Genomic DNA, 112593 nt, shown 5'->3' on the forward strand with positions numbered 1-112593 from the left:
GCGCAAAGGCAGCGATCCATTCGCCGGACCGGGCTTTGGGCAGCACGGTGTCGCGGAGTTCCTGCGAGCCGGAAAGGCCGATCGCGCCGGTGCCGAGTCCCTGCATGGCAAAGGCGAAGTCGGCAAGTCCGTCATGCCAGGCCAGCGTCTCACGCGTCAGGCAGACGGCGCGGCTGTCGATCGGTTGGCTGCCGCCTGCGCCGGTCGCCGCGTCCAGCAGACCGGCCCCGCCGAGTGAGCGAACGAGAGCACGGCAGGCACGGTCGGTATCGGCATGGTCGATGCCGTAAAGGGCGCTGGATGCGGCATAGGCATCGAGCTTTATAGTGAGTGCCCGGTGGCTCTCGTCGAAGAATGGCCAGTCGATGTGCTCGCGGGCGGGGCCGGCAAGCATGGTGGGATCAGCCATCTCAATCCCCCTCGAAGACCGGCTTGCGCTTCTCCGCAAAGGCTTCGAAGGCGCGGCGGAAATCCTTCGTCGCCATGCAGACGGCCTGTGCCTGGGCTTCCGACTCAATCATCTCGTCGATGCCCATTGCCCATTCCTGGTTCAGCATGGTCTTTGTCATTGTGTGGGCGAACCAAGGGCCATCGGCCAGCGAATGCGCCAACTTCAGCGCCTCTCCCTCGACCGTGTCTGCGGTATGCAGGGCGTTGAAGAAGCCCCAGGCATGGCCCTCGGCGGCGCTCATGGAGCGGCCGGTGAAGAGCAGTTCGGCGGCGCGGCCCTGGCCTATGATGCGCGGCAGGATTCCGCAGGCCCCCATGTCCGCACCGGAAAGGCCGACCCGGGTGAAGAGGAAGGCGGTCTTGGCTTCCGGGGTTGCGAGCCGAATGTCGGAGGCCATGGCGAGGATTGCGCCGGCACCGACGCAGATGCCATCAACGGCAGCAACGATAGGCTGCGGGCATTTTTTCATCGCCTTGACGAGGTCGCCAGTCATGCGCGTAAAAGCCAGGAGATCCGGCATGGCCATCTTGGTCAATGGCTCGATAATTTCGAACACGTCGCCGCCAGAGGAAAAATTGCCGCCGGCACCGGCCAGAACGACGGCACGGATATCCGACGCATACGCGAGGTCACGGAAAAGGTCGCGCAGCTCCGCATAGCTTTCGAAAGTAAGCGGATTTTTACGTTCCGGGCGATCGAGGCAGATAGTGGCGACCCGGCCGTCGTCGCTCACCTTCCAGAGAAAATGCCGAGCCTGATAGTCCTTGAACGGGCGCAGGTGTCCTGCCATCGAAACCGTGCTCATCCCGTCAATACCTCCCCGCCGGCGATCGCGATCGCCTGGCCATTGATTGAACCCGCTGCCGACGATGCGAGCCACAGCACTGTGTCGGCTACCTCCTCCGGGGTAATGAGCCGCCCCTGCGGATTGCTCTTCGTGAATTCTCTGGATGCTTCTTCGCGGCTTCGACCGGTCTTTGCCATGATCGTCTCGATCGCTGTGGCGATCAGCGGCGTGTCGGTGAAGCCGGGGCAGACCGCATTCACGGTAATGCCGGTTCTGGCCAGCTCGACGGCCAGCGAGCGCGTCAACCCGACAACCCCATGTTTTGCCGCCGTATAGGCGGAAACGTAAGCGTAGCCAGTGAGGCCGGCAGTGGAGGCGATATTGATGATGCGGGCGCCTGCGCCGTGAGCCCTTAGGTCAGGCAACACGGCCTGTGTGACGAGGAAAACGCCGGTGAGGTCGACGGTGAGGACGCGGTTCCACGTTGTGAGCGACGTTTTTTCGAACGGTGCGCTCGGTGCCTCACCGGCATTGTTGACAAGGATGTTGATCGGGCCGAAGGCCGAATGTGCGGTCTTTACACCGTTATCGATTGCGATCTCGTCGGTCACGTCGAAGCCATCGGCAACGCAGGTGAGGGGTCCGAGCTTCGTGGCGAGTGCCTCCAGTGGCGCTGCCCGCCTGCCGGCAAGGGTCACACGCGCACCCGCCTCAACCAGCGCCGTTGCAATTGCAGTGCCGATGCCGCTGCCGGCTCCGGTGACGAGTGCGTGGCGCCCTTCAAACTTTCGCGAACTGTTCATCTGCCGGTTCTCACTTGGCTGCCGACTGGCGGGACAGGTTGGTCTCGTACTGCAGCTTGCTGGAATAGTATTGCTTCGGCCAGGCAATCTCCTTCAGGCCTATGCGGGCAGCCTCGTGCAGCACCCAGGCGGGATCCGCCAGATGGGGGCGTGCAACGGCGCAGAGATCGGCGCGGCCGGCCGCGATCACAGAATTGGCGTGGTCCGCCTCGGAGATTGCGCCGACGGCGATCGTGGGAATGCCCACCTCGTTGCGGATCTTGTCGGAGAACGGCGTCTGGAAGAGGCGACCGTAGACCGGCTTTTCTTCCTTCCACACCTGTCCGGACGAGCAGTCGATCATGTCGGCGCCGGCGTCCTTGAACATCCGGGCGAAAATCGCGGCATCGTCCGGCGTGTTGCCGCCCTCGAACCAGTCGTGGCAGGACAGGCGAACCGAGATCGGCCTGTCCGCCGGCCAGACCGCGCGGATGGCGTGGAAGATCTCGAGCGGATAGCGGGCCCGGTTCGCGTGGCCGCCGCCATATTCATCGGTGCGGCGGTTGGTGAGCGGCGACAGGAAACTGGACAACAGGTACCCGTGTGCGCCGTGCAGCTCCAGCCAGTCAGCACCGGTGGTGACGGCGAACTCGGTCGCGCGGACAAAATCCGCCTTGACGCGATCCATGTCGGCCCGGTCCATGGCTTTCGGGATCTGACCGTCTTTCAGATAGGGTAGGGCGGAGGCGGACAGGAGCGGCCAGCCGCCTGCGTCTAAGGGTTGGTCGATGCCTTCCCAGGCGAGCTTGGTCGCCCCCTTGCGGCCTGCATGACCGAGCTGGATACCTACCTTTGCGCCGCTGTTGCCATGGACGAAATCGACAAATCGTTTCCAGCCGGCCGCCTGCTCCTCGTTCCACAGTCCGAGACAGCCGGGAGTGATGCGGGCATCGGCAGATACGCAGGTCATTTCGCCGAAGACGAGGCCTGCGCCGCCGAGCGCGCGGGCACCGAGATGCACGAGGTGAAAATCGTCGAGCAGCCCGTCTTTCGCCGAGTACATGGCCATTGGTGACATGACGATACGGTTCTTCAGCGTTACTCCGCGTATGCTGTAGGGCGTGAACATCGGCGGCACGGTGTTTCCGTTGGCGCCTTCCCCGATGCTGGCATGTTCCGCAAACCAGCGTTCGTAACCCTCCAGCCATGTCTTGTCGCGCAGACGCAGGTTCTCGTGGCTGATGCGCTGCGAGCGTGTCAGCATCGAATACATGAACTGCTCCGGCGGCAACGTATCGGCATAGCGCCTGCCCACCACCTCGAACCATTCCATGGCGTTGCGGGCGGCATTCTGGATGCGAGCGACATCGACGCGGCGGATCTCCTCATAGTTTTCGAGCACCGCCGGAATCTGGTCTTTCCTATGCCCGCGCTTGTTGAACTGGTTGGTCAGTTCGATCGCATCGTCGATGGCGAGCTTCGTCCCCGAGCCGATGGCGAAATGGGCGGTATGGGCGGCATCGCCCATCAGCACGACATGCGACTGGCCGTTGAAATGGCTCCACTTGCCGCAAATAAGCCGGTTGAAGTTCAGCCAGGCGGAGCCGCGCAGGTGCCGGGCATTGGTCATCAGTTCGGCGCCTTCGAGCACTTCCGAGAACAGGTCCTGGCAGAAGTCGATGGAGCCCTGCTGGTCCAACTGGCCGAGGCCGTGCTTCTCGTATGCCTCCTCCGTCGTTTCGACGATGAAGGTGGAAGTGTTCTCGTCGAACTTGTAGATATGGGCCTGGAACCAGCCGTGCTCCGTCTTGCGAAAGTCGAAGGTAAAGGCGTCGTAGAGTTTTTTGGTGCCAAGCCAGATGTAGCGGTTCGGCCGTGTCACAAGGTCGGGCTGGAATATCTCGGGATAGCGGTTGCGGATCCTTGAATTGAACCCGTCCGAGCCGATGACGAGGTCCGCGTCCGGGAATTCGAGATCGCTCGCTGCGTCCGTCTCGAAGACGAGTTCTACGCCCAGCGCCTCGCAGCGGCGCTGCAAGATGTTGAGAAGCTTCTTGCGTCCGATGCCGACGAAACCGTGACCGGAAGTCCTTCTCCGGGTGCCCTTGAACAAGACCTCGATATCGTCCCAGTGGTTGAAGGCATCCTCGATCTCGGCGGCGCTCTCCGGATCCCAGACGCGCATGGCCTCCATGGTTGCGTCTGAGAACACCACGCCCCAGCCGAAGGTGTCGTAGGGGCGGTTTCGTTCGACGACGGAAATGCTGTGTTCCGGATCCTGCTTCTTCATCAGGAGCGCAAAATACAGTCCGGCCGGGCCGCCGCCGATGCAGACGATGCGCATGAAGCAATTCCTCCTGAAGTTCCCGACTTATTATTTTAAGTTTAAACTATATGCGCGGTCGCCTTCGCGTCAAGTTCTTTCAGGAAGTGTCATCTCCGAGCAAGGGAACCTTTGACAATTGAAATAACGCTTCGTAACTGTTCGGCAGAGCGCATGGAGATGGCAGAGATGGAAGCGGCAAGCGCCGACCTGGAAATGATCGTGCATGGTCCGAGCGGTCGCAACAAGCCGGAAACGCGGCTGTGGCTGCGGATGCTCTCAACGACCAAGCTCATCACCACGGAAATCCGCCGCCGCCTGCGCGCGGAGTTCGGCGCGACGCTGCCGCAGTTCGACCTGATGGCGCAGCTCTACCGGGAAAAGGACGGCCTCCGTCTCGGCGAGCTCTCCAAGCGCACCATGGTCACCAATGGCAATGTCACGGGTCTGGTGGAACGGCTGGAGACGGATGGGCTTGTGAAGCGTGTCACTCCTGACAGGGACCGGCGAGTGACGGTCGCGCAGCTAACGCCTCTGGGGGTTGAACTTTTCATCGCCATGGCTGCCGCTCACGAAGGCTGGTTGCGTGACATCATGTCGGACGTTGATCCGACGACCGTCGATTCGCTCTGGGCAGAAATCGGCGAGGTGAAGACATCTGCGAGTAACCACCTCTCCGGTGCGGCTTTCGAATAGTGCGGCAGGGCGAGGGCGTGGAAGATTTGCAGGCGATTGTCGATGAGATCCATCATGAGCTGACACCGAGGCTCGGGGAAGGAAAGGTAGCGGATTACATCCCGCAGCTCGCCCATGTCGATCCAAGGAAATTCGGCATCGCCGTGGTCGACGTCGATGGCGGCGTCTACAAAGCGGGCGATTGCGACGAGCCCTTCTCGATCCAGAGCGTATCGAAGGTCTTCACGCTGACGCTTGCACTGGGCAAGCACGGCGAGAATGTCTGGAAGCGGGTCGGGCGTGAACCCTCCGGCTCCTCCTTCAACTCCATCGTTCAGCTAGAGAACGAGGAGGGAAAGCCCCGCAATCCGTTCATCAATGCCGGCGCCATAGCCGTCAGCGACCTGGTTCTGGCGGGACATACGCCGCGGGAGGCGATTGGTGAGATCGTCCGCTTCGCGCAGTATCTGGCGGACGACGACGCGATCGCCATCGATCCCGCTGTTGCGAAGTCGGAACTCGCCACGGGCTATCGCAACATTGCGCTTGCCAACTTCATGCGGTCCTTCGGCAAGCTGGATCATCCGGTCGAGCACGTACTTGGCGTCTATTTCCACCACTGTGCCCTGGCAATGACCTGTGCGCAGCTAGCTCATGCCGGCCTTTTCCTTGCAGCGGCCGGTCGCAATCCTCTGACGGGTCACACGGTGGTCTCACGCCAGCGGGCACGGCGCATCAACGCGCTGATGCTCACGTGCGGCCACTACGATGGTTCAGGAGACTTTGCTTACCGTGTGGGTCTTCCGGGCAAGAGCGGGGTAGGCGGCGGTATCATGGCTGTTGCGCCGGGCAAGGCTTCCGTAGCGGTGTGGTCGCCCGGTCTTAATCACAACGGCAATTCGCTGCTGGGGTCCCTGGCCCTCGAAATGCTGGCGCACCGGACCGGGTGGTCCGTCTTCGGACCATAATAGGTTGAACATAAAAAAGGGGGCGCGGCCGAAGCCGCACCCCCTTCCGTCCTGGGAGGACTAACTCAGTCTTCGCTTGCGGCCAGTTGCGTTAGCACCTGACCCCGGCCCCTGATCCGCATAATCAGCGGGACGATGAATGCGAGGGCCGCCACAACAAAAAGCCCTGCCGCGATTGGAGACGTGACGAGGAAGGTCACGTCGCCCTGGCTGATCGCCAGCGCGCGTCGCAACTGCTGCTCGGCGAGCGGACCTAGAATGAGGCCGACGATGACGGGCGCGATCGGATAGCCGAAGACGCGCATGGCATAACCCAGCAAGCCGAAGGTAAGGAGCATCCCGAGCTCGAAGACCGACGGATTGGCGCCGATGGTGCCAAGCGTCGCAAACACGAGGATGCCGGCATAGAGCCAGGGTTTCGGGATTGTCAGAAGCTTTACCCAAAGGCCGATCAGCGGCAGGTTCAAAACGAGCAGCATGAGATTCGCAATCAGCAGCGAGGCGATGAGGCCCCAGACCAACTGGGGGTTGGTCGCAAACAGCAGCGGACCCGGCTGCAATCCGTATTGCTGGAAGCCCGCCAGCATGATCGCTGCGGTGGCCGTGGTTGGCAGACCAAGCGTCAGCAGCGGAACCAGCGTACCGGCTGCCGATGCATTGTTGGCCGCTTCCGGTCCCGCGACGCCTTCGATCGCGCCGTTGCCGAATTCTTCCGGATGCTTGGTCAGCCGCTTCTCCGTCGCATAGGAGAGGAAGGTGCCGATCTCGGCGCCGCCGGCCGGCATCGCGCCGATCGGGAAGCCGATCATCGTACCGCGCAGCCACGCCTTCCAGGAGCGGCCCCAGTCGGCGGCACTCATCCACACAGACCCTTTGACTGCCTCCACTATATCCGCGCCGCGGCTACCCTGGGCCGCGATGTACAGGGTCTCGCCGATCGCGAACATGGCGACCGCCATCGTTGTGACCTCGATGCCGTCCAGGAGGTCCGGCACGCCGAAGGCGAGCCGGGTCTGACCGGTCAACTGATCGATGCCGATCACGGAGAAGGCAAGACCTATGAACAAGGATGTCAGACCCCGGAGAGCCGAATCGCCGAACGCGGACGACACCGTCACGAAGGCGAGCACCATCAGCGCGAAATATTCACGCGGGCCGAATTTGATTGCCAGCTGGACGACGTAGGGCGCGAGGAAAGCAAGCAAAAGCGTCGCGATGAGGCCTGCAACGAAGGACCCGATCGCCGCGGTGGCAAGTGCCGGTCCGCCGCGTCCCGCTCGCGCCATCTTGTTGCCCTCCAGCGCTGTGACGATAGATGCACTTTCGCCCGGCGTGTTGAGGAGGATGGACGTCGTAGAGCCACCATACATCCCGCCGTAGTAAATGCCGGCGAACATGATGAGAGACCCGGTAGGGTCGAGACGATAGGTAACGGGCAGCAACAGCGCCACGGTCAGCGCAGGCCCGATGCCGGGGAGAACGCCGACCGCCGTGCCGAGTGTTACGCCGACCAGCGCATAAAGGAGGTTGATCGGCTCCATCGCCGACAACAACCCCTGCAAAAGAAATTCAAACGTAGTCATGAGCAGGCCTTCCGGGCGTCGTCATCAGAGGAACAGCTGTTCCAGCGGTCCCGCCGGAAGAGAAAGCTGGAGAAGTCCGGCAAATATTACCCAGATGCCCAGACAGAGGACGATGCCCACCGGGAGTGTGATCCATAGCTTGCGTTTTCCGAAGCCCGCAGCGACGAGGGCGAAGAGGACGCCGGTCGCGATCGAGAAGCCGGCCGTCTTCAGAAGCAGCATTTGTGCGGCAAGACCGGCCACGACCCACACTACCGGGCCAAATTGCTGATGATCGCGCGCAGGGAAATCTCCGCGAAATGCTTCTATCGCCGTCCAGATGCCCAGGCCGACCAGGGCAAACGCGATCCAGTCGGGAACCGTTGCCGGTCCAACCTGCGAATAACCAGCCGTTCCCTTGAGCCGAGAAACATCGAAGAAGATGACGGCGGCGATCACTACGAGGATGACGGCAATGGCAAGCGCCGCCCAATCGGGGCGGCGCTGTTGAGATGTCGATTTCGAGTGGTCCAGGCTCATTTAACCAGTCCGATGTCCTTCAGGATGGTTTCGGTGGCGCTGATGTCCTTGGCCAGCTGCGCATCGAAAGCGTCGCCTGCAAGGTAGGTATCGGCCCAGTTCTTCGTCTTCAGCGTCTCCTGCCAGGTCGGCGACTTGGCCAGCTTCTCGATGTCGGCGAGAACGGCTGCCTTCTGCTCGTCCGAAAGACCCGGAGCCGCCGCGACCATGCGCCAGTTCTGCAGCACGACGTCGTAGCCGGCTTCCTTCAAGGTAGGAGCGTCGACGCCTTCCATGCGCTCTTCGCTCGATACCGCCAGAAGGCGCAACGTGCCCGCCTTAACCTGGGCCTCGAATTCGCCGTAGCTGGAGACGCCAGCTGTGACCTGGCTGCCGAGGATAGCTGCGAGGGCTTCTCCGCCACCGGAATAGGCAATGTAGTTGATCTTCGTCGGGTCGACGCCCGCAGCCTTGGCCAGCAGGCCCACCGCGATGTGGTCTGTTCCGCCGGCAGAACCGCCGGCCCAGGATACCGCACCGGGATCCTTCTTGAGGGCCTCAACGAGCTGGTCAATCGACTGGATTTCGGACGATGCCGGAACGACGATGGCCTCGTACTCGCCGGTCAGGCGGGCGATTGGCGTGACATCCTTAAGGGTGACTGGCGACTGGTTGGTCAGGATGGCGCCGACCATGACGTAGCCGCCGACGATGAGCGCGTTCGGGTTGCCCTTCTGCTGGCTGGCGAACTGGGCGATGCCGATCGTGCCGCCGGCGCCGGGTACGTTGACGACCTGAACGTTGCCGGAGATGCCTTCCTCCTGGAGTGCGGTCTGCAGCGAGCGGGCAGTCTGGTCCCAACCACCACCTGGAGCGGCAGGTGCCATGATCGTGTAGTCCGCAGCATGCGCCGGCAGAGCGAGGGCGCCAGCAACAAGCGAGGCAAGAATGAAGTGTTTCAAGGGTATGTCCTCCAAAACGCGGCCATTGGACGCGATGATTTGATTTTGGGAAAGGAGCATGACCCGGTGCGCGGCAATGCCGGCCAAGGTTTCCTCCCATCCGCATCGAAAGCCCCCCTCCAGGGGCGTCGAACGTCCTAAGCGATCACATCAAGCTGACATCTACCTGACATTCCTCCCATTGCTCCAAATTCGCAAGGCGGAATCACTGCAGGCGCAGGACCTCGTTCCAGCGGGCAACCAGCCGGGCGCGCTTCACTTGATCCAGATAAACCATCAGTCCCGGGCTGACCGGGACCGGTTTCAGCTGGCCGCCCAGCATCTCTCGCATGGTCGTTGCGGTATTGTTGCCGGAGACTTCGGGGCTCACGGCCGGAATCTGCAGCTCGCGGGCCATGATGGTCTGGCCTTGCTTGGACATGAAGAATTCGAGATAGCGGCGACCGAGCTCGGGGGATGCGGCCGCTTGCGGTACGAGGCCGATCCTTGACATGACGACCGTATAGTCCTTGGGCAGTACGATGCCGACTTCCGGATGCCGCGACGCCCAATCGGCGGCGTAGGAGCCAAGGATATTGTAGCCCAAAAGGAAGCGGCCGTCGGCGACCCGCTCCAGAATTGCCTGGCTGGTGGAATAGAGCTTGACCCCCGCCGCGCCCATGGCCTGGATTACCGACCAGATGTCGCCGAACTGCTCCTGGTCTCGTGACATGAAAAGAAAACCGACGCCTGACCGCTCGATGTCATAGGTGCCGATCCGGCCATATGTGGCGTTTCCCTGCTCTCGCAGGAAATCAACAAACTCGGCGCGTGTCGAAGGCGGGGTTTTGTCCTCGAAACTGGGCTTGTGATAGACGAAGACCGCGGGCTCGAATGTCAGGGCGTAAGCGGTATTGCGCCAGTTGGCCCACCCCGGCCACTGGTCGCTCATGGGCAGATCACTGCGCTGTGCGTAGCCGTCGTTGGCGAGCTTGACCTGAAGATCCATGGCGGAAGAGAAGGCGAAATCCGCAGTCTTCTGTCCCGCCTCGGTTTCCCGTACGATCCGGTCGTAGATCTCCCCTGTCAGCATGTCCTCATAGCGCACGGCCACATCCGGATTTACAGCTTGAAAGCCGGCAATCATTGGCTGTGCTAGCGGTTCGTCTAGGGACGAATAAACGACCAGAACAGGCGCGTCGGTACGACCGGACACAGCCGGAAACACGGTCGTGGAGGCTTCGACAAGCCGCGCTGGCAACAGCACGATGAGGAGAAATGGAATGAAGAGCAACTTCATGACCGGACAATGCACCAGCAAGCGCGTCTGAACAAGTTGGACAATGAATTGCCGCTCCGTGACATCGAGCCGGAACGCCGATAAGTTGCCGAAGCTTAGGGGGTGGCCGTGCGTATTCTTCTCGTAGAGGACAATCAGACGCTGGCGGAGGGTCTTGCAACGATCCTGCGCGGTAGCGGCTATGCGGTGGATGCGGTAGCCGATGGAGCGTCGGCGGAAGCCGTCGCAGCGGCGGAAGCCTATGACCTCGTCATCCTCGATCTCAACCTTCCCGAAATGGACGGGCTTGACGTTTTGCGGGCAATGCGCGCACGACAAAACAAGGCGGCGGTGATGATCCTCACGGCCCGGGGAGCGCCGGAGGAACGGGTGAAGGGTCTCGACCTGGGCGCCGACGACTACATGATCAAGCCGTTCGACATCTCGGAATTCGAGGCGCGCATCCGCGTGTTGCTCCGGCGGCAGGCGGGGCTGCGGAGCTCTGTCGTCCAGTTCGGCGGCGTCACGCTTGATCTGACGTCGCGAACCTTCAGCAGTTCCGGAGTGCCTCTGGATATTCCCGCCCGGGAAGTCGCGCTTCTGGAGCTGCTTTTCCTGCGTGCCGGCAAGGTCGTGTCCAAGGATGCCATCGTCCGGTCCCTGACGGGCTTCGACGAGGATCTGTCGGCAAATGCCATCGAGCAATATGTCAGCCGCCTCCGTCGCCGGCTCTCTCCTTACGGATTGACCGTCAGGACGGCACGCGGGATCGGCTACTATCTCGAAATCGCAAGCCTTGCCCCATGACCCATGCCTATTCGCTGCGGCGCCGGTTGCTCGCATGGCTGCTTCTGGCGACTGCCGTCATGGGCACCATTGCGCTCGTCGATACCTGGCGCGAGGCCGAGAAGACAGCCGACGAAGTATCCGATCGGGTGCTGATGGGTTCGGCGCTGGCGATTGCCGAGCGCGTTATCGTATCGGAGGATGGCTCGCTGGAGGTGGACATTCCGTATGTCGCTCTGGAGATGCTGACGTCGGCTGCCCAGGATCGCGTCTTCTATCGCGTCGACGGGCCGCCCGGCACCTTCATCACCGGTTATCAGAACCTGCCGTCAATTCCGCGCTCCGAAGGTCAGGCGGCCGCCTTTGAGGACGCTGTGTTCAGGGGCGAGCCGATCCGTGTAGCCGCGCTCGCGCGGTCTGCCTCAACCGGCATCAATTCCGTGCCTTTCGTCGTGACCGTGGCCGAGACCACGATGGCGCGGCAGCAATTGATGCGAACCATCCTGCTCCGTTCGGCCGCCCGGCTCCTGTTCATGATTGTCGGGGCGGCGGTCATCGTGTGGATCGCCGTCACGGTGTCGCTTAGGCCGCTCTATCGGTTCAGCGAGGCGATCGCACAGCGCAGCCCGGACGATCTCCATCCCATCGGCGAGCGTGTGCCCAGCGAAGTGCAGGGCCTGGTCGACACCGTCAATTCGTTCATGGTGCGGCTTGAATCGGCTCTCGATGCCTTGCGGCATTTCACGGGCAATGCCAGCCACCAATTGCGCACTCCGCTGGCGATCGTTCGCACGCAATTGGCTATCGCCGCGCGTGCATCCGATCCGGAAGCTGTCAGGCAGGCCGTTGGCAAGGCAGATGCGGCGGTTGCGGATGGTGAGCACATCCTCGGGCAACTGCTGTTGATGGCGAAGATTGACGCGGCCACCCGATCCGCTTCGCTGCAAGAAACGGATCTATCGGCACTGGCCCAGTTGCAGACGGCTGATCATGTGCCCGCGGCTGCGGAGGCGGGCATCGACCTCGGATTCGAAGGTGAGGCCGCCGTCTGCGTCTTGGCGGAACCGCTGTTGCTAGGGGAGTTACTCAAGAATCTGATCGCCAACGGGCTGATTTACGCGGGCCGTGGTTCGGAAATCACGGTTCGCGTGTTCCTCGACGAGGGCGTAGCTATCCTGGAAGTGGAAGACAACGGTCCCGGTATCCCAGAGGGCAAGCGCGACGCCGTACTGCGGCGGTTCGACCGCGGCGCCCGCGCCGATGACTTGGGAACCGGCCTCGGCCTGCCGATCGTCGAGGAGATTGCGCGCCTGCACGGCGCGAAACTGGACTTGCAGGATGGGTCGAACGGTCACGGCCTGCGCGTGCGGATCAGCTTTGCGCAGGCGGCTGATCAGGCCTGATAGACGCAGGTGCCGCCGATCCAGGTGCTCTTCATCTGAAGATCATCCGTGAGCAGCACGAAATCCGCGTCGAGCCCTGCCTCAAGTGCGCCCTTGCGGTCCGCAACCTGCGACGCTTCGGCGGGATAGACCGAGACCATCCGTAGCGACTCCTCAAGCGGCAATCCCAGCGTCAGGTGCAGGAACCTGACCGAGGAGATCATGTCGATATCGGCCCCGGCGAGCGTGCCGTCGGCAAGCGTCAGGCGACCGTTGCGTCGAAGGATTTCGCGTCCGTTGAGCGTGAAGCTCGTGAGGTCGGTGCCGATCGGAGACATGGCGTCGGTGACGACGAAGATCCGTCCTGGCCCCTGCTTGGCTCGCAGCGCCACCAGCATGGCGGCCGGATGAACATGGATACCATCTGCAATCAGGCCGGCATGGAGACCTCCGGTATCGAGTGCTGCCCCCACCATGCCTGGTTCGCGATGACCCAGCGGGCTCATCGCATTGTAGAGATGCGTGACGGTGCGCGCACCTGCATTGGCATAGCGCCTTGCCGTCCCGAAACTAGCCTCCGTGTGGCCAAGGCTGACGATAAATCCGCAATCGGCGAGCCTGGAGACCTGACTCTCCGTAACGTTCTCGGGTGCGACAGTGATCATCATCGCGGGAAAGGCGTCGCGACATGAAAGGAGAAGGTCGAGATCGGTGTCATCCATCGGGCGAATCAGGGACGGATCGTGGGCGCCCTTGCGAGCGAGCGACAGGTGCGGCCCTTCGAGATGGAGACCGAGAAAGCCCGGCACCTTTTCCTTAATCGCTTGCTGGCCAGCGCTGATCACTGCGGCCGTCGTTTCCGTCGTATCCGTGATCAGCGTCGGCAAAAGCGCCGTCGTGCCGAATCGGGCGTGCGCAGTGCAGATTGTCCGCAGTCCCGCGACAGTCGGATGATCGTTCAGCATAACGCCTCCGCCGCCATTGACCTGCAGGTCGATGAACCCCGGCACGAGAATGCCCCCGCCGGCGTCTACGACCTCCGCTCCGGCCGGAATGTCAGCGTCGGCAACAATGGCCTCGATGCGGCCTTCGGACAGGACGAGGGAGGAAGCCTCGTGCCAGGTCTCGCCGTCGAAAATGCGTGAGCCGCGAATTGCCTTGCTGGTCATTTGGTTTCGGTCACCTTCTTGAGGGCCGCCGGTGCATCGGGATTGTAGCCACGGGTCCGCGACCAGGCTTCCACAAAACCGTAGAAAGGCAGGATGAGGCAGAGCGCGTCGGTCAACGGGTGGCCCGTCGCGACGAACGGAAGCGGCGTCGCCTTACGGGTGTGGGTCGAGGTCGCAAAAGCCAGTGCGCCTTTGTCGACCAGGCCGTCGGCGATCTCGATCACCGAGTTTTCTGCCGCGTCGCGAGCTGCGAAGGCGATGATCGGGAACCGGTAGTCGACCAGTGCCACGGGACCATGCAGGACCTCGGCTGAGGAATAGGCCTCGGCGTGCATGTTCGACGTCTCCTTGAACTTCAGCGCCGCTTCGCTGGCGATAGCAAGGGCGGGACCACGGCCCAGCATGAAAAGCGAATCTGCGTCGCCCAGCTGGCCGGCCAGATCGCTCCACTCCAGAGCGACGGCCTTTTTGCAGACGGATGGCAGATCGCGAAGTGCAGTCCGCAGATCATTGTCGTCGGTCCACTCCGCCAGCAGCGCCAAGCCGGCGACGATGGAATTGAAGTAGGACTTTGTTGCGGCGACGGCCAGTTCCGGCCCGGCTTGGATATCGATGGCGTGGGTGCAGGCGTTGGCCATCGGAGACTGCAGCGTGTTCGTCAATGCCAGACTGAGTGCGCCGGCGTCGGTTGCCGCCTGAGCCAGGGCAACGATGTCCGGGCTCTTGCCGGATTGCGAAATTGCGATCGCCGCAGCGCCGGCGAGCGTCATCGGCGCATGGTAGATGGACGCGAGCGAAGGGCCGAGTGACGCCACAGGCCGCCCTGTCTTGAGCTCGATGGCGTACTTGATGAAGGTCGCCGCGTGATCGGACGAACCGCGGGCGATTGTCACGAGAAAGGCCGGATCGCGTTCCCGCAGTGCTCTGCCGGCATCAGCGAACGCGTTTGCGGATTGATCGAGAAGGCGCGCTACGGCGTCCGGTATCTCGTTGATCTCTCTTCGCATATGGGTCTGCATGAATTTATTCTCCTAGCGTGAGTTCGGCCACGAAGTCGTAGGTGTCGCCGCGATAGAGGGACCGTGTGAATTCAACGACGCGGCCCGAGGCGAGGTACGAGATGCGCTCGATCGAAAGCCCGGCAGCGCCGACTGGAACGGCAAGCAGGCCAGCCTCCGGTTCCTTTACGTTGCACGCGGATATGCGCTGGATGGCGCGTACCGGACGGGCGCTCGTCTTTTCGAGCGCGGCGTAGAGCGACGTCGTTACGGCAGCCGGATCGGGAAGGAATTCCGCTGAAAGGCTCGCCCGTTCAATGGCAAGCGGCATCTCGTTGGCGACCCGCAATCGGTCGAGCCGTGCCACCATCGTGCCGGCTGCAAGCCCGAGCATCATCATTTCTTCCGGCGAGGGGTGAAACAGGCCGCGCTCCAGCCACTCGGAGCGGGTGGCCAGCCCGCGGCGGGCCATGTCTTCGGTGAACGAGGTAAGCCGGGACAGCGGCTGCTGCACGCGCGAGACCGGCTTGGCAACGAACGTGCCCGAACCCTGTCGCCGGACAAGGAGACCGTCTCGGACAAGATCGTCGACCGCCTTGCGCACCGTCACGCGGCTGACATTGGCATACTCCGCCAGATCCCGTTCGGCGGGCAGCGCATCGCCGTGGCCGAGGCGGCCGGATGTGATGGCGCTCTCGAGCGTCTGGCGCAGCCTGAGATAGAGCGGGCCGCCGCCCGTCGCCTGCAGGCTTTCCAGAGGCAGGATGGAGGCCAGCGCGTCGCTCATCAGTCGGTCGCCTCCGGTTGGAACGTCTTGATGGCAAGAGCAACGGAGCCGGCCAATGCATCGGCCAGCGGCTCGGCGAGGCGCGCTTTGTGTCGCTCGGCCAGATAGGACGGATAGATCTGCGCCAGCCCGCCCAGGAGACACAGTTGCCCGCTACCCTCGGTGATCCGGCTAACGGCGTCGAGTGCGTCATCGACATATGTCGCGGCCTGACGCATCAGGCGCAGTGCGGTGACATCACCTTCTGCGGCAAGCTGCACGACCTGTGGCGCGTAGCGTCCGAAGTCTCCGGGATGGGCGGCTCGCGCAAAGTCTACGACCTTGCGAGGATCATTGTCGAACTCGTCGAGGATGAGCGACGTCAGCGCGCTCTTTGGGTGAATGCCATCATGCGCGAGCAGGCTTTCCTGGAGTGCCGCATGGCCGATCCGTGCGCCGCCGCCAAGATCGCCAATCTGGAAGCCCCAGCCGCCGAGATAGTGGAGTTGACCCTTGTGGCGGACGATGAAGATCGTGCCGGTACCGACGATCGCAATCGCGCCGTCGGCGTCGCCCAAGGCGCCCTGAAGCGCGATCAGTCCGTCGGAAACGATGTGGGCGCGTTCAAACGGCAGACGCGCCGTGACATAGGAGACCGCATCGCCGACATTGTTGCCGGCGACCCCCAGGAGTGCCGAGCATTGTGAAAGAGCGTGATCGGCGAGGCCTGCGTCGTGCAGGGCGAGCAGGGCGGCTTCCTCGATATGCTTGAGTGCAATGTCGGGAGCCGTCAGAATATTGGAGGCGCCGCTGCGCCCACGTCCGAGGATGCGGCCATCTGCACCCGCCACGGCGGCCCGGCAGCTTGTGCCTCCGCCATCGATCCCAATGAAATAATTCGTCATGCACGACCTCCACGGCGATGATACCAAAAAAATACCATTTACCAATACCGAAAGCTGTTTCCAGCAAGGTGAACTGAGCAAAACATTGAATTAACGAAATAAATTTATATCCTGGGAAAAGTTGTTAATCTGATCTTCATAAAATCTGCTTTTCCCGCTGGACAATTGGTATTTTTTTGGCATCATTTTAGTAAGAGGGAGAAGCGGATGAGCAGAACTGCCACCGAAGCCAGACACAGGAACGCGAAAGGGCTCGATGCCCTGTCTCCGCTTGAGGTGCTGGCGCTTCTTGCTGCAGGCCAGCAGGCCGCGGCCGCGGCCGTGGACGCGGCAATACCAGCGATCGATCAAGCCTCCGAACTTTTCGCCAACACCGTTCGTGTGGGCAACAAGCTCGTTTATGCCGGCGCCGGCAGTTCCGGCCTGATGGCAATGGCTGATGCACTCGAGCTTCCCGGAACCTACGGAATTCGCCAGGAGCAGATCGTCGTGCTGCTTGCCGGTGGGGTGGAGAGCCTTTCAGACCTCGCCGGCGCGCCGGAGGATGACGTCGAGCAGGCCCGCAAGGATGCGGCCGTCATCGGCTCCGGAGACTGTGTGATTTGTGTTTCCGCCAGCGGATCGACGCCCTATGCGCTGGCCGTGGCAGAGGAAGCGCGATCCCGCGGCGCTAAGGTCGTCGCGCTTGCCAACAATGCCGGCGCCAGGCTTTTTACACACGCAGACGTCGCGATCCTCCTGGAAACGCCTGCGGAAGTGATTGCGGGATCCACCCGCATGGGTGCGGGTACCGCACAGAAGATCGCCTTCAACATGCTGTCGACGCTCGCCGCCATCAGGCTCGGCCATGTTCACGACGGCCACATGGTCAACCTTAATCCCGATAATGAGAAGCTTCGTCTTCGCGCCGCGCGTATCGTGTCCGACATCGCCGGTGTCGGAACAGACGAAGCCGCGCGGCTGATCGACGAAGCCGATGGCTCCGTGAAGGTTGCCGTTCTGTTGGCATCCGGTGCGCCGGATGTCGATGCTGCGCGACGAGTCCTTGCCGCTTCCGATGAAAGGCTGCGACCGGCGCTTGCAGAAATCAATGCTACGACTGGGTTCCACAAAAGCGCCTGAAGGCGCGAACGAAGAGGGAGAGCATCATGACCCGCATACTGAAAGGCATGCTTTTTGCCACCACCGTGCTTGCTCCGGCAGGCATTGCGATGGCGCAGGAAACGCAGCTAACGATCGAAAGCTGGCGCAATGACGACCTGCCGATCTGGCAGGAGAAGATCATTCCGGCCTTCGAAGCCAAGCACCCGAACATCAAGGTGACGTTCGCACCGATGGCGCCGACCGAATATAACTCGGCCGTCAACGCCAAGCTGGAAGCCGGTACCGCCGGTGACCTTATCACCTGCCGTCCGTTCGACCTGTCGCTCGCCATGTTCGAGAAGGGCCAGCTTGCAGCGCTGAACGATCTTCAGGGCATGGAGAACTTCTCCGACGTGGCAAAGTCGGCCTGGACGACGGACGACGGCGCGACGTCGTTCTGCGTGCCGATGGCCTCGGTTATTCACGGCTTCATCTATAACAAGGCCGCCTTCGAAGAGGTCGGCGTCCAGGTACCGAAGACCGAGGAAGAGTTCTTCGCGGTTCTCGAGAAGTTCAAGGAAGACGGCAACTACATTCCGCTGGCCATGGGTACCAAGGATCAGTGGGAAGCCGCGACCATGGGCTACTACAACATCGGTCCGAACTACTGGAAGGGCGAAGAGGGCCGCAAGGCGCTGATCGCCGGCACGCAGAAGCTCACCGATCCGCAGTGGGTCGAGCCCTATGCGACGCTCGCCAAGTGGAAGGACTACCTCGGCGACGGCTTCGAAGCCCAGACCTATCCGGACAGCCAGAACCTCTTCACCCTCGGTCGTGCAGCGATCTATCCGACAGGTTCATGGGAAATCGCGCCGTTCAAGAGCCAGGCCGATTTCGAGATGGGTGCCTTCGCACCGCCGGTAAAGGCGGCCGGCGACAAGTGCTACATCTCCGACCACAACGACATCGGCATTGGCCTCAACGCCAACAGCAAGAACGCCGATGCCGCGAAGACCTTCCTGTCCTGGGTGGCATCTCCGGAATTCGCGGATCTCTACGCGAACGCCGCTCCCGGGTTCTTCAGTCTGAACAATTCGCCGGTGACCATGCAGGACGAGCTGGCCCAGGAATTCGTTTCCTGGCGTGAGAACTGCGAGACGACGATCCGCCCGAGTGCGGCAATCGTCGGCCGTGGCGATCCGAACCTCGATCTGGAGATGTGGCGTGCCTCGGCCAATGTCATCAACGGTACGATGACGCCGGAGCAGGCGGGCGAAGAAACCCAGAAGGGCCTCGACAGCTGGTACAAGCCGGCGAAGTGAGTATGTTGCCCTCCCCTTGAGGGGGAGGGTCGAACTGCAGGTTCGCGATGGGGTGATCTTGGCCAAGCGCCACGAAAGATCACCCCATCGGCAGCTTCGCTGCGATCTCCCCTCAAGGGGAGGTGAAACCCAACACGACCGGAACCGAGCCATGAGCGACATCGACACAGCCGATCCTGCGATCGCTCCGGCCAAGCGTTCGGTACGCTGGCATATCTGGATCTTCCTGGCGCCAGCCTTCCTCGTCTACACGGCGGTGATGATCCTGCCGCTGATCGAGACGCTTCGGCTTTCGCTTTTCAACGTCGTAGACGGCCAGATGGCATTTGTCGGTCTCGCCAATTTCCAGCGCCTGTTTGGAGATCCGCGCCTGGCGGCAGACTTCTGGAACGCGCTCTGGAACAACGTCGTCTTCTTCATCATCCACATGCTGGTCCAGAACCCGATCGGCATTGCACTGGCGGCCATGCTGTCGCTTCCGAACCTTCGGTTCGCGGCCTTCTACCGTAGCGCGATCTTCGTGCCGACGCTGCTCTCCTTCGTTATTGTAGGGTTCATCTGGAAGCTCATCCTCTCCCCGATCTGGGGCATCGCCCCAGGCCTGATGGACCTCGTCGGCATGAAGTCCTTCTTCTCGCCATGGCTGGGCAAGTCGGAAAGCGCCTTGATCACGGTGTCTCTGATCTCCGTCTGGCAATATGTCGGGATCCCGATGATGCTGATCTATGCGGCACTCCTCAATATCCCGGATGAGGTGCTTGAGGCCGCCGAATGTGATGGCATCACCGGCTGGAGCCAGTTCTGGAAGATCAAGTTGCCGCTGATCCTGCCGTCGATCGGGATCATCTCCGTGCTCACGTTCGTCGGCAACTTTAACGCCTTTGACCTGATCTATACCGTGCAGGGCGCACTCGCAGGGCCGGATGGGTCCACCGACATTCTGGGCACGCTGCTCTATCGCACCTTCTTCGGCTTCCAGAACCAGATCGGCAACCGCCCGATGGGCGCGACGATCGCGACCGTCATGTTCCTGATCATTCTCGCCGGCGTCTCGCTCTATCTCTTCGTCATCCAGCGGCGCATGCGCCGCTATCAATTCTGAGAGGCGAGGATATGTCGAAAGCCCGTTCTTCGATTCTCCGCAACAGCCTGATTCATCTGGCGCTGATCAGCTATACGGTCATCGCTCTGTTTCCGGTATTCCTGACCCTGGTAAACTCGCTGAAGACCCGCAATGCGATCTTCCGTGATCCGATGGCATTCCCGACGCCTTCGACTTTCAGCCTCGTCGGATACGAAACGGTCCTGAAGCAGGGCGATTTCTTCGGCTATTTCCAGAACAGCATGATCGTGACCGTCGTATCGATCGCACTCGTGCTGCTGTTCGGCGCCATGGCGGCCTTCGCGCTGTCGGAATACCGGTTCCGCGGCAACACGTTGATGGGTCTCTATCTCGCGCTCGGTATCATGATCCCGATCCGCCTCGGTACGGTAGCGATCCTGCAGGGCATGGTTGCAACGGGGATGGTCAATACGCTGACGGCGCTCGTCCTCGTCTACACCGCGCAAGGATTGCCGCTGGCCATCTTCATTCTGTCGGAGTTCATGCGAACGGTCTCCGACGACCTGAAGAATGCCGGCCGGATAGACGGCCTGTCGGAATACGCGATCTTCTTCCGTCTTGTCGTGCCGCTGGTGCGTCCCGCCATGGCGACAGTTGCGGTCTTCACCATGATTCCGATCTGGAACGATCTGTGGTTCCCGCTAATCCTCGCGCCAGGTGAGGCAACGAAGACGATCACGCTCGGTGCACAGATGTTTATCGGTCAGTATGTCACGAATTGGAATGCGGTTCTGTCGGCGCTATCTCTCGCCATCCTGCCGGTCCTGGTTCTCTACGTCATCTTCTCGCGGCAGCTTATCCGCGGCATTACTTCCGGAGCTGTGAAGTGAGTTCAGAAAACAAGCCTGTTCGCGTTCTCGTCGCCGGCCTTGGCAACATGGGACGCAGCCATGCGCTCGCCTATCACAGCAATCCCGGCTTCGAGATCGTTGGCCTCGTCAACCGTTCGCAAGTGGCGCTGCCGGAGGAGCTGAGGGGCTACGCGATCCATCCGTCGTTTCCGAAGGCGCTCGCCGAGCTGAAACCGGACCTTTGCGCCATCTGCACCTATTCGGACAGCCATGCGGACTACGCCGTGATGGCGTTCGAGGCCGGCTGCGACGTCTTTGTGGAAAAGCCTTTGGCGACGACCGTTGCCGATGCCGAGCGCGTCGTGGCGGCTGCCAAGGCCGCAGGACGCAAGCTGGTGATAGGCTACATCCTGCGTCACCATCCGTCATGGATGCGGCTGATCGAGGAGGCCCGGAAGCTCGGTCCGCCTTACGTTTTCCGCATGAACCTCAACCAGCAGTCCAGCGGCCCCACCTGGGAAACGCACAAGGCGTTGATGCAGACCACCTCGCCAATCGTCGATTGCGGCGTGCATTATGTCGATGTCATGTGCCAGATCACCGATGCAAAGCCGGTACAGGTCCGCGGCATGGGCCTGCGCCTGTCGGACGAGGTCGCGCCGGACATGTACAACTACGGCCACCTGCAGGTGATGTTCGAGGATGGCTCGGTCGGCTGGTACGAGGCCGGCTGGGGGCCGATGATTTCGGAGACCGCCTTCTTCGTGAAGGACGTCATGTCGCCGAAGGGTTCGGTCTCCATCGTCATGGATCCAAACGCCAAGTCGGACGACATCGACACCCACACAAAGACCTCGGTGATCCGCGTCCACAATGCCGAAACCGGGCCGAGCGGGAGGTTCCTGTCGCCCGACGAGGATCTCGCCATGGCAGGTGAGCCGGGTCACCAGGATCTCTGCGATCTAGAGCAGGCCTACGTGCTCAAGGCTATCCGCGAAGACATCGATCTCGACCGCCATATGAACGACGCCGTTCAGTCGCTGCGTATCTGCCTTGCGGCCGATCAGAGTGTGCGCACCGGCGCACCCGTGATCCTGTAAGCCATTTTTTTAAGGAAGACGCCCTTGGGTTCGCTGCAACTGAAATCCATCCGCAAGGCCTTCGGGGATCACGAGGTGCTGAAGGGCATCGATCTGGAGGTAACGGATGGCGAGTTCGTCATCTTCGTCGGCCCCTCGGGCTGCGGCAAGTCCACGCTTCTGCGCGTCATTGCCGGACTGGAGGATGCGACGTCCGGCAGCGTGCGGATTGATGGAGCGGAGGTCATCAACACCCCACCTGCCAAGCGCGGCATCGCCATGGTGTTCCAGTCCTATGCGCTCTATCCGCACCTGACGGTGAAGGACAATATGGGCCTCGGCCTGAAGCAGGCCGGAACCGAGAAGACGGAGATCAACTCCCGCGTCGCCAAGGCATCCGGCATGCTGTCTCTCGATCCCTATCTCGCTCGTCGTCCCGCGGAGCTTTCCGGTGGTCAGCGCCAGCGCGTCGCGATCGGCCGTGCCATCGTACGCGAACCGAAACTCTTCCTGTTCGATGAGCCGCTGTCGAACCTCGATGCGGCTCTGCGTGTCCAGACGCGGCTTGAAATCGCCGCACTTCACCGGCGCCTCAAGGCGACGATGATCTACGTGACGCACGACCAGGTGGAGGCGATGACGCTCGCCGACAAGATCGTCGTGTTAAACGCCGGGGCTATCGAACAGGTGGGCTCGCCGATGGAGCTCTACAACAAGCCGGCCAACCTTTTCGTCGCCGGCTTCATAGGCTCGCCGCAGATGAACTTGATCGAGGCATCGCGACTGAACGAGCCGGGTGCCAGCACGATCGGCATCCGCCCCGAGCACATCACCCTCTCTTCGGAGAGCGGCGATTGGAAGGGCAGGGTCGAACATGTCGAACATCTCGGTGCCGACACGATTGTCTACATGGATACCGAAAGCGCGGGTCTCGTCACGGTGCGGCTCTTTGGCGAGCACCCTTACGCGCCCGACGACATCGTCTTTGCGACGCCGGACAAGGCGAACATGCATCGCTTTGACGAGAACGGCCGGACGATCTTCGGCTAGCGGTGCCTATTCCGGCACTGTCGAGACAATGGTGTTTTCGAACGAACGCCCGACTCGCCGCAGGTGCTCGTTGTAATTGCGGCGCGTCTGCGGGTCGAAGACGGCGATTGGCGCGTTGACCGTGGCCGTTGCCACCCCACCCACCGTCTGCGCCGTGCCGAGCGCTACGGCGCCTATACGGTCGCCCAGACCCACATTGGAGTCGGTGATCGTCTGGCCGGCGAGAAGACGGGTCCCGATCAGCTGGACGACCTCGGGGCTTTCCGCGAACTTGCCGTGGTTCAGCCGGTCGCCACCCTTCAGCGCCGTCAGGTCGATAACGGAAATGCCTGCATTCTCAAACTTCGTCCGATAGGGCTCAACCGTCGGATCGACCTGGCCCAGCCGGTCGACATTGCCCGAAATTCGCCGTGACAGTTGCAGGGCCCGGTCATCGCGGGAAACGAACAGGGTGAAGTCGGGCCGGTTGGCGCCGAGCGTCCTGTACTGCTGCCCGAAGACATCGACGTCGAGGTCCGGCGAGGCGAGGATGACGTTCTGGATCTTCGGGGCAACGCGGCCGTCGCGAATCGCCATCTGCCGGAGCGCTTCGACCGTCACCCATGAGCCCATAGAGTGCGCCATGACCGTGATCTCGCCGACCTCTGGATCGTCCGCGATGGCACCGAGCATCTCTTCGAGCGCATCGCGGGAATAGTTCGTGCTTTCCTTGTCGTAATTGTAGTCGAAGATCGAGGCGCGTGACGGCCAGGTGAAGAGGATCGGCGCAACGTCGGCACCAGAATCATGGGCGATCTGTGCAAACCGGTAGACGGCGTCTTCGTAGCGGTTGTTGAAGCCATGCACGAAGACGAGCACGCGCTTGCTGGGCGGCAGGTGCCGGTCGAGCCAGCCGCGGGCCTCGACTTCATCTTTTACGGGCGTCACGCGCAGGGTGGCGAATTCCTTGGAGGGATCGGCAGGCAGCCGCTTCGGCCACTGAACCTCGCCGACCTTGCGATTGGCCTCCGGCGGAATAGAGATGGCAATGTCGGTGATTTCCAGCCGATCACCGCGCTCGCCGGAGAACAGGATACCCGGCGTCTGTGACGGTAGCCGGGTCGTTGCCACCAGCATATCGACCTTCTGGCCAGCAGGTGTCGCTGCTGCAGCGGTCGGAATCAGAACGCCCTCGGGTCTTCCGGCACAGCCTGCGAGGCTCGCCACAAGCAGGAGCGGAAGAATGGCCGCTCGAACGCGGGCGGCTGGGCGAGATACAATTGCCATCCGCCCATTCAGAAGGATGGCGCGGAAAAGTCAATTGCCCTGCAGACATGACTTCAATGACGAAGTCGCCAAAGTTCGCGGCTGTTGCAGAATATGAACGATAAGAACGTCATGTGGGGATTTGGTGGAGCTAAGCGGGGAGTAACCTGCCATCAAATTTATCCGTTGAAAATCAGTGTTTATGCGGTATATCAACGCCTGTGGGGTACGTCAACGGGGTACGAAATGGGGTACGCAGCGAGTGGCTAGACCAGCAGGAAACGACCGTCAGTATTTGGAGCAGCATAGAGGTAAGTGGCGGGTAACCGTCGCTGTTCCGAAGTCTCTCCATGTGAAGCTTGGCACTTCTCGCTTGAAACATTCACTGAACACGGACAGCCTGACTATCGCTAATCAGCTCAAATGGCCGATTGTGAATGAGATGCGCGCCCGTATAGCGGAAGCGTTAGATGGTGATGGTGGCTCCGATTTGCGCTCCATTGCAAACGAGTTTCGCCGCCAGCTCAGAAGAGCCGAGAGTGACCGAGAGGTGGACGCAATCGATGCCGGTGTTGCGGTGACGATTGATGCCGTCCTGGGGAAACCTGTGGGGGTTGATGTTGACCCGATCACAGGCGAAGAGGAGCCCCTATTTCAGCCAAGCAAGGTGAGGCAGGCGCAGCAGTTCGCTAAGATGGTTGCTGGGAAAGCTACCCCGCTTGATGAATTTCACGGACAGTACATGGCTCAGCTCAACGTCAAGCCGCGTACAAAGGGTGATGATGAGCGCGCCATTAAGCTTCTGAAACGATGGTGCGATGAGAACAATGTGGAGCCCTTCCTGCAATCGTTCCCGGTTAAGAAGGCCGCAATCCGCTTCGTGGACGACCTTCAGGCATTGGAGCCAAGGCTCTCCCCGGTCACCCTGAATAAATACATCAACCGCCTCTCCCGCTTCTGGCAATGGCTGGAGAAGCGGGAGGAGGTGCCTGTGGATGTATGGCGAGGATTGGCCCTCGCTCCTCCCCCTGTGGCGCATGACGAGAAAGAACGCCCCTTTACCGATGAGGAGATGGTGAGGTTGCTTAAGGGTGACGCCACGCAAGCCATGCATGACCTTATGCGTATCGCTGCCCTCACGGGATGCCGCCTAGACCCCATCGTGTGTTTGCGGGTGAAGGATTGCCGGGACGATGGTGTGTTTGTCTTCAAGCCGCAGAAGAAGGAAAAAACAGAGCGGCTATGTCCTATCCATTCCGACCTAACGGAAATAGTCGAGCGACGGACTAAAGATAGAAACCCGGATGACCCGTTCTTTCCTGAGTGGCCGGGACCGCAGAAGGCAGAAACTAAGCGGGAGCGATCATTCAAAACCTCAAACCAGTTTACGGCCTATGCTCGTTCGATTGGTGTTCGCGAGGAACTGGATGGACGGCGACGGTCGTTGATTAACTTCCACTCGTTCCGCCGCTGGTTCATCACCAAAGCGGAGCGCGCGGGCCAGCTGGAAAGCATCATCGCGGCGGTGGTAGGCCACAAGCGGCAAGGGATGACGCTCGGTGTGTATTCTGCTGGTCCGGCGATTGAGCAGGCTAGGGAGTGTGTCGAGGCCGTGAAGCTCCCCTCGGAGCCCCCAGCGGCATGACGGTCTTTCCGCCTGATCTCGTTGCTCGTCATATACGCAAGAAACACCCAGGTTGCCCGGAGTTCGCCGTGGAGTTTTTGGCCAAGGAAGTCTCAGGCAAGAAATGGACGCCCGGAGTGAAGCTAGGCCGCGCAGTAGGCATCACCATGGACGGCCTCTTGCGTCACCAGATGACGGAATATGAGACCCTATTACTGCATGGGGTGGACAGAGAGGAAGCCCGGAAGCGTGTCCAGCCGCGTGTTGAGGCGATGCTGGGGATATGGAAAACTTGCGTTAGCTCATAATCTAGCCTGTGACCAAGCGCCTCAATGCCATAGTTAATGTGCCCCAAAGACTCGTCACAGGGTTGGCTCTTTTATAGCGGCCACCAAAACTCACGTTCATACCATAAAGCCCATGCGCATTCACTTCCGTCACGTCTAGTACCTCTCCTTGAAAAGAGAGCACTAGCTTGTGCCCCGGTTGGCTGGGCTCCTCGTGTTCGAGGACACTCCCATCTAGATTGGCGAAAAACTCCAAGTCGCCCATATTGGGGCCGTAAGGTCGATCTTCACCCCACAATGCTAGGCCTTGGACATGAAAGCGATCAGGGTGAAATCGAGACCTGCTAACGTGCAATTCAGCACTGTGGCCGTCCAGCCGAATGTAGTGCCCGGTGATTTTCATCGTAAGCGCCTCGCGGTCCTATCCAATAGCCATAACCAAGCTCGTCCAATGACACCGCCCCCAAGCCCAAAGTAAACGTCGATGTCGGCGTACAACTCGTCTCGATACGCCCTCACCTCTGCCACCATGTAGTTCTTACTCTGCCGCGTGGTTCCATCGTACTGATCGTGATGATCGAGACACAGATAGGCCAAGTTCTCTTCATTTGGATTTTCTGAGTTCCTATCCAGATGAGCGATCTGCCCCCTTTTCATCGTCATGTCTCGATGAAGACCAAAGCATATGCAGCAGCGGCGGCGTGATTTCATTATCACACTCACTTGAACGGCTTGAGAGATTGGCTTGCGCACTTAAGGTCCTAGCCTGCTTGGAGCCAAGCAAGAGCCAGAAGCGCGGTCGCATGTAGCGTTGGCTTTAGCAGTAGTAGGAAGCCGACTAGGTAGACTAATGCGACAGCTAGACGCATCCGGAACCGAGTGTAATCAAGGAACCGATATTTGACGAAAGCGATGTCACGGGCGAAATTCGGGGCTGCCGAGTAAAACGGCTGGGTCCAGACCCACTGTGCACGGACGTTGTTCCAGATCGACCGCGCAAGCTTAGTAAAGTCTAGATATCCGCTGCCCAGCATCACTTCTGGGGCACCATCAACATCATCATCGACGGCTTTATAAAGTTCCTCCATAAGCCCATGAAATTCAGAGCCTAGCTCATCAGGGAAATCAGGGGTGTTTCCTGCATCGTCGTCGGATGATCGCAGTCCGGAAAATCTAAGGTCAAGGAGTGTCCGAAAGTCGTCTTTTGCAATGACAGGCGCGTTGATCGATGGCGCGTTGATTACGTATCGATCGATATTGGGTTCGCTTCCGATTTCGCGGGGGCAGAAAATCGCAAAGAGAAAAGACCCCACGCCGAGGAAGCACAGCCCGAAATAGGTGTAATAAAGGTTTCGCGGTGACAGTGACGGACCTGACTGTAATCCTAGGTCCTCCCTAAGAAAGTTAGGCAGTGTCAGCAGGCTCTCCGTGTACTGGTTGAAAAGAAGGAAGAAACCAACCAAGGGAATGAGGACAGTCAACTTCATAGCCGAAGTCGTCCCGACCTTGGCCAGGAGTGACCATCGTATAACGTGAGATACCTTGATGGCCCATAGGCGACCGACCCCCCTTGCCCCCATTGCGCGTCCGCCCGTGTTCTTCAATAAACCACTACTGGCTGCCCCTCTATTTCTTGGGCAACCCACCACACTTTGCACACATCTTTTCTGAGTGCCACTGTCGAAAACAAGTAGACACCCCGACAAAGGCGTATCGCCAGATTAAACGTCGGCTCGAGTTGGCTCGGCCACCATCCTGTAAACAGTAGAGCGCGCTACGTTGAACCGCTTGGCCACCGCCATTGGCTTGTCGCCAGAGGCCAAAGCCGCCCTAATGGCCTCGCCATCCACCGTCACAGGGCGTCCCTTGTAGCGTCCTTCCTCCTTGGCCTTGGCGATACCTTCGAGTTGGCGCTCCTTCCTGAGGTCGGTCTCAAACTCAGCAATCGCGCCCAGCATGTTGAACATGAGGCGTCCGGTGGGCGTCGTGGTGTCGATGTTTTGCTCAGTGGCAATGAGGTCCACGCCCTTTGCCTGTAGCTCTTGGGCGATGGCATGGAGATCGGGCACAGAGCGGGCTAGACGATCGAGGCGCGTAATAACCAGGGCGTCACCCTTACGAGCAAAACGGATGGCCTCAGCTAGCTTTGCACGGCCGTCTCTGCTGGTCCCGCTGGCCTTCTCGATAAACACCTCTTCCGCTCCATGGCGGTTTAGGATGTCCACCTGGGCTGCTTCATTCTGGCCAGTAGAGGAGACGCGAGCGTAACCGATTTTCATGAGACACCTTCTGTCCGATAAGGTCTAAGATGAAGTCGGAATAGTGTCTCATAACTCAGATGTCAACTCATATCGGACGGATTAAACTCCAGCGTCGACGTCCGCAGTGGCTATACCTTATCGGACAGCGGTGGCATCACCAGCCATCAAACGTGCGGCGAACGCCTTGCCCGCTTTCGTGAGGTGAAGCACGGGCGACTTTGCACCCAATGGTCCCACTCTCTGGATGACGAGGCCGAGCCCAGGTTTCCCATGGCGGTTGTTGGCCGATAGCGCGTGAACGTTACGGGAGATGGACGACTGGCTAAGGCCCAGTATGTCGGGGAGGTCGCGCTGCAAGAGCCCCTGCCGCATGGCAATGGCCAGGAAGACCGAGGCTGTCTGCATCGGCATCTCGGAACGAAGCTCACGGAAAACCTCAAGCCGCTCGAACAGTTCACGTAGCCCACGGATGCGCTTCGGCATCACTCGGTGTTCCGTCATCGTTTCCATTGGTGCCCCTTATGCGTGACTGGAAAGATGCAGGGCGGCGGCGCAAGGTCAAGACTTGAACATTGGTGATGGGGGCGGTAGCCGCGCCTATGCGCCCGCCTGAGCTATTCCGTGCGCCCCTAGGGGCACGGGGGTACGCGCCCGAGCATTACTATCGATTGCCGCCTCGGATTTTTTCGGGAATTAAAGACTTAGGTCGTTTTGCCCAGAACCTTCGGGTTTGCAGTCACGAAGTCCAGTCCACAATCCGCAAAATCAGCATCGTCTGACACAAGGACGTAATCGTTTGCCAGGCAATGCTCTCTTATTATGATATCCGAGAAGTCAATCGTGCCGCTTCCAGCCTCCGTGATGAACTCTGCCATCAAGCAATCAGTTCGGACAGCGGGCTCATACTCGCAGTGATCAAGAATACCAAGACAAGTGTCCCGGACGGTCTCCATAAACTCTTTGAAGTCCTCGCCCTGCCTTCGTCGCTTAAAATGTCTTTTCGGAGGGTCGTCCTCATACTTGAGGTCGTACTGGATACGGCAAGCCCGATTGAAGTATTCCCCCAGAACATAATCGTTCACAACAATTGTGTTGTCGCTCTTCAAGAGGGACAGATAGAAATCACTGTAGCAGCTCGTGTAGGCTTTTTGGCGCGGGTCATAGCCGTCAATGAATATCCACACGTTGGTGTCGAACATTACTTTGCGACCAGAAAACGAGCAGCTCTTCTTAGCGTCAAATATCGTCGGCATGGTGTCCCGCATTGCTAGCGAATGCTTTCTCCACTCGCGTCGTGTCCCGAAAATATTCCTTTGCTCGATCCACAACGAGCCTCAAGCGGCTAATGTGCCAAGGCTCAAAATCGACTGGATCAGCTAAGTGCTGTCTTATAATCGTTTCTGAGAATTCACCGTAAAGCTGACCTACTGCTGCATTAAGAAATGCCGTAGTCATTCGAGTGATGCCCGAAAATGAAAGCACGACTCGATCTCCATCAAGAACGCCCTTCCGAACATGCTCATAGACCTTGTGCCCATCCGTAGCTGATACACATATTCCTCCTCCCACTATGGAAGAGATTGGTACTGTTACGTTTCGCATCGTCTTCACCATATGTTGCGGTGGTCGGTGGACGCTTTGAGGTCGTACACGTTCCTGTCGGATGTCAGTATCTCCATTATAACGACCGTTCCCGGAAAAGGTTTGGGCATTCTAGCCTTAGTTAAGCGCGTTCCCGTCTGCGTCCAAAGACCGGCACTTGAAGCTACCATTAGCTTGCCGTTATTCTTCGCGATGAACTCCCGCAGGAGCTTTAGTCCAAGCCCTCCTGGCACATAGCCCTGGCGGGTCGTATTGTTATTTTGCATTGCCCAATCTATCGCATCTTCCGGCGAAGAATATGTGATGCCCGAAGCTCGGAGTGAGCCATCAACGCCCCGCCCTCCATCGGAGATCGCGAACGCAAGCCGCTCAGCCCGTGGAAAGAATTGACCAGCAGCCACTACGTTGATCTCTGACTTCGAATGTAGCGCGCAATTCGCAAATAGCTCGTCCAAACCCTCAAAGAATTTGCCGACGAGGGCCTGAGACATCCTTGGCATTTCTCGCCGCGCCAGATGCTTCCTGGAGTAGTCCGCAAATTCGATCTCTTCATCCAATCCGAATGACGTCACCGGAATGGTCGTATGGTAAGAGTCTTCGGCTTTGCGCGCGAGCATCCCATTTTTCCGCAGGATGAGACTAACATTATCCGCGAGCCCGGTAAGAGATATACTGTTTGATTGGGTACGACTATGGTTCATGACCGTCATGAAAGGAGCGGCAAGGTGTGCATCGAACCATCCGAGCTTGGTGCAATCAATTTTGATTTCGGCGGCTGAATAGGGTGATAGCGCAGCATGCAGAGCGGCAAGGGCTTCAATACTGCTAGCCTCGGTTCGTAGCTGGTACGCCCCAAATGGTATCACGACCTTTTCCAAGCAAGCCCCGCATCATGTCTCGACCGCAACACCATTATGACGATTTGGGACGCGGGGGCAAACCCACTATTCGGGGCGGTTCGGTTCGGTGGTAGCTCATACACTACTTTCTGAACTTGCACCTCGGGTCGGCATCGCTAGCACAATTCATCAGCGCGGGGTCCGCTTTTGATAGCTGGAGTAGCTATCGAGCCCGATACCCCCGATCTTCAAAGCGGCCGCAAAGGGGCTAGGGCCGGTTGCCCAAGGCATGGAGTTGATGCGGTCCTTAGCTTTCGCCTTGAGGCCGTCCATCTCTCGGCTGAGGTTCTGCGTGATGAAGCCGCTGTTCTGCGAGATGCGGTCCTTGGCCATGGCCTCCTTACCGTAAACGTCCGCTAGCAGAGCATCGACCGAGAGACCGGCGACACCAGCTTCACCAGCAGCGGCCATGGTAGTGGCTCGGGCGGCTCGGGCTTCACGGGAGAGGTCTTGCTTCTGGACTGCGGTGGCATCCTCTTCCTGGATTTGCCGGGTTTGAACGTCGGCATATTCCCTGACGAGGTTGGCATTAGCGGCCTTCTGGTTCTCGCGGACCATATCGTTTTGCGCCTTGGCCTGCTGCTGGGCACCTACAAACCCCATGCCAGTCTGTAGAACACCCAACGCGCCGCCTAGAAGTGCTAGTGGATTACACATCGGTCATTCCTAAATTTAATGGCCTCTTGGAAGGGATGCTCGCCGGGACCAGGGCCGATGATCGCACCGACGAACTCAAAGCCACAGCTCCGCAACCAACGCCTCCGTACCGGAGCCCGGCAGTCGATGAAGCTGGAGAGGATGGCGTACTTACGAAGAAACACAGAAACAAACTGGCGGGCCTCTCTGAGTAGCGAGGTCTTGCAGGTGTCGAGGTTGTCGCTGCCGATGAACCAGAGGTGACCCACGGTGTCGTCCCTCGGATTAGGGACAGTACCGAACATTAGAACCGGATTGCCGGATTGATCCTCGGCGGTCAGGCAGAGGTCGGAATGGGTAAGTACGCTGTTAAGCGCAGCTTCGGCGGATGGTGAGCCGGAAGCCATGACGCTCCCGAGGTCTTCGTTTCGAAGCCTTGGGGCGAGATAGGCAACATCCTCCGGGACCGATGGTCGGACTGAGAGGTCAGCTAGTCGATATGGGATGGCTGGTGCGGGGTTCATGAAAATCCTTGCAGTTGTCGCATACAGAATGCCTCGCTCAATGGATGAGCGTTGCGCTGTGGGATGAGGATGATGGGGGGATTGTTGGGGGGGGGGGGGGCTGGCCTGGAGCCATACATAAGTAATGTTTGGGGGGCGGGGGAGAGGCTCCCTCCTATGGTGAGGGGTAATTGCTGACTGATGGCACAGCGGTCCGCGCGCATCTCATTGAAGCGGTTGATGTAGGCTTCCTTGAAGCGAGCAGCGAGGGAGCCGGTGTAGCCCATGACGAGGAACGTGAAGCCGTCCTTGGTCATGTTGTAGGAGGGTTTGAGCCGCCCCCTTTCGTCGTAATATTCAATGGGCTGAAAATTCAGCCGATTAAAATTCTCACTGCATTCCAGGTTCTGAATACCCTGCAACACGTTCTTATGAAGCCGCCCGAACAGCGCGGCCACATCGCGGCTGTTGGTCATGGGCTTGCCGGACTGGAGAGCCTTTGGGCCAGTGAAGCCCATCGCTAATAGCGTGAAGCCGTCCTTGGTCATGTCGAAGGAGCGGACCATCTTACGAGCTTGTGGATGGTGGTCCGAGCGTTCGAAAAATAGGCCACTCAGATTTGAGGAACCCGAAATCAAGGCCAGCAGGTTATCGATATCACGAAGCACGTTATCGTGCCGCTTCTCAAAGACATCAGCCAAAGCGCGGCTGTTACAGACGGCCTGCCCCTTCTTCATGGAGACGGTTGAGGCTACGAGGGTGATGCTGTTGGTCATGGGGCTGGAACGCAAGCGAAGCACGGACCATGCATAAGTAATGTTTGGGGGGCGGGGGAGAGCTTCCCCTCCTATGGTGGGTGGTAATCAACCTCCCCCGCTCATCTCCTCGAAAAACAAGCCATGATGCATTTCACGAACACTTCGGCCGTCCCCTCGGTACCGGCCAGCTGCCGCGTTGGTGGCAAGCACATTGGCAATCTCATTCTGAGGATGACCGGCGTGTCCGCGAACCCATTGCCAGTGGACGACCCTAGTGCCCATGGCTATGTCTATGGCTTCCCATAGGTCGCCATTTTTAAGGGGCTTGGAGCCGTTCAACCAGCCAGCAGCTTTCCATCTTGGGAAGCTGGCGGAGGTCATGGCCTTGAATATCATCTCATTGTCAGTCACGACCAAGGCCGGTGTCGCTAATTCCTTGGAGATCGCAGAAAGTCCTTTGAGGACTGCGGTCATTTCCATGCGAATATTGGTCGTCTCCGGTCGCTGGTAGCCCGCGAGTGCAGCCTGCCGGATAACTCGGTCACCCTCACGGAGCTGGAGAAGGACACCCCATCCGCCGCGTCCCGGATTGCCTGGGCACGACCCATCGGTGAAAATGGCGTAGTGACGGCCTGCTGTGACAGCGGAGAGATCGGGGGAAGCTGTGGTTGTCATGGTTTTCCTATCGGTTGTTGATTGCGCATTGGCGCTGGAAAAGAAAAACCCCCGGCCCGATTGGACCGAGGGTGTGGTGTCTGTTGACGTGAGGTGATTACCGCCGTGGGTCTCGCGGACTGATGGATGCCGAGAGAAGCTGAGCAACCTCATTGAGGTTCTGGAATGGCAGCAACCGAGCCACCGTGCGAACTTCCTGTTGGAAGAACTGCTTGCACTGGGCCAGCCCCCAGCAACACCTAGGACCTTCGAGACGCCTTCGAGGGGCGCGCAGTATGCAGGGCATACGGTGTTTACTCGCTGCCGCTGAGGATGCCACGTTTCAACGGAGGTAGGACGCCGTCAATCCACGGCGTACGGTTAGGAAGATCATCAGGGTCTACGGTCTCGGGGCCCTTGTTGATCTCATCGAACCGAGTGCCACTGAACACCCCACCCTTCACAGGCGGCAGAATTTCATCCATCGCGGTCTTATTGATGGAGCCATCCTTCTGCGCTTGGGTCTGCTTTTCGATAATCTCCTGCTTCATCCTCTCCTGGCGCTCTTGGTCTAGTTGCCAAAGCGAGCGGAGGTTAACGTTAGCCCGCGCCGCGTTCTCGACCGGATATTGTCCCATCTGGTGGACAATGATCCACCCGTTCCCGTTGGTCGCTGGACGTATTGTTAGGTCGTCCTGGTCAAGACCTTCGACTTCCCCAAAGTCTTCCGCATATTTCGCAAGCGCGTAAGTAGCGAGCTTCCCGAAGTCGGGCGGCACGTCCTTACCAGCGGTGTAAACGAAATTCCCGCCTACAGCCGTATGGGTTTGGATGAACCGCTCCTTAGCTTCGTTCAGAGCATCCCCGGCCTCCATCCCGGTCTGTACGTAGAACTTGCCTAGGCGGCTCACCTCAGAGGCGATGTAACCCCGGTTGGACGGCGATTTAGTGTCCCTGTATAGAGTGTGCCATGCCGCGCCGTAGCGGATATCGTTAATGTGGGCATCGATCTCACCAAGCCGTGACTGGAGGCCCGAAGAATTGGCCCGCTCGGGGTCGGAGGTCTGCATCATCGCCATCTGCATGGCCTGCTTAGGCGCAAGCTTGAGATATTGCGTGGCTACCCTGTACGCCTCGTAGAAGTCGCGTGTAGCTCCTTCCTTGATGTGCGTATCGAGAAGCTTCGGGTTAGCCGAATGAAGCCTCATGTACACATCTACCCCATCTTCTAGCTGAGGCGGAACCTCCCCGCCCGAGAGCGTGAACTGGGTCGCGGCCACAGGCCCACCTCTGAGAGCCTCTTCCCACTTCGGGTTCGTCAAGTTGCCAACCGAGAAGGTTTCCACCTGCATCCCGAAGGCTTGCTCAGGGGTGGCTTTCTTATTCTCGACAAGCCATTCCGTCTGTTCGACAAGGCGCTTGGCCACTGCCTTCTTCTGGTCCTCGACGGAGAGCGTCTTAGTCTCGCCGGTCTTGGTAGGAATGACAGCTTCTTCGATGTAAGCGCCCATGCCCTTGGTAACCGCCTCGACGTTACGGGTGGTTACGTCCTCCTCGGCTTGAACAGCGGCCCTTTCCAGGACCATCTTTTGTTCGGCCTTGGCCAGCTCCTTCGCCTGGATTTCGTTGTAGGTGTCGTTCTGGTTGATCAGAGATAGAGCCTGGGCCTCCGTGAATGCGCCTGGGTTTCCCCTATGCCAAGCCATCAGCTCCTCACGGTCGAGTTGGCCCTGCCTAGCTTTGTCCCAAAAGTCCATGCGAACATCCCGAGTGGTTTCCTCGGTCTGCTCTTGGTTCTGCCTTTTGGCTGCGTTCTGGATACGAACGGCATCCGCCTGGAACTCCCGGTTGGAACCTAGGGTGCCCAGTGCGGTGCCATCAGCTCCCCGCCGCTCAGAGTTGAGGATGGCATCCACCATCTCCTGGTCACCCTTATCGGCGAACGCTTCGGCCAGCCGGACCATCTCCTTGTCCTGCTCCTTGTAGTCCACATGAAGCAGCGATCGGTTGCCCTCGTATTTCCCCCGGAGCGCCCCGACGATCTCCTGGGGGCTCTTGCCATCAGCACGGAGCGTAGTGGCCTCACCGTGGAAGGTGTCATAGACCCCACTGACGGTATCCTGCTTCACCTGCTCGGTCTTGTATTGGGCGTGAGCTGTTCCCGCACGGGCACCGAAACCATCCATGACCTTGTTATAGGCTCCGGTGAAGTGCGGGTCTTTCCCGTACTGCTCCAAGTCGCCAGCGGTGCGCTCACGGATGAGCCCATCGAGATCACCGTTGTCCTTGTCGAAGTTCGTCTCATACTCGCCGGACAGCTCATTCACCCGCTCATAGGCGAGGCGTTCGCCGTACTGCTTCATGAATGCAGCCTTGAACCAGGGATTGTCCATCTCGGTCATCTTGCCACTGTTCACGGCATCGCGGGCATCCTGGAAGCTCATCCCACCGATGCGGCGATTGGCTCGGTCCTCGGCATCCTTCTGCGCTTTGGCAGCGGACGTATCGAGAAAGTTGGTGAGCGATGGACTCACTTGGGCCAGAGCTTCGGCTAGCTGCTGGAGACCATTCGGCCCCGAGTTGGGGGCCTGAGGTCGGCTATAGGTATCCACCGGGCGAGCCTGGGGTTGCAAGGCTACATCCCTGATGGGGTTCCGAACCTGGACGCGGCCTCGGTTCGCTCCACCCACGGATGGGCGGTCATCTTGTCGGGTCAATCCCGGTAGTTTTGTCATGGTTGTTCCTGTGCACAGTAGCTAGAAATGGAAAGGGCCACCGCCAGCGTCCGGGAAGGACCGCCGAGGGTGACCCAAGGGAGGAGCTGCTCAGGACCGAAGCCGCTATGAGAAACTCTATGGTGAGGGGTAATTCGACGACCCGCCGATTTGCGAGAGGTCTAAGGTGGGTGGTAATCGATCAAGCTGTGGCGCTTAGGTGTTTAATGGCCTGCCACCTCGGTCTTCTTCTCGATCGATAGGACGCCTCGGATGGTCCCGAGGAAAAACTCTAGCTCCGTCTCGCTTTCCCGATTGGTGCCGTAACCAGCATGGGGAGTGCCCCACTCTACCCAGGCGCTAGCCGAGGTGAACGGCACCTTCACGAAAAGCCCAGGCATGTCACCGCCGATGTTCAGTGAAACGTGACGGGAGCAGGCATCGCGGAAATCCATGGCTATGGCCTGGGCTGCTTCGGTGATGCGGATGATGATGTTGCGCATGGTGTGTCCCTTGTTCGCGCTGCGCCTTCCCCTCAGGGAAGACGAGGAAGCGGAGCCTCCAACAGGGACCACGAGCGAGAATATGAGGAGGACCGTAGGAAACCATCGGTCACGCCTAGCCGCCCGTGATGCCTGCTGGGGGCTCCTTAGGCGGGCACTGCATCAGCTACACTGAGACGTTTATGGCGCGGGGTACGTAAATGGGGTACGCGCTGGGGTACGCACCGAAAAATGCAAACATCGTATGCGACTGATTTTAAAAGGGAATTCTCGTTAAGAGAAGAGTTGGTGGAGCTAAGCGGGATCGAACCGCTGACCTCTTGCATGCCATGCAAGCGCTCTCCCAGCTGAGCTATAGCCCCATCAGGGTGGTCCGGAATTCTGTCCGGTCTGGGAACCCCGAGGGTTTCGCCCGGAGTGGCGGCTTATTACTTCCGGTTTTTGGAGAGTGCAAGCCAAATTCGTATGCCCGGCGAATTTTATCGATCCGCCGGGCATTTGTGAGATGATTAGACTTCGTCGTCGTCGCCGGCTACGCCGATAATGCCGGACATATCGTCGTCATCATCGTCTTCGTCAGCTTCCAGGAAGGTATCGTCGTCGTCGCCGTCCAGCTCTACGTCGTCATCACCGATATCATCGGGAATGTCGTCGCCGCTGGCTGCGTCGTCGCCGTCATCGCTGGCCGTCAGTTCGACGTCAGGATTCTCGGCATCGACTTCCTGCACTTCCTCTTCTTCGGCCTGCTCCATCTTCATCTGGGCCGTATTCTCCTCGAAGAAGGAGAGAGGCCAGGATTTGCCGGAATAGGGGGAGACCACCGGGTCGCGGTTGAGGTCGTAGAATTTCTTGCCGGTATCCGGGTCGGTACGTTTGGTTCCGAGTTCCGCTTTTGCCACTGTGAAAGCCTCGTGAGAATGGCCGATCAGGGTCGGCTTGCCGCCGGAGCGGCTGTCAACGGGTGAAAAAACTAGCCGGTCCCCATAAGGCCTGCATTGTTTCCTGTCAAAGGTAAACTTGCAGGGCTGCCTCGTGCGGTAGCGAAATCGCTGGATGACCGGCTTTCCGCTTTATGCTAACGACGCCCGCACGTTCAATATCGAGGAATAGAAGGACTAGCCATGTCGCATGGTGTCGCGTTGAAGCCGGCCCGCTCGCAGCAATCCGAGAACCTTAGAGGCACCGTTCGCATTCCAGGCGACAAGTCGATTTCGCACCGGTCCTTCATGTTCGGTGGCCTGGCCTCGGGCGAGACCCGCATCACCGGGTTGCTCGAGGGCGAAGATGTCATCAATACCGGCAAGGCGATGCGCGCCATGGGCGCAAAGATCGACAAGGTCGGCAACGAGTGGATCATCCAGGGCACCGGCAATGGTGCGCTGCTTGCGCCGGAGGCACCGCTCGATTTCGGCAATGCCGGCACCGGATGCCGCCTGACCATGGGTCTGGTCGGCGTCTATGATTTCGACAGCACCTTCATCGGCGACGGGTCTCTGACGAAGCGTCCCATGGGCCGTGTCCTCAATCCGCTAAGGGAGATGGGCGTGCAGGTGAAATCCGCCGACGGCGACCGCCTGCCGGTCACGCTGCGCGGGCCTGCCATCCCCAATCCGATCACCTATCGCGTGCCGATGGCGTCTGCCCAGGTGAAATCGGCCGTGCTGCTCGCCGGTCTCAACACCCCCGGCATCACCACGGTGATCGAGCCGGTGATGACACGCGACCATACGGAAAAGATGTTGCAGGGCTTCGGGGCCAACCTGACCGTGGAAACGGACGCCGAGGGCGTCCGCACCATCCGGCTGGAAGGCCGTGGCAAGCTCACTGGTCAGGTGATCGATGTGCCGGGCGATCCGTCTTCGACCGCATTTCCGCTGGTCGCGGCGCTGCTGGTGCCCGGCTCGGACGTGACCATCGAAAACGTGCTGATGAACCCGACGCGCACCGGCCTCATCCTGACGCTGCAGGAAATGGGCGCCGACATCGAGATCCTCGACCCGCGGCTTGCTGGCGGCGAGGACGTTGCCGACCTGCGCGTGAAGTATTCGCAATTGAAGGGTGTGACCGTTCCGGCGGATCGGGCGCCGTCGATGATCGACGAGTATCCGGTACTGGCTGTTGCCGCCGCCGTTGCGGACGGCACGACGACCATGCTTGGCCTCGAGGAACTGCGGGTCAAGGAGTCCGATCGACTGTCCGCCGTTGCAGACGGACTGAAGCTCAATGGCGTCGACTGCGACGAAGGCGAAGACACTTTGGTGGTTCGCGGCCGTCCGGACGGCAAGGGCTATGGCGATGCGTCGGGCAAGGCTGTCGTCACGCATCTCGACCACCGCATCGCGATGAGCTTCCTCGTCATGGGCCTCGTTTCGGAGCATCCGGTAACGGTCGACGATGCGGGCATCATCGCCACCAGCTTCCCGGAATTCATGGACCTGATGACGGGGCTGGGCGCCCGGATCGAAGCAGTCGAGAGCAGGGCGGCCTGATGGGCCTCGTCATCGCCATCGATGGGCCTGCGGCGGCGGGAAAGGGCACGCTTTCGCGACAGATTGCTGAAACCTATGGCTTCCAGCATCTCGACACGGGCCTCACCTACCGGGCGACGGCCAAGGCATTGCTGGACGCGGGGCTATCGCTGGACGACGAGGCGGTGGCTGAGAGGATGGCGCTTGCTGTCGATCTCGGCGGGCTTGATCGCGCGGTTCTCGCCCGCCATGAGATCGGCGAGGCAGCATCGAAGATTGCCGTCATGCCAGCCGTTCGTCGGGCGCTGGTGGAGGCCCAGCGCATGTTTTCGCAGCGCGAGCCCGGCACGGTCCTCGATGGCCGGGACATTGGTACGGTTGTCTGCCCTCAGGCGCCCGTGAAGCTCTATGTGACGGCTTCGCCTCAGGTGCGGGCGAGGCGCCGCTATGACGAGATCATCGCTAAGGGTGGCGAGGCGGATTTCGACGCCATCTTTGCAGACGTCCGTAAGCGCGACGAGCGCGACATGGGCCGCGCCGACAGCCCGCTGAAGCCGGCGGACGATGCGCACTTGCTTGATACCTCGGAAATGAGTATAGAGGCCGCGTTTAGGGCGGCGAAGAACCTCATCGATGCTGCCTTGAAAAAGAACTGACGATCTGCCGGTTTCCGGCGCGTCAGTTCGGCTCGAAGGTCTTAAGTCCTTGCGCCGGATTGCCTCTTAGATGAGGCGGGCTTGGGCTTCGAGCGTGTTTAACACGAACCCACCGGCGCATGCGTGTCCGAAACGGACACCTCAGGAGATTTCATGGCAGTATCTAATCCCACGCGGGAGGACTTCGCAGCCCTCCTCGAAGAATCGTTCGCACAGACCGATCTGGCCGAAGGCTATGTAGCCAAGGGCATCGTCACCGCGATCGAGAAGGACGTCGCAGTCATCGACGTCGGCCTTAAGGTCGAAGGTCGCATTGCGCTGAAGGAATTCGGCGTCAAGGGCAAAGACGGCACCCTCAAGGTCGGCGACGAAGTCGAAGTCTATGTTGAGCGCATCGAGAATGCACTCGGCGAAGCAGTTCTGTCGCGCGAGAAGGCTCGCCGCGAAGAGAGCTGGGTCAAGCTCGAAGTCAAGTTCGAAGCCGGCGAGCGCGTCGAAGGCGTTATCTTCAACCAGGTCAAGGGTGGCTTCACCGTCGATCTGGATGGCGCTGTTGCCTTCCTTCCGCGTTCGCAGGTCGACATCCGTCCGATCCGCGACGTCACTCCGCTGATGCACAACCCGCAGCCCTTCGAAATCCTCAAGATGGACAAGCGTCGCGGCAACATCGTTGTTTCGCGCCGTACGGTTCTCGAAGAGTCCCGTGCCGAGCAGCGTTCTGAGATCGTTCAGAACCTCGAAGAAGGCCAGGTTGTTGACGGCGTCGTCAAGAACATCACCGATTACGGTGCGTTCGTTGACCTCGGCGGCATCGACGGCCTGCTGCACGTCACCGACATGGCTTGGCGTCGCGTCAACCATCCGTCGGAAATCCTGTCCATTGGCCAGTCGGTCAAGGTTCAGATCATCCGAATCAACCAGGAAACCCACCGCATCTCGCTCGGCATGAAGCAGCTCGAGTCGGATCCGTGGGATGGCATCTCGGCCAAGTACCCGATCGGCAAGAAGATCTCCGGTACGGTTACGAACATCACCGACTACGGTGCGTTCGTCGAGCTGGAGCCGGGCATTGAAGGCCTGATCCACATCTCCGAAATGTCCTGGACCAAGAAGAACGTACATCCCGGCAAGATCCTGTCCACGACGCAGGATGTTGACGTGGTCGTTCTCGAAGTCGATCCGTCCAAGCGCCGTATCTCGCTCGGTCTCAAGCAGACCCTCGAGAACCCATGGCAGGGATTTGCCTTCTCGCACCCGGCCGGCACTGAAGTCGAAGGCGAAGTCAAGAACAAGACCGAATTCGGCCTGTTCATCGGCCTCGAAGGCGACGTCGACGGCATGGTTCACCTCTCCGACCTCGACTGGAACCGTCCGGGCGAACAGGTCATCGAGGAGTACAACAAGGGCGACATCGTCAAGGCTGTCGTTCTCGATGTAGACGTCGAGAAGGAGCGTATTTCGCTCGGCATCAAGCAGCTCGGCAAGGATGCAGTCGGCGACGCTGCTGCTTCCGGCGAACTGCGCAAGAACGCTGTCGTTTCGTGCGAAGTCATCGCCGTCAACGACGGTGGCCTCGAAGTGAAGCTGGTTGCCCACGAGGACATCACTTCCTTCATCCGCCGCAACGACCTGGCACGCGATCGCGACGATCAGCGTCCGGAGCGTTTCTCGGTTGGCCAGGTGTTTGACGCTCGCGTCACCAACTTCTCCAAGAAGGACCGCAAGGTCATGCTGTCGATCAAGGCTCTCGAGATCGCAGAAGAGAAGGAAGCAGTCGCTCAGTTCGGTTCGTCCGATTCTGGCGCATCGCTCGGCGACATCCTCGGCGCAGCTCTGAAGAACCGCAGCAACGGCGAGTAATCGACGTCACTGCAGATAATGGAAGGCCGCCGGATTGCTCCGGCGGCCTTTTTCGTTTGGTGAGTGGGGTTAGTTGAGGTCTGCCATTCGCCAGTAGAGGTCCTGCGCGTGATCGGCAGGGTCCTCGCCGGCTGTCGCCTCCGGCGGTTGCTCGTTTGCCTCACCGTCTTCGCCTGCATCTTCTTCGCTGCCGTCCCTGGCATCCTGCCCGGAGGAATGGCCTTCGCCGTCCTCGTCGACAGGCGATAGACGCTCGACATCGCGCTCCTCTTCTTCAGGAGGAACCGGAACAGAAGGATAGGTGACAAAAGGCTGCATCAGGCCTTCGCGCGCGACCATGGATACCATCGGCAGGAACAATGCCTGCTCGATCAGCGCACTCGCACCTGTTGCCCTGGACGAACCGTCGTTCAGAGATGCCGGTCCGGGTGCGGGTATTTCCACGGGCGGCCTGGATAGCAGATCAGACTGGATGATCCGGGGATCCTGGTTATGTGAAGACAGTGTCTCGACGCCGGGAATGGTATCGACCGCGAGAAAAGCCTTGCCCTGTTGTGATATGGAAGCTGCTGTTGATGAACTGCGAACACCGAGGGGTGAGGAGGCTCCGGGCATGACCGCCGGCTCTGACCCCTTTGCAAGCCTTTCCGCAAGATAACGGACTGCCTGAGCAGGCAGGTTCTTCACGTCTTCCTGAAGGCGCTGTGCGACGCGCGCAAGGGCTGGTGCATCATAGGCCACTAAACTGCCTCTTGGACCCTCTGGTGCGCGTGCGGCCGCTTCCGCACCATGACTGCGGCCGGCAAGGATATCGCGAGCCGTGGCGGCCCGTTGAGTGTCGGCTGCTCGCAAGGAAGGAAGATCCGGAGCGTTGCCGGTGTGCGAAGCACTGGCGCCCGGCGCAGACAGTCCGCCCATCTGTTCGGCTCGAGTTCGTCCGTTACTGGAGACTTCCGGCCTCAAGGATGAAGTCTTTGCACCATCCGGCGCCTGTTCCTGTTCCTGCTGCTGCTGCGGTTCTTCGGTCATCTCGGCACCGAAATGCGCCATGCCGGCCTGTTTTACCTGGCCGGAGTTGAGAGGAGAGCCCGTTCCCCCGGCCTGAACGGCTGCACCGGTGCCCGATACAAGTGGCTGGCGCCCGTTTGCATTGGTTTGTGCCTGCGCGTCAATCGCTCCGGGCGCAGGGACCGAAGCAGGCAGCCGACCCGGAGCAATCGCGTTTACGGACAAGTCGGCCGCGGCGTTCTGCCGATAAGAGCTCACGACGGCGCGCGCCGCAGGATCCCGATCGAGGAACCGACCACTCTCCATGTAGGCGTTGAGGCGTGCCGCCTCGGGGCCCAGCGGGTTGTTGAGGATCTCCGCAAGCATGCGGAGCGTGATACCGCGTACCAGCTGCGCAATACTCTGCTCAAGGACCGCACGCTGTGCTGCGCTCAGCGATTTGAGCGCTTCGGCAAGCCGATGCGCGTAGTCTACCAAGCCCTCGCCTTCGCGCCGGCTGATCTTGAGGTAGCTGCCGACTGCTTCAGCAAAGACGGAGAGGCCCTGGGCCAGGTGCATCTGGCCCGAAAGGGAGAGGAGGTCGATCCGGCCTCCGCTGAGAAGATTTGCCGGCAACGGTACCGAGGCCCTGCTATTCGCGGCGGCAGATACGAGCGTCGCCTGGAGAGGCTGTCGGGGGACGCTCTGGTAATCGACTGAGGCGCTCAAGGCAGCGCCAAGGGGCGGCAGCATGATCTGCTCCATGTGTCGGGATGTCAGGACAGTTCGGCTACAGCGGTGCAGTCTTTTCGCAGCGGTCCGGCGCTGCGGCCGCGGCGCGCTCATGGCGCCAACAATGCCGATCGATTGTATAGAATTGACGCAGAATCGTTAATGATCCGCTAACGATGGCGTCCGCAACGGGCCGACGCTGCGAGGCGCGGCACCTCGATTAGACGCTGATTGCGAAGTGTGGGCTCTCGTTAGGCGGCGAGCTTTTTCTTCAAAAGCTCGTAGAGGCCGATCTCGTCGATCGAGATAGGCAGGATACCCTGCTGCGTTTTCGTCAGCTCCTCGGCCGCCGCGTCCTCGATCGCCTCGGCGTTTACATCGTTGATCTCGGTGTCGTCGGTCGCTGCAACCGTGTCATCCTTGGCAGCGTCATTCGTCCCGGGCATCAGCACGACGTCATCGCTTTCCGATCCTGCGTCGCGCGTCTGTTCGACAGCCGCACCAAGGACAAGGATCATGTCCGCCTCGGTAGCGCCAGAAGCCGGCGCAGTTTCACCGGGAGTAACCGGCTGGGTGGCCTTGCCGTTTTGCTCTTCCACGGCGTCCTGCATTTCCTGGACGTCTTCCAGCTTTTCGGAGGCCTCCAGCGCCTTGATATCTTCCTTGCGCTCAGCGCGCGTCTCGGGGTCCTCGACGCGCGTCGGGTTATGCCCCTGCGGACCAAGCTTCAGTTCTTCGAGCGTTTTGGGGTCAGCCACGTCCTCGAGACGTTGCAAGGCGCGAGCAACGTCCTCTGCCGACCTGCCGCCGTTGTCCGCCTTCGACAGACCGTCCAGCAGGCGGGCATTGTCATCGCCATAGGGGTTCTTGATCGCCGCGATCACGGTGTCGAGCGAGACGCCGGCCGCCTTCAGGCCAAGCTCATCTTCCAGTTCTGAAATCTGCGTCGAGTCTAGCTGCTTGACGGCCTCTTCGATCGCTCGCCCGAGTGCGAAGTTTGAGCGCTCTTCCGACAGATCGATGCCGAGCTTCGCGGCCAGCCGTTCGGTCAGCTGTATCTTGAGTTCGTTTGGATTGACGCTGTGGATGCCGAACAGGGCCTCGGCAATCTTTTCCTTGGCGCGCTTGGCGTCGACGCTGGCACTGATGTGCGCCTCGACAACCGGATCCCTCTTCTCTCCGGTCGCCTTTTCCTCGGACTGCCGGCGCTGCTCTTCGATGCGGTCGAGCATCGACTGCATGACGTTGGTTGCAGCCAGCCCAAATGTCGCTTGCGTGGGAAGAATCATCTGCCAGTCCCGCCAGTTATTCTGCGGGAAGGCTAGGCTGCAGCGGTTAAGGATCGATAAACCTAGAGTAGCAGCAAATAACCTGACAGAATCTCAGCTATGGGCGAAGATGTCTGTCTCTTCCCATCCGAGCAGGTCGAGCTTGGCTCGCGTCGGCAGGAACTCGAAGCATGCGGTTGCCAGCTCCATGCGCCCGTCCCTGTTGAGGCGACCGGTCAGCTTGCCGGCGAGCGCATGAAGGTGCAGCACGTCGGACGCGGCATATTCCAGCTGCGCCGGGGAGAGCATCTCCGCTGCCCAGTCCGTCTGCTGCTGCGCCTTCGACACATCGATGTCGAGCATTTCCTTGAGATTGTCCTTGAGCCCGTGACGGTCGGTGTAGGTGCGGGTCAGGCGCGAAGCGATCTTCGTGCAGAAAACCGGACGGGTGGTCACGCCGAAGGCATGGAACAGAACTGCAATGTCGAAGCGACCGTAGTGGAAGATCTTCTGCCGTGCCGGATCGGCAAGAAGTGCGACGAGGTTGGGCGCCTCCTTCTGGCCGGCGGCGATGCGGATCACATCCGCTGTCCCGTCGCCGGGCGAGAGCTGCACGACGCAAAGGCGGTCGCGCCGGGGTATGAGGCCGAGCGTCTCGGTGTCGATTGCGATGGCGCCGGTGTAGCGCGCGGCGTCTGCCGCGGAAATGTCACCCTCGTGATACCGAATGCTGCTCATCGTCTGTCCTCTGGTTTGTCGCGGAGGGAATGCCACAGAGCCTGCTCCGCAGCAAGCGCCGGAAGGTGCACCCTCGAAAGCGCATTATTTGGGCGAGCGTTGCGTCGTGCGCATTGCTGCAATGCGGCAAAGCTCTTGGCAATGCATGCGACGCAGACTATATCTCTTGCATCGAAACGACGCACTCCTCCTCCCAGCGTTGTTCGATGAGATCGGCAATCTCCTCCTCCTCCCATTGCCGATCAAGTTTAAAGCCCGACGCACCTCCTCCCGCGTCGGGCTTTTTCATTTTCAGTACTCTCTCACAAGACGCCAGTGATGAACGCAGGGCCGCAATGAGCGCGATGCCGAATGCAGTCCGTTGCGCGGAGGTTCGAGATAATAGCTGAGAGCGATTTGCCAAAGAAAAAGCACCCGCCGGAAAACTGCGGGTGCTTTGCTCGTTTGATGGGCCGCGTGCTCAGGGCTGCCTGCGGAACAGAGTGGACAACTGGTCAGCGGGTGCAGGTAATTGGCTGCGTTAATTGCCTTGTTGCACCTGCCGGCGGCGCCGGAATAGGAGACGAGCGCTGCACCGCGGAAATGAGGTAGTCGTCAGTCTGCGAACTTCCGGAAGAGCGGGATAGCGAGACACCGGTTATGTTGCCGCTGTTGTCGAAGGTGAAGCGTATGGCTGCAGTGCCTTCGCCACCGGGGCAGCGACGCGCGTTGCGCACGATCCGTGATCGTACCTTTGACATCCAGCCCGCCGGCGAAACGGACGGTGCGGCTGATCCTTCAGAAGTCCGGCTAGCAGCGGTGCGGTTAGCCTGCTTGGTCTGTAGCTTTGCCTCCCGAGCTTCCCTAGATGCCTGTGGCTGCTGCTTGGCTCGCTTCGGCGGCTCCTTCTTTGGGGGAGGCGGCGGTGACGGGCGCGTCACGGGCAGCGGAACTTCGACGTTCTCGAGTGCAGCCAGCATCTCCTGTTCAAGCGGATCGACCTCCTCCACAGGCTCTGGCGGCGGTTCCGGCAGGGGTTCCGCAATCTCGGGCTCGGGTGGCTGGAAAGGTTCAGGCTCGGGCTCCACCGGTTCGACCACCTCTTCCGGTGGCGGCTCTTCCACCGGCTCTGGCGGAGGCTCAGGTGTGGGCTCAGGCGGCGTCTCCACCGGCTCAAGCTGCTTGCTGGCCACTTCTTCCGCGTCGAGCTGGTCCTCTGCGACCTGATCCTCCTCGGTATTGGCCGCTTCCGGCTCGGCGGCCAGTTCGATCATGATGGCGGCTGGCGGCCCCATGTCAGCAGCCGGCTCCGGGTCCTGGCGCAGAAGTGCAGCCGCGGCACCCAGATGTGCAGTCAGCATGATCACGCCGGCCGTCGACCAGAGCGCCAGTTCGCCGATCCGGCCCTTCCGGCTCGAATGGGACGTCGGGTCGCTCATGGAGCGGTGCTCCCCAGAGGAGAGGCAGGAGCAGGGGCGGCGCCTGCGACCGGCTGTGCTGCGGCGGGTGCCGGTCCCGGCAGGCTTTCGAGGCCGACGAGCGCGATCTTCAGGTAGCCGGCATCGCGCAGCATGTTCATAACTTCCATGAACTGCCCGTATTCGATCGCCTTGTCGGCGCGCAGGAAGATGCGGGCGTCCTTGTTGCCTTCGGTCACCCGCTCGAGCGCCGCCGTCAGATGCTCCGTCTGAATAGTCTCGTTGCCGAGGCTCAGGCCGAGATCCTCCTTGACGGTCAGGTAGAGGGGCTCCTCGGGCCGTTCGGAAGGCTGCGCCGTAGAGGCTGGAAGATCGACATTCACGTCTACCGTTGCAAGCGGAGCTGCCACCATGAAGATGATGAGCAGCACCAGCATGACGTCGATGAACGGGGTGACGTTGATCTCGTGGTTTTCCGAAAGCTCGTCGCCGTGGTCACGGATGCCGCCTGCCATGGGTCACGCTCCTGCAACGAGAGAGACGGACGCTTTGCGGCTGCCGGGCGGAACCTTGCGGAAGTCCAGATCGCGGCTGACCAGCCGTTCGACGCCGGCCGCTGCATCGGCCAGCAAATGGCGGTAACCTGTGATCGAGCGTGCAAAGACGTTGTAGATCACCACTGCCGGAATAGCCGCGACGAGGCCGATAGCGGTGGCGAGCAGCGCTTCCGCGATACCCGGTGCGACGACGGCCAGGCTGGTCGTCTGCGATTCCGAGATGCTGATGAAGGAGTTCATGATCCCCCAGACGGTGCCAAACAGGCCGACAAACGGCGCTGTCGATCCGATCGTGGCAAGGACGCCGGTTCCGCGGGACATCCGTCGTCCTGCAAAGGACTCGATGCGCGACAGGGAAGACGAGACGCGCTCCTTGACGCCGTCGTTTGCCGCGTGATCCAGCGCGACCTCGGAGAGCCGGACTTCGTCGGCCGCTGCGCGCAGCATCAGTGCAGCGGGACCGCCACGCGTGCCGATTTCGCCGATAGCGTCGGATAGTGTCGAAGAACTGCGAATGATCTTGAGCGTGCGGCCGGCACGGGCGCGGGCGCCCGCGAGCTCCAGTGTCTTGGCCAGCCAGACGGTCCAGGTTGCCAGCGATGCGAAGGCCAGACCGATCATGACGGCCTTGACCACCCAGTCGGCGGCCATGAACATGCCCCACGGCGACAGGTCGTGCGGGATATCGGAGCGTTCGCCAGCGGGCAGAAGGTCCTCGATGAAGGTGCTCGGTGCTTCGGCTGCCGGCTGCTCGGGAGCAGCAGGCTCTGCAGTTGCGGCCGGTGAAGCTGGCTGTTGTGCTGCTGGAGGAGTGGTCGTTTCCGTCGCGGGCTGGGTTGCCTCGGGAACTGCCGGCGTTGCTGGCGCCGAAGGGGTAGCCGGAGCTGCGTTTTCAGAAGTGCTGCCCTGCGGGGACGCACTTTCCGGTGCTGCAGGTTGTGGTGCCGTCGCTGGCGGAGTGGTTGCCTGCGGAGCGGCCGGTCGTGAAGTTGTCGCTTGCGCAGGTGCGGCGTCGTTGGATTGAGGCGCCGTGGTTTGCGCGGGCTCCTGCGCCAGCAAGGCGGTCGGGGTGAACGTCAACAGGCCGAGAAGTGCCGCAGCCGATGCATATTTGGTTCTGGAACGGAGGTGGAAAGTAAAGGTAGCAGCGGTCGGCATAAAGAGGCTCTCCGAATGTTCGGGCTTGGCCTCATGAACGGTCAAGTCCCGACGGAATGTCGCATCGGCTTTTGCCGGCTGCGTTTTATGGCTTCTCGATAATAAACATGACAATGGTTGGCAACAATTAAATCTAGGCGCCCGCATGATATTGAAAGGGCGCGCCGCCGGGTTCAGTCACCTAATTACGGTGAGAGCTGCGCCACGAGTTCATGACGTTCGCCGGGATAGGTCAGGCGCACATGGGTGATATGCCCGTCGTTGCTCCAGGTGCGCCGCTCGATGACGAGGCATGCCGTGCCGGGGGCGAGATCGAGTGCGTCGGCAGCGCGCTTGGTTGTGGTCACCGCGCGGATGCGGTGTTCGGCCGCACTCCAGGGAACCTGGCCGAGCAGCCAGCTGCCCGGTGGCTGGATTAAAAAGTCCACATCGGCGGCATCCGGAACCGCGGCGAGGTTGATAAGCCGTTCCTCGAAACAGAAAGGCAGACCGCCCGCCATATGGCAGGAGGTGATGTCCAGAATGGGATCACCGGGCACGAGGTCAAGCCGTGGTCGGTCGCTTTGTCGATAGGGGCGCCGCTCGATCGAGAGCAGCCGGTACTCGTAGTCCAGACCAAGCGCCTGTACCTCGCGCGGGATATCGTGGATCTTCATGACCAGCGATTGCACCTGCGGACGAGTGACGAAACTGCCGGAGCGACGCCTGCGTTCGATAAGGCCCCTCGTCACAAGTTCGCTCAGGGCCTTGTTCACGGTCATCCGCGAGCAGCCGTACTGTTCGGTCAGTTCATGTTCGAAGGGAATGCGATGGCCCGGTGGCCACTCTCCGGACAGGATGCGGCCTTCGACATCGCCAAGAATGCGCACGTGGAGGGACTTGTCCTTGGCGATGCCCTGCATGTCCGGCTTACCCGTGTCCCGCCGCGACAATCGCCTCGCTGCGGATTTCTTCCGTCAGCTTGAGACGAAGTGCGGAAAACTCGGGGCTGGCCTTGATCGTGTAGTGGCGCGGATGCGGGAGATCGACCGGCGTGATCGACTTGATCCGGCCGGGACGGGCGGTCATCGTGACGACCCGCGACGCCATGAATACGGCTTCCTCGATGTCGTGGGTTACGAAGATGACCGTCTTGTGCTCGCGTTCCCAGATTCCGAGCAGCAGCTCCTGCATCAGTCCGCGGGTCTGGTTGTCGAGCGCGCCGAACGGCTCGTCCAGCAGCATGATCTTCGGGTCGTTTGCGAGGGCGCGGGCAATTGCCGTGCGCTGCTGCATGCCGCCGGAAAGCTGCTTCGGCCAGTGGTTCTGGAAACCGCGCAATCCGACCTTGTCGATATAGCTATCGACGATCTCCCACATTTCCTTCGCCGGAACGCCACGCTCACGAAGACCGAAGGCAACGTTCTCGCGAATGGTAAGCCAGGGAAACAGGGTATAAGACTGAAACACCATGCCGCGGTCGGCGCCGGGGCCTTTGATTTCCTTGCCTTCCAGCGTGACTGTGCCAGTTGTCGGCCGGTCGAGCCCGGCGATGATCCGCAGAAGCGTCGATTTTCCGCAGCCCGAGGGGCCGAGGATGGTGACGAAGTCGTTCTTCTCGATGGTCAGGTCGGTGGGCTGCAGCGCTTGCACGGGCTGTCCGCCGTGCACGCCGGGAAAGGTCCGGCTTACACCCTTGATGATCAGTTCACTCATGCGAGCCTCCAGGCGAAGAGCTTCCTGTTCAGGCTCTTGAATGCGAAGTCGGAGATCAGGCCGATGAGGCCGATGACGATGATGCCGAAGATGATCTGGCCGGTCGCCATCAGCGCCTGGCTGTTGATGATCATGTAGCCGATACCGGAGGAGGCGCCGATCAGCTCTGCGACGATAACGTAGGTCCAGGCCCAGCCGAGCACCAGCCGCAGGATTTCCGCGATGTCGGGTGCATTGGCGGGCATGAGGACGCGCCGCACCACGCCACGGTCTGTCGCACCGAGGGTATAGGCTGCTTCAACGAGGTCACGACGCGTGCTGGACACGGCAACGGCCACCATCAGGATGATCTGGAAGACGGCGCCGATGAAGATCACCAGCAGCTTCTGCATTTCGCCGATGCCGGCCCAGAGGATGAGGAGTGGTATGAAGGCGGAGGCCGGCAGGTAGCGAGCGAAGGAAACGAAGGGCTCGAGCAGTGCTTCGATCGGCTTGTAGGCGCCCATCGCGATGCCGAGCGGCACGGCGACGATCATGGCAAGCACGAACCCGCCGAGCACGCGCCACACGGTCATGCCGATGTCGGTCATGAAGCCCTGCTCTGTCAGCAGGTATATTCCGTCCTTCACCATGGTGATCGGATCGGCGAGGAAGGTCGGCGAAACGAAGCCGCCAAGCGTTGCGACGCCCCAGGCGGAGAAGAACAGGACGAAGAAGAGGATGCCGAGCAGGACGCGGGCCTGCTGGCCTATCGGTTCAAGAGGACGCATGCTGCCCCGGATGTTGGTCCGGCGGAGCGAACTCCGCCGGCGGTTGTGAACTTACTGGATGAAAGACGTATCGACGATTGTCGAAAGGTCAGGCTTTGCCTTGATGATGCCGATCTCGAGCAGCAGATCCGCCGCCTTTTCGGAGAACGTCTTGAACTCGCCTTCGAAGAACGCCTTGTTGGCGGCCTGATCCTGCCACTCGAGGAACTTGGCGGAGGCGCCGAAGGCTTCTGCCGACTGCTTCACATCGGCACCCATGATGCCGTAGGCCTTTTCCGGATCCGCCTTGATCATCTCGAGCGCTTCGAAATAGCTCTTCGCGAATGCCTTTGCAGCATCCGGATTCTCGGCCAGGAAGTCTGGCGTGCAGCCGAACGTATCCATGACCGCCGGGTAATCCAGCGTGGTCGCCAGGATCTTGCCCTGGTCTGGAGCGGCGCGAACCGTCGAGAGATAAGGCTCGTAGGTCATCGCGGCATCATTCTGCCCGGCAACGAAGGCCTGTGCGGCCGGGCCGGGCTCGAGGTTGACGGCGTTGACATCCTTCATCGTCATGCCGTTTTCCTTGAGGATCCAGGCAAGGAAAAAATAGGGCGAGGTGCCCGGAGTGGACGCAGCGACGGTCTTGCCCTTGAGGTCGGCAACGCTCGTTACGTCATTGCGCACGGCAATGCCGTCGGCGCCATGCGACTTGTCGAGCTGAAAGATCTGCTTGGACGGCACGCCATTGGCATTCCAGACGATCCAGGTCTCGACCGTCGTTGCTGCGCACTGGATGTCGCCGGACAGGAGAGCGAGATGGCGGCTCGCCTGTGGGATCTTCTTGATATCGACGCTAAGGCCGTTCTTTTCGAAGATGCCTGCTTCCTTGGCCAGCGTCAGCGGCGCAAAGCCGGTCCAGCCGGACATGCCGATCGAAACGGCCGTTTGGGCGTGGGCGGCGGAAGACATCAATGTCGCGGCGGCGGCCGCGATTACCCAGTTTCTTTTCATAGTCGAACCCCTGTTGCTTTATTGTAAGGCAGGCAGATGGTTTGCCTTCCTGGAGAGCATACTAGTCAAATCTCCGTTTTTTTGTCTAGACAAAATGCGGTGCCACCGCAGAGATTGCGACGAGGTAGAAGATCCCTGCTTTCGGGATTTCGACATTTTCACCCTCATCCAGCAGCAACACATCCAGCGGCTCGAGCTTCACCGCCCGAGAGCCGCTCTCGGCAGTCAGTTCTCCGGCTCCGCAGAGGATCAACCTGACGGTTCCATCCCCCGTGATCGAACCGGGTCCGGTGCGGCGCTCGACGGTGTGCCGGAACATCCCGCGACGGGTCATGACGTTGAGGTCGGTTATCGGGCCGTCGATGAGGCGTGCGGACGTCTCGACATCGGCCGGGAACGCATGGGGTGCCGATACGGCATCGAGCACAACAGGTGAGCGTTCGGCGATGCTCAGTACCATGCCGGCACCATCGAGGATGGAGAGTGTGCGGTCGATGCCGGAGAACGCCGAGAATGGCCCGTCGGTTGCGACTGTCGCCATGCTGATCCGCCAGCCGAAGTCATCCAGGGAGGCCTGGGGAGGAAAGACGGCGATCTCCACCGTCTCTCCGCCGCCGTTCTTCCATGGCATGCGCTTGTAGTCGGCCGCGCGCATCACCCTCATCGCCTCAGTTCCCGAGAATGCCGGGCAGGCGCAGGCCCTTTTCCGTGGCGCAATCCACCGCGATCTCATAGCCGGCATCGGCGTGGCGCATGACACCGGTGGCCGGATCGTTCCAGAGGACACGCTCCAGACGACGGTCGGCATCTTCCGAACCATCGGCGCAGATGACCATGCCGGAATGCTGGGAAAAGCCCATGCCGACGCCGCCGCCGTGATGCAGCGAAACCCATGTCGCGCCCGATGCGGTGTTGAGCAGCGCGTTGAGCAGCGGCCAGTCGGAGACGGCGTCCGAACCGTCTTTCATGGCTTCCGTCTCGCGGTTGGGCGAGGCGACGGAGCCGCTGTCGAGATGATCGCGGCCGATGACGATAGGCGCGGAGAGTTCGCCGCTCCTCACCATTTCGTTGAAAGCGAGGCCGAGCTTGTGGCGGTCGCCGAGGCCGACCCAGCAGATGCGCGCCGGCAAGCCCTGAAAGGCGATGCGCTCCCTGGCCATGTCCAGCCAGTTATGCAGGTGCTTGTTGTCGGGGAGAAGTTCCTTCACCTTGGCGTCGGTCTTGTAGATGTCCTCCGGATCGCCGGAAAGGGCGGCCCAGCGGAACGGGCCGATGCCGCGGCAGAACAGCGGGCGGATATAGGCCGGTACGAAGCCGGGGAAGGCAAAAGCGTTTTCGAGGCCTTCGTCCTTGGCAACCTGGCGGATGTTGTTGCCGTAGTCGAGCGTCGGCACGCCGGCATCCCAGAAGGCGACCATGGCTTCGACATGCGCCTTCATCGAGGCGCGGGCCGCCACTTCCACCGATTTCGGATCGCTCTCGCGCTTGGCCTTGGCTTCCTCGACGGTCCAGCCGATCGGCAGGTAACCGTTGCGCGGATCGTGCGCCGAGGTCTGGTCGGTGACGATGTCAGGGCGCGGGCCGCCGGCCTGCATGCGCTTGACGAGTTCCGGGAAGATTTCGGCGGCGTTGCCGACGAGGCCGACCGACTTTGCTTCGCCGGCCTTGGTCCACTCGTCGATCATCGCCAGGGCTTCGTCCAGCGTTTTTGCCTTGGCGTCGACATAACGGGTGCGCAGGCGGAAATCGATGCGGGTCTCGTCGCATTCGACGGCGAGGCAGCAAGCGCCGGCCATGACGGCGGCAAGCGGCTGGGCGCCACCCATGCCACCGAGGCCGCCGGTGAGGATCCACTTACCCTTGAGGTTGCCATCGTAATGCTGGCGGCCGGCCTCTACAAAGGTCTCGTAGGTGCCCTGGACGATGCCCTGCGTGCCGATATAGATCCACGAACCGGCGGTCATCTGGCCGTACATGGCCAGACCCTTCTTATCCAGTTCGTTGAAATGGTCCCAGGTCGCCCAGTGCGGCACGAGGTTGGAATTGGCGATCAGCACGCGCGGCGCATCCTTGTGGGTGCGAAACACGCCGACCGGCTTGCCGGACTGGACGAGCAGAGTTTCCTCTTCCGTCAGCGTCTTCAGGGACGCGACGATACGGTCAAAATCGTCCCAGGTGCGGGCGGCGCGGCCGATGCCGCCATAGACCACCAGCTCGTGCGGGTTTTCCGCGACGTCAGGATCCAGGTTGTTCATCAGCATACGCAGCGGCGCTTCGGTCATCCAGCTTTTGGCGGTGAGTTCGTTGCCGCGGGGGGAGCGGACATCACGGATGTTATGGCGCGGATTGGTCATGGATTTCTCCTCAGGATAGGACATGAGCGGCAATGATATTGCGCTGGATTTCGGATGAACCTTCGTAAATGCGCATGATGCGGACGTCGCGAACAAAGCGCTCCAGCGGCAGATCACGGGTATAGCCATAGCCGCCATGGACCTGCAGCGCCTTGTCGGTGACGCGCGCCGCCATTTCGGAAGCAGCCAGTTTGGCCATCGCCGCTGCACCACTGAAGCGAAGCCCGAGTTCGCGTTGGCGGGCTGCTTCGAGGGCCAGAAGGCGGGCGGATTGAAGATCAAGCGCCATATCGGCGAGCATCCAGCGGATACCTTGCTTTTCAGACAGGGCTTCCCCGCCAATAACCCGCTCGCGGGCGTAGTTAGCGGCGAGCCGCATGGCTTCGCCGGCAATCCCTAGGCACATGGCCGCCACCTCGACGCGTCCGTTGTCGAGCGTCTTCATCGCCGTCTTGAAGCCCTGGCCCGTTACCCCGCCGAGGAGTGCTTCCTCAGGCAAGATGCAATCGAAATGCAGCGTAAAGACGTGACCGCCCCGCAGGCCCATAGTCTTCTCCGGTAGGCCGACCTGCAGCCCAGGGGTGCCGCTCTCCAAGAGAAAGGCGCTGATGCCGCGGTGTCCGGCGGCCGCATCGGTGACCGCATAGACCACGATGATGTCCGCTTCGCCACCATTGGAGATGAAGCATTTGCTGCCCTTCAGGTGCCATCCGCCTTCGATACGACGGGCAACTGTCTTCATGTCCGCTGGATCGGATCCGGCGGTCGGCTCGGTCAGGGCAAATGCTCCCAGGACAGATCCAGCAGCCGCCTTGGGCAGCCAGCGCCCGCGCTGTTCGTCGTTGCCGCCGAACAGGATCGAATCGGTGCAAAGATAGTGGGCGGTCAGCGCGGAGACGGTGGAACCGCAGCCGCTGGCAACCAGTTCGACGGCGCGCAACAGCGCTGGCGCAGATATGCCGGCGCCACCCCATTCTTCGGGCAGGTTTGCGCCGAGCATGCCAAGCTCGCCCAGCTTGGAAAGCTGCCGGCGGGGGAACGCGGCCTGTTCGTCGACCTCGGCGGCATGCGGCATCAGCTCGTCGCGAACAAATCGCTCCAGAACCTCCACAAATGCGCGTTCTTCGTCGCTGAGCATGGAGTACGGATCGATCATGGCATTCCTGTTCCGCCGATGACGCCGCTTGCGCGCAGCATCTCAATTTCTTCTGTCGTTCGTCCCGCGAGACGCACAAGAATGTCTTCGGCATCGCCGCCCAAAAGAGGGGCAGCGCTGTCGCTGGCCGGCTTCTTGCCGTCGAAGCGGACCGGTTGGCTAACCACCGGAACAGGCCCGATCGAAGGATGGGTCAGGCTGCCGATGAGTTCCCGCGCTTTCGTCTGCGGGCTGGCGACCGCCTGCGGAATGCTGCGGATGGGCGCGCAGGGGATGTGCGCCGCCGAGAGCGCCTCGATCAGGTCATCCACGGTTTGCCGGCTGCTCCATTCCTCGATGATGCCGCGCAATTCTGCTTCGTTCTCGGTTCGAGCGGAGTCACTTGCAAACTTCGGGTTCTTCTCGAGACCGGGTGCGCCGATGAGGCTTGCGAAGCCGGCAAACTGCCGGTCGTTCAGCACGGCGATAGCGAAAAGCCCGTCCGTGGCCTGATAGCATCCGAAAGGGGTGGAGAGCGGATGGCGATTACCGACCCGCTGCGGCTCCCGGCCGGAGTAGAGGTACTGGGCGTGGGCGGTGGGCAGCAACGAGAACAGTGTGTCGTACATGGCAACGTCGATGACTGAGCCCTCGCCGGTGCGGGCGTGCTGAACCACCGCGGCAAGGATCGCCCAGCTGGCGAAAAGCCCGGCGGCCAGGTCGCCAAAGGATTCGCCTACTTTCAGCGGGGCACCACCTTCTTCACCGGTGACGGCCATCAGCCCTGACATGGCCTGGACGACGAGGTCGTAGGCCGGCAGATCCGTCCAGGGGCCTGTTTGTCCGAAGCCCGAGATCGAAGCGTAGATGATGTCCGGCTTCAGGGCCTTGAGGTCGTCCGGCCCCAGCCCGAGCCGCGCAGCGACCCCCGGCCGGAAGTTTTCGACTGCGACGTCGCAATTGCGGGCGATGTCGCGGGCAAGCGCCAGGCCGTCTTCCTGCTTGAGGTCGATGGAAATGGATTTCTTGCCGCGATTGGTGAGCAGGAAGAGCGCGCTTTCACCGTCCTGGAAAGGGCCCACATGCCGATACTCGTCGCCGGCAATAGGCTCAAGCTTGATGACCTCCGCACCAAGATCCGCAAGCAGCGCGGTGCAGTAGGGGCCGGCGAGCACGCGCGTCATATCGAATACGCGGATTCCGTCGAGGGGTTTTCTTTCCGTCGCCATGCTAGACCTCCAGACGGGGCAGGACGCCGTCGGAGACGGATGCATTCAGCGACCCGCCTGCAATCAGCAGGGCCGCAGCCTGAAGGTCGTGCGCCATGTAGCGGTCCTCCTCCAGTGTCGGTACCACCGCGCGGATCGCACCGATGGCGCGGGCAAGCTCCGGGCTTGTCGTCAAAGGAGCACGCAGTTCGACGCCCTGTGCCGCCGTCAGCGCCTCGATGCCGATAATGCCGAAGAGATTGTCCGTCATCTGCAGGAGGCGCCGTGCGCCGTGGCAGGCCATGGAAACATGATCCTCCTGGTTGGCGGAGGTCGGCGTCGAATCGACCGATGCAGGATGCGACATCTGCTTGTTCTCGCTCATCAAAGCGGCCGACGTGACTTCGGCGATCATCAGTCCGGAATTCAGTCCCGGCTTCTTTGCGAGGAAAGGCGGCAGGCCGTAGGAAAGGGCGGGATCGACCAGAAGCGCAACGCGCCGCTGGGCGATGGCGCCGATCTCGCAGACCGCGATGGCGATCTGATCGGCGGCGAAAGCCACGGGTTCGGCATGGAAATTGCCGCCCGAAACGACGGAATCGTCTGAAAGAACCAGCGGATTATCAGTCACCGCATTGGCTTCGATCTCGAGCGTGCGGCCGACCGAACGGAGAAGATCGAGGCAGGCGCCGTCCACCTGCGGCTGGCAGCGGATGCAGTAAGGGTCCTGCACGCGCTCGTCGCCCTGCAGGTGGCTCTCGCGGATCACCGATCCGGCCAAAAGGGCACGCAGAGAGGCAGCGGTATCGATCTGGCCCTGATGACCGCGCAGGGTGTGGATGTCCGGGTGGAAAGGTGCGGACGAACCCATGGCGGCATCGGTGGACATTGCGCCCGTGATCAGCGCCGCCTGCGCCGCGCGATGGGCGCGGAAGAGCCCGGCCAGTGCCAGCGCGGTTGATGTCTGTGTCCCGTTGATGAGGGCCAGACCTTCTTTCGCCGCAAGAACAACGGGTTCCAGGCCCGAACGGCTCAGGGCGTCGCCACCCGAAATTCGTTCGCCGGCTAAGAATGCTTCGCCGTGTCCCATCATCACGGCCGCCATATGCGCCAGCGGCGCGAGGTCGCCGGATGCACCGACTGAGCCCTTCTCCGGGATGACGGGGATCACGCCACGTTCAAGCATGCCCTCGAGCAACCGCATGAGTTCGAGCCGTACACCGGAGGCGCCGCGTCCGAGCGAGATCAGCTTCAGTGCCATGATCAGGCGCACGACGTTTTCGGGAAGGGGTGCGCCGACGCCGCAGCAATGCGAGAGGATGAGGTTTCGTTGAAGCGTGGCCACGTCGGCGGCGTCGATCTTGATCGATGCAAGCTTCCCGAAGCCGGTATTGATGCCGTAGACCGGCTCATTGCCCGCGGCGATCTGGGCAATGCGCGCTGCTGCTTTTTCGATACCGGCGTCGAAGCTTCGATCGAGGCGCGCCGGTGTCTGGTTCCAGTAGAGCTCCTGCAGGGTAGCGAGGCTGACCGAGCCGGGTGTAAGGATGATGCTCATGCCGAAATCCTCTTTCCCTTGAAGACGTGCTCGTGCAGCGGGTTAAAGCCGATGCGGTAGACGAGTTCCGCAGGCCGCTCGATATTCCAGATGGCGAAGTCTGCGGATTTTCCAATCTCCAGCGTGCCGGTCTCGTCAAGCAGGCCGAGCGCCCGTGCACCTTCGCGTGTGACCCCGGCAAGGCATTCCTCGACGGTCAGGCCGAAGAGCGTCGCGCCCATGTTCATGGTCATCAGAAGCGAGGTGAGGGGAGAGGTTCCGGGATTGCTGTCGGTCGCAAGCGCGATATGAGCGCCGGCCTCCCGCAGAGCTTTCACCGGCGGCGCCTGTTTTTCCCGCAGCGTATAGAAGGCGCCAGGGAGCAGTACGGCAACCGTACCCGCCTCTGCCATGGCCTTGGCATCAGCGGCATTAAGGTATTCGAGATGATCGGCGGACAGCGCGCCATAGCCTGCCGCAAGCCTGGCTCCCCCGAGATCGGAAAGTTGTTCGGCGTGCAGCTTCACGGGCAGGCCCAGATCCCTTGCCTTGTCGAAGACGCGCGCAATCTCCGCAGGCGAGAAGGCGATGCCTTCGCAAAAGCCGTCCACCGCGTCCACCAGCCCTTCGGCATGCGCCAGTTCCAGCCCCGGCAGCACGACGTCTGAAATATAGTCGCCGTTGCGGCCCTTGTATTCCGGTGGCGTCGCATGCGCGGCAAGCCAGCTCGTGACGATCCGTACCGGACGCAATTCCGCCAGCTTGCGAGCGGCGCGAAGCATGTTGAGTTCGCCCTCGATGTTCAGCGCATAGCCGGACTTGACCTCGATCGTCGAGGCGCCTTCCGCGAGCAGGGTGTCGAGGCGTGGCAGAGCCTGCGCGACCAGCTCGTCGACGGAAAGTGCATTGGTGGCCTTCACCGAAGAGACGATCCCGCCGCCGGCCCGGGCGATCTCTTCGTAGGTCGCACCGGCAAGCCGCATCTCGAATTCGAGTGCCCGGTCGCCGCCATAGACCAGATGGGTATGGCAGTCGACGAGCGCCGGAGTGATCCAGCGCCCAGCGCAGTCGATCGGCGTGGAGGATGCTCGAAGCTCGGGAGGAAGATCCGTCTCCGGTCCGCAAAAGGCGATGCGGCCGTTTTTGACCGCCACGGCACCGGCTTCTACGATGCCCAAGCCCGAAGAGAGCGTGGCAAGACGCGCATTGACCCAAAGGCCGGAAGCTGTCGAATGGTCGACGTCGGAAACGGGGTTCTGGCTCATGGCATCCTCTTCCCTTTTGCTGCTATATGTATATACATAACAAAGGACCTTGCAAGAGCCATTGCACGGGCTTTCGGGAGCCGAGATGGAGGATGTAATGACGAATGCTGTTCACGCCGCGACCGCGCTGCTTCCGGGCGGATGGGCCACGAATGTGCGGCTGGTGCTGGATGGCGGGCGTATCTTGTCGGTAACGAGCGGTCGCGATGCGGAGCCGGGCGACGAACGTCATTCGGTCCTCGTTGCGGCCATGCCGAACCTGCATAGTCACGCTTTCCAGCGCGGAATGGCAGGTCTGGCGGAAACCAGGGGTCCCGGCTCCGACAATTTCTGGAGCTGGCGTGAACTTATGTACCGCTTCGCCCTCTCCATGACTCCTGACCAGATGGAGGCCGTGGCAGCGCAGCTCTACATGGAGATGCTGGAAGCCGGCTTCGGTCGGGTCGGGGAGTTTCACTATCTGCATCACGATACCGACGGACAGTCATACGCAAACGTCGCCGAACTCGCGGAACGGATTGCGGCAGCCTCTACCAAGACCGGTATCGCGCTGACGCTGCTGCCTGTCTTCTATGCCCGCTCCGGCTTTGGTGGCGCGGCACCCAATGATGGCCAGCGCCGCTTCATCAATTCCCTGGAAAGCTTTGCCCGCCTGCTGGATGGCGCGCGCGCCGCGGTGGCTAACCTGCCTAACGCCGTTGTCGGGGTCGCGCCGCACAGTCTTCGTGCCGTAACGTCGGATGAACTGGCGGCAGTCTCCGCAATGGCGGGCGAGGGGCCAGTCCATATCCACGTTGCAGAACAGCTGAAGGAAGTGGCGGATTGTGTCGCCTGGTCAGGAGCCCGGCCGGTCGAATGGCTTCTCGCCAATGCGGATGTTGGCAAGAGCTGGTGCCTCATTCACGCGACGCACATGACTTCTGGGGAAACGCAGGCCATGGCGAAGAGCGGCGCGGTCGCGGGCCTCTGCCCGATCACCGAGGCCAACCTCGGCGACGGTATCTTTCCGGGGGAGGAATTCCTGAGCGCAGGTGGATCGTTCGGCGTGGGTTCGGATTCGAACGTACTGATCGGATTGGATGAAGAACTGCGGCAGCTTGAGTATTCGCAGCGTCTGGCTTTAAGGGCGCGCAATGTGGTTGCGGGTCCGAACGGCTCTACCGGGCGCACGCTGTTCGATGGCGCCCTGGCCGGTGGCGGCCAGGCGCTGGGTGGCCGGATCGGCCTTCAGGAGGGGCATCCTGCGGATTTCGTTTCACTCGATTGTTCGGCCGCACCCTATCTCGAGCTGGATCGGGTCCTCGACGGCTGGATTTTCGCGGGAAGCGTCCGGCCGGATTGTGTCTGGGTGAATGGCCTCAAGCAGGTGGAAGGCGGGCGACACCGTCGCCGCGAGAAGATTGCCGCACGTTTCCATGCGGCAATGAAGAGGCTGATGGAAGGTTAGAGCGTTCCATACAAGGAAACGCTCCAATCAGCGCGCCAGCCAGCCGCCGTCGACGGGCAGAACGATGCCATGCACGTAGTCCGACGCCTGTGAGGCGAGGAAGACGGCTGCCCCGCCCAGTTCGTCGGGCTTGCCCCAGTGACCTGCCGGGATGCGGCCCAGGATCGTGGCGTTACGGTCGGCGTCGTTACGCAGCGCTTCGGTATTGTTCGTCTCGAAATATCCGGGCGCGATGGCGTTGACGTTGATGCCCTTGCCGGCCCATTCGCAGGCGAGTAGCCGCGTAAGCCCCGCAAGGCCGCTTTTCGACGCCGTGTAGGAGGGGATCCGGATGCCGCCCTGGAAGGACAGGAGCGAGGCGATGTTGATGATCTTGCCGGGCTTGTCTTCCGCGATCAGGTGACGGGCGAAGGCCTGGGACAGGAAGAAGACCGTCTTCAGGTTGACGTCCATAACCGCATCCCAGTCGGCTTCGGTGAAGTCCACAGCGTCGGCACGCTTGATGATCCCGGCGTTGTTGACGAGGATGTCCGCGCGGCCGGACCAGGTGACCGTCTGGTCGATCACGTCCTTCACCGGCTCGATCGTCGAAAGGTCGGCCTTGATCGTGTGGCTGCGTCCCTTGCCGGCAGCGGCGATTGCAGCTTCCGTCTCCGCCATGGACGAGCGGCCAACGAGGGCAATGTCGGCTCCCGCACCGGCCAGTGCCACGGCTATCGCCTGTCCAAGACCGGTATTGGCGCCCGTCACGATGGCAGTCTTGCCGCCCAGATCAAAAGAAATTCCCACTGCAGCTCCTCCTCGGCTCAAAAAAAAGCCGCCGGAAATTCCTTCCCGGCGGCTCGCATTGTAAAAGTCCGGCGCTTAGAGCGTCCGGGTGATGTGTTCGACGCGGAAGCACTCGATGACGTCGCCAGCGCGGATGTCCTCGTAGTTCTCGAATGCCATGCCGCATTCCTGGCCGACCGGCACTTCGGAGACTTCGTCCTTGAAGCGCTTGAGCGTCTTGAGCTTGCCTTCGTGAATGACGACGTTGTCGCGCAGCAGGCGAACGCCTGCACCACGCTCGACCTTGCCTTCGACGACGCGGCAACCTGCGACCTTGCCGGTCTTGGTGATGTTGAACACCTCCAGGATTTCGGCATTGCCAAGGAAGGTCTCGCGACGTTCTGGCGAGAGCAGGCCCGACATCGCTGCCTTCACGTCATCCACCAGATCGTAGATGATGTTGTAGTAGCGGATTTCGGTGCCGGCACGCTCGGCTGCGGCGCGCGCCTGTGCGTTGGCACGGACGTTGAAGCCGATGATTGCCGCTTCGGAAGACTCGGCAAGTGCCAGATCCGACTCGGTGATTGCGCCTGCACCCGAATGAACGATGCGTGCCCGGACTTCGTCCGTGCCGAGCTTGTCGAGAGCGCCGATAATGGCTTCGACGGAACCCTGAACGTCGCCCTTGATGAGCAGCGGGAATTCCTTGTAGCCGGTATTCTGCAGCTTGCTCATCATCTGTTCGAGCGAACCGCGCTGGCCGGACTGGCGAGCCGCCGCCTTGTCGCGGGCAAGCCGCTGGCGGTATTCGGAAATCTCGCGGGCGCGGCTTTCGTTCTCAACGACTGCGAAACGATCGCCGGCAGAAGGCGTCCCGGAAAGTCCAAGTACCTCGACAGGCGTCGCCGGACCGGCTTCCTTCACATGGTCGCCCTTGTCGGTGACGAGTGCGCGAACACGGCCCCACTGATCGCCGGCAACGATGATCTGGCCGGGCTTCAATGTACCCTTCTGCACCAGAACCGTGGCAACGGAGCCACGACCACGGTCGAGTTGGGCTTCAATGACGATACCCTCTGCCGTACGGCTCGGATCGGCCTTGAGATCGAGAATTTCCGCCTGCAGCAAGATCGCCTCGAGCAGCTTGTCGAGATTGAGCTTGTTTTTCGCCGAAACTTCGACGTCGAGCACTTCACCGCCCAGTGATTCCACGAAGACTTCGTGCTGGAGAAGCTGCTGGCGCACCTTGTCCGGATTGGCTTCGTGCTTGTCGATCTTGTTGATCGCCACGATGATCGGAACACCCGCAGCCTTGGCATGGCTGATAGATTCGATCGTCTGCGGCATCACGCTGTCGTCGGCCGCAACCACCAGGATGGCGATGTCGGTTGCCTGCGCGCCACGGGCACGCATGGCGGTGAACGCGGCGTGGCCCGGCGTATCGATGAAGGTGATTTTCTGGCCGTTCTGCTCTACCTGATAGGCGCCGATATGCTGGGTGATGCCACCGGCTTCACCTGACACAACGCTCGTTTGGCGGATGGCGTCCAGCAGCGAGGTCTTGCCGTGGTCGACGTGACCCATGATCGTCACGACCGGAGGACGCGACACCATTTCGCCGGCATCGTCAACGACGTCGAAGATACCTTCTTCAATGTCGGATTCCGAGACGCGCTTGACCGTATGGCCGAATTCGCCGGCGATGATTTCCGCAAGGTCGGCGTCGATGACGTCGCCCGGCTTCATCATCTGACCTTCCTTCATCAGGTACTTGATGACGTCGACAGCGCGTTCGGACATGCGCTGGGACAGTTCCTGGATGGTAATGGTTTCCGGCAGTGTGACTTCGCGAAGAACCTTTTCGCGCGGTTCCTGCATCTGGCTGCGGCGGAATTTCTCCTGCCGGCGACGCATGGCTGCCATCGAACGGCCGCGTGCGCTGCCGTCCTCGTCTGTGCCGACCGTGGTAACGGTCAACTTGCCGCGACGGCGGTCGTCTTCGGTCTTCGGTCGGGTCGCCGGCTTTGCCGGAACAGGGGTTGCAACGCGGCCACGAGCGGGCGCGCCACGCGGCGGACCGCGATCTTCGTCTTCGTCGTTGCCGGGCTTGCGTCCACGTGGGAAGCCAGGCGCCGCAGCTGGCGCAGCCGGCTGTGTACGTGCTTCGCCGGGGCGTGCGGGCGCCGGGCGCTCGGCAGCGCGGGCTGCCACAGGTGCCGGTACTTCTTCAACTGGAACTTCCACCGGAGCAGGCTCGGCCGCGCGGCGCGCAGCTTCTGCTGCTTCCTCGACCTTGCGGAGCTCGTCCTCTACCTTCCGGCGGGCTTCGTCCTCGGCACGCTGCTTGGCTTCGATCACTTCCCGAGCCTGTGCCTCTACCAGTGCGCGACGGCGGGCGTCCATTTCGCTGGCAGACAGGTCGTGCAGAACGGCGCCGCGGGGGCGTTCGGGCTGCCGAGGCTGAGATGCCGGAGCGGGACGCTGGGCCTGTGGAGCGGGCTGGTGGGCGCGGGGCGCGGGTGTCGGCGCAGGCCGCGTCGGCGCCGCTGGCGCTACGGGCTCGGGAGCACGTGCAGCGACCGGAGCAGGAGCCGGAGTGGGAGCTGTGAATGCCGGCTTGTCGTCTTCCGGACGGATCGGGCGGCGCTTGCGCGTCTCGACCACGACCGCCTTGGTTCGACCGCGACCCATTTCCTGGCGCACGGTGCCCTGGCTCATCCCCGTTGGTTTCAGGGTGAGGGTCTTCTTGCCCGTAGCGCTGAGTGTCTTGTCGTCGTTGTTGTCGGTCATTCCGTTCCTGTTCCTTCAAACGAGGACGGATGGCGACATCAGACCTCGTCTATCAATGCGTGTCTCTCGGTACGGCGGCCGGCTACTACCGGTGGCCGCGTCATTGCTTTGGCCGGCGTGCGCCGCCATCTGCTCCCGATTGACCGACACCGCGGTACTTTTCGAGCATGGTTGCGCGCTTCACTACACCCTCACCCGCCTGCCCTGCAAGCGCGCAGGCATGGATAAAAGCATTCTGGCCAATCAGGTCGTCCATTTCCGCTCCTGTAAAGAACGAAAAAGACGGTATGTCGTCTCCGGCATTGCTGCCCAGTTTCCAGGCCTTTCGAGCCTGGTCGATCTTGCGGACACCGTCGGCAGCCGCATCGGCGGAGTGAAACACCGCCAGTGCCGCTCCTGCCCGAACGGCCGCATCCACCTTCGTCGCGCCGCTGACAAACTGGCCAGCTTTGCGCGCCAGATGCATCATCCCGGCGAGGTCGGCCGAGATCAGTCGGTCGACAAGGGCGCCGAGATTGGCGTCAGCCGTGACGTCCCTCTTCAGTGCCCGGGCGAAAAGCTTCCGCTGTATCGCCCGGTCGATCAGTTCACGCTCTGCCGTCACCCAGCAACCCCGCCCCGGGAGCTGCCGTTTCAGATCCGGCACGACCCGGCCATCTGGCCCGGCAACGAAGCGGATCAGGCCTTCCGGCGATACCGCTTCACGTGTGACGATGCAGGTACGGTCGTTCACCACCATTTCCGCATCGTCGTCCGGCTCCTGCACAAGGCGGTCGGCCATCATTCTTCAGCGACGGCTTCCGCCTCCTCGCCCTCTTCAACCTGCTGCGCTGCAAGATCTTCCTGGGTGATCCAGCCTGCGAGCAGGCGGGCCTGGACGACCATGTTTTCGGCTTCTGCACGCGATACGTCGAACTTGGAGAACAGGCCCTCGAACTTCTTCGTTTCGCCGTCCTTTCGCTCGCTCCAGCCAACGAGATCGTCGGCTGCACAACCGGCAAAGTCCTCGATGTTCTTGATGCCGTCTTCGCCGAGCGCAACCAGCATCTGGCCGTTCAGCCCGTCGATCTGGCGCAGTTCGTCCTGCACGCCCAGTTCGACGCGCTTGGCGTCCATTTCGCCCTCGATCCGCTCCAGGTATTCCTTGGCGCGCATCTGGATTTCGCCGGCGGTGTCTTCGTCAAAGCCTTCGATCGAAGCAATCTCGTCGAGTTCGACGTAAGCAAGCTCTTCGACCTGCGCAAAGCCTTCGGATGCCAGCACCTGGCCGATCATCTCGTCGACGTCGAGCGCGTCCATGAACAGGTTCGTGCGCTCGTTGAATTCCTTCTGGCGGCGCTCGGACTCTTCGGCTTCCGTCAGGATGTCGATATCCCAGCCGGTCAGCTGCGATGCAAGGCGGACGTTCTGGCCGCGGCGACCGATGGCCAGCGACAGCTGCTCGTCCGGAACGACGACTTCGATGCGTTCTGCATCTTCGTCGAGAACGACCTTGGCGACTTCCGCCGGCTGCAACGCGTTGACGATGAAGGACGCCGGATCCTGGGACCACGGAATGATGTCGATCTTCTCGCCCTGCAGTTCGCCGACGACGGCCTGAACACGGCTACCGCGCATACCGACGCAGGCGCCGACAGGATCGATCGAGCTATCGTTCGATATGACGGCGATCTTGGCGCGCGAGCCTGGATCGCGGGCAACCGACTTGATCTCGATGATGCCGTCGTAGATTTCCGGCACTTCCATGGTGAACAGCTTCACCATGAACTGCGGATGTGTACGCGACAGGAAGATCTGCGGGCCGCGCTGCTCGCGGCGGACGTCGTAGACATAGGCGCGGACGCGATCGCCGTAGCGCATCGTCTCACGCGGGATCATTTCGTCGCGGCGGATGATACCTTCGCCGCGGCCGAGATCGACGATCACGTTGCCGTATTCGACGCGCTTGACGGTGCCGTTGATGATCTCGCCGACACGATCCTTGAACTCGTCGAACTGGCGATCACGCTCGGCTTCGCGAACCTTCTGCACGATGACCTGCTTGGCGGACTGGGCGGCGATGCGGCCGAAATCCATCGGCGGCAGGGGATCGGCAATGAAATCGCCGATCTTGGCATCGACGTTGCGGTCGCGAGCCAGTTCCAGCGGGATCTGCGTGCCGTAATCCTCGGCAACCTCGACCACTTCCAGCAGACGTTGCAGGCGGATTTCGCCGGTCTTCGAGTTGATGTCGGCGCGGATGTTTGTTTCTGACCCGTAGCGCGAGCGTGCCGCTTTCTGGATAGCGTCAGCCATTGCGGCCAGCACGATCTCGCGGTCGATGACCTTTTCGCGCGCTACAGCATCCGCAATCTGCAGAAGCTCAAGCCGGTTTGCACTCACTGCCATTGTCGTTCGTCTCCGTCAGTCGAAAGGTTCTCGGCCTCTTCGGCCGGCCAGTCTGAGTTATTCTTCGTCGTCGCCGTTCTGGTTGGCGGCTTGCGCCTTGGCCAGCTTGTCGGCGCGCAATGCGTCGCGGATCAGGTCGTCCGTCAGGATCAGTTTCGCTTCGGACAGCGCGGTGAACGGGATCGTTACACTCGGCGCCTCGCCGTAGGCCACCTGATCACGCTCGATCGTAAAGCCTTCGTCGTTCGTCTCGACGATCTTGCCGCGGAACCGCTTGCGGTTGTCGATCAGGATCGACGTCTCGAACTTTACCAGATGACCCTGCCAACGCGAAAAGTCGGACTTGCGGACCATCGGACGGTCGATCCCGGGCGACGACACCTCGAGATGATAGGCCTTATCTATAGGATCATCCACATCTAGAACAGGTGAAATCGCCATGGAGATCGCTTCGCAGTCCTCGACGGTCATTGTGCCGTCGCTGCGTTCGGCCATAATCTGCAGGGTAAGACCGTTCTGGTTCAGCAGCCGGACCCGCACGAGAAGGTAGTCCATCGTGCCGAGAACCGGTTCGATGATCTCGGCAACCCTCAGGTCTACGCCGGTCTCCACAATGATGCGCGGTTGGTTTTCGGTCTGCGACATAGGCTGTTCCGACATTTCCTCATTCCAAGGAGCGTGTTGCTTGCCTCGACCGCCTAACAAAAAAGAGCGGGTCCCGGTCAGGCCCCACCCTTCATCAAACGATCAAGAATATGAGCTGCATATACGCGCTGCAGTCCGCATTTGCAAGGGCTGCCGTGGGAGTGCATGGGACTGGCTTCCGTGGGCCGTCGCACTATACTCCCGGATACCGCCTTGAGTCCCGTTTGGAAACCGCGTGCCTGACCGACAATCCACGTTTGCGCCGTTGCGCCATGAAACCTACCGAAACATGTGGCTGGCGAGCCTCGCTTCCAATCTGGGTGGACTGATCCAGGCGGTGGGTGCCGCATGGATCATGACCGCTCTGACGACGTCCGAGAATCTGGTTGCACTCGTACAGGCTTCCACTGCCCTGCCGATCATGCTGTTTTCCGTTGTGTCCGGCGCGCTCGCCGATAGCGTCGATCGGCGCAAGGTGATGCTGACGGCACAGTTCCTGATGCTGACAGCGTCCGTTCTGCTGACCATTTTCGCCAGCGCCGGATGGCTTACCCCATGGCTGCTGCTGGCCTTCACCTTCATCATCGGTTCCGGCACCGCGCTTCATAATCCATCCTGGCAGGCCTCAGTGGGGGACATTGTCCCTCGCGCCGATCTCCCGGAAGCGGTCTCGTTGAACAGCGCCGGCTTCAACATCACCCGAAGCGTCGGCCCGGCTCTCGGCGGGGTCATCGTCGCCACAGCCGGTGCAGCAACGGCTTTCGCGATCAACGCGCTGAGCTATTTCTCGCTGATCTATGTTCTTTTGCGCTGGAAGCCGGACTATCCGAAGAATCCTCTGCCGCGAGAGACCTTGGGAAGTGCCATTTCCGCCGGTCTCCGCTATGTCGCGATGTCGCCCAATCTCGAGAAGGTGATGATCCGAGGCTTCCTGTTCGGCGTTTCGGCGGGGTCGGTCCTGTCACTTCTGCCGATCGTCGCTCGCGATATTCTCCAGGGTGGGCCGCTCACTTACGGCATAATGTTCGGCGCCTTTGGCGTTGGTGGGATTGCCGGAGCCTTCCTCAACGTGCGGATCCGCGAACGGCTCAAGAGCGAGCAGATCGTGCGCGCCAGTTTCACGGGTTTCGCGCTCAGCGCCGCGATCATCGGCACCAGCACCAGCACCGTCATCACCTTCCTGGCCCTTGTGCTGGCGGGGATGTGCTGGGTCATTACCCTTTCGCTGTTGAATACCGTCGTACAATTGTCGACGCCTCGCTGGGTGGTTGGCCGTGCCCTGTCGCTATACCAGACCATGACGTTCGGCGGCATCGCCGCTGGCAGCTGGCTCTGGGGCTACTGGGCGGAAACGGTCAGTCCGTCGAACGCGCTGGTTGCTTCCAGCCTGCTGATGCTGTTCGGGGCGGCAATCGGTCTTCGCCTGCCGATGCCCGATTTCCGGACGCTCAACCTCGATCCTCTCAACCGTTTCGTGGAGCCGGCGCTCGGGCTGGAGATCCAGCCGCGGAGCGGCCCTGTCGTCATTCAGGTGGATTACGAAATCCATGACGAGGACCTGACGGAATTCCTCTCCTTGATGGCAGAGCGGCGACGTATCCGTATACGCGATGGCGCTCGCAACTGGGCGCTGATGCGCGACCTGCAGTTTCCTGAAATCTGGACGGAAACCTACCATGTCCCGACCTGGGTGGAGTACGTCCGGCACAACCAGCGTCGTACGCAGGCGGATGCCGAGACGACCGACCGGATCCTGGCTCTGCATCGTGGGGACAAGCTGCGGGTTCACCGGATGATCGAGCGCCAGACCATCCCGGCGACCCTCGACGATGTTTTCCACCAGCCGCATATCGACCATCACTAAGCATGTCGCGCAAAAGTGCGATGCGGTTTTGCATGCGGCAACAAAAGGCCAGCGGAAGGAAGCGAATCTGAGAGATCGCGATGCGCTTCAGAGTTGGATTATTTTAACCGCGCCTTGAGTGATGCATCTGGAAAACATGTAGGCGTGAGGCCGTTCTTCGCCTGCCAGTCGCCCAGCGAGCGTCGCGTCTTGTAGCCGGCCAGGCCATCGACCGTGCCGACGTCATAGCCCTTCGCCACGAGCGCCTTTTGCATTGCCAGTACATCCGAGCGCAGCATCTTTCCGACATTGCCCCACGTTGTGCGGAAGGGGCCGCTGCCATAGGCGATCCGGTCGGCCAGGTTGCCGATGAACAGCGCGTAGAGGTCGGAGTTGTTGTATTCCTTGATGACGTAGAAGTTCGGCGTGACGACGAATTCCGGACCATGCCGGCCGGCCGGCACCAGCATCATTCCGTCAGCGCTCGCTTCCGAAGATGGGAAGGGCTTGCCGGAGATGCGTTCGATGCCCGATGAGGCCCAGGCGGAGATCGGTTTTGCCAGGTCCGGGCCTTCTTGGGCACAGGTGACGCCGGCAGGAATGCCGACCTCGAAGCCCCAGTCGCGCCCGCGCTGCCAGCCTTCGTTGGCAAGATAGTTGGCGATGGATGCGAGCGAATCCGGCACCGAGTTCCAGATGTCGCTATGGCCGTCGCCATCGAAGTCGACAGCATATTTCAGGTAGCTGGATGGCAGGAATTGCGGCTGGCCAAGCGCGCCTGCCCAGGATCCCATCATCTTCGAAGCGGAGATGTCGCCGCGTTCGACCATCTGCAGCGCCGCGATCAGTTCCGAACGGAACATGTCGGTGCGGGTTGACATGAAGGCCTTGGTCGCCAGCACTTCGATAGCCGGGTGTGGGAGCTTGGCGCGGCCGAAGCCGGATTCCCGGCCCCAGATGGCGACGACGATTTCGCCCGGCACGCCGTAGCGTTCCTCGACCCTTTTCAAAGTGGAGGCATGCGTTGTGGCGAGGCTGCGGCCCGTAGCGGCCAGTCCCTGCAGCCGCTTCTCGGAAAAATAGGCGCCGGGAGAGGAGAATTCCGCCTGGCTCTGGTCCCGGCTCTTGGGTGGCTTGCTGCCTGGGGGCACGAGGTCCGGTAGCTCCCAGTTCAGCGAGATGCCGGAGAACGCGGCCTTCAGTGTCCGGTCCGAGATGCCCGTTCTCTTCGCCTCGGCGGCAAGATCGCCGGCGATCCATCGTTGGAACTGACGCTCCACGTCGGATTTGGATTGAGCGAGCGCGGGAAGGGGAAGGAGGGCGATCAGTGCGGCGATGGTCCGTGCAAATTTCGTCATGAAATCCTCCTCAAATAGCTGTTCGTGCCCGCAGGGCCGCGGTCAATGTTCCTTCGTCGAGATAATCGAGTTCGCCGCCGACGGGGACGCCGTGAGCCAGGCGTGTGATCTTTACTTCGAGCCCTGCCAGCTGGTCGGTTATATAGTGGGCTGTCGTCTGGCCTTCGACGGTCGCATTGACGGCGATGATGATCTCGCGGACACCACCCTCGTTCACCCGTTCGATCAGCCCGCGAATATTCAGGTCGTCCGGTCCGATACCGTCGAGCGGAGAAAGCGTTCCGCCAAGTACGTGGTAGGCGGCGTTCATCGCGGCCGCCCGCTCCAGCGCCCAAAGGTCCGAAACGTCCTCGACAACGATGATGACCGATTGGTCGCGACGGATGTCGGTGCAGACGGTGCAAGGATCCACTGTATCGACATTGCCGCAGCGCGAGCAGACCTTCACCTTGTCATAGGCCTCACCCATAGCCTGACCGAGAGGACCGAGCAGCTGCTCCTTTTTCTTGATCAGATGGAGAGCCGCGCGGCGGGCCGAGCGGGGGCCAAGCCCCGGCACTTTCGCCAGCAACTGGATGAGCTTTTCGATTTCGGGACCGGTAACGCGTTTTGCCATGCGGGGCTTTTAGCTGATATCTCTGCGGAACGGAATCGCCACAAGGTCACTTCTGATGAAACTCGCCGCGATCTGTCTCGGACAGCCGGAGAAGCTGCCGGGCAAGAGCTACAGGACGGGCATCAACAAGGCTGCCATCAGTGCGCCGGTCATATTGGACCGGCTGGGATTGGTAGGTGATGCGGTCTGCAATCGGAAGCATCATGGTGGTCCGGACCAGGCTGTCCTGCTGGAAGGCTCGCTGACTCTCGATTGGTGGGCAGGGGAACTCGGCCGACCTCTGCCACTTGGCACGTTTGGCGAAAACCTCGTCATCGAAGGGCTGGCGAATGAAGGCGTGGCGGTGGGCGACCGCTTCCATTTCGATGCCGTCATTCTGGAAGTCACATCGGCGCGCATCCCCTGCGCCACCCTTGCGGCAAAGATGGAGGAGCCGGGGTTCGTGAAACGATACACGAAGGCTGGCCGTCCGGGCATCTATTGCCGGATACTCCGCACGGGAATGCTGGAGCCCGGGGAAACAGTCCTCTACAAGCCATTTGAAGGCGACAGGATCTCGATGTCCGAGTTGCTGTCGACATTCGGCAAGCGGTTTACCGATGTGCAGAGGAGCAGGCTGCTGGCCGCGCCGGTCAGCGAGAGACTGCGCGCGGCCGTTATGGCGTCCTGAGGGATTTTAGAACGGCAGCTTCATGCCCGGCGGGATAGGCAGGCCGGCGGTCAGTTCCCTGGTCTTCTCCGCGGCCATGGCTTCCGCCTTGCCTTTCGCATCCTGGTGGGCCGCGACGATCAGGTCTTCGAGGATCTCGACATCGTCTTCCTTGAAGAGCGACGGGTCGATCTTGAGGCCCAGCATCTCGCCCTTGCCGTTGAGCCGTACGCTCACCAGCCCACCGCCAGACTTGCCTTCGATGTCGAGCGCGGCGATGTCCGCCTGCATCTGCTCCATCTTGGCCTGCATTTCCTTGACCTTGCCCATCATGCCCATGATGTCGCGCATCGTCTTTTCCTTCTCTTTTTTATAGTTCGATGTCGTCGCCGGGGAGGATGTCGCCCTCGGCGGATTCCGCCGCTGCCGGCGCCGGCAATTCCTCGGCCTCGGTATCTTCTTCCGTTACGCGGACGCGCACGTCGATGATCTTGGCGCCCGGGAACTGGGTGAGGATCGCTGCCACGTCCGGATCGGCGCGTGCGTCGGTCAGCCGTGCTTCGCGGGCGGTATTGTCGGCCTCGATGAGCGTCGGCTCGCCTTGTTCCTTGCTCAGGCTGACGATCCAGTGGATGCCGGTCCATTCCTTGAGCTTGACGCCGAGCTCGCCCGGCAGGCTGCCGGGTGCGCCTTCGGTCATCCGCATGTCCAGGCGGCCGGGCTCGAGTTTCACCAGATGCACGAAGTTCCTGATCAGCGCCTTCAGCTTCGGATCGCGGTTTTTCGAGCAGAGTTCGACGATGTCCTGCATCGAATCGACCGGCACTTTCGGGGCGGGTCTTTCCGACGGTTGCTCTTCGATACGACCGACCGGCATCTCGTGCGGCTCTGGCGAAGGTACCGCCTGCAGCATCGCGGTGGCGCCACCAGAGGAGGCGCGCGGCATCGCCATGTCCGGTCCCCGAGCAGTATGCTGCGAAACGGGAGAAGACATGGCATGGCCATTGCCGCCGCCATTTGGACCGGGTGTCGGCCGTTGCATGTCACCGTTGGCGAACTCAGCAAGTCGCCGCGCGGCATCTTCGGGTGCGGGGAGATGCGCGGCATGGGTCAGGCGGATGAGCACCATTTCCGTCGCGCCGGCAGGCCGGGAGGAATTCTCCGCTTCCGGAATGCCCTTCAGCAGCATCTGCCAGATCCGTGACAGCGTGCTGACTGAAACCTGGTCGGCGAATTCCTGTCCGCGGACCCGTTCCACCTCGCTGATCGAGGGATCCTGCGCAGCCTCGGGAATGTACTTGAAGCGCGTCACGAGGTGGGTGAAGTCGGCGAGGTCGGTCAGCACCACGACCGGATTGGCGCCCGCCTCGTACTGCGACGAAAACTCTGAAAGCGCTGCTGTCACGTCGCCGCGCACGATATGTTCGAAAAGGTCGACGATGCGGGCCCGGTCGGCAAGTCCCAACATGCCACGAACGGTCGCCCCCTGGACATTGCCGCCGCCATGCGCAATCGCCTGGTCAAGCAGCGACAGGCCGTCACGGGCGGATCCTTCCGCGGCGCGGGCGATCATCGACAGCGCCTCAGGCTCGGCCGGGATGCCTTCCTTTTCGAGGATGGTCGTGAACAGGCCGACGAGATCGGCGGCGCTGATCCGGCGCAGGTCGAAGCGCTGACAGCGCGACAGGACCGTGATCGGCACCTTGCGGATTTCGGTCGTGGCGAAGATGAATTTCACATGCTCGGGCGGCTCCTCGAGCGTCTTCAACAGGCCGTTGAAGGCCTGCGTCGAGAGCATGTGCACTTCATCGATGATGTAGACCTTGTAGCGCGCGGAAACCGGGCGATAGCGGACCTGCTCGATGATCTCGCGGATGTCGTCGATACCGGTATGCGAGGCGGCATCCATCTCAATGACATCGACGTGCCGGCCTTCCATGATCGCCTGGCAATGCTCGCCGGGGCTCCGCAGGTCGATCGTCGGCCGGTCAATCTCGGGCGTCTTGTAATTCAATGCGCGGGCAAGGATGCGGGCGGTGGTTGTCTTGCCGACGCCGCGAACGCCGGTCAGCATGTAGGCCTGCGCGATGCGGCCGGTCTCGAACGCGTTGGTCAGCGTTCGAACCATCGGCTCCTGGCCGACCATGAGGTCCGAAAAATCCTTCGGGCGGTACTTGCGGGCAAGCACCCGGTAGCCGCTGCCGGTAGGCGTAACAGTCGTGGAGATGGACCCGGTGTCGTTCATAAGTCCTGCCAGCCTGCGCGGGCCGTTCCAGCCTCTTGACCGGACCGGAAGCTGACCAAGATGGTAACCTCAAGGGTTAAAGGTGGGAGGCTGGCACGGCGACCCGTGCCTGGCTCGTTAGGGCTGCTTCCTTCCGGACCTGACCCGGTTGGCGAGTGGCTCGTCCACCACCAACCTCCCGCCGCACATATCGGCAATAACGCTCGCAAATGCAAGCCAAGCCTGTAAAAAACTGTTAGGCTTTTATGACAAGGGAGGATGCCATTGAAGAACTTCAGGCTGGATGAGAGGCTCGAAAGGGATTCGGAGCTGGTTACGGTTCTGGGTCTCTGCCAACTGCGTCTCATGAAGGACAGTCGATGGCCCTGGCTGCTGCTGGTGCCGCAACGGGAAGGTATCAGCGAAATCTTTGAGCTAACTCCTCTCGACCAGACACTCCTGACATTCGAGACCAACAGCGTTGCTGCAGCCCTGCAAAAAGCGACTGGCGCCAAGAAAATCAATGTCGGCGCAATCGGCAACATCGTGCGGCAACTGCACGTCCATGTCATAGGCAGGTCCGAAGGCGACGCGAATTGGCCCAAGCCCGTTTGGGGCTATGGAACCGCCGAGCCCTATCGCGACGGCGCCGAACTGCAACTCCTCAATAAATTGATTGAAGCCCTCTGACATGACTGCATCGATTTTCGATACCGACGCTCCCCATCCCGAACCCAGCACTCTTACGGCCTTCTCCGGCAACACGCTCGACCGGCAGGCCGAGTATCGCGATGAAGATTGTCTTCAGAACGCACTCGCGGTTGAAGGCACGCATATCCTTGCGTTCACCGGAAACCGGTTGATCCTGAAGCATGATGGCCAGGTGCTTGATCCTCTCTTCGGGGCATACGAACTCCCGGAGCTGCAGCCTGATTTTGAGAACGCCGTGCTCCTCGGCTACCGCGACAACGGCGAGCCGCGCATCGCGGTCCCGGTGGGCATTTCGGCAGACGATCTGGAGAGCCGCTTCAAGCCGACAGAGACCCGCGCGCTCTACCGTGACGAGCTTCTGGACGAAGAGCTTTTGGGCGAAGCGGCGCAGGCGGCGGCACTCATTCATTGGAATGCCACCAATCGTTTCTGCGGAAAATGCGGCGCGCCGATGGAAAGCAGGATCGGCGGCTACAGGCGGGTTTGTACCGCTTGCCAGCACATGACGTTCCCTCGAACCGATCCAGTGGTCATCATGCTGACGATCGATGAGGAACGGGATTGCTGCCTTCTCGGCCGGAGTCATCACTTCCAGGAAGGCATGTATTCGTGCCTCGCAGGCTTCGTGGAGCCCGGTGAAACGATCGAGCATGCCGTCCGTCGCGAGACTTTCGAGGAGTCGGGTATCGAGACGGCTCGTGTGCGTTACCACGCCTCGCAGCCGTGGCCGATGCCGCATTCGCTGATGATCGGCTGCTATGCCGAGGCCAGGTCGGTCGAGATCAAGATCGACGAACAGGAGATCGCCGACTGCCGCTGGTTCTCGCGCCAGGAGGTGACCACCATGCTGGACGCCCTGCCGGGCAGTGCGGTCTTCGCGCCGCAGAAGGGGGCTATCGCCCACCGCCTGATTCGCGACTGGATCGATTGGCCACGGAAGTAGTCAGGCCTTCTGCAGGGCGCCACGCATCGCGTGGCCCTTGTAGACGCCGAGGATTCGCACCTTCTCCGAGAAGAAGCGAAGCTCCTCTAGTGCCCGCCGCACCGGCGCATCGTCGGGATGCCCTTCGATGTCCGCGTAGAATTGCGTTGCCACGAACTTGCCGCCCAGCTGGTAGCTTTCCAGCTTCGTCATGTTGACGCCGTTCGTCGCAAAACCGCCCATCGCCTTGTAGAGTGCCGCGGGGATGTTGCGGACGTTGAACACGAATGTGCTGACGATGATCTCAGAATCGTCGTCACGCTGCGTCCAGCTCTCGTCACGGGACAGGACGACGAAGCGCGTGACGTTGTTTTCGGTATCCTCGACGTTCTCGGCAAGGATCTCCAGTCCGTACAGCTCTGCGGCGAGGCGCGGTGCGAGGGCTGCCATGGAGCGGTCGCCGGTTTCCGACACGAGCTTTGCCGCGCCTGCCGTATCGCCAGCCACGACCGCCTTCCAGCCATTAGAGCGGATGATCTTGCGGCATTGGCCGAGTGCATGGATGTGGCTGTGCACGGTTCGTATTTCTTCGCGGGTAACGCCGGGCAGCGTCATCAGCTGAAAGCGGATCGGCATGAAATACTCGCCGATGATATGCAGGCGCGATTCGGGCAGCAGGTAGTGGATGTCCGCCACGCGACCAGCGATCGTGTTTTCGATCGGGATCATCGCCAGGTCTGCCTCGCCGGTTTCGAGTGCCGTGAAGGCGTCCTCGAAGGTCGGGCAGGGAAGCGGCTCCATCGATGGGAACATGTCCCGGCAGGCCATGTCGGAGTTCGCGCCGAAATCGCCCTGGAAGGCGATCCTGTTGGTCTGGTGCATGGAGAAACGCCTCAGGAGGAGCGGCCGGCGAGGATCGCGCGGGCCTTTTCAAGATCGGCCGGAGTATCGACGCCGAGCGGAACCGAGTCAACGATCTCCACGTCGATGCGCATGCCCGCTTCCAGCGCCCGAAGCTGCTCAAGCGACTCACGCTTTTCGAGCACGGAGGGACCGAGGGAAACGAAACGCTCGAGCGCCGCCCGCCGGTACGCATAGAGCCCGATATGGTGGTACAGCGGTCCCGGTCCGTGTGGTGCAGTCGTCCGGGTAAAATAGAGCGCCCGCATGCGCCGGTCCGAGATTGGTGAGCCGACTATCTTCACGACGCTCGGATTGGTCTTCTCGTGTTCGTCGGTGATCTCGACGGTCAGCGTCGCAATGTCGACCTCCGGGTTTTCGAGCGGGCGAAGCGACGCACGCACGGCCTCCGCTTCGATGGTCGGCAAGTCTCCCTGCACGTTGATGACAATGTCGATCTTCCTGTCCGGATCGGCCTTCAGCAGGGCTTCGTATATCCGGTCCGAACCGGACTGGTGGTCGGCTCGCGTCATCACCACGTCGAAACCGGCAGCGGCGACAATGTCGAATGTTTCCTGGTGATCGACGGCGACCAGGACCGGTCCAACGTCTGCCTCCCGGGCTCGGTGAGCAACCTGGACGATCATGGGCAGGCCGGCGATGTCGGCAAGCGGTTTGCCCGGCAATCGTGTCGAAGCCATCCGGGCAGGAATCAGCACGAGCGTCCGGTCATGGGGGAGCTTGGTCATGAATAGCCTTCTGAAGCGCACTTGATCAGTGTCAAAAAGTCTCACGCGCTGTCTTATAATCGTGTTGCAACCGCCATGCAAAAGACATAGGTTCCGCGCGATTTCAAGATGGCCCCGCCTTGCCCGGCGGTTGCGAAGGAGCGTGTGCAAATGAATTCGTACGTGAACATGGCAGTGGGAGCTTTTCTTGCCACCGTTTTCGTGTTGATGACAGTCTCGATTGCTTCCGAAGGGATCTTCCACGCCGGAGTGCCGGAAAAGGAAGGGTTCGCCATCGTTGTGGCGGAAACGAGCGGAGATGCCGGTGGAGCTGAGGAAGTGGCCGCTGTTCCGGTCGCCACGCTTCTTGCAAGCGCCGATGCTGCAGCTGGTGAATCGTCTTTCAAGAAGTGTGCGAGCTGTCACACCACCGAGCAGGGAGGTGCCAACAAGGTTGGCCCGAACCTGTGGAGTATCGTCGATCGCCCGATCGCGTCGCATGAAGGTTTTGGCTACTCGGGAGCCATGAAGGAATTTGCACAGGGCGGTTCCGTCGTTTGGGACTATGAACATCTGAACGGCTTCCTGCTTGCTCCCAAGCAGCACGTCCCGGGCACTGCCATGGGCTTTGCCGGTCTGAAGAAGGACGACGAGCGGGCGAACGTTATCGCCTATCTGCGTGGCCTGTCGGATAGCCCGGTTCCGTTGCCCGAAGAGCAGGCCGCTGCTCCGGCCGAAGACGCAGCCGCTCCGGCTGAAGGTGCGGCCGCTCCGGCTGAAGACGCCGCTGCCGCTACCGAAAACCCGGCTGAAACACCTGCCGCAGAAGCCCCGGTCCCTGCCGAGGAACAGCCCGTTCCTGCTGCGCAGCAGCCGGCCCCGGCCAACTAAGCCGCGAACCCCATTCGTTACCAAAAAGCCCGGCTTTCGAGCCGGGCTTTTTTTGTGGCTTTTGCAAGTGGCACCGCAAGGTTCCAAACCTAGCCGAGCAGCCATGCCCAGAAGCTGACGGAGATGATGCCGAATGCGGTTGTCACGCTGATTGTGGAGGCGGCAATGTTTTGGCCGGCGCGGAACTGGTGCGCGATGAGCCATGCATTGATGCCGGTGGGGACGGAGGATGTCAGCACCATGGCGGCAGTCCACGCCGGGCTCAGGCCAAGGATTTTGCACATCAGCAAGACGGCCGCCGGTAACAGGAAGAGTTTGAGGGCGGCGATAGCGCCCGTCAGGCCGATATTGCCCTGGACGGGATACTTCGTCAGCGCCATGCCGATCGAGATCAGCGCGGCCGGCCCCGCTGCGCTGGATAGCTGGGTCACTACCGTGCCAAGCACCGGAGTGAGGGTCAGGCCTGAAAGGTTGATGGCCAACCCCGCAGCGAGTGCGATGACCAGCGGGTTGCGGACGAGGTTTGATCCGACCTGAAGGAGTACCGCTCCCACCCCGCGGGTCTTTCCGCCATCGACAACGACCGAAGCCCTCTCCATGAGGATGGTTCCCGTTACCATCATCAGCGGCAGGTGGATGGCGAGCAGGATCGATAGTGCCACCAGACCGTCGTCGCCGACGGAGCGGCCCACCAGTGGCAGGCCGATAAAGACGTTGTTCGCAAACGCCGCCGACATGCCGGCAATGACGCGGATCTTGTCGTCCCGCTTGAAAACATGCTTGGCGACCAGATGCGCCGCCGTCCATGTGACCGCCACGCCGCCAAAATAGGCGATCCACAATCGGAAAGGCGAGACCCCCTCGAAATGGGCATCCGCCAGGGTGTGGAAGATCAGCATTGGCACGGCAATCTTGAAGACGAATTCCCCGAGCGCATCGCCCGTCGCCTCACTCAGTATACCGGTGCGGGCAAGAACCCAGCCGATAAGGATCAACAGAAAGACGGGAGCGACATTAACGAGAGTAGCGGACACGGGAGAGAACCTTTGCGGGAGGATTGTTGGCCTTAGCCCATATACTTCCGCTCGACAAATGCCGCACGCGCAGGGGATCTTTCGAAGAAGTTGATACTAGGGTTTTTGCTTCGCATGTGCAAAAAGGGCCTCAACCAAACTGAAAACCAAGGGGCCTTGGCTGCATGTCAAAATTCGACGTTCTTACGGTAGGAAACGCTATCGTGGACATTCTTGCACGATGCGATGACAGCTTTCTCACCGAGAACGGGATCATCAAGGGTGCGATGAATCTCATCGACGCAGAGCGGGCGGAATTGCTCTACTCGAAGATGGGGCCGGCGGTTGAAGCCTCCGGCGGCTCGGCAGGCAACACCGCGGCCGGCATTGCTAGCCTTGGAGGCAAGGCAGCGTATTTCGGCAAGGTTGCCGAGGATCAGCTGGGAGCGATTTTCCAGCACGATATCCGCGCGCAGGGCGTTCACTACCAGACGAAGCCGGAAGGTGCCCATCCGCCCACAGCCCGCTCGATGATCTTCGTGACCGCCGATGGCGAGCGGTCGATGAACACCTATCTCGGGGCCTGCGTCGATCTGGGGCCGGAACACGTCGAACCGGATGTCGTGGCGCAGTCTGCGGTCACCTACTTCGAAGGCTATCTCTGGGACCCGCCGCGGGCGAAGGAAGCGATTCTCGATTGTGCTCGCATCGCCCATGAAAATGGTCGCGAGGTCTCCATGACGCTGTCGGATCCCTTCTGCGTCGGACGGTATCGTGCGGAATTTCTCGACCTCATGCGCTCCGGCACGGTGGACATCGTGTTCGCCAACAAACAGGAAGTGCTATCCCTCTACGAGACCGAGGACTTCGATCTCGCCCTCACCAAGATCGCTGCCGACTGTAAGCTGGCCGCCGTGACGCTGAGCGAAGAAGGAGCGATCATCGTGCGTGGCGATGAGCGGGTGAAGATCGATGCGTTTGCCATCCCCGAGCTGGTCGACACGACAGGAGCAGGCGATCTGTTCGCTTCCGGCTTCCTGGTCGGCTACACCCAGGGGCGCACTCTTGCCGATTGCGGCAAGCTCGGTTGCCTGTCGGCCGCGATTGTCATCCAGCAGATCGGGCCCCGCCCGATGCAGTCGCTGAAGGACGCCGCTACGCGGGAAGGTCTTCTCTAGACTTCGCGCCTACTTGAAGGCCTCGCCGGGATAGGCACCCCAGATCTCGGCCTGATTGACCCAACCTTCTGCACCGTTGACGGATGAATGGCACCAGTCGCCATTGCATTCGTCGACGGTGATCACCACGCCCGGCTGGAGCTTGGCGGTCACGGCAGCGCCGCTCTGTGGTTCGCGGCGCATGTTGACGAACACGTCGCTGCCCTTTCCACGCATCCACGGTGCGGCAACTGCGGTGCGGTCGCCGGACAGGAGTGCCTGGTTCACCCATCCCTCTGTGCCATCCGCATCACGCACCCGCCGCCAGTTGTCGTATTCCTGTATGATTTCCATCGGCGTACCGGCCTTCATGTACATCCAGGCGACCGCGTAGTCCGTGCTGGGGCCAATTCGGATATTGACGCGCTTCGATTTCAGGCTGACGAAGCGTGGCAGTGGAAGGCCGCTGGCTCCCTTTCCGGCACCCTGGGCGAGCGTTGGCGAAGCCGCTGAAATGACAGTGGCAAGTCCGATCGATGCAGCTATGACGGTCGTGAGAATAACGCTACGCATGCGTGTCGTTCCAAAGTTCTTCGGTCCCGAACGTACCGGTTGCGAGGAGATTCCTGCCGGGCGCAGCCGAGACATCAACCCTCGCAAGAGGTTTTGTTTGTCTTCGCTGACGGGTCTGGTAGAAACGCCCTGGATATGTCGATTATCGCGCGACTTGGTTAAGGACCTCTGAATACGACGCCCATGACAGCGAAGAAGAAGCCCCAGGTCTACATCACCCGCAAGCTGCCCGATGCAGTGGAGACCCGCATGCGCGAGCTCTTCAACGCGGAACTCAACATTGACGACACGCCACGTACCCGCGACGAACTCGCCGCGGCAATGAAGACTGCCGACGTGCTGGTGCCGACAGTGACCGACCGGATCGACGAGGCGCTGATCGAGGAAGCCGGGCCGCAATTGAAGCTGATCGCCAGCTTCTCGAACGGCACCGACCATATCGACATCGATGCGGCCGCAAGGAAAGGCATCACCGTTACCAATACGCCGAACGTGCTGACCGAAGACACCGCCGACATGACCATGGCGCTGATCCTGGCAGTGTCGCGCCGGCTGACCGAAGGCGCGCGGATACTGACGGACCATGCGGGCGATTGGGCCGGCTGGTCGCCGACGTGGATGCTTGGGCGTCGGATCTGGGGCAAGCGGATCGGCATCGTCGGCATGGGCCGGATAGGCACTGCCGTTGCACGCCGCGCCAAGGCTTTCGGCCTGTCCATCCATTACCATAACCGCAAGCGCGTCAACCCGGCGACGGAGGAGGAACTCGAGGCCACCTATTGGGATAGCCTCGACCAGATGCTCGCGCGGGTCGACATCGTTTCCGTCAACTGCCCTTCGACCCCGGCAACGTTTCATTTGCTGTCGGCGCGGCGGCTGGCGCTCATGCAGCCGACCAGCCTTATCGTGAACACGGCGCGAGGCGATATCATCGACGAGACCGCCATGATCCGGCTCCTGCGTGAAGAGAAGATCGCCGGAGCGGGCCTCGATGTCTATGAAAACGAACCGGCGATGAACCCGAAGCTCGTCAAGCTGGCCAATCAGGGCAAGGTCGTGCTGCTGCCGCATATGGGATCGGCAACGATCGAAGGCCGCATCGACATGGGCGACAAGGTCATCATCAACATCCGCGCGTTTTTTGACGGGCATCGCCCGCCAAATCGGGTCTTGCCCGGCAGGTCGTGATGCGCTGGCCGGTAGCAGGTGCCGGCCTGCTTAGCCATCTCGCTCATTCTGCAGCCGCATCTGCGGCCCTGCGCTTGTAACGGATCGTCTCGAAGCGGGCGGCAAGCGAATCGTAGAGGAGAAGGCGGCCGACAAGCGGCTCCCCTATGCCGGTGAGCAGCTTGATTGCCTCCATGCTAATCAGCGTGCCGATAACGCCGGTAAGCGCCCCGATGATGCCGGTTTCGGCGCAGGAGGGTATGAGGCCCTGCGGCGGCTTCTGCGGAAAGAGGTCTCGATAGGTCGGGTTGAGCTGGCCGTCCGCGCCGGCCTCATAGGGTTTCAACACTGTCACCGAGCCGTCGAAACGGCCGACTGCACCCGTAACCAGGGGGACTTCGGCCTGCAATGCCGCGTCCGCGGCAGCATAGCGGGTGTCGAAATTGTCCGAGCCATCCACCAGAAGATCGAAGAGCGGCAGATGGGTCGCGGCCCAGGAGAGCGAAAAGCGCTCTTCGTAGCTCAGCACCCGTATCCCGGGATTGAGCCTTGCGAGAGCGCTGCGAGCGCTTGCGGTCTTGGCTTCGCCAATCGTTCCCGTATCGTGGATGACCTGTCGTTGCAGATTGGACAGGGAGACCATGTCGTCGTCGATGATCCCGATGGTACCGACGCCGGCCGCAGCCAGATAGAGGAGCACCGGTGCGCCAAGGCCACCCGCACCGATGACGAGGACACGCGCACTCCTCAACCGCTGTTGCCCTTCGCCTCCGATCTCCGGAAGAAGTATGTGGCGCCGATAGCGCTCGATCTCGTCTGGCGTCAGTTGCATGGGATGATTCTAGCGCATCGACCCGAGAAGCGGAATTGATTTTCGGACGGCAAGGCGCATGGATTGGCCGAGTTGGAGCCTCCTTGTGCGTGCAAAGGGACGCACGGAGTTCTGGCAGGTTGGCGGCAAGGAAAGCACGCCTTAGGCTCGGATACTGCCGCCCTCGACGGTGAAGAACTGCGCCCGATCCGCCAGCGTGGAAAACATCGATTGATCGGTGCCGGTCATGAAGGATTGGCCACCGAGATCGTGGATGAGGTTGAACAATGCGGTGCGCCGACCCTCGTCCAGGTGGGCGGCAATCTCGTCCAGGAGCAGTATGGGGGCGAAGCCGGTCATGTTGGCGGTAAGACGTGCATGCGCAAGGATAAGCCCGATCAGAAGAGCCTTTTGCTCGCCGGTGGAGCAGCGCCCGGCATCCATATCCTTTTCGCGGTGGCGGACCAGAAGGTCGACCCGGTGCGGACCTTCCAGCGTCCGACCGGCGGCTCCATCGCGTCCGCGCCCCTCGCGCAGCATGTCGATATAACGGTCCTCGAGATCCGCGGCAGGCGTGTCGAGAGCCCCGTCAAGAAATCCCTCCAGCGCAAGGACGGGGGATGGGAATGGCGTTTGCTCCGAGGCCATCGACAAATTTCGCAAGAGGCCCAGCATTTCCTGTCGTGCGGCCGCCATTGCGATCCCCAGCCCCGCCATCTGTGTCTCTATGGCGGTCAGCCAGGACGGGTCGTATCGCCCTTCGGAGAGAAGTCGGTTGCGGCTGCGCATCGTGCGCTCGAAGTCGCTTGCGCGGCGGCCGTGGCCCGGATCGATCGACAGGACGAGCCGGTCCAGGAAGCGTCGCCGATCGGCGGAAGGCCCTGTAAACAGGCCGTCCATCGCTGGCGTTAGCCACAACACGCTCAAATGATCTGAAAGTTCCTCGGTCGACTTGGCTGGCGTTGCATTGATCCGCAGGCGCCGCGTCGTCGTCTCCCCATCGCCGTCTACGCCTGTCCCGAGCGAAACCTCGCCTTCCATGCCATCGACGTCGGCAAAGACGGAAAAGCCGCCGCCGGCGCCGACGCGAGTGACATCGGTTAAAACAGCCCGGCGAAGACCTCGGCCCGGGGAAAGGAAGGATACCGCTTCGAGAAGATTGGTCTTGCCCGCGCCATTCTCGCCGGTCAGCACTACATGCCTGTCGTTGAGAGACAGCGCCGCCTCCGCATAGTTGCGGAAATCGGTGAGCTTGAGACGGGAGAGGGATGCTTTCTGCGCCATGGGAATCCGTTGTCTGGCAGAGGAGCTAAGGGTTCTGGCGCGGGATGGCAAGCACCGGCTTTCACAAGGTCAGTTCGCCCCGTATGCTATTCCGTCTTCATGTATCGCGCGGCGATCTCAGATGTACCTGAGCCTTCGGAACTTTCCTCCCGTTCGGCAGTTTCCTGCGCGACATCCGCGCATATCCAATCTCTGATGTCTCCGGAGGCGGCTCATGGTAATGCACGATGATATGACGCCGGACGAAGCCCGGCGCGACCACCGCCAGATGCTGTGGTTCCTGGCCATCAATGCGGCATTTGGCATGGTTCTCGGCTTGTTTATCGCTTCTGCGCTGTTCTGGTTCAATCTCTATGGGCTTGGAACCCTGATCACCCGGTCCGAGACGCCGGTGCTTTCGTTCGCGTTGATCGCCTTCCCGCTTGCGCTGACCTTTGGGGGTGCGGTAACAGCCTCGGCTATCATGCTGATGCCCTACAAGCGGAGGAAGGAGCTGTAGCGCTCGCTTCCCGTGAGGGGTCGGATAGAGAAAGCGCTTACATGACCGATAACGACGACCGCGTGACAAGGCTGGAAGAACTTGCCGCCCATCAGGCAAAGATGATCGAGGAACTGTCCGACCAGTTGGCAGAGCAGTGGAAAATCGTCGAGCAGACGAGAGCCAAGCTCGACCGCCTGACCGAGCGGTTCCTTTCGCTGGAGGAGTCGTCCCTCGACGCACCACCGATCACCAAGCCACCCCATTACTGATAGGGTCCCTCCGAATATCGCACTTGATCGGCGTCAAGTTCCAATCGCCTGACCATGCTATCAGGGAGCGCCGCACGAACAGCGGCTGCCCTTAAGCTGGACCATATCGATGCACGTTCTCCCCTTTATCGCCGGCATTCTTCTTCTGCTGTTGACGCCCGGTCCGACCAATACGCTGATGATGCTGGCCGGCTATGCGCGCGGCTGGAAATCGTCGCTGACGCTGGTGGTGGCGGAACTGGGCGGTTATCTGACGGTCATCATTCCCGTCTGCCTCGTGGCGGCGCCATTTTTCACGGCCTATCCCGTTGCGCTGCTGTGGGCCAGGGGTGCCGCCGTCGTGTGGATACTATTTCTCAGCTGGCGTCTCTGGCGTTCCGCGGGAGAGGATAAGCCAGCCGGTGGCGAGGTGGATGCACGGCGTGTCTACGTAACGACAGTCCTCAATCCGAAGGCGCCGATCATTGCCCTTGCCATCATGCCGCAGGGGGCGTTCCTGGAGATACTGCCCTGGCTCGGACTGTTCTCGGGTCTGGTCCTGTTCGCAGCCAACAGCTGGATCGTCGGCGGCGCGCTCGTCGCCCGGGGGGCAGGTTCGATGCTTTCCCCGCAGACGGTCAAGAAGGTCGCTGCCACGGGTCTCCTCGGCTTCGCGGTCCTGCTTGCAGGATCCTCTGTCCACGCAATGTCGTGAGCGTTCCGCGGGTTATCCTAAAAATAAAAGGCAGCGGAGTGATCCGCTGCCTTTGTTCATTTCGGAATCTGCTGCCTTTGCGGTGAGGCTTTGAAGGACCGGACCCTACCGGCCCTTGGCATAAGCTTCGGGCGTTCGTCACTGCAATCGACTGGCTGGAAATCGGGCCAGAGGGCCCGACCGCTCCTTATCCCTCGAAGAATTCCTTCATCCGGGCAAAGAATCCTGTCGATTCCGGATTGTTCTCCTTGGACGAGATGTCGTCGAACTCCTGCAGCAGTTCGCGCTGCCGCTTGGTGAGTTTCTGCGGCGTCTCGATCTGGATCTGGATGTAGAGGTCACCCGTTTGCGCCGAGCGCAGGACCGGCATGCCCTTGCCCCGGAGCCGGAACTGCTTGCCGGGCTGAGTACCCTCCGGAACGGTGACCCGCGATTTAGTCGCATCCAACGTTGCAACATCAAAGGTCCCGCCGAGCGCTGCCGTCGTCATCGAGATCGGCACGGTGCAGAACAGGTCAGCCCCGTCGCGCTGGAAGAACTGGTGCGGCTTCACAGACAGGAAGATGTAGAGATCCCCCGACGGTCCACCGCGCGCGCCGGCCTCGCCCTCGCCCTGCAGGCGGATGCGCGTGCCGTCCTCGATGCCGGCCGGGATGTTGACCGAAAGCGAACGCTCTTCGGAAATCCTGCCCTGGCCATGGCACTTGGTGCACGGGTCGGTGATCGTCTGGCCACGTCCATGGCATGTCGGACAGGTGCGTTCGACCGAGAAGAATCCCTGGCTTGCGCGCACGCGGCCTGATCCATGGCACATGCCGCAGGTCTTGGGCTGCGTGCCGGGCTTGGCTCCCGAGCCGGTGCACACATCACAGGTAATCGAGGTGGGAACCCGGATCTGTGCCGTCTTGCCAGCGTATGCCTCTTCGAGGCTGATTTCCATGTTGTAGCGGAGGTCGGCGCCGCGCTCCCGGCCGCCGGTCGACCGCCGCGCACGACCGCCGCCCATCATGTCGCCAAAGATATCTTCGAAGATATCGGAGAAGCCGCCGGCGCCTGCCGAGAAGCCACCCTGTCCACCCATGCCGCCCTGCTCGAAGGCCGCATGGCCGAAACGGTCATAGGCTGCCCGCTTCTGCGGGTCCTTCAAGGTCTCGTAGGCCTCGTTGATTTCCTTGAACTTCTTTTCGGCCTCGGCGTCGCCCGGATTCTTGTCCGGATGGCATTTCATAGCCAGCTTGCGGAAGGCGCTTTTCAGCTCCTTCTCGTCGGCCGATTTGCCGACGCCCAGGGTTTCGTAAAAGTCTGCTTTTGCCATAGAGGTAACGGCTCCCGAAAGGATTCCGGCTGCACGATGGCAGCCGGATTTCTAGTCGACTATTTGCTGAGGTTTGCCACGGGGAAACCTCAGGCCGACTTCTTGTCGTCCTTGATTTCCTCGTAGTCGGCATCAACGACACCGTCGTCGTCCTTGCCACCCTCGGAACCGTCGGAACCCTCGGCCTGCTGGGCTTCATAGATAGCCTGGCCAAGCTTCATGGACACTTCCATGAGGGTCTGGGTCTTCGCCTGGATGTCATCGGCATCCGGCTCGGATGCTTCGATGGCCGTCTTCAGCGAAGCAACAGCGTCCTCGATCGACTTGCGGTCGGTTTCAGTGACCTTGTCGCCATAATCCTTGAGGGATTTCTCGGTCGAATGGATCAGGCTTTCGGCCTGGTTCTTCGCCTCGACGCCCGCACGGCGCTTCTTGTCGGCCTCGGCATTGGCTTCGGCGTCCTTCACCATCTTCTCGATGTCGGCGTCGGAGAGACCGCCAGAAGCCTGGATGCGGATCTGCTGTTCCTTGCCGGTGCCCTTGTCCTTGGCCGAAACCTGCACGATGCCGTTGGCGTCGATGTCGAAGGTCACTTCGATTTGCGGCACGCCGCGCGGCGACGGTGGCAGGCCGACGAGGTCGAACTGGCCGAGCAGCTTGTTGTCCTGGGCCATTTCGCGCTCGCCCTGCGAAACGCGGATCGTCACAGCCGACTGGCTATCCTCGGCGGTAGAGAAGGTCTGGCTCTTCTTGGTCGGGATAGTCGTGTTACGGTCGATCAGACGGGTGAAGACACCACCGAGTGTTTCGATGCCGAGCGACAGCGGGGTCACGTCGAGCAGAAGGACGTCCTTGACGTCGCCCTGCAGAACGCCGGCCTGGATGGCAGCGCCGAGAGCGACGACTTCATCCGGGTTGACGCCCTTGTGCGGCTCCTTGCCGAACAGTTGCTTGACGACTTCCTGTACCTTCGGCATGCGGCTCATGCCGCCGACCAGCACGACTTCGTCGATCTCAGCTGCAGAAACGCCGGCATCCTTGAGGGCTGCCTTGCACGGAGCAACGGTGCGCTGGACGAGATCGTCGACCAGGCTTTCGAATTTGGCGCGGGTCAGCTTCAGCGTCAGGTGCTTCGGACCGGATGCATCGGCCGTGATGAACGGCAGGTTGATTTCGGTCTGCTGTGCGGACGACAGTTCGATCTTGGCCTTTTCGGATGCTTCCTTGAGGCGCTGCAGGGCGAGCTTGTCGTTCTTCAGGTCGATGCCCTGGTCCTTCTTGAACTCGCCCGCAAGATATTCGACGAGACGCATGTCGAAGTCTTCACCGCCGAGGAAGGTGTCGCCGTTGGTCGACTTCACTTCGAAGACGCCATCGCCGATTTCGAGAACCGAGATATCGAACGTACCACCACCCAGGTCGTAGACGGCGATCGTCTTGCCCTCGGTCTTGTCCATGCCGTAGGCAAGGGCAGCAGCGGTCGGTTCGTTGATGATGCGCAGAACTTCAAGGCCTGCAATGCGGCCGGCATCCTTGGTTGCCTGGCGCTGCGCGTCGTTGAAGTAGGCAGGAACCGTGATGACGGCCTTTTCGACCTTTTCGCCGAGATAGGACTCAGCGGTTTCCTTCATCTTCTGAAGGATCATCGCGGAAACCTGCGCGGGCGAATAGTTCTGGTCGTGAGCCTTGACCCAGGCATCGCCATTGTCGCCCTTGACGATATCGAACGGAACGAGACCCTTGTCCTTTTCGACGGTCGGATCTTCGTAGCGGCGGCCGATCAGGCGCTTGACGGCAAACAGGGTATTCGTGGGGTTGGTGACAGCCTGGCGCTTGGCCGGCTGGCCGACGAGGCGTTCGCCATCTTCGGTAAATGCCACCATGGAAGGGGTAGTACGGGCGCCCTCGGCGTTCTCGATCACCTTGGCATCCTTGCCGTCCATGATCGCCACGCAGGAGTTGGTCGTCCCGAGGTCGATGCCAATAACTTTAGCCATTTCTTCTCTCTCCTTTAAGCGAACCGTCGGAACCCCGCTCAGGCATTCCGCTGACAGTTCCTCGACTGGGATGGTCTTTGTACTTTCACAGCACATGCTGTGTCATGCGGCGTATATAAGGACGGGAATTTTGGACTGCAAGGCAGGACAACCCGCTGACACCAGCAAAAAAACACGCGAATGTGAACGTTCGTGCCGGGCTGCGTCACTGGCCCATGATGAGATCGTAGAGCGTGGTCTGCCGCCGCTGTCCTGTGGAGGCTGTCGAACCGACATCGCCGGGCGGGATCGGTCCTCCGCCGACATCCGCAGGCGGGACCGGGCCACCGTCGGAACCATCGTAGGGACCACGATATTCACGGTAATCGCGATACTCGCCGGACGGAAGGTCACCGGGCGGCGTGACGTCGCCATAGACAGGATCCGCAGGCGGCTCTGGGTACACCTCGCGGCCACCCATGCCGGGAATGACATTGGAGATGATGTCGCCGATCGTGGTTGGACCCGTCTCGGGTTCGACGACCGCCGGTGGCAGGTCGTAGCCGCCGTGGCTGCCGAACAGCGGCGTCGGCGAATATCCCGTGTGCGCCGCCGTCATGTATTCCTTCCACGCCCTGGCGGGCAGACCGCCGCCGGTCACCTTTTTCATCGGCGTGCCGTCGTCGTTGCCGAACCAGATGCCGGTTGTCATGATACTGGTATAGCCGACGAAGAGTGCATCGCGGAACGACTGCGTGGTGCCCGACTTACCGGCCGCCTGCCAGTCGTCGAGGCGTGCGGCTTTCCCCGTACCCTCCTGGATCACCCGCGTCATCATGCTGTTCATGGTCGCGACGATGGCTTCGCTCAGCACACGCGGCGGGTTGTCATAGCTTCCCTCGTAAAGAACATTTCCGTCGGTATCGAGAACGCGGCGCACGATATGCGGCGTCGCCTTGTATCCGCCGTTCATGAACGGCGCATAGGCCGCCGTGAGCTCGACGAGCGGCACCTCGGAGGTGCCGAGCGCGATCGAGGCGTTCGGCTGCAATTCCTGTTCTATGCCCATGCGGTGCGCGAGGCTCACCACTTCCGCCGGCCCCACTTCCATGACGAGCTGGGCTGCGATGGTATTGAGAGATTGCGAGAGCGCGGACGAGATCGTCACGTCACCACGGTATTTCTGGTCGTAGTTTTCCGGCGTCCATTTGCCGATCCGGACGGGCGCATCGCTGCGGATCGAGTCCGGACGAATGCCGGCCTCGAGCGCCGCCGCGTAGACGAAAGGCTTGAATGCGGAGCCCGGCTGGCGCTTGGCGGTCACGGCGCGGTTGAACTGGCTCTGGGCGTAATCCTTGCCGCCCACGAGTGCCCGGATCGCCCCGGTCGCATCCATGGAAACGAGGGCTGCCTGCGACGCATTGAGCTTGCCGCCCTCACCCTCCAGGAGGTCTGTCAACGCCTCCTCGGCCGTGCGTTCCAAGGTGAGGTCGATGGTCGTTTCGACGAGGAGGTCCTGCTTTACCTCGCCGAGTAGCTTCCTGACCTCGTCCATCACCATGTCGGCGGCATAGTGTTCGGCACCGGACCAATAGCTGCGCGCCTTCGTCGGCGGTTGCGACATCGCGGTCTTGATCTCGTCTTCGGTGACGTAGTCTTCTTCCTGCATGGCGCCCAGTACGATCTGGGCACGCTCTTCCGCTGCTTGCGGATCACGGGCGGGCGAAAGTCGGGATGGCGCTTTCAGAAGGCCGGCCAGAAGCGCCGCCTCTCCGAGGTTCACTTCACGCGCGGATTTGTTGAAATATCGGCGGGAGGCCGCTTCCACGCCGTATGCGTTGGAGCCGAAGAACACCCGGTTGAGGTACATCGCCAGGATCTGGTCCTTGGAAAACTTCGTTTCCAGCCAGACGGCGAGCAGCACTTCCTGGATCTTGCGCTCGAAAGTTCGCTCCGGCGACAGGAACAGGTTCTTGGCGAGCTGCTGGGTGATCGTCGAGCCGCCCTGGATCGGTTGCCCCGTTATGTTGTTGATGAAGGCGCGCGTCAGGCCAAGTGGATCGACGCCGAAATGCGAATAGAAACGCCGGTCTTCGATGGCGAGGACGGCCTGCGGAATGAAGGGCGACATCTCCTCGAGCGCGAGCGCCTCGCCGCCCGTGGCGCCGCGATTGGCGATCACCGAGCCATCGGTGGAGACGATCTTGATGTTAGGAGGCCGGTCGGGGATAGACCAGCTGCTTGCCGCCGGCATTTGCGCACCGAAATAAAGGACGAGGCCGCCGACTGCTATCGCGGCCCAGATGCCCAATACGATGCACCAGTACACCAGCGACCGCACGGGGCCGAAGATGCCGCGAGAACGGCGGGTCTGCTTGCGCTTTCCACGGCTTGCGGTTTTCGTGGGTTTCCTGGATTTCGGCGGGCGCTTGGCGTTGCGCGTGCCGATGATCCGATCGTCGGCATCCAGCCGCAGATCGTCCTCGACGTCGTCGCGATCGTCCTCGAACGATGGTTCAACCCGTTGTCGCGATTTGCCTTTGGCCGCCATTCCGCGTCGGTAGCCCCCGTATTCCTTGCCGGCACCAACCGACAGTTCCACTTTGCCCGCGCCTTCGCTGAACTTTAAATGCGGCGATTTAAGGGGGTGTTAAAGATCGGAATATGAATTCGTGTTCTTTAACAGATGTTTGAGAGGGACGTGTTGCCGCCGGTACCGCCGGCGTTACCGGTCCGTTCTCGCGAGAGTATCTTGATGCCATTAGTCGGCGTCTCTAGCTGCGTCGCCAAACAGAAGCCCGTCGAAGATCACGCGACGGCGACCGAATGAGATGTCTGGTGCTGAGGTGATGGCTGCGCAGGCGCAATGGCCCGGCGGCGATCACAAGGAACAATGCATGGTGTCCTTCGTTCCGTTATGGAGGAACACAGGAGACATATCATGCCGAATAGAGATCCCATCCCGAATCCGGCACCTGACACCCCGCGCGGGCCGACGCCGACACCGGGCATTCCCGACCGGACTCAGGGAAAGCCTCCGCTGACACCTGTCCAGGATCCCGCCGACACAAAAAACCCGCAGGATCCCAACTTGAAGCCCGCGCTTCTGCCCATTGGCGATCCCGCCGGCGCGGCGTAAGCGAGCTAACATCTTAGCCAAGGCGGGCGGCAGGCAGAAGATTGCCTGCCGTTTCTGTTCAGGTGCGAATCGCCTGAGTGTGCTGGACACCGACCGACAAGCCTGTGTCGTCGCTGCCTCCCCAAAACCGCAAACCTCTGACATCACAATCTCATGCGCAAGGTCTACACAAGGCGGCCTTCATAAAGCCGCAGTTTGCCCGATGAAATCCCATCGGGGATTGCATGTAAACTCGGGCCGCGGTGTCATGGGGAGGTAGTTTTGCCTACACAGATCGTTCGTAATCCGGTTGGTCCCGATCAACTGAGTATGCTCCAGGAGGTTTTCGACCGGACCTGCGTCGAGCATAACATCAAGAAGGCAAGCCCTGATGGCGAAGCGCTCGCGCTCATTCTGGTGAATTCGATGCAGAAGGGATTGAGCGAGAAAGAGAAGCTCGAATCCCTGGCGCATATTCTTGCTGAAAGTCGAGGTGCCTGAAATCCTCTCGGCGGTGCGCGGAACCGATTACATCCTCATCAGTTGACCAGTCTCTCATGGAACAATGGAGGCTTTGATGGCGGAGACTTTAGGTAGTGTAAGTGCACTGGGTGGTACGGATCAGGATGATAACGACAGGGTCGGACGGGAAATCGCCAGCCTTAGGGCCGAAATAGCCAGCCTGCGAAACCGTCTGGCAGAGCGCGCAGGCGATGCGGCGAGTTACGTGCAAGGCGAGGCGAGTTCGGTGGCAGGTGCCATTCGCGAGCATCCCGCCACGGCGACAACCATTGTTACCTTGGTCGGCGCGATCGGATTTGCCATTGGCTATCTGGTCGGCGTCCAGTCAGCCGAAAACAAGAGCGCTTGGTACAAGCGCTATTATTGAGCGGCAACACTTCCCTCATTTGGAAACTGGCAGACGTCGATCCATTCGGCGCCTGTCAATTCTGCCATTCGCGTCGGGTTGATGCGAACGGCGGCGTTGGAAGCGCCGGCTGCGGGGATGACCTCGACGAAATCCTTTAACGATACGTCGCAATAGACATTTATCGGTGAGGCCAGCCCAAAGGGGCAGACGCCGCCGACTGGATGGCTGGTCAGTTCCAGGACCTCGTCGCCGCCCAGCATTCTCGGCTTGGTGCCGAAACGGTCGCGGAACTTGCGGTTATCCAGTCGCGCCGTGCCGGCCATGACCACCAGGGCCACGCTGTCTCCCGCCCTGACGCAGATTGTCTTGGCGATCTGTTCCGGCTCGACGCCGTGCGCTGCTGCCGCAAGCGGCACCGTTGCGGAGCTCTCGGCGGTAACGATAACCTCCACGTCTGGCGCGTGAGAGGAGAAAAAGTGGCGAACGGATTCAAGGCTCATCCCCTTGGATAGCTTTTTTAGCCGCGATCCTGCAAGTCGAGGCCGAAGCCATGCGAAGGGCGCAATGCTGCGGTGCAAAATATCGACTGTTTTTTAAGCGTGCCTGATGTATAGTCAAAACATCGAAGACGCACTCCTCCTCCCAGCGTTCTTCGATGGGACCGGCAACACCTCCTCCTCCCGGTTGCTGGTCAGTTTCGGAAACCCGGCGCACCTCCTCCCGCGCCGGGTTTTCTGTTTTTCCGGAGGTGGTTCGTCGCGGCGTTTGCGAGACGAAACCTTGACAGAACGGCCCCTCTCTTCTATTTCCCGATCATCGATATTTGTTTGATAAGTCTGCTCTAAGCGCTACGGCGTTCTCGACCATCTTTCCTTCAAATACGAAACTTCAACGTTCCGGAATGTTGGAACAACGCTGATATTTGCGAGAGAAAGGCAATCATTATGGCAACGGGTACCGTAAAGTGGTTCAACGGAACCAAGGGCTACGGCTTCATTCAGCCTGACGACGGCTCCGCCGACGTTTTCGTACACATTTCTGCTGTAGAGCGCGCCGGCATGGGCTCGCTCAACGACGGCCAGAAGCTGTCCTACGAGCTCGTCAGCGATCGCCGTTCGGGCAAGGTATCTGCGGACAACCTGCAGAAGGCTTGAGCCTTACCGATCAAAGACGAAGAAGGCCGGCTCGTCCGGCCTTCTTGCATTTTAGCCCTTGCAAATGAAGCGGCGACTTCCCATCTCAGGCTCAACGGCATTTCCGGCGCAGTGAGCAAATGCGGGAAACCGCGCCATCCTTGGGCAGTTCGACATATTCGTTGTTTACGAAGTGTTAACCAGTTCAAGCGATGATGATCGCCAGGGCCGCGATTTGGCGAAAGCCGAAGCGGACGCGCCGGAATGCCTGTCTCGATTCCTGGGTGACCACGGATGTACTGGCACCAACAGAATCGAGAGTGGAAAGGTCGGGCTTGCCCGGCCTTTTTGTTTTTGGGTGCTCATTTTAGCCTTGAACGCTCCAAGAGGAGCGGACCCTGCGGTCCGCTCCTCTTTTCGTTCTATTCTATGCCGCCAGCGCGGCGATGATGCGTGCCCAGGAACGAATGCCCTTGTGGAAGGACTTCAGGTCGTATTTCTCGTTCGGGGAGTGGATGCGGTCGTCCACCAGTCCGAAGCCGACCAGAAGCGAATCCATGCCGAGCATTTTCTGGAAGTCGCCGACAATCGGGATGGAGCCGCCCATGCCGATGATGACAGCCGGCTTTGCCCACTCGTCCGACAATGCGTTCTTCGCCTTGGTCAGCGCCGGAGAATCGTAGGACAGCTGGATGGCGGGCGAGCCACCGTGCTCATGGAATTCGACCGAGCAGTCGGCTGGGATCTGCGAGCGGACATAAGAACGGAATGCGTCGCGGATCTTCGATGGGTCCTGCTGTCCCACAAGGCGGAAGGAGATTTTCGCGGAAGCCTTGGCGGCGATGACGGTCTTGAAACCCTCGCCGGTATAGCCGCCCCAGATGCCGTTCACTTCGCAGGTCGGGCGTGCCCAGGTGAGTTCCAGTACGGAGCGTCCCTTTTCGCCGGAAGGGACGGACAATCCGACCTCGCCGAGGAAGCTTTCCGCCGAACGTCCAAGCGTCTCCCAGCTCGCCTTGATGTTGGCCGGCGTTTCCTCGACGCCCTCGTAGAAGCCCTCGAGCGTGACCCGCCCGGTCTCGTCACGCAGGCCGGCGAGAATGGTCGTCAGGATATGGATCGGATTGGCGGCGGCCCCGCCGAAGAGCCCTGAATGCAGGTCGCGGTCGGCAGCCGTGATGGTGACTTCTTCTCCGACGAGACCACGGAGTGCCGCCGCAATCGCCGGCGTATCGCTGTCCCACATTCCCGTATCGCAGACGAGTGCGCAGCTCGCCTTCAGCTCGTCGGCATTGGCCTCGAGGAAAGGCTTCAGCGAAGGCGAGCCGGATTCCTCCTCGCCTTCGAACAGGATGGTGACGCGCACCGGCAGGCTGCCATGCACCTCCTTGAAAGCGCGGCAGGCTTCAACGAAGGTCATCAACTGACCCTTGTCATCCGAGGTTCCGCGACCCGTCAGGACCTTGCGGCCGTCGCCGAGATCCTTAACGGCAGGGGTGAAGGGATCGTTCTCCCAAAGCTCGATAGGGTCGATCGGCTGAACGTCGTAGTGACCATAGAACAGGACATGCGGGGCATCGGGTGTCGCGCCGTCGTGATGGGCCACGACCATAGGATGGCCGGGGGTGTCGCGAACCGATGCGTCGAAACCGATCTCCATCAGCGCCGCTACCAGCCATTCCGCTGCGGTGCGGCAATCGGCCTTGTAGGCGGGATCGGTGGAAATGGACTTGATCCGCACGAGGTCGAACAGGCGCTCGAGACTTTTTTCGAGGTTCTGGTCGGCGCGATCGAGAACGGGGGAGAGGTCGGTCATGGCAAAATCCTGTCTGCAATTGCGGGCGGACCTTAGCGCATCGACCCGGAAAGCGGAATCGATTTTGGGAAACTACGATTGCGCAGACCCAAAGTGCTGCGGCGTCCTTGGTGCGCCCAAATGGTGCGCTGCGCTGTAGAGGAAACGGTCGTTCGTTTCGGATGCGGAAGCTTACAGCTTGCGGGCGTTTTCGATCACCATGCGCATATATTCCATCATCAGCTCGCGCTCGAACTGCCGGAAGCCGTCGAAGAGCGCTGCATCGGCTTCTGCTGCGGCATTGATCGCCTGGCGTTCAAGCTCACGACCAAGTTCCGTCAGCCGGATGATCTGGGCTCGACGATCGCGGGGATGCTGCTCGCGCTGGATGAGGCTGTCACGCTCCATCCGGGCAAGAGTGTTGGCGAGCGTTGCCTGCTCCACGTCCAGCCGATCGAGAAGCTGCTTCTGGGTCAGGCCGTCCTCCTGCCAGAGCTCGAGAAGTACAGGAAACTGTCCGGGAGAAAAGCCGAGCGCCGTGGCACGGCGCTGCAGGGAGCGTGCGAAACCCTTGGCGATCTGGCCGGCTAGATATGTCGCGGAATGCGAGCGGTTATACGCCATGGGTCAATCTGGACACCCGTCCCTCCCTCGGAATGCCGACGATATATAGCGCTAGATGCTTTCGCCAAGCCTGCGGCTTGATGGGGTGGCCACAAACGAAAACCGCCATGGCCGGGAGGGGACGGCCATGGCGGTCGATAGGAGGACAAAGGCCCGGAGAGGGGATTAGGCCTTTGCCCGGTCTGGTGCGGCGGGGGACGAGCCAGCAACCAGACTGCGGCGTGATCAATCGCCGGTAACGTTGAGATGTGGAGCGAAATCGGGCTTTTCAAGGGAACCGCATATTACAATTCAGTAACATTCGGGTGATGCTGGACGCCGTGCGGGACGTGAAGAACCCGGATAAGTTTTCGTGGACGGGAAAGGTGCCCCACGCTATTCCATAGCCCATGAAAAAAGGCGATCACCTCTTCCTCGTCGACGGCTCCGGGTTCATCTTCCGGGCGTTTCACGCACTTCCTCCGCTGACCCGCAAGTCCGATGGCCTGCCCATCGGTGCCGTGTCAGGCTTCTGCAATATGCTGTGGAAGCTGTTGACGGATGCGCGCGATACCTCGGTCGGGGTAACGCCGACGCATTTCGCCGTCATTTTCGACTATTCGTCGAAGACTTTCCGCAAGGAGCTCTACGACGCTTACAAGGCGAACCGCTCCGAGCCACCGGAGGACCTGATTCCGCAGTTCGGGCTTATTCGGCAGGCGACGCGTGCTTTCAATCTGCCTTGCATCGAGACGGAAGGGTTCGAGGCCGACGACATCATCGCCACCTATGCGCGCCAGGCAGAAGCGGTCGGCGCCGACGTCACCATCATCTCGTCCGACAAGGATCTGATGCAGCTCGTGACGCCCAACGTCCACATGTACGACAGCATGAAGGACAAGCAGATCGGCATTCCCGAAGTGATCGAGAAATGGGGTGTGCCGCCGGAAAAGATGATGGATCTGCAGGCCCTGGTCGGCGATTCCGTCGATAACGTTCCGGGCATCCCCGGCATCGGGCCGAAGACGGCCGCCCAGTTGCTCAAGGAATTCGGGGATCTGGAGACACTGCTCGCAAGGGCAGGCGAGATCAAGCAGGTCAAGCGGCGCGAGAGCATCATCGCCAATGCCGATCTGGCCCGCCTGTCGCGCCGTCTCGTCGAGCTGGCCACGAATGTGCCGCTGGATGTGCCGCTGGATGGACTGGTGCTCGAGCCGCAGAATGGACCGAAGCTTATCGGCTTCCTGAAGACGATGGAGTTCGGCACGTTGACGCGCCGGGTCGCTGAAGCCTGTCAATGCGATGCGAGCGCCATCGAGCCCGCCGAGGTCACGGTGGAGTGGGGTGCTGCCGCGCGGGGTCCCGATCTTGATGCAGGAACAGACACCGGTGCTGCCGCAGCGGTCGCCCCGGCCAAACCGGCAGCGGCCGATGCATACGCTGCCGCCGCACCGGCGGATCTCGCCAAGGCGCGGGCGGGTGCGTTCGCGACCGCCAATATCGACAAGAGCTGCTACGTCACCGTTCGTGACATAGAGGAGCTCGATGACTGGATACGCGGAGCGCGCGAGACGGGCGTGGTCGCCTTCGAGGCCGAAGGCACATCCATCGATCCGATGCTGGGAGAGCTGGCCGGCATATCGCTGGCGCTAGCCGACAACACGCGCAATCCGTCCGGCCTCGACATTCGCGCCGCCTATGTGCCGTTTGCCCACAAGACAGGTAGCAATGATCTGCTCGGCAGCGGACTTGCGGAGAATCAGCTCGCTCCGGGCGAGGTGCTGGACCGCCTGAAGCCGCTTCTGGAGGACAGCGCGGTCCTGAAAGTCGGTCACAATCTGAAGTTTGCCTACCTTCTCATGAAGCGGAACGGCATCGAGATCACGAGTTATGACGACGTGATGCTGATGTCCTATGTCATCGAAGCAGGCAAGGGCGGGCAGAGCTTGGATTCCCTCTCCGACCGCTGGCTCGGACACATGCCGGCGTCGTTCAAGGACGTGGCGGGAAGTGGCAAATCGGGCATCACGTTCGATCTCGTCGATATAGAACGTGCGACCGGCTATTCCGCCGAAAAGGCCGACATCACGCTGCGGCTTGCAACGATCCTGAAGCAGCGGCTCGTGGCCGAGAAACTCACGCGGGTCTATGAACGGCTGGAACGGCCGCTCGTTTCCACGCTTGCACGGATGGAAGAGCGGGGGATCACGGTCGATAGGCAGATCCTGTCGCGCCTGTCCGGAGAGCTTGCCCAGAAGGCGGCGGCCATCGAGGACGAGATCTACCGGATCGCCGGCGAAAAGTTCACCATCGGATCGCCGAAGCAGCTCGGTGATATCCTGTTCGGCAAGATGGGGCTGCCCGGTGGCGCCAAGACCAAGACCGGCCAGTGGTCGACATCGGCGCAGGTCCTGGAAGAGCTTGCAACCGAAGGCCACGAGTTCCCGCGCAAGATCGTCGACTGGCGTCAGCTGACCAAGCTCAAGTCCACCTACACCGATGCTCTGCCGGGATATGTCCATCCCGACACGAAGCGGGTGCACACGTCCTATTCACTCGCCTCGACGACAACGGGACGCCTGTCCTCGGTCGAGCCGAACCTGCAGAACATTCCGATCCGCACGACGGAAGGCCGCAAGATCCGAACGGCTTTCATCTCCACGCCGGGACACAAGCTGGTATCGGCGGACTACAGCCAGATCGAACTACGGGTGCTGGCGCATGTCGCTGACATTCCGCAACTGCGCCAGGCCTTCGCCGACGGTATCGACATTCATGCCATGACGGCATCGGAAATGTTCGGCGTGCCGGTGGAAGGCATGCCGAGCGAGATTCGCCGCCGCGCAAAGGCGATCAACTTCGGCATTATCTACGGCATTTCCGCCTTCGGCCTCGCCAACCAGCTGTCGATCGAGCGATCGGAAGCAGGGGAATACATCAAGAAGTATTTCGAGCGCTTCCCCGGCATCCGCGACTATATGGAGAACACCAAGGCCTTTGTCCGCGACAATGGATATGTGGAGACGATCTTCGGTCGTCGCGCGCATTATCCGGAGATCAAGTCGTCCAACCCATCCGTCCGGGCCTTCAACGAACGCGCGGCGATCAATGCGCCGATTCAGGGCTCGGCGGCGGACGTCATCCGTCGCGCCATGGTGAAGATGGAGCCGGCGCTGAAAGACGCGGGTCTGGGTGATAAGGTGCGTATGCTACTGCAGGTCCACGACGAACTCATTTTCGAGGTCGAGGATGCCGAGGTGGATGCCAGCGTGCCGATCATCGTCTCGGTCATGGAGAATGCTGCCATGCCGGCGCTCGACATGAGAGTGCCGCTGAAGGTGGATGCGCGGGCCGCGTCCAACTGGGACGAGGCGCATTAGGATCGGTTATCGCCATCAGGCGATCGCCAGATAGTTCGACAGCGCTTCCACCAAGGCGTTGCCGGCGTCCTCCAGGGTGCCGCTGTTGTCGATCGTCACGACGTCATAGTCGCCGTCGAGCGTGGGCGAGCTGCGCTCAAGCCGCCCGAGGATCTCTTCCCGCGTTTCGCGTCCACGAGCTTCCAGGCGCTCGGCCAGCACTTCAGGCCGGGCGGTGATGTTGATGACTGTCATGGCGGGGAAGGCGGCCTTGAAGCGGGGCAGCGCGGAACGTGAGCCATTGGCAATCACGAGCTGTCCGTTGGCGATCTGCATCAAGGTCCGAGACGGGATACCGTACCTCAGCCCATGGGCTTCCCACGAGACGGCAAAGCTGCCGCTCTCAGCCATGTGGTCGAATTCTGCCTCGGAAACGGCGTCGTGATCTTCTCCGCCGGCGTTTCCGTCACGCGTGATGACGCGCCGGACGAAGGCGATGTCCTGCCGGCCGTTCAGATGACTGGCCGCATAGGCCATCAGCGTGTCCTTGCCGGCACCGCTCGGTCCGACGACGACCACCATATGGCCCGCCATATCGCCCTTGACGCCAGTACTGCCCGCCGCGTGAACCATCACGCCACCCGCCGGCCTTCACGCCAGGTCGCCCGTACGACGGGCACTCCGTGGTTGCGGTGAACACGTACGAGGTCGGCACGCAGGCCGGGCGCGATCTGGCCACGGTCGTCGAGCCCGACGGTGCGTGCCGGGGTGGCGGTGACCATGGCGAGCGCCTTCGGCAGGCTTATGCCCTCCACTTCGTCGGAAAGCACGAACGGCGCGTGCAGCAGGCTGAGCGGGACATAGTCCGAGGAAAGGACATCCAGCACGCCGCGTTCCGCCAGATCGCGCGCGGCAATATTGCCGGAATGCGACTTGCCGCGAACGATATTGGGCGCCCCCATGAGCACGCTCATGCCGGCCTTGTGGGAGGCTTCGGCGGCGTCGAAGCTGGTCGGGAACTCGGCCAGCCGAACGCCGTGGCCGATCGCTTCATCCACATGTTCGAGTGTAGCATCGTCATGGCTTGCCACCGTGATGCCGCGTTCGGCGCACTTGCGGGCCAGTTCGTCGCGGTGGGCCGCGGAATACCTGGCCGATGCTGCCTGCCGCCGCGTCACGAAATGGGCGAAGGCTTCGTCGCTCAGGCCGCGCTTTTCCTTGTAGTAGAGGATGTACTGATCCATCGACTGGAACTGGCGCTGTCCGGGCGCGTGGTCCATGAGCGATACGAGGCGCACGTAGGGGTCGTTCTCGAAATCCTCGAAATGCGCCAGTACGTTGTCGGAAGAGACTTCGCAGCGCAGGTGGAAGAGGTGTTCCGCGCGCAGCCGGCCGTCCTTCTGCGCCGCCTGGATGGCATCGGCCAGGCCGCGCATTTCGCCCTTCTCGAAGCCGCCGTCCTCGTCGGCGCCCATGCGCAGGCAATCGAAGACCGTCGTGATGCCGGACGTGGCGACCTGGGCGTCATGGGCCTGGATGGCGGCCGTCGTGTTCCACCGCACGCCAGGGCGCGGCGAATAATGCTGTTCGAGATGGTCCGTGTGCAGCTCGATCAGGCCGGGGATCAGGAAATCGTCTTCCAGATCCTCGCCCGCCCGCGTTGCGCCCTCGGAAATATCCGCGATACGGCCGTCACGGATGAGAACGGAGCCGGAGAGGATCCGGTCCTCGAGAACGATGCGGGCATTCGAAAGAACGGTTTCGGCGCTCATGGGAGGATCTTTCTGCTTTGCTCCGGCAAGCCGAGCGGTTGCCAGCGGTGAATGGTGAAGGGCGCGCCCCGGGCGCTCTCTGTGAAAAGAGCCAGCCCGTCTATGGGAAGAGCGGCATCCGTATACCGTGAAAAGCGCATTTGAAGCTCGTCTCGCACCTGCGGCGCAAGCGTCGTTTCGATAGGTCCGGTCAGCGTCATGTGGAATCGGAACTCCTCCATGACATAAGGGTAGCCCCACTGCAGCAGGTAGCTGCGCTGGGCTTCGCTCAGACGTTCGGGACGGCGTCGGGCGACGTCCGCTTCCGAAAGCGGCGCACGGAAAGGCTCGAATTCCTCGACCACCGATGCCGCGAACTCCTGCAGCGAAGGATAGACCGAATGCGGAACGAGAGCGAAGAAGGGTCCAAGCTGGCCAAGAACGAGCCGCGGGATCTCGAATGCCGTCATCGATGCCGCAAAGCAATCGAAGGCCTCTATGAGGTCAGCTTCCGTCTGCCCTTCGCGAAGCTCGAACGGGGCTTTCAGTGTGGCATGGAAGCCGTAGCGTTGCGGGTCTGCGACAAGGCCGTGCCACTGCTCGGCCGGCATTGGCAGCGAGGCAGGGGGACCGAATGTCTCTCCGGAAAACGCGTCGCGGCCAAGCCAGCGGCTGGCGTCGGTCGTCAACGGATCATCGGGGGCGGGAGCGTAGTATATGGCGTAGCGCAAAATCGAATCCAGAATCAGAGAACCGCTGGAAGCGTAGCGGCAGAGGAGGTTCGGAAACAGAACCTGCGCTAAAAGATTTCCATGACAGAATGATGATGACGGACGGCTTTTAATGAGCCGCCTGTCCGATTAGGCGCGAACGGATGGCGTTGGAGATGTTGTCGAACAGGAACACCACCAGCAGAATGAGGAGCACCATGTAGGCGACCTTGTCCCAATCGGCATTGGTGCCCATCGCTTCGAGAAGCTTGAGGCCGATGCCTCCGGCACCGACGGCACCGATTACGGTTGCGGAGCGGATGTTCGATTCCCAGAAGTACAGCGACTGGGAGATGAAGACCGGCAGGACCTGCGGCACGACACCGAAGCGGTTGACGACGGCCGGGCTTGCGCCGACCGACTTCACGCCCTCGCGCTGCTTGTCATCGACGTTTTCCAGCGCTTCCGCGTAGACCTTGCCGAGTGCGCCGCTGTCGGTGAAAAAGATCGCCGCGATGCCGGGGATCGGCCCGGGGCCGAAAGAGCGCGTGAAGAACAGCGCCCAGATCAGCATGTCGATCGAGCGCAGGAAGTCGAAGCAGCGCTTCATGAACCAGTTGGCGGCACGGTTCGGCGTGATGTTGCGGGCTGCGATAAAGGCGAGCGGAAAGGCGACCAGCGTGCCGAACAACGTACCGACAAAGGCCATGACCAGTGTTTGCATCAGCTTCGACAGGATGTCGGAATGCTGCCAGACGTTGTTGCCCAGGAAATCATCGACCATATGGCCGAAATTGCTGCGGTCCGGATCGATGCGTTCGCCGAAGGTCGCAAGCACCAGAAGTTCGCCATAGGTCCTGCCCCAGAATTCGGACTTGGTGTCGAACAGGAAGTTTGCCCAGCCGATGAAACGCCGCTGCACGTAAACCTGGCCGGTGCGGATTTCCGCCTGGCCTTCGAAACCGTAGTCGACGAGGACCTTGTTGCCGTCCTGGGTGATCGCGGACGGTGCGCCTTCCGGTGCGGTCGCAGCATCAACGGTGATGGTGACGGGATAGGCAGTCCCGCCGAGATAGACCTGGACCAGACTGGGCGTGACATCGAGGCGATCGTCGTCGTTTCCGTAGGTCACGGCATAGCCGCCCGCTGCCGTCGGCTGCAGCCAGGATATGTTGGCGTCGGCCGGATACTGGCCCCGGCTCGACCACTGGGCCCGCACTGTGCCGTCTTCCTCGAAGCGCAGGCGCGGTTGGGCGCGCCAGGAATACCAGTCCTGGACGTACAGCGAAGCACGATCCCAGCGGCCCTGCATGAAGGTTGGTCCGACATTGAACGCGAAGAAGCAGATGATGAGGTAGACGGCGACGATGCCGGCGCCGACTGCCAGGCCGTAGCGCTGCCAGAAGCTGCGATGAAAGACCTGCGGGTAATCCGCGAGCAGTCGTTCGCGATCCGCGGTGTTGATGGAGGGAACCGATGGCATCAGGCTGCTCCCCTGCCGAATTCGAAGGACTGTTCACCCACGAGCCGGCGACGCAGCCAACCGGAGAACTGGTCGATGACGATGATGCTGACCAGCAGCAGGATGATGATGGCGTAAGTCTTGGCGGCGTGGTCACGGCCGATCGCCAGCCGGAAGACCTCGCCGATGCCGCCGCCGCCCACCGCACCGATGATGGTGGAGGCGCGCACGTTTATCTCAGCGCGCAGCAGCGTGTAGGATACGAAGTTCGGGAGAACCTGAGGAACGATCGCAAAACGCACCCGTTCCGCCCAGTTCGCGCCGGCTGCACGCAGGCCTTCATCCGGCTTCATGTCGGCATTTTCGACGACTTCGAAGAACAGCTTTCCAAGCGCGCCTACGGTGTGCACGGTGATGGCGATGATCGCCGCGATCGGACCGATGGACAGAATGGCGGTCAGGAGCCCCGCGATGACGATCTCCGGAAAGGCGCGCATCACTTCCATGATCCGGCGAACGACAAAACGCGTGGCGCCGGCACCGACCAGATTGGTCGAGGCGAAGAAGCAGAGTGCGAAGGCGGCAGCCGCACCCACGATGGTCGAGACCAATGCAATGTTGATGGTGATGATCAGCTGGTAGAGGAAATGCGGAATGTAGAAATTCTCGGTCAGATAGACCCGGTCGCTCGTATAATCGTACTTGAGCGATCCGTCCGCGTAGGGGGATTGCAGGTCGAACATCGCCCGGATGATCTCCATCGGGCTGTCCGGCACGAAGTGGGTTATGAAATCGAAGAGGTAAGGCAGCCGTTCAAAGAACTTGCCGGCATTGGCATTGTTCGCGAAGTTCAGCGATGCGCCGAGCACGATCAGGAACACCACGATCGATATGGCGGTGTAGATCCGGCGTGTCTTGAGCTGCTGCTGATAGTGCCGCATCGTCAAGGATGCCGCGGAGCCGAGCCCGCCGGGATTGTTTGCGCTGATATCCGCCATGCCGTAACTCTCTTTGGGAAAACGGCGGCGCCTTGAAGCGCCGCCGTTGAAATCTTCAGGGATCAGCCGCCGATGACCGACTTACGGGCGTCGATGATCGTCTGGTAGAACGACTGGTCGACCTTGATGTATTCCTTGTTGTCGCCCTGGGTGTAGGCCTTGAAGCAGTCATGGTCCGACTTCGGCAGGTCCAGGAAGTATGCTTCGACCTTCTCGCGCATCTCCGCCGGCAGCTGGTTGTTGACCATCAGCGGGCCGTTCGGGATCAGCGGCGACTTCCAGACTTCGACGAGGTCGTCCATGTCCAGATTGCCCTTGTTGACCATCTGGTGCAGGTTGCCGCCGGTGTAACCGTCTTCCCAGTTGCCGACGCCCGAGCCGAAGGTGGTGCCGACGTCGAACTTGCCGTCGAGAATGGCGAGAACGAGGTTTTCATGGCCGCCGCCGAAGCCGCTTTCGGAGAAGTATTCGTTGACCGGAGCGTTGATTTCCTTCGGCAATGCGACGTTCGGGACGAGGTAGCCCGAGGTGCTGTCCGGGTCGGCGAAACCGATCTTCTTGCCCTTGGCGTCGGCAAGCGATGTGATGCCCGAATCCTTGCGGGCAACCATGATCGAGTAGTAGCCGCTGGAGCCGTCCGACTGGGTGTAGGTGAGGATCGGATCCACGGCGTCGGGCTTCTGGAGCGCGATGGCAGCATAGGACGAAGCGCCCATGGAGGCGATGTCGATCGTGCCGCCGAGCAGGCCCTGGATGACGCCGTTATAATCCGGCGACGGGAAGATCTGCACGTTTTCCACACCGGTGAAAGCCTTCAGGCCGTCGGCGACGCACTGTGTGTTGCGGATCTGGTCGGCTTCGTTTTCCGAGCCGTCGAGACCGATGCGCAGGACCTTGACGTCCTGCGCGATTGCGGAACCTGCCAGAACGCTGAGCGCTGCTGCCGCGAGCAGAGTTTTCTTCAACATGAGATGATCTCCTGGTTGTCCGGACGACCGGATTGCTGTTGCAAAAGGAAGTGCCCTTGACGCGGGCTTGCGATCATGGCGCCGGTTCAGACGCTGGCTGCAGCCAGGGCTCTCACACCGGTAGATTGTCTGGCTGCCTTATCGGCGGCTGCGGGAATGTTGATGCTGGTCGAAGTCAGCGATTCGTCGATGCCTGCGCCGTCCCGGTCGGAGCCATAGATCTCCTGCACCGCCCCGGCGGTCAGTTCGGAAGGGGTTCCGTCAAAGACGACACGTCCGGCCGCCATGCCGATGATCCGCTCGCAGTAGCTGCGCGCAGTGTCGAGCGTGTGCAGGTTGGTGACGACCGTGATGCCTTCGCGTTCGTTGATGCCGCGCAGCGCGTCCATGACGATCTTGGCGTTGAGTGGGTCGAGCGACGCGATCGGCTCGTCGGCAAGCAGCATCTTCGGCGCCTGCATCAAGGCGCGGGCGATCGCCACGCGCTGCTGCTGTCCGCCCGAAAGCGTGCCTGCCCGCTGGAGCGCCGTCTGTTCGATGCCGAGGCGCTCGAGCGCCGCCATGGCCATTAGCCGTTCGTCGAGCGTGAATACGTTGAGGAGGCTCATGACGGTGGAGCGATGGTTCAGCCGTCCGAGCATGACGTTGGTGAGGACATCGACCCGCGGCACGAGGTTGAACTGCTGGAAGATCATCGCGCAATCGCGTTGCCAGTTGCGCAGCCCGGTTCCCCTGAGGGCAGAGACTTCCAGATCGCCGAAGTGGATCGAGCCTGAGCTCGGGTCCTGCAGGCGATTGATCATCCGCAGCAGGGTTGATTTGCCGGCACCCGAACGGCCGATGATGCCGACCATCTGACCCTGAGGAATTTCGACGTTGACCGCGTTGACTGCAACCCGCTCGCCGAAACGGCGTGTAACATTCCTCAGTTCAAACTTCATGTTTCCTGTCCGTATTGCCTCGGTGGGGTCTCGATAGCGACGGTTGATGAAGCCTGAATGTCGGTTTTATGTCTGTTTTGTAATAAGCGCGGCCCCTCGGGCTTCAAGCCGGTGTGTGGCGCGCAAGGAAGTCCTCTGCAGAGAGCGCCCGGAAGTCGTCGAGTGCTGCTCGCAGCTTGCCGTGGTCCCAATCCCACCAGGCGAGCCGGTCCATGTCGGCCCCGACTTTCTTCGTAAAGCGTTCGCGGATGAGCTTGGCGGGAACGCCACCAACGATCGTATAGGGCGCGACATCCCTGGAAACGACGGCTCCGGCGCCGATCACTGCGCCGTTGCCGACAGTGACGCCGGGCAGGACGGTTGCCCCATGTCCGATCCACACGTCATGGCCGATGGTGACGCGGTGGTCGCGACGCCATTCGAAGAAGTCTTCTTCGTTCTCGGCGTCGTCCCAGTAATTGGCGGCGCGATAGGTGAAGTGGTGGAGTGTCGCACGCCAGGTCGGATGGTTGGTGGCATTGATGCGCACCGAGGCGGCCATGTTGACGAACTTGCCGATCGTGGCGCACCAGATCGAGCCGTCCTGCATGATGTAGGAATAGTCGCCGATCTCGGCTTCGTCGATGCGGCACCGTTCGGCGACTTCCGTATAGCGACCGAGAACAGAGTTGTTGACGCTGGCGCTCGGATGGATGACCGGCTGGACGCCCACCCTGGAGTTCATGCCGCGGCCTTTCTCGGTGAGAACTGGCTGACATCGACGATACGGTTGGCGACGGCTTCCCGCACCTCCTCGTCATGGAAGATGCCGAGCAGCGCCACGCCCTTCCGCTTCTTCTCGGCGATCATCTCCACGACGACCCGGCGATTTCGCGCGTCGAGCGAAGCCGTCGGTTCGTCGAGCAGCAGGATGGTGTGGTCGGTGATGAAGCCGCGGGCGATGTTCACGCGCTGCTGTTCGCCACCGGAGAAGGTGGCCGGCGGCAACCCCCACAATTCCTTTGGAAGGTTGAGCTGAGACAGAAGCGAAGCTGCAGTGTCGCGCGCTTCCAAGGCACTCACCCCTCGCGCCACGAGCGGCTCGGCGACCACATCGAGCGCTGAAACGCGCGGCACGGTACGCAGGAACTGGCTGACATATCCGAGCGTCCGGCGGCGGACGTCGAGGACAGTGCGCGGGTCGGCACTGGCAATATCGACGATCCGGTCCTGGTGCGCCACGAGGATCTGTCCCGCATCCACGGCGTAGTTGCCATAGAGCATCTTGAGAATGGAGCTCTTGCCGATGCCGGACGGTCCGCCCAGCACGACGCATTCGCCGCTTGCCACGGAGAAGTTGACGTCGTTGACGACCGGCAGCTCAATGCCGTCGCGCAGGTGCATGATGAAGCTCTTGAAGACTTCAGAGACGATGAGGGGAGTGGCCATGTATTTTTATCCTTGTTTACGCATGGTCTTGTCCGAAAGCCGGAGACCATTTTTCGGGACCATGCGTCCCCTTAGACCTGCAGGATCGAAGAAACGAGAAGCTGGGTATAGGGCTCGCGCGGGTCGTCGAGGACGCGATCTGTCAGCCCCTGCTCGATGACGTAGCCGTCCTTCATCACCATCATCCGATGCGATAGCAGACGGGCAACCGCCAGATCGTGGGTGACGATGATGGCCGAAAGGCCGAGGTCGTTGACCAGACCGCGCACCAGATCGAGAAGACGCGCCTGCACCGAGACATCGAGGCCGCCGGTGGGCTCGTCCATGAAGACGAGGCGAGGGCCGGTCACGAGATTGCGCGCAATCTGCAGGCGCTGCCGCATGCCGCCGGAAAAGGCGCGGGGCGCATCGTCGATACGGTCGACGCCGATCTCGACGCGCGATAGCCAGTCGCTGGCCGTGGCCCGGATATTGCCGTAATGGCGGTCGCCGACCGCCATTAGCCTTTCGCCGACATTGGCGCCGGCCGAAACGGTCATGCGCAGACCGTCGGCCGGGTTCTGGTGCACGAAGCCCCAGTCCGTGCGCATCAGGAAGCGGCGTTCCGCCTCGCTCATGTGGTAGAGGTCACGGACCGTACCATCGCGCATCGTGTATTCCACGCTGCCGGCGGTGGGCATCAACCGCGTCGAGATGCAGTTGAGGAGTGTCGTCTTGCCCGAACCGGATTCACCGACGATAGCCAGCACTTCGCCGGGCCAGAGATCGAATGAGACTTCCTTGCAGCCGATCCGCTGGCCGTAGAACTTCGAGACGGCGCTGACTTTGAGAAGAGGTGTGTCGTTCATTCCGCTGCCTCCTGGATCGCCAGTAGTTCGCCCACGTGACCCTGTTCGCGCCGGTCCTCGCAATGATCGGTGTCGGAGCAGACGAACATGCGCCCGCCCTTGTCGTCGAGGATGACCTCGTCGAGGTAGACGTTTTCCGCTCCGCACATCGCACAGGGCTTGTCGAAACGCTGGATCTCGAAGGGGTGGTCCTCGAAATCCAGGCTAACGACCTCGGTGTGCGGCGGGATGGCGTAGATGCGCTTTTCGCGACCGGCGCCGAAGAGCTGCAGTGCCTCCGACATGTGCATTTTGGGATTGTCGAATTTCGGCGTCGGGGAAGGGTCCATGACGTAGCGTCCCGCGACCTTTACCGGATAGGCATAGGTCTTGGAGATCCGGCCGTTATACGCGATGTCCTCGTAGAGCTTCACATGCATGAGGCCGTATTCCTCGAGCGCGTGCATCTTGCGGGTCTCGGTCTCGCGAGGTTCCAGGAAGCGCAGTGGCTCCGGGATAGGGACCTGGTAGACGAGAACCTGGCCTTCCGAGAGTGTCTGTTCGGGAATGCGGTGGCGCGTCTGGATGATGGTCGCGTCCCCCGTGTGGGTGGTGACCGCGACATTGGCGACCTTCTGGAAGAAGGCGCGGATCGATACCGCGTTGGTCGTGTCGTCGGCGCCCTGGTCAATTACCTTCAGGATGTCGTCCGGACCGATGATCGATGCGGTCACCTGAACCCCGCCGGTTCCCCATCCGTACGGCATGGGCATCTCGCGCGAGGCGAAAGGCACCTGGTAGCCGGGAATAGCGATAGCTTTCAGGATCGCGCGGCGGATCATTCGCTTCGTCTGTTCGTCCAGATAGGCGAAGTTGTAGGCCGCCAGGCCGCTGTCGGATGGAACTTCAGGAGACATGGCGTGTTTCTCCCAAGCAAAAGGAGATGATTGTCATGGATACTGGCCTTCTGATCACAATGTTCTTTTCGGTGTTTGCAGTGACCGGCTTTTGCTGCGCCTATTGGTACGGCGAGGCAGGTCGCAAATAATCGGGGTTATTCAGCAGCGTCTTGTACGCTTGCGTTTTCATTGTCCTGCGCGCCTTCGATATCGGCGCGCATCTTCCTCACCAGTCCGAGCTCGGCCTGGAAATCCACGTAATGCGGCAACTTCAGGTGCTCGACGAAGCCGGTCGCCTGCACGTTGTCGGAGTGGGAAATGACGAATTCCTCGTCCTGTGCGGGTGCCTTGATGTCTTCTCCAAGTTCTTCCGCCCGGAGTGCCCGGTCGACGAGAGACATGCTCATCGCTTTTCGTTCACTCTGTCCGAAGACGAGGCCGTAACCGCGGGTGAATTGCGGTGGTGCCTTGGACGAACCCTTGAACTGGTTGACCATCTGGCACTCCGTTACCTGGATACGCCCGAGCGAGACTGAAAAGCCCAGTTCCGGGACATCCATCTCCACCTCGACTTGGCCGATGCGTATTTCGCCGACAAAGGGGTGATTGCGGCCGTAGCCACGCTGGGTGGAGTAACCGAGCGCCAGCAGAAAGCCCTCGTCGCCGCGAGCGAGCGCCTGTAGCCGCAGGTCGCGCGTCATCGGAAATTCCAGGGGCTCACGGGTCAGGTCGCCCGCCAGATGATCGTCCGGCAACACCCCGTCTGCTTCGATGAGGCCCTCGGTGGCGAGGATGTCCGAGACGCGGGTTGTTTCGCCCGCAAGCGGTTCCTTGCGAGAAGCCTCCTCCACAACTTCGTCCGTGAGAAGGGATGGGTCCAGCAGGCGATGCGTGTAGTCGAATGTCGGCCCAAGGACCTGCCCGCCCGGCAAGTCCTTGTAGGTGGCAGAGATCCGTCGTTCGATATTCATCTTGCCGGTATCCACCGGGACCGTGCTGCCGAAGCGCGGCAGCGTCGTACGGTATGCGCGCAGCAGGAAGATCGCCTCGATGAGGTCGCCGCGCGACTGCCGCACGGCAAGTGCCGCAAGGGCGCGATCGTAAAGGGAGGCTTCCGCCATGACCCGGTCAACGGCGAGCGCCAACTGCTCGACGATCTGGTCGATGGTTACCGATGGAAGTGACCTGTCACCGCGGCGCCGGTCCGCAAGCAGCCGGTGTGCGTTGTCGATGGCGGCTTCGCCGCCTTTTACAGCTACGTACATGCCGGTTTCCTCATGCGATGGTGGTTGTGCGGGGCAGGCAGAGCAGCCTGTCACCGGCGGTAAGGATCACGTCCACGCCTCTCGGGAAGAGCCCCCTGTTGTCCGCCCAGAAGCTTAGGAATATGTCCGGAAGACCTGCGACCGTTGCCGTCAGCGGCGTCTTGATCCCCGGTCCGGAGAGCGTCATCGTCTTGCCCGACGTGAAGGACTCGACCTCGATGACGAGCGTCGTCGAGCGGTCCGGATATTCTTGTGTCCCGGCGGAAAAGAGACCCGGCGAGCAAGGCCGCGAGCCAGCAGTCAGAAAGGCGAGCCTGGCCTCGGCCTTTTCGGCGATGATGGTTGCGCCGGTGTGGAAGACGATCCATTCGGCGGCAGCCGATTTCGCGACGGCCGGCTGCAGCCATACGGGCGTGTCGGCATCGCAGAGTGTCAGGGCGATCGCGCCGGCGGCGCGCCCGAGCGGTGTGGGCTGGCCGATATCGATGGAAACGGTCTGCACGGTACCAGGGCGTGCCATCCCGTCCATCAGGAGACGGAAGACGGCTTGTGAATCGTATACGGGTTCATGAAAACCGCCGGAAAGGGCTTGTGCTTGCATGGCCATCAGTCGTCTCCCCGGACCATTGTGAAGAAATCAACGCGGGTGGCTGCGGTCTCTTCCGCCTGTCGCCTGTCGTCTGCAGCAACACGGATTTCAACGGGCATCAGGATTTCGTTCTCGACGAAGGCGCGGGAAGGCTCATCCTGCCACAGAGCGTCGAAGACCGCTGCGAGGCGAACCTTGCTCTTGTCGGTGCCAAGCGCATGAGCATGTCCGGCTGTGCCGGATCCCAGAAGAACCGTGGCACGCGTCACTGTCGCTTCACCGAGATTGAAGGGAGCGCCGCCGCCGCCGATCCGGCCACGGACCATCACCAGGCCCGTTTCCGGCCCACGGACAGGCTTCACCACCGGCTTCTCGGCAAGCGCGTCCCAGGCATCCTGGAGTTCCTGTTTCGTGGCGTGAGCGAGCAGACGGGCAACGCGTTGCCGTTCATTCGTCTCGGCGGCGGATATCGCGGGAGCAGGGATTGTCATTGGCCTCTCTCAAATGTCTATTGATATAGACAACCATACAAGTTACTGTATGAGTAACGGCAGCAAGTGACAAGAGTATGACATGGCGGGGAATTCGACGGTGGTTCAGCGACAGAGCGGAGTGGCATTGTGGCGGCAGATTGCCGATCGTATTCGCGCGTCGATAGCCGCGGGTGAATTCGATGAGACAGGCCGCGTGCCGCCGGAAATCATGCTGGCGACGCAGTTTGGCGTCAACCGGCATACGGTGAGAAGCGCGCTCGCGGCGCTTGCACAGGAAGGTATCGTCAGGGCCGTTCAAGGTGTCGGCACGATGATCGAACGCAAGGATCGGCTGAATTTTCCGATCTCGCGACGGACACGGTTCAATGAGGGGATTGGCGCCCAGGCCCTCGAAACGGAGGGGATTCTTCTGTCATCGACGGTGGAGCCCGCATCTGACGAACTGGCGCGCCGTCTCGGACTGGCGCCCGAGGAAACGGTGATACGACTTGAGACTTTGCGCAAGGCGGATGGACGTGCGGTGTCGCGTGCGACGGCCTGGTTCCCGGCCGAACGCT

110 protein-coding genes, 1 tRNA gene and 1 other RNA gene (2 of these 112 cut by a window edge) are annotated in these 112593 nt (G+C 61.2%); 32 read left to right on the top strand and 80 right to left on the bottom strand.

Going from position 1 to position 112593, the window contains the following annotated elements:
* The 4 genes in view from LH464_RS11765 to LH464_RS11780 are tightly spaced (at most 10 nt apart) and all read right to left on the bottom strand, a layout consistent with a single transcriptional unit that may run on beyond the window.
* Positions 1-409: the start of an acyl-CoA dehydrogenase family protein gene (locus LH464_RS11765; RefSeq protein WP_226786571.1), read on the bottom strand. The gene continues 791 nt to the left of window position 1, outside the view; only the first 409 of its 1200 coding nucleotides appear in the window; the start codon lies at positions 407-409; the stop codon falls past the left edge of the window.
* 1 nt (position 410) lies between these two features.
* Positions 411-1256, bottom strand: coding sequence for an enoyl-CoA hydratase family protein (locus LH464_RS11770; RefSeq protein ID WP_226786572.1), 846 nt, complete (start codon positions 1254-1256; stop codon positions 411-413).
* On the bottom strand, positions 1253-2041 hold the full coding sequence (locus LH464_RS11775) for an SDR family NAD(P)-dependent oxidoreductase (RefSeq protein WP_226786573.1): 789 nt from the start codon (positions 2039-2041) through the stop codon (positions 1253-1255). The genes LH464_RS11770 and LH464_RS11775 overlap by 4 nt, the downstream gene beginning before the upstream one ends.
* A gap of 10 nt (positions 2042-2051) precedes the next feature.
* Complete coding sequence (locus LH464_RS11780) at positions 2052-4364, bottom strand: bifunctional salicylyl-CoA 5-hydroxylase/oxidoreductase (RefSeq protein WP_226786574.1); 2313 nt, start codon at positions 4362-4364, stop codon at positions 2052-2054.
* 159 nt (positions 4365-4523) lie between these two features.
* Here LH464_RS11780 and LH464_RS11785 point away from each other — a divergent pair, with 159 nt between their 5' ends.
* Positions 4524-5039 (top strand): MarR family winged helix-turn-helix transcriptional regulator, encoded by a 516-nt coding sequence (locus LH464_RS11785; RefSeq protein ID WP_226786686.1) that lies wholly within the window; start codon positions 4524-4526, stop codon positions 5037-5039.
* A gap of 17 nt (positions 5040-5056) precedes the next feature.
* Positions 5057-5986, top strand: a complete 930-nt coding sequence (locus LH464_RS11790) for a glutaminase (protein ID WP_226786575.1) — start codon at positions 5057-5059, stop codon at positions 5984-5986.
* A gap of 65 nt (positions 5987-6051) precedes the next feature.
* On the opposite strand, the gene LH464_RS11795 is transcribed toward LH464_RS11790, so the two are convergent.
* The 4 genes from LH464_RS11795 to LH464_RS11810 form a co-directional block, all read right to left on the bottom strand.
* Entirely contained in the window at positions 6052-7569 is a 1518-nt protein-coding gene (locus LH464_RS11795; protein WP_226786576.1) for a tripartite tricarboxylate transporter permease, read from the bottom strand.
* Positions 7570-7593: 24 nt separating this feature from the next.
* Positions 7594-8088: a tripartite tricarboxylate transporter TctB family protein gene (locus LH464_RS11800; protein WP_226786577.1), complete on the bottom strand. Its 495-nt coding sequence runs from the start codon at positions 8086-8088 to the stop codon at positions 7594-7596.
* The gene (locus tag LH464_RS11805) at positions 8085-9029 is read right to left on the bottom strand and encodes a Bug family tripartite tricarboxylate transporter substrate binding protein (RefSeq protein ID WP_226786578.1); all 945 of its coding nucleotides are present in this window, start codon (positions 9027-9029) and stop codon (positions 8085-8087) included. Before LH464_RS11805 ends, LH464_RS11800 begins: the two co-directional genes overlap by 4 nt.
* Before the next feature lie 205 nt (positions 9030-9234).
* Positions 9235-10308 carry an ABC transporter substrate-binding protein gene (locus LH464_RS11810; RefSeq protein ID WP_226786579.1) on the bottom strand — a complete coding sequence of 358 codons (1074 nt, stop codon included), beginning with the start codon at positions 10306-10308 and terminating at the stop codon, positions 9235-9237.
* 108 nt (positions 10309-10416) lie between these two features.
* Here LH464_RS11810 and LH464_RS11815 point away from each other — a divergent pair, with 108 nt between their 5' ends.
* Both LH464_RS11815 and LH464_RS11820 read left to right on the top strand, forming a co-directional pair.
* The gene (locus tag LH464_RS11815; protein ID WP_226786580.1) at positions 10417-11094 is read left to right on the top strand and encodes a response regulator; all 678 of its coding nucleotides are present in this window, start codon (positions 10417-10419) and stop codon (positions 11092-11094) included.
* Positions 11091-12476 (top strand): sensor histidine kinase, encoded by a 1386-nt coding sequence (locus LH464_RS11820; protein WP_226786581.1) that lies wholly within the window; start codon positions 11091-11093, stop codon positions 12474-12476. Before LH464_RS11815 ends, LH464_RS11820 begins: the two co-directional genes overlap by 4 nt.
* Here LH464_RS11820 and nagA read toward each other — a convergent pair.
* The 4 genes from nagA to LH464_RS11840 are packed head-to-tail and all read right to left on the bottom strand — an operon-like array spanning position 12467 to position 16293.
* Positions 12467-13624 carry an N-acetylglucosamine-6-phosphate deacetylase gene (gene nagA, locus LH464_RS11825; protein ID WP_226786582.1) on the bottom strand — a complete coding sequence of 386 codons (1158 nt, stop codon included), beginning with the start codon at positions 13622-13624 and terminating at the stop codon, positions 12467-12469. The genes LH464_RS11820 and nagA overlap by 10 nt on opposite strands.
* A complete protein-coding gene (locus tag LH464_RS11830; protein ID WP_226786583.1) occupies positions 13621-14643 on the bottom strand; it encodes an SIS domain-containing protein in 1023 nt (340 codons plus the stop codon). The genes nagA and LH464_RS11830 overlap by 4 nt, the downstream gene beginning before the upstream one ends.
* A 4-nt stretch (positions 14644-14647) precedes the next feature.
* Positions 14648-15409: a GntR family transcriptional regulator gene (locus LH464_RS11835; RefSeq protein ID WP_226786584.1), complete on the bottom strand. Its 762-nt coding sequence runs from the start codon at positions 15407-15409 to the stop codon at positions 14648-14650.
* On the bottom strand, positions 15409-16293 hold the full coding sequence (locus LH464_RS11840; RefSeq protein ID WP_226786585.1) for an N-acetylglucosamine kinase: 885 nt from the start codon (positions 16291-16293) through the stop codon (positions 15409-15411). The genes LH464_RS11835 and LH464_RS11840 overlap by 1 nt, the downstream gene beginning before the upstream one ends.
* Positions 16294-16500: 207 nt before the next feature.
* Between LH464_RS11840 and LH464_RS11845 the strand changes: the two genes are divergently transcribed.
* The 6 genes from LH464_RS11845 to LH464_RS11870 all read left to right on the top strand — a co-directional run bounded on the left by LH464_RS11845 (position 16501) and on the right by LH464_RS11870 (position 22741).
* Positions 16501-17415: an N-acetylmuramic acid 6-phosphate etherase gene (locus LH464_RS11845; protein ID WP_226786586.1), complete on the top strand. Its 915-nt coding sequence runs from the start codon at positions 16501-16503 to the stop codon at positions 17413-17415.
* Positions 17416-17441: 26 nt separating this feature from the next.
* Positions 17442-18698 (top strand): ABC transporter substrate-binding protein, encoded by a 1257-nt coding sequence (locus LH464_RS11850; RefSeq protein ID WP_226786587.1) that lies wholly within the window; start codon positions 17442-17444, stop codon positions 18696-18698.
* Positions 18699-18849: 151 nt separating this feature from the next.
* Complete coding sequence (locus LH464_RS11855; RefSeq protein WP_226786588.1) at positions 18850-19800, top strand: carbohydrate ABC transporter permease; 951 nt, start codon at positions 18850-18852, stop codon at positions 19798-19800.
* An 11-nt stretch (positions 19801-19811) separates the two neighbouring features.
* The gene (locus LH464_RS11860) at positions 19812-20651 is read left to right on the top strand and encodes a carbohydrate ABC transporter permease (RefSeq protein ID WP_226786589.1); all 840 of its coding nucleotides are present in this window, start codon (positions 19812-19814) and stop codon (positions 20649-20651) included.
* Positions 20648-21712 (top strand): Gfo/Idh/MocA family protein, encoded by a 1065-nt coding sequence (locus tag LH464_RS11865; protein ID WP_226786590.1) that lies wholly within the window; start codon positions 20648-20650, stop codon positions 21710-21712. The genes LH464_RS11860 and LH464_RS11865 overlap by 4 nt, the downstream gene beginning before the upstream one ends.
* A gap of 24 nt (positions 21713-21736) precedes the next feature.
* Complete coding sequence (locus tag LH464_RS11870; protein WP_226786591.1) at positions 21737-22741, top strand: ABC transporter ATP-binding protein; 1005 nt, start codon at positions 21737-21739, stop codon at positions 22739-22741.
* A 6-nt stretch (positions 22742-22747) separates the two neighbouring features.
* Here the strand turns inward: LH464_RS11870 and LH464_RS11875 are convergent, their stop codons facing one another.
* Positions 22748-24007 carry an alpha/beta hydrolase gene (locus tag LH464_RS11875; RefSeq protein ID WP_226786592.1) on the bottom strand — a complete coding sequence of 420 codons (1260 nt, stop codon included), beginning with the start codon at positions 24005-24007 and terminating at the stop codon, positions 22748-22750.
* 352 nt (positions 24008-24359) lie between these two features.
* Here LH464_RS11875 and LH464_RS11880 point away from each other — a divergent pair, with 352 nt between their 5' ends.
* Positions 24360-25631, top strand: a complete 1272-nt coding sequence (locus LH464_RS11880) for a tyrosine-type recombinase/integrase (RefSeq protein ID WP_226786593.1) — start codon at positions 24360-24362, stop codon at positions 25629-25631.
* On the top strand, positions 25628-25918 hold the full coding sequence (locus tag LH464_RS11885) for a DUF2293 domain-containing protein (protein ID WP_226786594.1): 291 nt from the start codon (positions 25628-25630) through the stop codon (positions 25916-25918). Before LH464_RS11880 ends, LH464_RS11885 begins: the two co-directional genes overlap by 4 nt.
* A 740-nt stretch (positions 25919-26658) precedes the next feature.
* Here the strand turns inward: LH464_RS11885 and LH464_RS11890 are convergent.
* The 14 genes from LH464_RS11890 to LH464_RS11955 all read right to left on the bottom strand — a co-directional run bounded on the left by LH464_RS11890 (position 26659) and on the right by LH464_RS11955 (position 37326).
* Complete coding sequence (locus LH464_RS11890; RefSeq protein WP_226786595.1) at positions 26659-27384, bottom strand: hypothetical protein; 726 nt, start codon at positions 27382-27384, stop codon at positions 26659-26661.
* A gap of 234 nt (positions 27385-27618) precedes the next feature.
* A complete protein-coding gene (locus LH464_RS11895) occupies positions 27619-28176 on the bottom strand; it encodes a recombinase family protein (RefSeq protein ID WP_226786596.1) in 558 nt (185 codons plus the stop codon).
* 117 nt (positions 28177-28293) lie between these two features.
* A complete protein-coding gene (locus tag LH464_RS11900; RefSeq protein ID WP_226786597.1) occupies positions 28294-28668 on the bottom strand; it encodes a MarR family winged helix-turn-helix transcriptional regulator in 375 nt (124 codons plus the stop codon).
* Positions 28669-28859: 191 nt separating this feature from the next.
* Entirely contained in the window at positions 28860-29357 is a 498-nt protein-coding gene (locus LH464_RS11905; protein ID WP_226786598.1) for a type II toxin-antitoxin system VapC family toxin, read from the bottom strand.
* Positions 29358-29394: 37 nt separating this feature from the next.
* A complete protein-coding gene (locus LH464_RS24840) occupies positions 29395-29772 on the bottom strand; it encodes an STAS-like domain-containing protein (protein ID WP_390624968.1) in 378 nt (125 codons plus the stop codon).
* Positions 29766-30638, bottom strand: coding sequence for a hypothetical protein (locus LH464_RS11915; RefSeq protein ID WP_226786600.1), 873 nt, complete (start codon positions 30636-30638; stop codon positions 29766-29768). The genes LH464_RS24840 and LH464_RS11915 overlap by 7 nt, the downstream gene beginning before the upstream one ends.
* 150 nt (positions 30639-30788) lie before the next feature.
* Positions 30789-31316, bottom strand: a complete 528-nt coding sequence (locus LH464_RS11920) for a virion core protein, T7 gp14 family (protein ID WP_226786601.1) — start codon at positions 31314-31316, stop codon at positions 30789-30791.
* Positions 31301-31702 (bottom strand): hypothetical protein, encoded by a 402-nt coding sequence (locus LH464_RS11925; protein ID WP_226786602.1) that lies wholly within the window; start codon positions 31700-31702, stop codon positions 31301-31303. The genes LH464_RS11920 and LH464_RS11925 overlap by 16 nt, the downstream gene beginning before the upstream one ends.
* A gap of 113 nt (positions 31703-31815) precedes the next feature.
* Positions 31816-32574 (bottom strand): Rha family transcriptional regulator, encoded by a 759-nt coding sequence (locus tag LH464_RS11930; RefSeq protein WP_226786603.1) that lies wholly within the window; start codon positions 32572-32574, stop codon positions 31816-31818.
* Positions 32575-32661: 87 nt separating this feature from the next.
* Positions 32662-33231, bottom strand: a complete 570-nt coding sequence (locus LH464_RS11935; protein ID WP_226786604.1) for a ribonuclease HI — start codon at positions 33229-33231, stop codon at positions 32662-32664.
* Positions 33232-33524: 293 nt separating this feature from the next.
* Positions 33525-35612: a hypothetical protein gene (locus tag LH464_RS11940; RefSeq protein ID WP_226786605.1), complete on the bottom strand. Its 2088-nt coding sequence runs from the start codon at positions 35610-35612 to the stop codon at positions 33525-33527.
* Positions 35613-36148: 536 nt separating this feature from the next.
* Positions 36149-36427 carry a hypothetical protein gene (locus LH464_RS11945; RefSeq protein WP_226786606.1) on the bottom strand — a complete coding sequence of 93 codons (279 nt, stop codon included), beginning with the start codon at positions 36425-36427 and terminating at the stop codon, positions 36149-36151.
* Between the two features lie 286 nt (positions 36428-36713).
* Positions 36714-36789 (bottom strand) — tRNA-Ala (locus LH464_RS11950).
* Between the two features lie 147 nt (positions 36790-36936).
* A complete protein-coding gene (locus LH464_RS11955; RefSeq protein WP_226786607.1) occupies positions 36937-37326 on the bottom strand; it encodes a TIGR02300 family protein in 390 nt (129 codons plus the stop codon).
* 222 nt (positions 37327-37548) lie between these two features.
* On the opposite strand from LH464_RS11955, the gene aroA reads away from it, so the two are divergent.
* The 3 genes from aroA (at position 37549) to rpsA (ending at position 41411) form a co-directional block, all read left to right on the top strand.
* On the top strand, positions 37549-38916 hold the full coding sequence (gene aroA, locus LH464_RS11960) for a 3-phosphoshikimate 1-carboxyvinyltransferase (RefSeq protein ID WP_226786608.1): 1368 nt from the start codon (positions 37549-37551) through the stop codon (positions 38914-38916).
* On the top strand, positions 38916-39551 hold the full coding sequence (cmk, locus tag LH464_RS11965) for a (d)CMP kinase (protein ID WP_226786609.1): 636 nt from the start codon (positions 38916-38918) through the stop codon (positions 39549-39551). Before aroA ends, cmk begins: the two co-directional genes overlap by 1 nt.
* A gap of 153 nt (positions 39552-39704) precedes the next feature.
* Complete coding sequence (gene rpsA / locus LH464_RS11970; protein WP_226786610.1) at positions 39705-41411, top strand: 30S ribosomal protein S1; 1707 nt, start codon at positions 39705-39707, stop codon at positions 41409-41411.
* Positions 41412-41480: 69 nt separating this feature from the next.
* Here rpsA and LH464_RS11975 read toward each other — a convergent pair whose 3' ends face one another.
* The 17 genes from LH464_RS11975 to hutI all read right to left on the bottom strand — a co-directional run bounded on the left by LH464_RS11975 (position 41481) and on the right by hutI (position 59205).
* Complete coding sequence (locus LH464_RS11975) at positions 41481-43151, bottom strand: hypothetical protein (RefSeq protein WP_226786611.1); 1671 nt, start codon at positions 43149-43151, stop codon at positions 41481-41483.
* A gap of 230 nt (positions 43152-43381) precedes the next feature.
* Positions 43382-44419 (bottom strand): hypothetical protein, encoded by a 1038-nt coding sequence (locus LH464_RS11980; protein WP_226786612.1) that lies wholly within the window; start codon positions 44417-44419, stop codon positions 43382-43384.
* A gap of 93 nt (positions 44420-44512) precedes the next feature.
* Positions 44513-45136 carry a ribonuclease D gene (locus tag LH464_RS11985; protein ID WP_226786613.1) on the bottom strand — a complete coding sequence of 208 codons (624 nt, stop codon included), beginning with the start codon at positions 45134-45136 and terminating at the stop codon, positions 44513-44515.
* A 157-nt stretch (positions 45137-45293) separates the two neighbouring features.
* On the bottom strand, positions 45294-45425 hold the full coding sequence (locus LH464_RS24535; RefSeq protein ID WP_255648348.1) for a hypothetical protein: 132 nt from the start codon (positions 45423-45425) through the stop codon (positions 45294-45296).
* Between the two features lie 205 nt (positions 45426-45630).
* Positions 45631-46554 (bottom strand): energy transducer TonB family protein, encoded by a 924-nt coding sequence (locus LH464_RS11990; RefSeq protein ID WP_226786614.1) that lies wholly within the window; start codon positions 46552-46554, stop codon positions 45631-45633.
* Complete coding sequence (exbD, locus tag LH464_RS11995) at positions 46551-47048, bottom strand: TonB system transport protein ExbD (protein WP_226786615.1); 498 nt, start codon at positions 47046-47048, stop codon at positions 46551-46553. The genes LH464_RS11990 and exbD overlap by 4 nt, the downstream gene beginning before the upstream one ends.
* Before the next feature lie 3 nt (positions 47049-47051).
* The gene (exbB, locus tag LH464_RS12000) at positions 47052-48248 is read right to left on the bottom strand and encodes a tonB-system energizer ExbB (RefSeq protein WP_226786616.1); all 1197 of its coding nucleotides are present in this window, start codon (positions 48246-48248) and stop codon (positions 47052-47054) included.
* Between the two features lie 185 nt (positions 48249-48433).
* Positions 48434-49150 (bottom strand): histidine utilization repressor, encoded by a 717-nt coding sequence (gene hutC, locus LH464_RS12005; protein WP_226786617.1) that lies wholly within the window; start codon positions 49148-49150, stop codon positions 48434-48436.
* Positions 49151-49157: 7 nt separating this feature from the next.
* Positions 49158-49943, bottom strand: coding sequence for an ABC transporter ATP-binding protein (locus LH464_RS12010; protein WP_226786618.1), 786 nt, complete (start codon positions 49941-49943; stop codon positions 49158-49160).
* Positions 49940-50713, bottom strand: a complete 774-nt coding sequence (locus LH464_RS12015) for an ABC transporter permease (RefSeq protein WP_226786619.1) — start codon at positions 50711-50713, stop codon at positions 49940-49942. Before LH464_RS12015 ends, LH464_RS12010 begins: the two co-directional genes overlap by 4 nt.
* Before the next feature lie 51 nt (positions 50714-50764).
* A complete protein-coding gene (locus tag LH464_RS12020; protein WP_226786620.1) occupies positions 50765-51706 on the bottom strand; it encodes an ABC transporter substrate-binding protein in 942 nt (313 codons plus the stop codon).
* An 85-nt stretch (positions 51707-51791) separates the two neighbouring features.
* Entirely contained in the window at positions 51792-52370 is a 579-nt protein-coding gene (locus LH464_RS12025) for a HutD/Ves family protein (protein ID WP_226786621.1), read from the bottom strand.
* A 4-nt stretch (positions 52371-52374) separates the two neighbouring features.
* Positions 52375-54060, bottom strand: coding sequence for a urocanate hydratase (hutU, locus tag LH464_RS12030; protein ID WP_226786622.1), 1686 nt, complete (start codon positions 54058-54060; stop codon positions 52375-52377).
* A gap of 10 nt (positions 54061-54070) precedes the next feature.
* Positions 54071-55216 (bottom strand): acyl-CoA dehydrogenase family protein, encoded by a 1146-nt coding sequence (locus LH464_RS12035; RefSeq protein WP_226786623.1) that lies wholly within the window; start codon positions 55214-55216, stop codon positions 54071-54073.
* A complete protein-coding gene (locus tag LH464_RS12040) occupies positions 55213-56424 on the bottom strand; it encodes a CaiB/BaiF CoA transferase family protein (RefSeq protein ID WP_226786624.1) in 1212 nt (403 codons plus the stop codon). The genes LH464_RS12035 and LH464_RS12040 overlap by 4 nt, the downstream gene beginning before the upstream one ends.
* Position 56425: 1 nt before the next feature.
* Entirely contained in the window at positions 56426-57961 is a 1536-nt protein-coding gene (gene hutH / locus LH464_RS12045) for a histidine ammonia-lyase (RefSeq protein WP_226786625.1), read from the bottom strand.
* On the bottom strand, positions 57958-59205 hold the full coding sequence (hutI, locus tag LH464_RS12050) for an imidazolonepropionase (protein WP_226786626.1): 1248 nt from the start codon (positions 59203-59205) through the stop codon (positions 57958-57960). Before hutI ends, hutH begins: the two co-directional genes overlap by 4 nt.
* A gap of 97 nt (positions 59206-59302) precedes the next feature.
* Between hutI and LH464_RS12055 the strand changes: the two genes are divergently transcribed.
* Entirely contained in the window at positions 59303-60652 is a 1350-nt protein-coding gene (locus LH464_RS12055; protein WP_226786627.1) for a formimidoylglutamate deiminase, read from the top strand.
* A gap of 27 nt (positions 60653-60679) precedes the next feature.
* Here the strand turns inward: LH464_RS12055 and kduD are convergent, their stop codons facing one another.
* The 5 genes from kduD to rimP all read right to left on the bottom strand — a co-directional run bounded on the left by kduD (position 60680) and on the right by rimP (position 67243).
* Entirely contained in the window at positions 60680-61441 is a 762-nt protein-coding gene (gene kduD / locus LH464_RS12060) for a 2-dehydro-3-deoxy-D-gluconate 5-dehydrogenase KduD (RefSeq protein ID WP_226786628.1), read from the bottom strand.
* A 75-nt stretch (positions 61442-61516) separates the two neighbouring features.
* Positions 61517-64210, bottom strand: coding sequence for a translation initiation factor IF-2 (gene infB, locus LH464_RS12065; protein ID WP_226786629.1), 2694 nt, complete (start codon positions 64208-64210; stop codon positions 61517-61519).
* 100 nt (positions 64211-64310) lie between these two features.
* Positions 64311-64994, bottom strand: a complete 684-nt coding sequence (locus LH464_RS12070) for an RNA-binding protein (RefSeq protein ID WP_226786630.1) — start codon at positions 64992-64994, stop codon at positions 64311-64313.
* Complete coding sequence (gene nusA / locus LH464_RS12075) at positions 64991-66598, bottom strand: transcription termination factor NusA (RefSeq protein ID WP_226786631.1); 1608 nt, start codon at positions 66596-66598, stop codon at positions 64991-64993. The genes LH464_RS12070 and nusA overlap by 4 nt, the downstream gene beginning before the upstream one ends.
* A gap of 57 nt (positions 66599-66655) precedes the next feature.
* Positions 66656-67243, bottom strand: a complete 588-nt coding sequence (gene rimP / locus LH464_RS12080; protein WP_226786687.1) for a ribosome maturation factor RimP — start codon at positions 67241-67243, stop codon at positions 66656-66658.
* Between the two features lie 235 nt (positions 67244-67478).
* Here rimP and LH464_RS12085 point away from each other — a divergent pair, with 235 nt between their 5' ends.
* Positions 67479-69107, top strand: a complete 1629-nt coding sequence (locus LH464_RS12085; RefSeq protein WP_226786632.1) for an MFS transporter — start codon at positions 67479-67481, stop codon at positions 69105-69107.
* Between the two features lie 98 nt (positions 69108-69205).
* On the opposite strand, the gene LH464_RS12090 is transcribed toward LH464_RS12085, so the two are convergent.
* Entirely contained in the window at positions 69206-70444 is a 1239-nt protein-coding gene (locus LH464_RS12090) for a lytic murein transglycosylase (RefSeq protein WP_226786633.1), read from the bottom strand.
* A 10-nt stretch (positions 70445-70454) separates the two neighbouring features.
* The gene (gene recR / locus LH464_RS12095; protein ID WP_226786634.1) at positions 70455-71060 is read right to left on the bottom strand and encodes a recombination mediator RecR; all 606 of its coding nucleotides are present in this window, start codon (positions 71058-71060) and stop codon (positions 70455-70457) included.
* 55 nt (positions 71061-71115) lie between these two features.
* Here recR and LH464_RS12100 point away from each other — a divergent pair, with 55 nt between their 5' ends.
* Positions 71116-71730, top strand: a complete 615-nt coding sequence (locus tag LH464_RS12100; protein WP_226786635.1) for an MOSC domain-containing protein — start codon at positions 71116-71118, stop codon at positions 71728-71730.
* Positions 71731-71736: 6 nt separating this feature from the next.
* Here the strand turns inward: LH464_RS12100 and LH464_RS12105 are convergent, their stop codons facing one another.
* The 3 genes from LH464_RS12105 to ffs all read right to left on the bottom strand — a co-directional run bounded on the left by LH464_RS12105 (position 71737) and on the right by ffs (position 74133).
* On the bottom strand, positions 71737-72060 hold the full coding sequence (locus LH464_RS12105; RefSeq protein ID WP_226786636.1) for a YbaB/EbfC family nucleoid-associated protein: 324 nt from the start codon (positions 72058-72060) through the stop codon (positions 71737-71739).
* Positions 72061-72079: 19 nt separating this feature from the next.
* A complete protein-coding gene (locus tag LH464_RS12110) occupies positions 72080-73954 on the bottom strand; it encodes a DNA polymerase III subunit gamma/tau (protein ID WP_226786637.1) in 1875 nt (624 codons plus the stop codon).
* An 82-nt stretch (positions 73955-74036) separates the two neighbouring features.
* Positions 74037-74133: signal recognition particle sRNA small type (ffs, locus tag LH464_RS12115), an RNA gene on the bottom strand.
* A gap of 79 nt (positions 74134-74212) precedes the next feature.
* On the opposite strand from ffs, the gene LH464_RS12120 reads away from it, so the two are divergent.
* Positions 74213-74623 (top strand): HIT family protein, encoded by a 411-nt coding sequence (locus LH464_RS12120; RefSeq protein ID WP_390624969.1) that lies wholly within the window; start codon positions 74213-74215, stop codon positions 74621-74623.
* Between the two features lies 1 nt (position 74624).
* On the top strand, positions 74625-75587 hold the full coding sequence (gene nudC, locus LH464_RS12125; protein WP_226786639.1) for an NAD(+) diphosphatase: 963 nt from the start codon (positions 74625-74627) through the stop codon (positions 75585-75587).
* On the opposite strand, the gene LH464_RS12130 is transcribed toward nudC, so the two are convergent.
* Together LH464_RS12130 and LH464_RS12135 are read right to left on the bottom strand one after the other, a co-directional pair.
* A complete protein-coding gene (locus LH464_RS12130) occupies positions 75588-76448 on the bottom strand; it encodes a prephenate dehydratase (protein ID WP_226786640.1) in 861 nt (286 codons plus the stop codon).
* An 11-nt stretch (positions 76449-76459) separates the two neighbouring features.
* Positions 76460-77215, bottom strand: coding sequence for a 3-deoxy-manno-octulosonate cytidylyltransferase (locus LH464_RS12135; protein ID WP_226786641.1), 756 nt, complete (start codon positions 77213-77215; stop codon positions 76460-76462).
* A 150-nt stretch (positions 77216-77365) separates the two neighbouring features.
* Here LH464_RS12135 and LH464_RS12140 point away from each other — a divergent pair, with 150 nt between their 5' ends.
* Positions 77366-78085, top strand: coding sequence for a c-type cytochrome (locus tag LH464_RS12140; RefSeq protein WP_226786642.1), 720 nt, complete (start codon positions 77366-77368; stop codon positions 78083-78085).
* An 89-nt stretch (positions 78086-78174) separates the two neighbouring features.
* Here the strand turns inward: LH464_RS12140 and LH464_RS12145 are convergent, their stop codons facing one another.
* Positions 78175-79119, bottom strand: coding sequence for an AEC family transporter (locus tag LH464_RS12145; protein WP_226786643.1), 945 nt, complete (start codon positions 79117-79119; stop codon positions 78175-78177).
* 164 nt (positions 79120-79283) lie between these two features.
* Between LH464_RS12145 and LH464_RS12150 the strand changes: the two genes are divergently transcribed.
* Complete coding sequence (locus LH464_RS12150) at positions 79284-80276, top strand: adenosine kinase (protein WP_226786644.1); 993 nt, start codon at positions 79284-79286, stop codon at positions 80274-80276.
* A 9-nt stretch (positions 80277-80285) separates the two neighbouring features.
* On the opposite strand, the gene LH464_RS12155 is transcribed toward LH464_RS12150, so the two are convergent.
* The gene (locus tag LH464_RS12155) at positions 80286-80828 is read right to left on the bottom strand and encodes an SH3 domain-containing protein (RefSeq protein WP_226786645.1); all 543 of its coding nucleotides are present in this window, start codon (positions 80826-80828) and stop codon (positions 80286-80288) included.
* Positions 80829-81011: 183 nt separating this feature from the next.
* On the opposite strand from LH464_RS12155, the gene LH464_RS12160 reads away from it, so the two are divergent.
* Complete coding sequence (locus LH464_RS12160; RefSeq protein ID WP_226786646.1) at positions 81012-82016, top strand: 2-hydroxyacid dehydrogenase; 1005 nt, start codon at positions 81012-81014, stop codon at positions 82014-82016.
* Positions 82017-82059: 43 nt separating this feature from the next.
* On the opposite strand, the gene moeB is transcribed toward LH464_RS12160, so the two are convergent.
* Positions 82060-82827, bottom strand: a complete 768-nt coding sequence (gene moeB / locus LH464_RS12165; RefSeq protein WP_226786647.1) for a molybdopterin-synthase adenylyltransferase MoeB — start codon at positions 82825-82827, stop codon at positions 82060-82062.
* 141 nt (positions 82828-82968) lie between these two features.
* On the bottom strand, positions 82969-84090 hold the full coding sequence (gene recF / locus LH464_RS12170; protein WP_226786648.1) for a DNA replication/repair protein RecF: 1122 nt from the start codon (positions 84088-84090) through the stop codon (positions 82969-82971).
* 214 nt (positions 84091-84304) lie between these two features.
* Between recF and LH464_RS12175 the strand changes: the two genes are divergently transcribed.
* The 3 genes from LH464_RS12175 (at position 84305) to LH464_RS12185 (ending at position 85534) form a co-directional block, all read left to right on the top strand.
* Positions 84305-84589, top strand: a complete 285-nt coding sequence (locus tag LH464_RS12175; protein ID WP_226786649.1) for a hypothetical protein — start codon at positions 84305-84307, stop codon at positions 84587-84589.
* Positions 84590-84630: 41 nt separating this feature from the next.
* On the top strand, positions 84631-84840 hold the full coding sequence (locus LH464_RS12180; RefSeq protein WP_226786650.1) for a SlyX family protein: 210 nt from the start codon (positions 84631-84633) through the stop codon (positions 84838-84840).
* Positions 84841-84949: 109 nt separating this feature from the next.
* Entirely contained in the window at positions 84950-85534 is a 585-nt protein-coding gene (locus tag LH464_RS12185; protein WP_226786651.1) for a LysE family translocator, read from the top strand.
* A 187-nt stretch (positions 85535-85721) separates the two neighbouring features.
* Here the strand turns inward: LH464_RS12185 and dnaJ are convergent, their stop codons facing one another.
* The 3 genes from dnaJ to LH464_RS12200 form a co-directional block, all read right to left on the bottom strand.
* On the bottom strand, positions 85722-86849 hold the full coding sequence (dnaJ, locus tag LH464_RS12190) for a molecular chaperone DnaJ (protein WP_226786652.1): 1128 nt from the start codon (positions 86847-86849) through the stop codon (positions 85722-85724).
* Positions 86850-86938: 89 nt separating this feature from the next.
* Positions 86939-88846 (bottom strand): molecular chaperone DnaK, encoded by a 1908-nt coding sequence (gene dnaK / locus LH464_RS12195; protein WP_226786653.1) that lies wholly within the window; start codon positions 88844-88846, stop codon positions 86939-86941.
* A 205-nt stretch (positions 88847-89051) separates the two neighbouring features.
* Positions 89052-91376, bottom strand: a complete 2325-nt coding sequence (locus LH464_RS12200) for a transglycosylase domain-containing protein (protein WP_226786688.1) — start codon at positions 91374-91376, stop codon at positions 89052-89054.
* Between the two features lie 390 nt (positions 91377-91766).
* On the opposite strand from LH464_RS12200, the gene LH464_RS12205 reads away from it, so the two are divergent.
* The 3 genes from LH464_RS12205 (at position 91767) to LH464_RS12215 (ending at position 92832) form a co-directional block, all read left to right on the top strand.
* Entirely contained in the window at positions 91767-91964 is a 198-nt protein-coding gene (locus tag LH464_RS12205) for a hypothetical protein (RefSeq protein WP_226786654.1), read from the top strand.
* A 261-nt stretch (positions 91965-92225) separates the two neighbouring features.
* Positions 92226-92444: a hypothetical protein gene (locus tag LH464_RS12210; RefSeq protein WP_226786655.1), complete on the top strand. Its 219-nt coding sequence runs from the start codon at positions 92226-92228 to the stop codon at positions 92442-92444.
* Between the two features lie 76 nt (positions 92445-92520).
* The gene (locus tag LH464_RS12215; RefSeq protein ID WP_226786656.1) at positions 92521-92832 is read left to right on the top strand and encodes a hypothetical protein; all 312 of its coding nucleotides are present in this window, start codon (positions 92521-92523) and stop codon (positions 92830-92832) included.
* Here LH464_RS12215 and LH464_RS12220 read toward each other — a convergent pair.
* Positions 92826-93314 (bottom strand): YbaK/EbsC family protein, encoded by a 489-nt coding sequence (locus tag LH464_RS12220; protein ID WP_226786657.1) that lies wholly within the window; start codon positions 93312-93314, stop codon positions 92826-92828. The genes LH464_RS12215 and LH464_RS12220 overlap by 7 nt on opposite strands.
* A gap of 444 nt (positions 93315-93758) precedes the next feature.
* On the opposite strand from LH464_RS12220, the gene LH464_RS12225 reads away from it, so the two are divergent.
* Complete coding sequence (locus LH464_RS12225; RefSeq protein ID WP_226786658.1) at positions 93759-93968, top strand: cold-shock protein; 210 nt, start codon at positions 93759-93761, stop codon at positions 93966-93968.
* A 406-nt stretch (positions 93969-94374) separates the two neighbouring features.
* On the opposite strand, the gene LH464_RS12230 is transcribed toward LH464_RS12225, so the two are convergent.
* Both LH464_RS12230 and LH464_RS12235 read right to left on the bottom strand, forming a co-directional pair.
* Positions 94375-95763, bottom strand: coding sequence for a dipeptidase (locus LH464_RS12230; protein ID WP_226786659.1), 1389 nt, complete (start codon positions 95761-95763; stop codon positions 94375-94377).
* Positions 95764-95934: 171 nt separating this feature from the next.
* Complete coding sequence (locus LH464_RS12235; RefSeq protein ID WP_226786660.1) at positions 95935-96366, bottom strand: MarR family winged helix-turn-helix transcriptional regulator; 432 nt, start codon at positions 96364-96366, stop codon at positions 95935-95937.
* Between the two features lie 389 nt (positions 96367-96755).
* On the opposite strand from LH464_RS12235, the gene polA reads away from it, so the two are divergent.
* Positions 96756-99725, top strand: a complete 2970-nt coding sequence (gene polA / locus LH464_RS12240) for a DNA polymerase I (RefSeq protein WP_226786661.1) — start codon at positions 96756-96758, stop codon at positions 99723-99725.
* Between the two features lie 15 nt (positions 99726-99740).
* Here the strand turns inward: polA and phnN are convergent, their stop codons facing one another.
* The 14 genes from phnN to phnG form a co-directional block, all read right to left on the bottom strand.
* Entirely contained in the window at positions 99741-100337 is a 597-nt protein-coding gene (gene phnN, locus LH464_RS12245) for a phosphonate metabolism protein/1,5-bisphosphokinase (PRPP-forming) PhnN (RefSeq protein ID WP_226786662.1), read from the bottom strand.
* Positions 100337-101476 (bottom strand): alpha-D-ribose 1-methylphosphonate 5-triphosphate diphosphatase, encoded by a 1140-nt coding sequence (locus LH464_RS12250; protein ID WP_226786663.1) that lies wholly within the window; start codon positions 101474-101476, stop codon positions 100337-100339. The genes phnN and LH464_RS12250 overlap by 1 nt, the downstream gene beginning before the upstream one ends.
* Complete coding sequence (locus LH464_RS12255; RefSeq protein ID WP_226786664.1) at positions 101473-102186, bottom strand: DUF1045 domain-containing protein; 714 nt, start codon at positions 102184-102186, stop codon at positions 101473-101475. The genes LH464_RS12250 and LH464_RS12255 overlap by 4 nt, the downstream gene beginning before the upstream one ends.
* A 109-nt stretch (positions 102187-102295) precedes the next feature.
* Positions 102296-103648, bottom strand: coding sequence for a phosphonate ABC transporter, permease protein PhnE (gene phnE, locus LH464_RS12260; RefSeq protein ID WP_226786665.1), 1353 nt, complete (start codon positions 103646-103648; stop codon positions 102296-102298).
* Positions 103648-104625: a phosphonate ABC transporter, permease protein PhnE gene (gene phnE, locus LH464_RS12265; RefSeq protein WP_449301441.1), complete on the bottom strand. Its 978-nt coding sequence runs from the start codon at positions 104623-104625 to the stop codon at positions 103648-103650. Before phnE (LH464_RS12265) ends, phnE (LH464_RS12260) begins: the two co-directional genes overlap by 1 nt.
* A gap of 62 nt (positions 104626-104687) precedes the next feature.
* Positions 104688-105593, bottom strand: coding sequence for a phosphonate ABC transporter substrate-binding protein (phnD, locus tag LH464_RS12270; protein WP_226786666.1), 906 nt, complete (start codon positions 105591-105593; stop codon positions 104688-104690).
* Between the two features lie 86 nt (positions 105594-105679).
* On the bottom strand, positions 105680-106534 hold the full coding sequence (phnC, locus tag LH464_RS12275; RefSeq protein ID WP_226786667.1) for a phosphonate ABC transporter ATP-binding protein: 855 nt from the start codon (positions 106532-106534) through the stop codon (positions 105680-105682).
* 103 nt (positions 106535-106637) lie between these two features.
* Positions 106638-107258: a DapH/DapD/GlmU-related protein gene (locus LH464_RS12280; protein WP_226786668.1), complete on the bottom strand. Its 621-nt coding sequence runs from the start codon at positions 107256-107258 to the stop codon at positions 106638-106640.
* Positions 107255-107962 (bottom strand): phosphonate C-P lyase system protein PhnL, encoded by a 708-nt coding sequence (phnL, locus tag LH464_RS12285; RefSeq protein ID WP_226786669.1) that lies wholly within the window; start codon positions 107960-107962, stop codon positions 107255-107257. The genes LH464_RS12280 and phnL overlap by 4 nt, the downstream gene beginning before the upstream one ends.
* Positions 107963-108033: 71 nt before the next feature.
* Entirely contained in the window at positions 108034-108810 is a 777-nt protein-coding gene (phnK, locus tag LH464_RS12290; RefSeq protein WP_226786670.1) for a phosphonate C-P lyase system protein PhnK, read from the bottom strand.
* A complete protein-coding gene (locus LH464_RS12295) occupies positions 108807-109706 on the bottom strand; it encodes an alpha-D-ribose 1-methylphosphonate 5-phosphate C-P-lyase PhnJ (protein ID WP_226786671.1) in 900 nt (299 codons plus the stop codon). The genes phnK and LH464_RS12295 overlap by 4 nt, the downstream gene beginning before the upstream one ends.
* 137 nt (positions 109707-109843) lie before the next feature.
* Positions 109844-110953, bottom strand: a complete 1110-nt coding sequence (locus LH464_RS12300; protein WP_226786672.1) for a carbon-phosphorus lyase complex subunit PhnI — start codon at positions 110951-110953, stop codon at positions 109844-109846.
* A gap of 10 nt (positions 110954-110963) precedes the next feature.
* Positions 110964-111560 carry a phosphonate C-P lyase system protein PhnH gene (gene phnH / locus LH464_RS12305; RefSeq protein ID WP_226786673.1) on the bottom strand — a complete coding sequence of 199 codons (597 nt, stop codon included), beginning with the start codon at positions 111558-111560 and terminating at the stop codon, positions 110964-110966.
* Complete coding sequence (gene phnG / locus LH464_RS12310; RefSeq protein WP_226786674.1) at positions 111560-112033, bottom strand: phosphonate C-P lyase system protein PhnG; 474 nt, start codon at positions 112031-112033, stop codon at positions 111560-111562. Before phnG ends, phnH begins: the two co-directional genes overlap by 1 nt.
* 82 nt (positions 112034-112115) lie before the next feature.
* Here phnG and phnF point away from each other — a divergent pair, with 82 nt between their 5' ends.
* Positions 112116-112593 carry the 5' portion of a phosphonate metabolism transcriptional regulator PhnF gene (gene phnF / locus LH464_RS12315; RefSeq protein ID WP_226786675.1) on the top strand. The gene runs 263 nt beyond the window's last position, so the window shows 478 of its 741 coding nt (coding positions 1-478); the start codon lies at positions 112116-112118; its stop codon lies beyond the right edge, outside the window.

Source organism: Pseudorhizobium xiangyangii, from assembly GCF_020531965.1.
GTDB classification, from domain to species: domain Bacteria; phylum Pseudomonadota; class Alphaproteobacteria; order Rhizobiales; family Rhizobiaceae; genus Neorhizobium; species Neorhizobium xiangyangii.

Excerpts from the sequence above, each read along its gene's own strand:
- LH464_RS11770 (WP_226786572.1), bottom strand. The coding sequence starts at position 1,256 with ATGAGCACGGTTTCGATGGCAGGACACCTGCGCCCGTTCAAGGACTAT.
- LH464_RS11775 (WP_226786573.1), bottom strand. The coding sequence starts at position 2,041 with ATGAACAGTTCGCGAAAGTTTGAAGGGCGCCACGCACTCGTCACCGGA.
- LH464_RS11780 (WP_226786574.1), bottom strand. The coding sequence starts at position 4,364 with ATGCGCATCGTCTGCATCGGCGGCGGCCCGGCCGGACTGTATTTTGCG.
- LH464_RS11785 (WP_226786686.1), top strand. The coding sequence starts at position 4,524 with ATGGCAGAGATGGAAGCGGCAAGCGCCGACCTGGAAATGATCGTGCAT.
- LH464_RS11795 (WP_226786576.1), bottom strand. The coding sequence starts at position 7,569 with ATGACTACGTTTGAATTTCTTTTGCAGGGGTTGTTGTCGGCGATGGAG.
- LH464_RS11800 (WP_226786577.1), bottom strand. The coding sequence starts at position 8,088 with ATGAGCCTGGACCACTCGAAATCGACATCTCAACAGCGCCGCCCCGAT.
- LH464_RS11810 (WP_226786579.1), bottom strand. The coding sequence starts at position 10,308 with ATGAAGTTGCTCTTCATTCCATTTCTCCTCATCGTGCTGTTGCCAGCG.
- LH464_RS11820 (WP_226786581.1), top strand. The coding sequence starts at position 11,091 with ATGACCCATGCCTATTCGCTGCGGCGCCGGTTGCTCGCATGGCTGCTT.
- nagA (WP_226786582.1), bottom strand. The coding sequence starts at position 13,624 with ATGACCAGCAAGGCAATTCGCGGCTCACGCATTTTCGACGGCGAGACC.
- LH464_RS11830 (WP_226786583.1), bottom strand. The coding sequence starts at position 14,643 with ATGCAGACCCATATGCGAAGAGAGATCAACGAGATACCGGACGCCGTA.
- LH464_RS11835 (WP_226786584.1), bottom strand. The coding sequence starts at position 15,409 with ATGAGCGACGCGCTGGCCTCCATCCTGCCTCTGGAAAGCCTGCAGGCG.
- LH464_RS11840 (WP_226786585.1), bottom strand. The coding sequence starts at position 16,293 with ATGACGAATTATTTCATTGGGATCGATGGCGGAGGCACAAGCTGCCGG.
- LH464_RS11845 (WP_226786586.1), top strand. The coding sequence starts at position 16,501 with ATGAGCAGAACTGCCACCGAAGCCAGACACAGGAACGCGAAAGGGCTC.
- LH464_RS11850 (WP_226786587.1), top strand. The coding sequence starts at position 17,442 with ATGACCCGCATACTGAAAGGCATGCTTTTTGCCACCACCGTGCTTGCT.
- LH464_RS11855 (WP_226786588.1), top strand. The coding sequence starts at position 18,850 with ATGAGCGACATCGACACAGCCGATCCTGCGATCGCTCCGGCCAAGCGT.
- LH464_RS11860 (WP_226786589.1), top strand. The coding sequence starts at position 19,812 with ATGTCGAAAGCCCGTTCTTCGATTCTCCGCAACAGCCTGATTCATCTG.
- LH464_RS11875 (WP_226786592.1), bottom strand. The coding sequence starts at position 24,007 with ATGGCAATTGTATCTCGCCCAGCCGCCCGCGTTCGAGCGGCCATTCTT.
- LH464_RS11885 (WP_226786594.1), top strand. The coding sequence starts at position 25,628 with ATGACGGTCTTTCCGCCTGATCTCGTTGCTCGTCATATACGCAAGAAA.
- LH464_RS11890 (WP_226786595.1), bottom strand. The coding sequence starts at position 27,384 with ATGAAGTTGACTGTCCTCATTCCCTTGGTTGGTTTCTTCCTTCTTTTC.
- LH464_RS11895 (WP_226786596.1), bottom strand. The coding sequence starts at position 28,176 with ATGAAAATCGGTTACGCTCGCGTCTCCTCTACTGGCCAGAATGAAGCA.
- LH464_RS11900 (WP_226786597.1), bottom strand. The coding sequence starts at position 28,668 with ATGGAAACGATGACGGAACACCGAGTGATGCCGAAGCGCATCCGTGGG.
- LH464_RS11905 (WP_226786598.1), bottom strand. The coding sequence starts at position 29,357 with ATGTTCGACACCAACGTGTGGATATTCATTGACGGCTATGACCCGCGC.
- LH464_RS24840 (WP_390624968.1), bottom strand. The coding sequence starts at position 29,772 with ATGGTGAAGACGATGCGAAACGTAACAGTACCAATCTCTTCCATAGTG.
- LH464_RS11920 (WP_226786601.1), bottom strand. The coding sequence starts at position 31,316 with ATGTGTAATCCACTAGCACTTCTAGGCGGCGCGTTGGGTGTTCTACAG.
- LH464_RS11925 (WP_226786602.1), bottom strand. The coding sequence starts at position 31,702 with ATGGCTTCCGGCTCACCATCCGCCGAAGCTGCGCTTAACAGCGTACTT.
- LH464_RS11930 (WP_226786603.1), bottom strand. The coding sequence starts at position 32,574 with ATGACCAACAGCATCACCCTCGTAGCCTCAACCGTCTCCATGAAGAAG.
- LH464_RS11935 (WP_226786604.1), bottom strand. The coding sequence starts at position 33,231 with ATGACAACCACAGCTTCCCCCGATCTCTCCGCTGTCACAGCAGGCCGT.
- LH464_RS11940 (WP_226786605.1), bottom strand. The coding sequence starts at position 35,612 with ATGACCGAGATGGACAATCCCTGGTTCAAGGCTGCATTCATGAAGCAG.
- LH464_RS11945 (WP_226786606.1), bottom strand. The coding sequence starts at position 36,427 with ATGCGCAACATCATCATCCGCATCACCGAAGCAGCCCAGGCCATAGCC.
- aroA (WP_226786608.1), top strand. The coding sequence starts at position 37,549 with ATGTCGCATGGTGTCGCGTTGAAGCCGGCCCGCTCGCAGCAATCCGAG.
- cmk (WP_226786609.1), top strand. The coding sequence starts at position 38,916 with ATGGGCCTCGTCATCGCCATCGATGGGCCTGCGGCGGCGGGAAAGGGC.
- rpsA (WP_226786610.1), top strand. The coding sequence starts at position 39,705 with ATGGCAGTATCTAATCCCACGCGGGAGGACTTCGCAGCCCTCCTCGAA.
- LH464_RS11975 (WP_226786611.1), bottom strand. The coding sequence starts at position 43,151 with ATGCTGCCGCCCCTTGGCGCTGCCTTGAGCGCCTCAGTCGATTACCAG.
- LH464_RS11980 (WP_226786612.1), bottom strand. The coding sequence starts at position 44,419 with ATGATTCTTCCCACGCAAGCGACATTTGGGCTGGCTGCAACCAACGTC.
- LH464_RS11985 (WP_226786613.1), bottom strand. The coding sequence starts at position 45,136 with ATGAGCAGCATTCGGTATCACGAGGGTGACATTTCCGCGGCAGACGCC.
- LH464_RS24535 (WP_255648348.1), bottom strand. The coding sequence starts at position 45,425 with ATGAAAAAGCCCGACGCGGGAGGAGGTGCGTCGGGCTTTAAACTTGAT.
- LH464_RS11990 (WP_226786614.1), bottom strand. The coding sequence starts at position 46,554 with ATGAGCGACCCGACGTCCCATTCGAGCCGGAAGGGCCGGATCGGCGAA.
- exbD (WP_226786615.1), bottom strand. The coding sequence starts at position 47,048 with ATGGCAGGCGGCATCCGTGACCACGGCGACGAGCTTTCGGAAAACCAC.
- exbB (WP_226786616.1), bottom strand. The coding sequence starts at position 48,248 with ATGCCGACCGCTGCTACCTTTACTTTCCACCTCCGTTCCAGAACCAAA.
- hutC (WP_226786617.1), bottom strand. The coding sequence starts at position 49,150 with ATGCAGGGCATCGCCAAGGACAAGTCCCTCCACGTGCGCATTCTTGGC.
- LH464_RS12010 (WP_226786618.1), bottom strand. The coding sequence starts at position 49,943 with ATGAGTGAACTGATCATCAAGGGTGTAAGCCGGACCTTTCCCGGCGTG.
- LH464_RS12015 (WP_226786619.1), bottom strand. The coding sequence starts at position 50,713 with ATGCGTCCTCTTGAACCGATAGGCCAGCAGGCCCGCGTCCTGCTCGGC.
- LH464_RS12020 (WP_226786620.1), bottom strand. The coding sequence starts at position 51,706 with ATGAAAAGAAACTGGGTAATCGCGGCCGCCGCCGCGACATTGATGTCT.
- LH464_RS12025 (WP_226786621.1), bottom strand. The coding sequence starts at position 52,370 with ATGAGGGTGATGCGCGCGGCCGACTACAAGCGCATGCCATGGAAGAAC.
- hutU (WP_226786622.1), bottom strand. The coding sequence starts at position 54,060 with ATGACCAATCCGCGCCATAACATCCGTGATGTCCGCTCCCCCCGCGGC.
- LH464_RS12035 (WP_226786623.1), bottom strand. The coding sequence starts at position 55,216 with ATGATCGATCCGTACTCCATGCTCAGCGACGAAGAACGCGCATTTGTG.
- LH464_RS12040 (WP_226786624.1), bottom strand. The coding sequence starts at position 56,424 with ATGGCGACGGAAAGAAAACCCCTCGACGGAATCCGCGTATTCGATATG.
- hutH (WP_226786625.1), bottom strand. The coding sequence starts at position 57,961 with ATGAGCATCATCCTTACACCCGGCTCGGTCAGCCTCGCTACCCTGCAG.
- hutI (WP_226786626.1), bottom strand. The coding sequence starts at position 59,205 with ATGAGCCAGAACCCCGTTTCCGACGTCGACCATTCGACAGCTTCCGGC.
- LH464_RS12055 (WP_226786627.1), top strand. The coding sequence starts at position 59,303 with ATGACGAATGCTGTTCACGCCGCGACCGCGCTGCTTCCGGGCGGATGG.
- infB (WP_226786629.1), bottom strand. The coding sequence starts at position 64,210 with ATGACCGACAACAACGACGACAAGACACTCAGCGCTACGGGCAAGAAG.
- LH464_RS12070 (WP_226786630.1), bottom strand. The coding sequence starts at position 64,994 with ATGATGGCCGACCGCCTTGTGCAGGAGCCGGACGACGATGCGGAAATG.
- nusA (WP_226786631.1), bottom strand. The coding sequence starts at position 66,598 with ATGGCAGTGAGTGCAAACCGGCTTGAGCTTCTGCAGATTGCGGATGCT.
- rimP (WP_226786687.1), bottom strand. The coding sequence starts at position 67,243 with ATGTCGCAGACCGAAAACCAACCGCGCATCATTGTGGAGACCGGCGTA.
- LH464_RS12090 (WP_226786633.1), bottom strand. The coding sequence starts at position 70,444 with ATGACGAAATTTGCACGGACCATCGCCGCACTGATCGCCCTCCTTCCC.
- recR (WP_226786634.1), bottom strand. The coding sequence starts at position 71,060 with ATGGCAAAACGCGTTACCGGTCCCGAAATCGAAAAGCTCATCCAGTTG.
- LH464_RS12100 (WP_226786635.1), top strand. The coding sequence starts at position 71,116 with ATGAAACTCGCCGCGATCTGTCTCGGACAGCCGGAGAAGCTGCCGGGC.
- LH464_RS12105 (WP_226786636.1), bottom strand. The coding sequence starts at position 72,060 with ATGCGCGACATCATGGGCATGATGGGCAAGGTCAAGGAAATGCAGGCC.
- LH464_RS12110 (WP_226786637.1), bottom strand. The coding sequence starts at position 73,954 with ATGAACGACACCGGGTCCATCTCCACGACTGTTACGCCTACCGGCAGC.
- LH464_RS12120 (WP_390624969.1), top strand. The coding sequence starts at position 74,213 with ATGCCATTGAAGAACTTCAGGCTGGATGAGAGGCTCGAAAGGGATTCG.
- nudC (WP_226786639.1), top strand. The coding sequence starts at position 74,625 with ATGACTGCATCGATTTTCGATACCGACGCTCCCCATCCCGAACCCAGC.
- LH464_RS12130 (WP_226786640.1), bottom strand. The coding sequence starts at position 76,448 with ATGCACCAGACCAACAGGATCGCCTTCCAGGGCGATTTCGGCGCGAAC.
- LH464_RS12135 (WP_226786641.1), bottom strand. The coding sequence starts at position 77,215 with ATGACCAAGCTCCCCCATGACCGGACGCTCGTGCTGATTCCTGCCCGG.
- LH464_RS12140 (WP_226786642.1), top strand. The coding sequence starts at position 77,366 with ATGAATTCGTACGTGAACATGGCAGTGGGAGCTTTTCTTGCCACCGTT.
- LH464_RS12150 (WP_226786644.1), top strand. The coding sequence starts at position 79,284 with ATGTCAAAATTCGACGTTCTTACGGTAGGAAACGCTATCGTGGACATT.
- LH464_RS12155 (WP_226786645.1), bottom strand. The coding sequence starts at position 80,828 with ATGCGTAGCGTTATTCTCACGACCGTCATAGCTGCATCGATCGGACTT.
- LH464_RS12160 (WP_226786646.1), top strand. The coding sequence starts at position 81,012 with ATGACAGCGAAGAAGAAGCCCCAGGTCTACATCACCCGCAAGCTGCCC.
- moeB (WP_226786647.1), bottom strand. The coding sequence starts at position 82,827 with ATGCAACTGACGCCAGACGAGATCGAGCGCTATCGGCGCCACATACTT.
- recF (WP_226786648.1), bottom strand. The coding sequence starts at position 84,090 with ATGGCGCAGAAAGCATCCCTCTCCCGTCTCAAGCTCACCGATTTCCGC.
- LH464_RS12175 (WP_226786649.1), top strand. The coding sequence starts at position 84,305 with ATGGTAATGCACGATGATATGACGCCGGACGAAGCCCGGCGCGACCAC.
- LH464_RS12180 (WP_226786650.1), top strand. The coding sequence starts at position 84,631 with ATGACCGATAACGACGACCGCGTGACAAGGCTGGAAGAACTTGCCGCC.
- LH464_RS12185 (WP_226786651.1), top strand. The coding sequence starts at position 84,950 with ATGCACGTTCTCCCCTTTATCGCCGGCATTCTTCTTCTGCTGTTGACG.
- dnaJ (WP_226786652.1), bottom strand. The coding sequence starts at position 86,849 with ATGGCAAAAGCAGACTTTTACGAAACCCTGGGCGTCGGCAAATCGGCC.
- dnaK (WP_226786653.1), bottom strand. The coding sequence starts at position 88,846 with ATGGCTAAAGTTATTGGCATCGACCTCGGGACGACCAACTCCTGCGTG.
- LH464_RS12200 (WP_226786688.1), bottom strand. The coding sequence starts at position 91,376 with ATGGCGGCCAAAGGCAAATCGCGACAACGGGTTGAACCATCGTTCGAG.
- LH464_RS12205 (WP_226786654.1), top strand. The coding sequence starts at position 91,767 with ATGCCGAATAGAGATCCCATCCCGAATCCGGCACCTGACACCCCGCGC.
- LH464_RS12215 (WP_226786656.1), top strand. The coding sequence starts at position 92,521 with ATGGCGGAGACTTTAGGTAGTGTAAGTGCACTGGGTGGTACGGATCAG.
- LH464_RS12220 (WP_226786657.1), bottom strand. The coding sequence starts at position 93,314 with ATGAGCCTTGAATCCGTTCGCCACTTTTTCTCCTCTCACGCGCCAGAC.
- LH464_RS12225 (WP_226786658.1), top strand. The coding sequence starts at position 93,759 with ATGGCAACGGGTACCGTAAAGTGGTTCAACGGAACCAAGGGCTACGGC.
- LH464_RS12230 (WP_226786659.1), bottom strand. The coding sequence starts at position 95,763 with ATGACCGACCTCTCCCCCGTTCTCGATCGCGCCGACCAGAACCTCGAA.
- LH464_RS12235 (WP_226786660.1), bottom strand. The coding sequence starts at position 96,366 with ATGGCGTATAACCGCTCGCATTCCGCGACATATCTAGCCGGCCAGATC.
- polA (WP_226786661.1), top strand. The coding sequence starts at position 96,756 with ATGAAAAAAGGCGATCACCTCTTCCTCGTCGACGGCTCCGGGTTCATC.
- phnN (WP_226786662.1), bottom strand. The coding sequence starts at position 100,337 with ATGGTTCACGCGGCGGGCAGTACTGGCGTCAAGGGCGATATGGCGGGC.
- LH464_RS12250 (WP_226786663.1), bottom strand. The coding sequence starts at position 101,476 with ATGAGCGCCGAAACCGTTCTTTCGAATGCCCGCATCGTTCTCGAGGAC.
- phnE (WP_226786665.1), bottom strand. The coding sequence starts at position 103,648 with ATGCCATCGGTTCCCTCCATCAACACCGCGGATCGCGAACGACTGCTC.
- phnE (WP_449301441.1), bottom strand. The coding sequence starts at position 104,625 with ATGGCGGATATCAGCGCAAACAATCCCGGCGGGCTCGGCTCCGCGGCA.
- phnD (WP_226786666.1), bottom strand. The coding sequence starts at position 105,593 with ATGTTGAAGAAAACTCTGCTCGCGGCAGCAGCGCTCAGCGTTCTGGCA.
- phnC (WP_226786667.1), bottom strand. The coding sequence starts at position 106,534 with ATGAAGTTTGAACTGAGGAATGTTACACGCCGTTTCGGCGAGCGGGTT.
- LH464_RS12280 (WP_226786668.1), bottom strand. The coding sequence starts at position 107,258 with ATGAACTCCAGGGTGGGCGTCCAGCCGGTCATCCATCCGAGCGCCAGC.
- phnL (WP_226786669.1), bottom strand. The coding sequence starts at position 107,962 with ATGGCCACTCCCCTCATCGTCTCTGAAGTCTTCAAGAGCTTCATCATG.
- phnK (WP_226786670.1), bottom strand. The coding sequence starts at position 108,810 with ATGAACGACACACCTCTTCTCAAAGTCAGCGCCGTCTCGAAGTTCTAC.
- LH464_RS12295 (WP_226786671.1), bottom strand. The coding sequence starts at position 109,706 with ATGTCTCCTGAAGTTCCATCCGACAGCGGCCTGGCGGCCTACAACTTC.
- LH464_RS12300 (WP_226786672.1), bottom strand. The coding sequence starts at position 110,953 with ATGTACGTAGCTGTAAAAGGCGGCGAAGCCGCCATCGACAACGCACAC.
- phnH (WP_226786673.1), bottom strand. The coding sequence starts at position 111,560 with ATGGCCATGCAAGCACAAGCCCTTTCCGGCGGTTTTCATGAACCCGTA.
- phnG (WP_226786674.1), bottom strand. The coding sequence starts at position 112,033 with ATGACAATCCCTGCTCCCGCGATATCCGCCGCCGAGACGAATGAACGG.